This is a genomic window from Pseudomonas sp. W17 (genome assembly GCF_040268305.1).
GTDB classification, from domain to species: Bacteria; Pseudomonadota; Gammaproteobacteria; order Pseudomonadales; family Pseudomonadaceae; genus Aquipseudomonas; species Aquipseudomonas protegens.
The window spans coordinates 127,501-242,843 of sequence record NZ_CP158490.1; the positions used below are offsets into that span (position 1 = coordinate 127,501).

The 115,343-nt window shown below is 62.5% G+C and carries 84 protein-coding genes, 3 tRNA genes, 4 rRNA genes and 1 pseudogene (2 of these 92 only partly in view); 68 read left to right on the forward strand and 24 right to left on the reverse strand.

The annotated features are described in order from the left end of the window. From ABCR88_RS00635 to rrf (ABCR88_RS00660), 6 genes are all read left to right on the forward strand, one after another. Positions 1–296 (forward strand): 16S ribosomal RNA (locus tag ABCR88_RS00635); it begins 1,243 nt to the left of the window's first position. A gap of 123 nt (positions 297–419) precedes the next feature. Continuing rightward, positions 420–496, forward strand: a tRNA-Ile gene (locus tag ABCR88_RS00640). A 10-nt stretch (positions 497–506) separates the two neighbouring features. Continuing rightward, a tRNA-Ala gene (locus tag ABCR88_RS00645) sits at positions 507–582 on the forward strand. Positions 583–815: 233 nt separating this feature from the next. Beyond that, positions 816–3,707, forward strand: a 23S ribosomal RNA gene (locus ABCR88_RS00650). Positions 3,708–3,845: 138 nt separating this feature from the next. Further along, positions 3,846–3,961, forward strand: a 5S ribosomal RNA gene (gene rrf / locus ABCR88_RS00655). Positions 3,962–4,074: 113 nt separating this feature from the next. Beyond that, a 5S ribosomal RNA gene (gene rrf, locus ABCR88_RS00660) occupies positions 4,075–4,190 on the forward strand. The 16S, 23S and 5S rRNA genes sit together here with 2 tRNA genes alongside, the layout of an rRNA operon. A 154-nt stretch (positions 4,191–4,344) precedes the next feature. Here rrf (ABCR88_RS00660) and ABCR88_RS00665 read toward each other — a convergent pair. The 4 genes from ABCR88_RS00665 to ABCR88_RS00680 form a co-directional block, all read right to left on the reverse strand. Further along, positions 4,345–5,526: a PepSY domain-containing protein gene (locus tag ABCR88_RS00665; RefSeq protein WP_350023448.1), complete on the reverse strand. Its 1,182-nt coding sequence runs from the start codon at positions 5,524–5,526 to the stop codon at positions 4,345–4,347. Between the two features lie 71 nt (positions 5,527–5,597). Further along, on the reverse strand, positions 5,598–8,090 hold the full coding sequence (locus tag ABCR88_RS00670) for a TonB-dependent siderophore receptor (RefSeq protein ID WP_350023449.1): 2,493 nt from the start codon (positions 8,088–8,090) through the stop codon (positions 5,598–5,600). Positions 8,091–8,189: 99 nt separating this feature from the next. Next, positions 8,190–9,194, reverse strand: coding sequence for a FecR family protein (locus ABCR88_RS00675; RefSeq protein ID WP_236187347.1), 1,005 nt, complete (start codon positions 9,192–9,194; stop codon positions 8,190–8,192). Positions 9,195–9,199: 5 nt separating this feature from the next. Continuing rightward, entirely contained in the window at positions 9,200–9,700 is a 501-nt protein-coding gene (locus tag ABCR88_RS00680; protein WP_325985403.1) for a sigma-70 family RNA polymerase sigma factor, read from the reverse strand. Positions 9,701–10,014: 314 nt separating this feature from the next. Here ABCR88_RS00680 and ABCR88_RS00685 point away from each other — a divergent pair, with 314 nt between their 5' ends. Next, positions 10,015–11,895, forward strand: coding sequence for a methyl-accepting chemotaxis protein (locus ABCR88_RS00685; protein ID WP_041115045.1), 1,881 nt, complete (start codon positions 10,015–10,017; stop codon positions 11,893–11,895). Positions 11,896–11,960: 65 nt separating this feature from the next. On the opposite strand, the gene ABCR88_RS00690 is transcribed toward ABCR88_RS00685, so the two are convergent. After that, the gene (locus tag ABCR88_RS00690) at positions 11,961–12,725 is read right to left on the reverse strand and encodes an alpha/beta fold hydrolase (RefSeq protein ID WP_161467467.1); all 765 of its coding nucleotides are present in this window, start codon (positions 12,723–12,725) and stop codon (positions 11,961–11,963) included. A gap of 290 nt (positions 12,726–13,015) precedes the next feature. Here ABCR88_RS00690 and lapG point away from each other — a divergent pair, with 290 nt between their 5' ends. Together lapG and lapD are read left to right on the forward strand one after the other, a co-directional pair. Beyond that, positions 13,016–13,708: a cysteine protease LapG gene (gene lapG / locus ABCR88_RS00695; protein ID WP_011058511.1), complete on the forward strand. Its 693-nt coding sequence runs from the start codon at positions 13,016–13,018 to the stop codon at positions 13,706–13,708. A 14-nt stretch (positions 13,709–13,722) separates the two neighbouring features. Beyond that, positions 13,723–15,669 carry a cyclic di-GMP receptor LapD gene (gene lapD, locus ABCR88_RS00700; protein WP_350023450.1) on the forward strand — a complete coding sequence of 649 codons (1,947 nt, stop codon included), beginning with the start codon at positions 13,723–13,725 and terminating at the stop codon, positions 15,667–15,669. A 93-nt stretch (positions 15,670–15,762) separates the two neighbouring features. Here lapD and ABCR88_RS00705 read toward each other — a convergent pair whose 3' ends face one another. Continuing rightward, positions 15,763–16,101, reverse strand: coding sequence for a hypothetical protein (locus ABCR88_RS00705; RefSeq protein ID WP_011058513.1), 339 nt, complete (start codon positions 16,099–16,101; stop codon positions 15,763–15,765). A gap of 161 nt (positions 16,102–16,262) precedes the next feature. After that, positions 16,263–31,037 (reverse strand): retention module-containing protein, encoded by a 14,775-nt coding sequence (locus ABCR88_RS00710; RefSeq protein ID WP_350403958.1) that lies wholly within the window; start codon positions 31,035–31,037, stop codon positions 16,263–16,265. 361 nt (positions 31,038–31,398) lie between these two features. Here ABCR88_RS00710 and ABCR88_RS00715 point away from each other — a divergent pair, with 361 nt between their 5' ends. The 14 genes from ABCR88_RS00715 (at position 31,399) to ABCR88_RS00780 (ending at position 49,822) form a co-directional block, all read left to right on the forward strand. Next, positions 31,399–32,751: a TolC family outer membrane protein gene (locus ABCR88_RS00715; RefSeq protein ID WP_011058515.1), complete on the forward strand. Its 1,353-nt coding sequence runs from the start codon at positions 31,399–31,401 to the stop codon at positions 32,749–32,751. 38 nt (positions 32,752–32,789) lie between these two features. Beyond that, positions 32,790–34,943 (forward strand): type I secretion system permease/ATPase, encoded by a 2,154-nt coding sequence (locus ABCR88_RS00720; protein ID WP_011058516.1) that lies wholly within the window; start codon positions 32,790–32,792, stop codon positions 34,941–34,943. Beyond that, entirely contained in the window at positions 34,933–36,300 is a 1,368-nt protein-coding gene (locus ABCR88_RS00725) for an HlyD family type I secretion periplasmic adaptor subunit (protein WP_011058517.1), read from the forward strand. The genes ABCR88_RS00720 and ABCR88_RS00725 overlap by 11 nt, the downstream gene beginning before the upstream one ends. Before the next feature lie 282 nt (positions 36,301–36,582). Continuing rightward, a complete protein-coding gene (locus tag ABCR88_RS00730) occupies positions 36,583–37,470 on the forward strand; it encodes a TauD/TfdA family dioxygenase (RefSeq protein ID WP_011058518.1) in 888 nt (295 codons plus the stop codon). 39 nt (positions 37,471–37,509) lie between these two features. Beyond that, on the forward strand, positions 37,510–38,535 hold the full coding sequence (locus ABCR88_RS00735) for an ABC transporter substrate-binding protein (RefSeq protein WP_169893095.1): 1,026 nt from the start codon (positions 37,510–37,512) through the stop codon (positions 38,533–38,535). Positions 38,536–38,540: 5 nt separating this feature from the next. Then, a complete protein-coding gene (locus tag ABCR88_RS00740; RefSeq protein WP_041115052.1) occupies positions 38,541–39,401 on the forward strand; it encodes an ABC transporter ATP-binding protein in 861 nt (286 codons plus the stop codon). A gap of 33 nt (positions 39,402–39,434) precedes the next feature. Beyond that, entirely contained in the window at positions 39,435–40,301 is an 867-nt protein-coding gene (locus ABCR88_RS00745) for an ABC transporter permease (RefSeq protein ID WP_041115054.1), read from the forward strand. Positions 40,302–40,517: 216 nt separating this feature from the next. Next, positions 40,518–41,444 carry a LysR family transcriptional regulator gene (locus ABCR88_RS00750; protein ID WP_041115056.1) on the forward strand — a complete coding sequence of 309 codons (927 nt, stop codon included), beginning with the start codon at positions 40,518–40,520 and terminating at the stop codon, positions 41,442–41,444. Positions 41,445–41,620: 176 nt separating this feature from the next. Then, positions 41,621–43,165 (forward strand): MFS transporter, encoded by a 1,545-nt coding sequence (locus ABCR88_RS00755; protein WP_337154422.1) that lies wholly within the window; start codon positions 41,621–41,623, stop codon positions 43,163–43,165. 14 nt (positions 43,166–43,179) lie between these two features. Further along, positions 43,180–44,250: an HlyD family secretion protein gene (locus ABCR88_RS00760; RefSeq protein ID WP_011058524.1), complete on the forward strand. Its 1,071-nt coding sequence runs from the start codon at positions 43,180–43,182 to the stop codon at positions 44,248–44,250. Beyond that, the gene (locus ABCR88_RS00765) at positions 44,247–45,728 is read left to right on the forward strand and encodes an efflux transporter outer membrane subunit (protein WP_350403959.1); all 1,482 of its coding nucleotides are present in this window, start codon (positions 44,247–44,249) and stop codon (positions 45,726–45,728) included. The genes ABCR88_RS00760 and ABCR88_RS00765 overlap by 4 nt, the downstream gene beginning before the upstream one ends. Positions 45,729–45,798: 70 nt before the next feature. Further along, positions 45,799–46,308 carry a sigma-70 family RNA polymerase sigma factor gene (locus tag ABCR88_RS00770; protein ID WP_011058526.1) on the forward strand — a complete coding sequence of 170 codons (510 nt, stop codon included), beginning with the start codon at positions 45,799–45,801 and terminating at the stop codon, positions 46,306–46,308. Continuing rightward, on the forward strand, positions 46,305–47,258 hold the full coding sequence (locus ABCR88_RS00775) for a FecR family protein (protein ID WP_210671787.1): 954 nt from the start codon (positions 46,305–46,307) through the stop codon (positions 47,256–47,258). Before ABCR88_RS00770 ends, ABCR88_RS00775 begins: the two co-directional genes overlap by 4 nt. 98 nt (positions 47,259–47,356) lie before the next feature. Continuing rightward, a complete protein-coding gene (locus tag ABCR88_RS00780; protein ID WP_350403960.1) occupies positions 47,357–49,822 on the forward strand; it encodes a TonB-dependent siderophore receptor in 2,466 nt (821 codons plus the stop codon). A 17-nt stretch (positions 49,823–49,839) separates the two neighbouring features. Here the strand turns inward: ABCR88_RS00780 and ABCR88_RS00785 are convergent, their stop codons facing one another. The 3 genes from ABCR88_RS00785 to ABCR88_RS00795 all read right to left on the reverse strand — a co-directional run bounded on the left by ABCR88_RS00785 (position 49,840) and on the right by ABCR88_RS00795 (position 53,721). Beyond that, on the reverse strand, positions 49,840–50,529 hold the full coding sequence (locus tag ABCR88_RS00785) for an NYN domain-containing protein (protein ID WP_015633685.1): 690 nt from the start codon (positions 50,527–50,529) through the stop codon (positions 49,840–49,842). Positions 50,530–50,791: 262 nt separating this feature from the next. Then, positions 50,792–51,559: a DUF3142 domain-containing protein gene (locus ABCR88_RS00790; RefSeq protein WP_350403961.1), complete on the reverse strand. Its 768-nt coding sequence runs from the start codon at positions 51,557–51,559 to the stop codon at positions 50,792–50,794. Next, positions 51,529–53,721 (reverse strand): outer membrane assembly lipoprotein YfiO, encoded by a 2,193-nt coding sequence (locus tag ABCR88_RS00795; RefSeq protein WP_350403962.1) that lies wholly within the window; start codon positions 53,719–53,721, stop codon positions 51,529–51,531. Before ABCR88_RS00795 ends, ABCR88_RS00790 begins: the two co-directional genes overlap by 31 nt. Positions 53,722–54,052: 331 nt before the next feature. On the opposite strand from ABCR88_RS00795, the gene ABCR88_RS00800 reads away from it, so the two are divergent. From ABCR88_RS00800 to ABCR88_RS00810, 3 genes are all read left to right on the forward strand, one after another. Next, positions 54,053–55,663, forward strand: coding sequence for a glycosyltransferase family 39 protein (locus tag ABCR88_RS00800; protein WP_350023458.1), 1,611 nt, complete (start codon positions 54,053–54,055; stop codon positions 55,661–55,663). Positions 55,664–55,772: 109 nt separating this feature from the next. After that, positions 55,773–56,234 (forward strand): YbaK/EbsC family protein, encoded by a 462-nt coding sequence (locus ABCR88_RS00805; RefSeq protein WP_041115071.1) that lies wholly within the window; start codon positions 55,773–55,775, stop codon positions 56,232–56,234. A 14-nt stretch (positions 56,235–56,248) separates the two neighbouring features. Further along, positions 56,249–56,494, forward strand: coding sequence for a DUF2789 domain-containing protein (locus ABCR88_RS00810; protein ID WP_011058533.1), 246 nt, complete (start codon positions 56,249–56,251; stop codon positions 56,492–56,494). Here the strand turns inward: ABCR88_RS00810 and ABCR88_RS00815 are convergent. Both ABCR88_RS00815 and ABCR88_RS00820 read right to left on the reverse strand, forming a co-directional pair. Next, positions 56,491–56,771, reverse strand: a pseudogene (locus ABCR88_RS00815) (type II toxin-antitoxin system RelE/ParE family toxin). The gene ABCR88_RS00810 and the pseudogene ABCR88_RS00815 sit on opposite strands and share 4 nt — an antisense overlap. Continuing rightward, positions 56,768–57,046 carry a hypothetical protein gene (locus ABCR88_RS00820; RefSeq protein ID WP_015633690.1) on the reverse strand — a complete coding sequence of 93 codons (279 nt, stop codon included), beginning with the start codon at positions 57,044–57,046 and terminating at the stop codon, positions 56,768–56,770. Before ABCR88_RS00820 ends, ABCR88_RS00815 begins: the two are co-directional and overlap by 4 nt. A 197-nt stretch (positions 57,047–57,243) precedes the next feature. Between ABCR88_RS00820 and ABCR88_RS00825 the strand changes: the two genes are divergently transcribed. The 15 genes from ABCR88_RS00825 to ABCR88_RS00895 all read left to right on the forward strand — a co-directional run bounded on the left by ABCR88_RS00825 (position 57,244) and on the right by ABCR88_RS00895 (position 81,701). Further along, positions 57,244–57,672, forward strand: coding sequence for a MarR family transcriptional regulator (locus tag ABCR88_RS00825; RefSeq protein WP_011058536.1), 429 nt, complete (start codon positions 57,244–57,246; stop codon positions 57,670–57,672). Then, positions 57,669–59,756: an FUSC family protein gene (locus tag ABCR88_RS00830; RefSeq protein WP_350403963.1), complete on the forward strand. Its 2,088-nt coding sequence runs from the start codon at positions 57,669–57,671 to the stop codon at positions 59,754–59,756. Before ABCR88_RS00825 ends, ABCR88_RS00830 begins: the two co-directional genes overlap by 4 nt. Continuing rightward, the gene (locus tag ABCR88_RS00835; protein ID WP_011058538.1) at positions 59,753–59,962 is read left to right on the forward strand and encodes a DUF1656 domain-containing protein; all 210 of its coding nucleotides are present in this window, start codon (positions 59,753–59,755) and stop codon (positions 59,960–59,962) included. Before ABCR88_RS00830 ends, ABCR88_RS00835 begins: the two co-directional genes overlap by 4 nt. After that, a complete protein-coding gene (locus tag ABCR88_RS00840) occupies positions 59,959–60,849 on the forward strand; it encodes an HlyD family secretion protein (RefSeq protein WP_011058539.1) in 891 nt (296 codons plus the stop codon). Before ABCR88_RS00835 ends, ABCR88_RS00840 begins: the two co-directional genes overlap by 4 nt. After that, a complete protein-coding gene (locus ABCR88_RS00845; protein ID WP_011058540.1) occupies positions 60,846–62,294 on the forward strand; it encodes an efflux transporter outer membrane subunit in 1,449 nt (482 codons plus the stop codon). The genes ABCR88_RS00840 and ABCR88_RS00845 overlap by 4 nt, the downstream gene beginning before the upstream one ends. Before the next feature lie 93 nt (positions 62,295–62,387). Next, complete coding sequence (locus ABCR88_RS00850) at positions 62,388–63,023, forward strand: hypothetical protein (protein WP_015633693.1); 636 nt, start codon at positions 62,388–62,390, stop codon at positions 63,021–63,023. Between the two features lie 223 nt (positions 63,024–63,246). Beyond that, positions 63,247–64,749, forward strand: a complete 1,503-nt coding sequence (locus ABCR88_RS00855; RefSeq protein WP_325985407.1) for a YdgA family protein — start codon at positions 63,247–63,249, stop codon at positions 64,747–64,749. Positions 64,750–65,024: 275 nt separating this feature from the next. Beyond that, complete coding sequence (pgaA, locus tag ABCR88_RS00860; RefSeq protein ID WP_350403964.1) at positions 65,025–67,511, forward strand: poly-beta-1,6 N-acetyl-D-glucosamine export porin PgaA; 2,487 nt, start codon at positions 65,025–65,027, stop codon at positions 67,509–67,511. Between the two features lie 14 nt (positions 67,512–67,525). Further along, positions 67,526–69,523, forward strand: coding sequence for a poly-beta-1,6-N-acetyl-D-glucosamine N-deacetylase PgaB (gene pgaB, locus ABCR88_RS00865; protein ID WP_350403966.1), 1,998 nt, complete (start codon positions 67,526–67,528; stop codon positions 69,521–69,523). A 3-nt stretch (positions 69,524–69,526) separates the two neighbouring features. Then, complete coding sequence (gene pgaC, locus ABCR88_RS00870) at positions 69,527–70,876, forward strand: poly-beta-1,6-N-acetyl-D-glucosamine synthase (protein WP_019093523.1); 1,350 nt, start codon at positions 69,527–69,529, stop codon at positions 70,874–70,876. Then, entirely contained in the window at positions 70,876–71,400 is a 525-nt protein-coding gene (gene pgaD, locus ABCR88_RS00875) for a poly-beta-1,6-N-acetyl-D-glucosamine biosynthesis protein PgaD (protein ID WP_350403968.1), read from the forward strand. Before pgaC ends, pgaD begins: the two co-directional genes overlap by 1 nt. Positions 71,401–71,885: 485 nt before the next feature. Further along, positions 71,886–79,163: a hemagglutinin repeat-containing protein gene (locus tag ABCR88_RS00880; protein WP_350403969.1), complete on the forward strand. Its 7,278-nt coding sequence runs from the start codon at positions 71,886–71,888 to the stop codon at positions 79,161–79,163. A 1,042-nt stretch (positions 79,164–80,205) separates the two neighbouring features. Continuing rightward, complete coding sequence (locus ABCR88_RS00885; RefSeq protein WP_141679916.1) at positions 80,206–80,550, forward strand: hypothetical protein; 345 nt, start codon at positions 80,206–80,208, stop codon at positions 80,548–80,550. A 573-nt stretch (positions 80,551–81,123) separates the two neighbouring features. After that, complete coding sequence (locus ABCR88_RS00890; RefSeq protein WP_350403970.1) at positions 81,124–81,282, forward strand: hypothetical protein; 159 nt, start codon at positions 81,124–81,126, stop codon at positions 81,280–81,282. 53 nt (positions 81,283–81,335) lie between these two features. After that, complete coding sequence (locus tag ABCR88_RS00895; protein ID WP_141679917.1) at positions 81,336–81,701, forward strand: hypothetical protein; 366 nt, start codon at positions 81,336–81,338, stop codon at positions 81,699–81,701. A gap of 86 nt (positions 81,702–81,787) precedes the next feature. On the opposite strand, the gene ABCR88_RS00900 is transcribed toward ABCR88_RS00895, so the two are convergent. After that, positions 81,788–82,378 (reverse strand): DUF4291 domain-containing protein, encoded by a 591-nt coding sequence (locus tag ABCR88_RS00900; RefSeq protein ID WP_350403971.1) that lies wholly within the window; start codon positions 82,376–82,378, stop codon positions 81,788–81,790. A 48-nt stretch (positions 82,379–82,426) separates the two neighbouring features. Continuing rightward, positions 82,427–82,696, reverse strand: a complete 270-nt coding sequence (locus ABCR88_RS00905; protein ID WP_350403973.1) for a hypothetical protein — start codon at positions 82,694–82,696, stop codon at positions 82,427–82,429. A gap of 420 nt (positions 82,697–83,116) precedes the next feature. Between ABCR88_RS00905 and ABCR88_RS00910 the strand changes: the two genes are divergently transcribed. From ABCR88_RS00910 to ABCR88_RS00940, 7 genes are all read left to right on the forward strand, one after another. Next, a complete protein-coding gene (locus ABCR88_RS00910) occupies positions 83,117–83,395 on the forward strand; it encodes a BrnT family toxin (RefSeq protein WP_350403974.1) in 279 nt (92 codons plus the stop codon). Further along, positions 83,373–83,636, forward strand: coding sequence for a BrnA antitoxin family protein (locus ABCR88_RS00915; RefSeq protein WP_350403975.1), 264 nt, complete (start codon positions 83,373–83,375; stop codon positions 83,634–83,636). The genes ABCR88_RS00910 and ABCR88_RS00915 overlap by 23 nt, the downstream gene beginning before the upstream one ends. Before the next feature lie 222 nt (positions 83,637–83,858). Beyond that, the gene (locus tag ABCR88_RS00920; protein WP_350403976.1) at positions 83,859–84,419 is read left to right on the forward strand and encodes a YbhB/YbcL family Raf kinase inhibitor-like protein; all 561 of its coding nucleotides are present in this window, start codon (positions 83,859–83,861) and stop codon (positions 84,417–84,419) included. Between the two features lie 88 nt (positions 84,420–84,507). Further along, complete coding sequence (locus ABCR88_RS00925; RefSeq protein WP_350403977.1) at positions 84,508–86,241, forward strand: VWA domain-containing protein; 1,734 nt, start codon at positions 84,508–84,510, stop codon at positions 86,239–86,241. A gap of 37 nt (positions 86,242–86,278) precedes the next feature. Continuing rightward, a complete protein-coding gene (locus ABCR88_RS00930; RefSeq protein WP_350403979.1) occupies positions 86,279–86,860 on the forward strand; it encodes an RNA polymerase sigma factor in 582 nt (193 codons plus the stop codon). Continuing rightward, entirely contained in the window at positions 86,857–87,540 is a 684-nt protein-coding gene (locus tag ABCR88_RS00935) for a hypothetical protein (RefSeq protein WP_077933180.1), read from the forward strand. Before ABCR88_RS00930 ends, ABCR88_RS00935 begins: the two co-directional genes overlap by 4 nt. A 72-nt stretch (positions 87,541–87,612) precedes the next feature. Then, positions 87,613–87,798 carry a hypothetical protein gene (locus ABCR88_RS00940; protein WP_011058556.1) on the forward strand — a complete coding sequence of 62 codons (186 nt, stop codon included), beginning with the start codon at positions 87,613–87,615 and terminating at the stop codon, positions 87,796–87,798. Positions 87,799–87,815: 17 nt separating this feature from the next. Here ABCR88_RS00940 and ABCR88_RS00945 read toward each other — a convergent pair whose 3' ends face one another. The 3 genes from ABCR88_RS00945 to ABCR88_RS00955 all read right to left on the reverse strand — a co-directional run bounded on the left by ABCR88_RS00945 (position 87,816) and on the right by ABCR88_RS00955 (position 89,355). Further along, complete coding sequence (locus ABCR88_RS00945; RefSeq protein ID WP_325985409.1) at positions 87,816–88,280, reverse strand: hypothetical protein; 465 nt, start codon at positions 88,278–88,280, stop codon at positions 87,816–87,818. After that, entirely contained in the window at positions 88,264–89,115 is an 852-nt protein-coding gene (locus ABCR88_RS00950; RefSeq protein ID WP_015633705.1) for a hypothetical protein, read from the reverse strand. The genes ABCR88_RS00945 and ABCR88_RS00950 overlap by 17 nt, the downstream gene beginning before the upstream one ends. 163 nt (positions 89,116–89,278) lie before the next feature. Beyond that, positions 89,279–89,355, reverse strand: a tRNA-Arg gene (locus ABCR88_RS00955). 188 nt (positions 89,356–89,543) lie between these two features. Between ABCR88_RS00955 and ABCR88_RS00960 the strand changes: the two genes are divergently transcribed. The 9 genes from ABCR88_RS00960 to ABCR88_RS01000 all read left to right on the forward strand — a co-directional run bounded on the left by ABCR88_RS00960 (position 89,544) and on the right by ABCR88_RS01000 (position 97,253). Continuing rightward, on the forward strand, positions 89,544–90,086 hold the full coding sequence (locus ABCR88_RS00960; RefSeq protein ID WP_072443737.1) for a sigma-70 family RNA polymerase sigma factor: 543 nt from the start codon (positions 89,544–89,546) through the stop codon (positions 90,084–90,086). A 119-nt stretch (positions 90,087–90,205) separates the two neighbouring features. Then, on the forward strand, positions 90,206–90,433 hold the full coding sequence (locus tag ABCR88_RS00965; RefSeq protein WP_011058560.1) for a RebB family R body protein: 228 nt from the start codon (positions 90,206–90,208) through the stop codon (positions 90,431–90,433). A gap of 24 nt (positions 90,434–90,457) precedes the next feature. Further along, positions 90,458–91,126, forward strand: a complete 669-nt coding sequence (locus tag ABCR88_RS00970; RefSeq protein ID WP_011058561.1) for a hypothetical protein — start codon at positions 90,458–90,460, stop codon at positions 91,124–91,126. A 141-nt stretch (positions 91,127–91,267) separates the two neighbouring features. Then, on the forward strand, positions 91,268–91,825 hold the full coding sequence (locus ABCR88_RS00975; protein ID WP_103407939.1) for a hypothetical protein: 558 nt from the start codon (positions 91,268–91,270) through the stop codon (positions 91,823–91,825). Positions 91,826–91,938: 113 nt separating this feature from the next. After that, a complete protein-coding gene (locus tag ABCR88_RS00980) occupies positions 91,939–92,253 on the forward strand; it encodes a RebB family R body protein (protein WP_011058563.1) in 315 nt (104 codons plus the stop codon). A gap of 54 nt (positions 92,254–92,307) precedes the next feature. Further along, on the forward strand, positions 92,308–92,622 hold the full coding sequence (locus ABCR88_RS00985) for a RebB family R body protein (RefSeq protein ID WP_011058564.1): 315 nt from the start codon (positions 92,308–92,310) through the stop codon (positions 92,620–92,622). 380 nt (positions 92,623–93,002) lie between these two features. Next, entirely contained in the window at positions 93,003–94,445 is a 1,443-nt protein-coding gene (gene gabD, locus ABCR88_RS00990) for an NADP-dependent succinate-semialdehyde dehydrogenase (RefSeq protein ID WP_011058565.1), read from the forward strand. 177 nt (positions 94,446–94,622) lie between these two features. Continuing rightward, on the forward strand, positions 94,623–95,900 hold the full coding sequence (gene gabT / locus ABCR88_RS00995) for a 4-aminobutyrate--2-oxoglutarate transaminase (RefSeq protein ID WP_041115112.1): 1,278 nt from the start codon (positions 94,623–94,625) through the stop codon (positions 95,898–95,900). A 138-nt stretch (positions 95,901–96,038) separates the two neighbouring features. Further along, on the forward strand, positions 96,039–97,253 hold the full coding sequence (locus ABCR88_RS01000) for a response regulator (RefSeq protein WP_232643867.1): 1,215 nt from the start codon (positions 96,039–96,041) through the stop codon (positions 97,251–97,253). A 106-nt stretch (positions 97,254–97,359) separates the two neighbouring features. Here the strand turns inward: ABCR88_RS01000 and ABCR88_RS01005 are convergent, their stop codons facing one another. Next, on the reverse strand, positions 97,360–98,352 hold the full coding sequence (locus tag ABCR88_RS01005) for a sensor domain-containing diguanylate cyclase (RefSeq protein WP_232643868.1): 993 nt from the start codon (positions 98,350–98,352) through the stop codon (positions 97,360–97,362). A 216-nt stretch (positions 98,353–98,568) separates the two neighbouring features. Next, positions 98,569–99,753: a delta-9 fatty acid desaturase DesA gene (desA, locus tag ABCR88_RS01010; protein WP_011058569.1), complete on the reverse strand. Its 1,185-nt coding sequence runs from the start codon at positions 99,751–99,753 to the stop codon at positions 98,569–98,571. Between the two features lie 146 nt (positions 99,754–99,899). Here desA and dibA point away from each other — a divergent pair, with 146 nt between their 5' ends. The 6 genes from dibA to ABCR88_RS01040 all read left to right on the forward strand — a co-directional run bounded on the left by dibA (position 99,900) and on the right by ABCR88_RS01040 (position 106,323). After that, entirely contained in the window at positions 99,900–101,819 is a 1,920-nt protein-coding gene (gene dibA, locus ABCR88_RS01015) for a phosphodiesterase DibA (protein WP_350403980.1), read from the forward strand. Positions 101,820–102,111: 292 nt separating this feature from the next. Further along, positions 102,112–102,294, forward strand: coding sequence for a sulfur starvation response protein OscA (gene oscA / locus ABCR88_RS01020; RefSeq protein WP_011058571.1), 183 nt, complete (start codon positions 102,112–102,114; stop codon positions 102,292–102,294). Positions 102,295–102,465: 171 nt separating this feature from the next. Beyond that, positions 102,466–103,476 (forward strand): sulfate ABC transporter substrate-binding protein, encoded by a 1,011-nt coding sequence (locus ABCR88_RS01025; protein WP_041115118.1) that lies wholly within the window; start codon positions 102,466–102,468, stop codon positions 103,474–103,476. Between the two features lie 150 nt (positions 103,477–103,626). Beyond that, positions 103,627–104,445 (forward strand): sulfate ABC transporter permease subunit CysT, encoded by an 819-nt coding sequence (gene cysT, locus ABCR88_RS01030; protein ID WP_011058573.1) that lies wholly within the window; start codon positions 103,627–103,629, stop codon positions 104,443–104,445. A 12-nt stretch (positions 104,446–104,457) separates the two neighbouring features. Then, positions 104,458–105,330, forward strand: a complete 873-nt coding sequence (gene cysW, locus ABCR88_RS01035) for a sulfate ABC transporter permease subunit CysW (RefSeq protein WP_011058574.1) — start codon at positions 104,458–104,460, stop codon at positions 105,328–105,330. Between the two features lie 3 nt (positions 105,331–105,333). Next, positions 105,334–106,323 carry a sulfate ABC transporter ATP-binding protein gene (locus tag ABCR88_RS01040; RefSeq protein WP_232643870.1) on the forward strand — a complete coding sequence of 330 codons (990 nt, stop codon included), beginning with the start codon at positions 105,334–105,336 and terminating at the stop codon, positions 106,321–106,323. Between the two features lie 141 nt (positions 106,324–106,464). Here ABCR88_RS01040 and ABCR88_RS01045 read toward each other — a convergent pair whose 3' ends face one another. Then, positions 106,465–106,989, reverse strand: a complete 525-nt coding sequence (locus tag ABCR88_RS01045; protein ID WP_041115120.1) for an Mpo1-like protein — start codon at positions 106,987–106,989, stop codon at positions 106,465–106,467. A gap of 102 nt (positions 106,990–107,091) precedes the next feature. Here ABCR88_RS01045 and ABCR88_RS01050 point away from each other — a divergent pair, with 102 nt between their 5' ends. Further along, positions 107,092–107,778, forward strand: coding sequence for a Crp/Fnr family transcriptional regulator (locus tag ABCR88_RS01050; protein WP_011058577.1), 687 nt, complete (start codon positions 107,092–107,094; stop codon positions 107,776–107,778). Between the two features lie 176 nt (positions 107,779–107,954). On the opposite strand, the gene uraH is transcribed toward ABCR88_RS01050, so the two are convergent. Both uraH and ABCR88_RS01060 read right to left on the reverse strand, forming a co-directional pair. Further along, positions 107,955–108,365, reverse strand: a complete 411-nt coding sequence (gene uraH / locus ABCR88_RS01055) for a hydroxyisourate hydrolase (RefSeq protein ID WP_041115122.1) — start codon at positions 108,363–108,365, stop codon at positions 107,955–107,957. A 98-nt stretch (positions 108,366–108,463) separates the two neighbouring features. Next, complete coding sequence (locus ABCR88_RS01060) at positions 108,464–108,952, reverse strand: heme-binding protein (protein ID WP_350403981.1); 489 nt, start codon at positions 108,950–108,952, stop codon at positions 108,464–108,466. 136 nt (positions 108,953–109,088) lie between these two features. Between ABCR88_RS01060 and ABCR88_RS01065 the strand changes: the two genes are divergently transcribed. After that, positions 109,089–109,769 (forward strand): heavy metal response regulator transcription factor, encoded by a 681-nt coding sequence (locus tag ABCR88_RS01065; RefSeq protein WP_350403982.1) that lies wholly within the window; start codon positions 109,089–109,091, stop codon positions 109,767–109,769. Next, positions 109,756–111,144 (forward strand): heavy metal sensor histidine kinase, encoded by a 1,389-nt coding sequence (locus ABCR88_RS01070; protein WP_350403983.1) that lies wholly within the window; start codon positions 109,756–109,758, stop codon positions 111,142–111,144. The genes ABCR88_RS01065 and ABCR88_RS01070 overlap by 14 nt, the downstream gene beginning before the upstream one ends. Before the next feature lie 116 nt (positions 111,145–111,260). Here ABCR88_RS01070 and ABCR88_RS01075 read toward each other — a convergent pair whose 3' ends face one another. After that, entirely contained in the window at positions 111,261–112,265 is a 1,005-nt protein-coding gene (locus ABCR88_RS01075; protein WP_041115129.1) for an AraC family transcriptional regulator, read from the reverse strand. A 99-nt stretch (positions 112,266–112,364) separates the two neighbouring features. Between ABCR88_RS01075 and ABCR88_RS01080 the strand changes: the two genes are divergently transcribed. Both ABCR88_RS01080 and ABCR88_RS01085 read left to right on the forward strand, forming a co-directional pair. After that, on the forward strand, positions 112,365–113,438 hold the full coding sequence (locus tag ABCR88_RS01080; RefSeq protein WP_350403984.1) for a fatty acid desaturase: 1,074 nt from the start codon (positions 112,365–112,367) through the stop codon (positions 113,436–113,438). Positions 113,439–113,551: 113 nt separating this feature from the next. Beyond that, positions 113,552–113,998, forward strand: coding sequence for a hypothetical protein (locus ABCR88_RS01085; RefSeq protein WP_350403985.1), 447 nt, complete (start codon positions 113,552–113,554; stop codon positions 113,996–113,998). Positions 113,999–114,184: 186 nt separating this feature from the next. On the opposite strand, the gene ABCR88_RS01090 is transcribed toward ABCR88_RS01085, so the two are convergent. Next, positions 114,185–115,343: the 3' portion of an arylsulfatase gene (locus ABCR88_RS01090; RefSeq protein ID WP_015633716.1), read on the reverse strand. The gene runs 452 nt beyond the window's last position; 1,159 of the gene's 1,611 nt are visible here — the last part of the coding sequence; its start codon lies off the right edge, out of view; its stop codon occupies positions 114,185–114,187.

A 115,343-nucleotide genomic window follows, 5' to 3' on the forward strand; every position in this document is an offset into this window, starting at 1 on the left:
TACAAAGGGTTGCCAAGCCGCGAGGTGGAGCTAATCCCATAAAACCGATCGTAGTCCGGATCGCAGTCTGCAACTCGACTGCGTGAAGTCGGAATCGCTAGTAATCGCGAATCAGAATGTCGCGGTGAATACGTTCCCGGGCCTTGTACACACCGCCCGTCACACCATGGGAGTGGGTTGCACCAGAAGTAGCTAGTCTAACCTTCGGGAGGACGGTTACCACGGTGTGATTCATGACTGGGGTGAAGTCGTAACAAGGTAGCCGTAGGGGAACCTGCGGCTGGATCACCTCCTTAATCGACGACATCAGCTGCTTCATAAGCTCCCACACGAATTGCTTGATTCATTGAAGAAGACGATAGAAGCAGCTTTAAGCTCCAAGCTGATAGCTCCAAGCTAACAGTTACAAGCTCGAAATTGGGTCTGTAGCTCAGTTGGTTAGAGCGCACCCCTGATAAGGGTGAGGTCGGCAGTTCGAATCTGCCCAGACCCACCAATTTTGTTATGGGGCCATAGCTCAGCTGGGAGAGCGCCTGCCTTGCACGCAGGAGGTCAGCGGTTCGATCCCGCTTGGCTCCACCATAAACTGCTTCTGAAAGCTTAGAAATGAGCATTCACTTTGAATGTTGATTTCTAGTCTTTTGATTAGATCGTTCTTTAAAAATTTGGGTATGTGATAGAAAGATAGACTGAACGTTACTTTCACTGGTAACGGATCAGGCTAAGGTAAAATTTGTGAGTTCTCTTTTAATTAAGAATGCAAATTTTCGGCGAATGTCGTCTTCATAGTATAACCAGATTGCTTGGGGTTATATGGTCAAGTGAAGAAGCGCATACGGTGGATGCCTTGGCAGTCAGAGGCGATGAAAGACGTGGTAGCCTGCGATAAGCTTCGGGGAGTCGGCAAACAGACTTTGATCCGGAGATCTCTGAATGGGGGAACCCAGCCATCATAAGATGGTTATCTTGTACTGAATACATAGGTGCAAGAGGCGAACCAGGGGAACTGAAACATCTAAGTACCCTGAGGAAAAGAAATCAACCGAGATTCCCTTAGTAGTGGCGAGCGAACGGGGACTAGCCCTTAAGTGGCTTTGAGATTAGCGGAACGCTCTGGAAAGTGCGGCCATAGTGGGTGATAGCCCTGTACGCGAAAATCTCTTAGTCATGAAATCGAGTAGGACGGGGCACGAGAAACCTTGTCTGAATATGGGGGGACCATCCTCCAAGGCTAAATACTACTGACTGACCGATAGTGAACTAGTACCGTGAGGGAAAGGCGAAAAGAACCCCGGAGAGGGGAGTGAAATAGATCCTGAAACCGTATGCGTACAAGCAGTGGGAGCAGACTTTGTTCTGTGACTGCGTACCTTTTGTATAATGGGTCAGCGACTTATTTTCAGTGGCAAGCTTAACCGAATAGGGGAGGCGTAGCGAAAGCGAGTCTTAATAGGGCGTCTAGTCGCTGGGAATAGACCCGAAACCGGGCGATCTATCCATGGGCAGGTTGAAGGTTAGGTAACACTGACTGGAGGACCGAACCGACTACCGTTGAAAAGTTAGCGGATGACCTGTGGATCGGAGTGAAAGGCTAATCAAGCTCGGAGATAGCTGGTTCTCCTCGAAAGCTATTTAGGTAGCGCCTCATGTATCACTGTAGGGGGTAGAGCACTGTTTCGGCTAGGGGGTCATCCCGACTTACCAAACCGATGCAAACTCCGAATACCTACAAGTGCCGAGCATGGGAGACACACGGCGGGTGCTAACGTCCGTCGTGAAAAGGGAAACAACCCAGACCGTCAGCTAAGGTCCCAAAGTTATGGTTAAGTGGGAAACGATGTGGGAAGGCTTAGACAGCTAGGAGGTTGGCTTAGAAGCAGCCACCCTTTAAAGAAAGCGTAATAGCTCACTAGTCGAGTCGGCCTGCGCGGAAGATGTAACGGGGCTCAAACCATACACCGAAGCTACGGGTATCACGTAAGTGATGCGGTAGAGGAGCGTTCTGTAAGCCTGTGAAGGTGAGTTGAGAAGCTTGCTGGAGGTATCAGAAGTGCGAATGCTGACATGAGTAACGACAATGGGTGTGAAAAACACCCACGCCGAAAGACCAAGGTTTCCTGCGCAACGTTAATCGACGCAGGGTTAGTCGGTCCCTAAGGCGAGGCTGAAAAGCGTAGTCGATGGAAAACAGGTTAATATTCCTGTACTTCTAGTTATTGCGATGGAGGGACGGAGAAGGCTAGGCCAGCTTGGCGTTGGTTGTCCAAGTTTAAGGTGGTAGGCTGGAATCTTAGGTAAATCCGGGGTTCTAAGGCCGAGAGCTGATGACGAGTTGCCTTTTAGGTGACGAAGTGGTTGATGCCATGCTTCCAAGAAAAGCTTCTAAGCTTCAGATAACTAGGAACCGTACCCCAAACCGACACAGGTGGTTGGGTAGAGAATACCAAGGCGCTTGAGAGAACTCGGGTGAAGGAACTAGGCAAAATGGCACCGTAACTTCGGGAGAAGGTGCGCCGGTGAGGGTGAAGGACTTGCTCCGTAAGCTCATGCCGGTCGAAGATACCAGGCCGCTGCGACTGTTTATTAAAAACACAGCACTCTGCAAACACGAAAGTGGACGTATAGGGTGTGACGCCTGCCCGGTGCCGGAAGGTTAATTGATGGGGTTAGCTAACGCGAAGCTCTTGATCGAAGCCCCGGTAAACGGCGGCCGTAACTATAACGGTCCTAAGGTAGCGAAATTCCTTGTCGGGTAAGTTCCGACCTGCACGAATGGCGTAACGATGGCGGCGCTGTCTCCACCCGAGACTCAGTGAAATTGAAATCGCTGTGAAGATGCAGTGTATCCGCGGCTAGACGGAAAGACCCCGTGAACCTTTACTATAGCTTTGCACTGGACTTTGAATTTGCTTGTGTAGGATAGGTGGGAGGCTTTGAAGCGTGAACGCCAGTTTGCGTGGAGCCATCCTTGAAATACCACCCTGGCAACTTTGAGGTTCTAACTCAGGTCCGTTATCCGGATCGAGGACAGTGTATGGTGGGTAGTTTGACTGGGGCGGTCTCCTCCTAAAGAGTAACGGAGGAGTACGAAGGTGCGCTCAGACCGGTCGGAAATCGGTCGTAGAGTATAAAGGCAAAAGCGCGCTTGACTGCGAGACAGACACGTCGAGCAGGTACGAAAGTAGGTCTTAGTGATCCGGTGGTTCTGTATGGAAGGGCCATCGCTCAACGGATAAAAGGTACTCCGGGGATAACAGGCTGATACCGCCCAAGAGTTCATATCGACGGCGGTGTTTGGCACCTCGATGTCGGCTCATCACATCCTGGGGCTGAAGCCGGTCCCAAGGGTATGGCTGTTCGCCATTTAAAGTGGTACGCGAGCTGGGTTTAGAACGTCGTGAGACAGTTCGGTCCCTATCTGCCGTGGACGTTTGAGATTTGAGAGGGGCTGCTCCTAGTACGAGAGGACCGGAGTGGACGAACCTCTGGTGTTCCGGTTGTCACGCCAGTGGCATTGCCGGGTAGCTATGTTCGGAAAAGATAACCGCTGAAAGCATCTAAGCGGGAAACTTGCCTCAAGATGAGATCTCACTGGAACCTTGAGTTCCCTAAAGGGCCGTCGAAGACTACGACGTTGATAGGTTGGGTGTGTAAGCGCTGTGAGGCGTTGAGCTAACCAATACTAATTGCCCGTGAGGCTTGACCATATAACACCCAAGCAATTTGCTTAAGAAGCGAGTTGCGGTGTGTGAAGACGATACAAACCGAAAGTTTGCGAACACACAAATCTATTACATACCCATTCGCTGGCACGTTGCACAAGCAACGGACTGGCTACCGAATTTCTTGACGACCATAGAGCGTTGGAACCACCTGATCCCATCCCGAACTCAGAAGTGAAACGATGCATCGCCGATGGTAGTGTGGGGTTTCCCCATGTGAGAGTAGGTCATCGTCAAGATTAAATTCCGAAACCCCAACTGCACATGCAGTTGGGGTTTTGTCTTTATGTAGAAGTTACTTATTTTGCTGACACGTTCTACTTTCAAGTTGAACGGATCGGCCAAAGAATTTCTTGACGACCATAGAGCGTTGGAACCACCTGATCCCATCCCGAACTCAGAAGTGAAACGATGCATCGCCGATGGTAGTGTGGGGTTTCCCCATGTGAGAGTAGGTCATCGTCAAGATCAAATTCCAAAACCCCTGTCTGCTCACGCAGACAGGGGTTTTGTTTTTGTGCGCTATAAAGCCTGGGCTGTGTGGCAGAAGCAGATTGCAGGGTGGATTCAGGGTTTCATCAGCATCGAGTAAGCAGTCATCAAGACCACATTTGTTTGCCTCTTACGCCCTGTTCTTACGCATCTTGCTGCTTCTACGGGCGATTAACTTACGCCACCAGATATAGATGCCGGTCAGTGCCAGCACGGCAATCAGAACGCCCAATAGAGCAATGATCACCTGCCCCGTGGTACCGATGATCCTGCCTCCATGTATGGGCAGTTGCAGTCGGTAGAAGCGCTCTCCGAGGGTGCCTTGCCCCGCTATCTCCTGCCCCAGCAAGCGCCCATCCGTACCGTGGAAGAACAGCCAGGACTTACCATGGGCCTGGCTGTCATGCCGACCAAAACCTGCTCCATAGAAGTTGTATTCAAAGCTGTAATACAACTCACCAATCGTCTCCTTCAAGCCCAGCCGCTGCCCCTCTTCCAGAGCCCGTTCATAGGCCTGTTGATAAGTCAGCCGGGTTATCCCCAGCTCTGCCGCCGGTACTCGTCCCCGAGCTTCATAGACGCTGAGTTCGATGGACGAGAGCAATGACACCACGGGTTTGAACACCTGGCTCGGCAGGTTCATGGCCACACTACTGATGGCGATCGGCAGCAGTAGTAGCCATAACCACAAGCCTGCGGCGCGATGCAGGTCGAAGTTGAGCCGATAGGCATGGCCGCCCTTGATCTTCCAGGCCGTGGCCCACTTGCGCCAGAACGGCCGTCCACGAGGGAGGGTCAGCAGCAAGGCAACAAAACAGTCGATGACCCAGGCAATGGCCACCAGCCCCATCAACCACAGCCCCCAATTGCCGGGCAGGCTCAGGTTGTAGTGGAACTCCAGCAAAAAAGGCACCAGGTTCTGCCGCTGGAAGCAGCAGGCGCCCCAAAAGCGCTGCCCCTGCTGCTGGGCCGTAACCGGGTCAAGGTAAAATACCTGATTGCGATCGGCATACGGTTGGCCGGTGGCCGGATCGGTGCGTGGCACCGCTGCCAGCAGCGCGGCATGCCCGGCTTCTTGTGGATATTCCATGTACCAGACCTGCAGCCTCGGGTGCTCGGCCTGAACGCTATCCACCAGTGCGCCGGGGGCCAGCACCGGCCCCTTGCCGAACGTGTGATAGAACTCGGGGTTGAGCCACTCATCCAGCTCGTGATGAAAGGCCAGGACACTCCCGGTCAGCCCGGCCAGCAGCAGGAACACTGCGGTGGCCAGGCCCATGTAGCGGTGCAATAGAACCAGAATGGCGCGCATGACATTTTCCCGTAGAGACGACAAAGCCAGCGGCTGCTGACAGGCGCTGGCTTTGTTGGAGTCAACCTAGATCAGAACTGGTAGCTCACCGTGGCGGCGACATTGCGCTCTTCGCCCAGGTAGCAGTAGCTCAAGCTTGCACAGGAGGCGACGTAGGATTCGTTGGTCAGGTTGTTGGCATTGAGCCGTACATCCACTCCCTTGAGGCCCAGCTTGCCCAGGTCATAGCCGATGGAGGCATCGAAGAGCGTGTAGGCCGGTACCTTCATGGTGTTCTCGGCATCGGCCCAGCTGTAGCCCACATAGCGCACACCGCCGCCCAGGCGCAGGCCATCCAGCGCCGCGCTGTCGAACTTGTAGTCGGCCCACAGCGACGCCATCTGCCGCGGTGCCTGAGTAGGCGAGTTGCCCTTGTTCTCGATGAGGTTGGTGGCGCTGCTCAGGGTGCTGGTCATCGACTTCGAATACTGGATGTCGGTGAAGGTATAGCTGCCCAGCAGTTTCAGGTTGTCGGTCAGCTGCATGTGGGCTTCCAGCTCCAGCCCCTGGGAGCGAACAGCACCCACCGCACGATAGAAGTTTTCCTGGGGCAGCTTCGACGCCAGGTTCTCCTGGTCGATGCGGAACAACGAGGCAGTGAACAAGTTGTCCGTACCTGGTGGCTGATATTTCAGCCCGACTTCCCATTGGGTGCCGTCGGTGGGTGGCAGCGGATTGCCTGCGCTGTCTGCGTAGGAGTTGGGGTTGAACGACTCGGAATAGCTGACGTAAGGCGCCAGACCGTTATCGAACAGATAGAGCGCGCCCGCACGCCCAGTGAGCTTGGTGCGTTTGTCGCTGATTTCGGTGCCAAGTGGGCGCTGGGCTTCAGCCAGGCGGTTTTCATCCGAGGTCTCCACCCAGTCCTGGCGCAGCCCCAGGGAGAAGCGCCATTTGTCCAGCTCGATCAGGTCCTGCAAGTACACGCCGGTCTGTTCCAGGCGCCGCAAATAGCTGGTGTGGCTGTAGTAGTTGATCGTCGAGTTGCCATAGACCGGGTTGAACGCATTGATCGGCTGCAGCGTTCCCTGGTCCCAGTCGACCACGGTCTTGCGCCGTTGATAGTCGGCTCCCAGCAGTAAGGTGTGCTTGACGTCGCCGGTGAGGAATTCGGCCTGCAGCATGTTATCGAGGATGAAGGAGTGGAGCTTCTCATCTCCACCCGAGTAATAGCGGTTCAGGTCATTGCTGGTGGCATTGGTCCAGCCATAGGCATAGACCTGGTCGAGCTTCACCTTGGAGTCCAGGTAGCGGAAGTTCTGGCGGGCGGTGAAGGTGTCGTTGAAACGATGCTCGAACTGATAGCCGAAGGACTGTTGATCGCGCTTGTAGCCATCCACGCCCGGCTCGCCCTCGAAGAAATGCTCAGAAATGCGCTGGCCATTGCGCTGGTTCAGGGTGCCGTTGGCCGGCATGCCGCCGTGGTAGCCGCCATCGGGGTCATTCTGCAAATAGGCCTGGAGCGTCAGGGAGGTGTCTTCACTGAAGTCGATACTCAGGGTCGGCGACAGGGCGAAGCGTTTTTCCTTCGCGTGGTCGAACTGAGTGTCGGACTTGTCCGTCAGGCCGATCAACCGATAGGCAATGCGCTTGTCGTCATCGAGCGGGCCGCTGAAGTCGAACCCCAGGCCCTGTTTGCCCTGCGTGCCCACGGTTGCCTGAATCTGGTGATAGGGCTCGTAGAGAGGCTTTTTGCTGGTCAGGGCCACCAGGCCGCCTGGGGAGCTGCGGCCGTAAAGCACCGATGAGGGGCCCTTGAGAATATCCACCCGTTCGAGGAAGTAGGGGTCGACCTGCATGCTGCTGTAGGTGCCGCTGTCGCCCATGGACTTGAGGCCATCGAGGTAGATGTTGTCCACCGAACCATCATTAAAGCCGCGCATCGCTACATAGTCGTAGCGATGGGTGGCGCCATAGGGATTGGTCAGCACGCCGGGGGTGTAGCGCATGGTCTGGGCGACGGTTTGCGCGCCCTGGTCGTCGATCTGTTCACGGGTGACCACCGAGACGCTTTGCGAGGTCTCCAGCAACGCGGTACTGGTCTTGGTGGCGATCTGACTGTGCGTCGCGTTGTAGCCCTCCATGCTGCCTAATGCGTTGCCCAGGGCGAAGCCCTTGACCTCAGTGGTGGGCAGGGTCAGGGCGCTGCCCTGGGGCAGGGGCCGCAGCACGTAGCTGCCGCCGTCCTGGCTGACCGCCTCCAGTCCCGAACCCCGCAGCAGCTGGTTCAGGCCCTGGGGAATGGAGTAGTCGCCCTGGAGCCCGGGGGACTGCCTGCCCTGGGTCAGGGCCGGGGTGGTGGACAGGGTGATCCCGGCCTGCCGGGCGAACTGGTTGAGGGCATCGCCGAGGTTGCCCGGGGCCACGCTGTAGCTGTGACGCGGGGTATCAACAGCGCTATCGGCGGCCAGCACCTGGGGCGCCACTGTGCCGAGGCCGATGCTGGAGCACAGCAGGGCGGCGCGGATGGCTTGGCGCAAGGGGCGGGCGCAGGGAGAGCTTGGGCGGGTGTCGCGCAGAGTCATGGTAGGTTCCGTTGAAGTCGCAGGAAGCAGATTGAAGTGCTTACTGACTAAGCCGGACGTCCTGGCAAAACCCGCCAAAAAAAATCATCCCAGTGAATTTTAAGCCACGGGCCCCAAGGTCACCCACCAACGGGTGCGGTAGCGCAACTGCACTGGCAGGGTCTGGGGCAGGATGGCCAGCAACTTGTCGGTGTCTTCCAGGCGGAACACACCTGAAAGGCGCAGATTGCCGACCGCTGCCGAGCAGCCCAGATAGCCATGGCGATAGCGGCCGACTTCCAGGAGAAAGTCGTCCAGGCGCATGTTGCGCGTAACGATCAGGCCATCGGCCCAGGCGCCGACGTCCATCGCCAGGGGGGCCGCAGGTTCGGCCAGGCCATGGCTGATCTGATAGCTCTGACCTGCTTCCACCCGGGCGCTACGGCCGTCGGCGGTGTGCGGCGCATGAATGGCCACGCTGCCGTGGGTCACGCTCAGGCGCGTGCAGCGTTCCTCCACGCGCACCACGAAGCGGGCGTCGAAGCCTTCCAGCAGGGCGTGGCGGCTCTCCACCAGCAGCGGGCGGGCAGGGCCGTGATCGGCTCCACAGGACACCATGATCTCGCCCCGGCGCAGTTTGATCAGACGCTGCTCGGCATTGAAGTTGAGGTCCGCCGCGCTGTCGGTGTTGAGTTCCAGGCGGGTGCCATCGGGCAACTGGAAGCCCCGCTGCTCGCCGACGGCGGTGGCAAAGTCTGCGCTCCATTGTTGCCAGCCCAGCAGATCCTTGCCGACCCAGGCACTGGAGCCCAGGAGCAGGGCGCCACTGAGCAGTTTCAGGGCCTGGCGCCGGCCCAGGCGCTGACTGCTGTGTTCCAGGGTATGCAAGGCCACCTGAGCCCCAGGCACCGAACGCAGGTTGGCCGTGAGTTCCTGCTGCAACGATTGCACCCGCTGCCAGGCCAGTTCGTGCTCCTGGTGCGCCGCCCGCCACAGATCGCACTGTTGCTGCAGCTTGGGGTTGGCACCGTTGTTGCGCAGGCGCAGCAACCAGTTGATTGCTTGCTTGACCACCAGGTGATCGGGATTGGGTTTGAGCGGCAGGCTGGCGGGAAAGTTATCCACAGTCTTCAGCTCTCGTAGCGCAGCAGGTAGCAATGGTAGAGCGCCTGGGCGACATAACGCTCGACGGTACGCAGGGATAGGCCCATCTGCTGAGCAATCTGCTTGTGGGTAAGTTCCTCGCACTGAGCCAAGAGAAAAGCCTGACGTACTTTCGGCTTCAGCCCTTCAAGCATCCGCGCAATGCTTTCCAGCAGCTCCAGAATCAACGCCCGAGCTTCAGCGCCGGGTGTTTCGGCTTCGGGCAAGTGGGCGATGGTTTCCAGATAGGCACGTTCGATTTCCTCGCGGCGCCAGTGATCGATTACCAGCCCCCGGGCGATGGTGCGTAAAAAAGCCCGGGGGGCCTTGAGTTCCAGACGTTCAGTTTTCTGCAGCAGGCGTACGAAGGTGTCCTGAGCCAGGTCGGCAGCATCCGCGGCATTGCCCAGGCGCTGGCGCAGCCAGCTGTTGAGCCAGCCATGGTGATGGCTGTAGAGCATCTGTACGGCGAACTCGGGTGATGACATGGACGCAGACTGCCTGAGTGTCACTAATGATAATTAGTCGCATTGTCATTGAGGCTTTATCGATTTGGCAATAAGCAGCGCACTGTCGGTCATCTGAAAATGTGCCACGGATGCTCTGGAACACCGTTCGGCGGGATTAGGCAAATTCAGGAGAGTAATTCAGAAAAATCTCTAAGGGTTCGCAGATTCTTGCCGAAAGACTGATAAGACATGCGTGCACCAAAGTAGAGCGGTCAGAGAACATCGCCTGCGCTGTTACATGGAATGTTGCATTACGGACGCATCCCCACTTTCGGCATAAGAAGTCCCATGAAATGAATCTCAAGTTCAGCCATAAAATCCTTTTGGCCGCCTCCGGCGTAGTGGTTCTGGCTTTTGCGTTGTTCACCTTGTACAACGACTACCTGCAGCGAAACACCATCCGACAGAACCTCGAATCCTCTATCCAGCAGGCCGGTGAGCTCACCTCCAGCAGTGTGCAGAACTGGATGAGCGGGCGGATCCTGGTGCTCGAGAACCTCGCGCAGAACGTTGCTCACCAAGGTCAGAACGCAGATTTCCCAGGGCTGGTGGACCAACCGGCCTTTACCTCGAACTTCCAGTTCACCTACGTCGGCCAGGCCAACGGCACCTTCACCCAGCGCCCTGACGCGAAGATGCCCGACGGCTACGACCCGCGTCAGCGACCCTGGTACAAGCAGGCCGTCGCCGCCGACAAGACCATGCTGACCCCGCCCTACATGGCGGCTGTCGGTGGCCTGGTGGTGACCATCGCCATGCCGGTGAAAAAGCAGGGTGAACTGCTGGGCGTGGTTGGTGGCGACCTGAGCCTGGAAACCCTGGTGAAGATCATCAACTCGGTGGATTTCGGTGGCCTGGGCCACGCCTTCCTCGTCAGTGCCGACGGTCAAGTGATCGTCAGCCCGGACAAGGACCAGGTGATGAAGAACCTCAAGGACATCTACCCCGGCGCCAACGTACGGATCGAAAACGGCAACCAGGAAGTGGTCCTGAACAAACAGGAACGCATCCTCTCCTTCACTCCGGTGACCGGCTTGCCGAATGCCGAGTGGTACATCGGTCTGTCCATCGACAAGGACAAGGCCTACGCACCGCTGAGCCAATTCCGTACTTCCGCCTTGATCGCGATGTTTATCGCCGTGGCGGTGATCGCCGTACTGCTGAGCCTGCTGATCCAGGTGTTGATGCGCCCACTGATCACCATGGGCCGTGCGATGCAGGACATCGCCCAGGGCGAGGGCGACCTGACCCGGCGCCTGGTGGTAGAGAGCAAGGACGAATTCGGCGAACTGGGCAGCTCGTTCAACCAGTTTGTCGAGCGGATCCATGCCTCGATTTCCGAAGTGTCCTCGGCCACCCGCCAGGTACACGACCTGTCCCAGCGCGTGATGGCTTCGTCCAACGCTTCGATCATCGGTTCCGACGAGCAGAGCGCCCGCACCAACAGCGTGGCCGCCGCGATCAACGAACTGGGGGCCGCAACTCAGGAAATCGCCCGTAACGCCGCCGATGCCTCGCAGCACGCCAGTGGCGCCAGCGAGCAGGCCGACGACGGTCGCCAAGTGGTGGAACAGACCATCCAGGCCATGACCGAGCTGTCGCAGAAGATCAGCCTGTCCTGCACCCAGATCGAGACCCTGAACGCCAGCACCGACAACATCGGGCACATTCTCGACGTGATCAAGGGCATCTCCCAGCAGACCAACTTGCTGGCTCTCAACGCGGCCATCGAAGCGGCCCGTGCCGGCGAAGCCGGTCGTGGCTTCGCCGTGGTGGCCGACGAGGTACGTAACCTGGCTCATCGTACCCAGGAGTCGGCGGAAGAGATCCACAAGATGATCACCTCCTTGCAAGTCGGCTCCCGTGAAGCGGTGTCGACCATGAACGCCAGCCAGGCGTCCAGCGAAGAGAGCGTCGAAGTGGCGAACCAGGCCGGTGCGCGGCTGGTCAGCGTGACTCAGCGGATCGGCGAGATCGATGGCATGAACCAGTCGGTGGCGGCGGCGACCGAAGAGCAGACGGCCGTGGTGGAGACCCTCAATGTCGACATCAACCAGATCAACCTGCTGAACCAGCAGGGCGTGGCCAACCTCAACGAAACCCTGAAGGATTGCGATGCCCTGTCGCAGCAGGCCAGCCGCCTGAAGCAACTGGTGGACAGCTTCAAGATCTGACGTTTCGCGTCACCTTCAAGCCCGCTCCCGCCTCACGGCAGGGCGGGCTTTTTCATGGGGACCGATCAGGCCGGGTGGTCGCCCAGCAGCCCCAGGTGAGTATTGATCACCTGCAACAGGCGCTGGCGCTGGGACTTGATGAAGAAGTGATTGCCGGCCACTTCGATCAGCTCGAACTCGCGGCCGGTGAACTCGCGCCAGTTGAGCATGAGGTTGGCCGTGGCCAGCGGGTCCTCGCTGCCGTAGAAGGCCGTCAACGGCACATCCAGGCAGCCGCTGGAGGTGTCGTACCAGGTTTCGAAAAGCTTCAGGCCGTTGCGCAGCAGGCGTTCGTAGGATTGCAGGTCGTTCTGCCCGCGGGGCATCTCCAGGGGGCTGGCGCCGAGGGTCAGGATCGCCTCGCGAAACGCGGCGATGGGCAGGGAGTGGAGCAAGGGCCGGCGCGGCAGGCTATCCGGGCTGCGACAGCCGGAGACGAACAGGTGGCGGGTCTGCTGGGGAAAGCGTTCCTGGGCATGCTTGCTGGTCTCGTAGGCCAGCAGCGCGCCCAGGCCGTGGCCGAACAGCGCATGGGGCTCGCCGAGCCAGGGGGCGAGGGCGGTGAAGGTGTTTTCCAGCAGGCTGGGCCAGTTGTCGCAGGGCGCTTCGTCACGGCGCGGACCGTGCCCCGGCAGGTTGAGCACCACCAGCTCGATATGATCAGCCAGGCCACTGGACCAGACCCGCATTTGCTCGGCTGCCGCCCCGGCCTGGGGAAAGCAGATCAGGCGGATCCGGGTGGCTTGCCCGGGTTTGATCACCAGCGTCCATTGTCGGGTGTCGGTGTACACAGCTTTTCCTTAAGCAAGTGGGCCGGCACTGCGCCGGCCAGAGGCAGCCTGAAGAGGGCGTCGCAGTCTGCGGATGGTTTCTAACATAGTGCCTGTCGTCCGTGAAGGTACGCGTGTGCCGGGCCGGGCGGGCGGTTGCTGTTGGTCGCCGGAACGCGGCTTGCAGCTATGCTCTGAATGTTTCGCGCCGGCTCTTTTCCGGCGGGTGGTGATTGTAAGGTGCCATTGTTTTTTGCCGGGCCAGCCTTCACCATCAGCCGATTTACGACAGCTCCCATGGACGCATTGCATTGGCGGCACGTTTAGCTCTTTCTCGGACCTTGCGCTGGTTCTGCGCGGCATTGCTGCTGGCCGGCGCACTGCTGGGCAGCCTGCACGCCGACTGGGATTTCTCCCTGATCAGCCGCCGTGCCACGGCGCTCTACGGTCCGCTGGGCGAAGGGCAGCCGCGCATCGATGCCTGGCAGCACCTGCTGGCCACGCAAAAGCAGGTGCCCGAACGCGAACAGTTGAAGGTGGTCAACCTGTTCTTCAACAAGAATATGCGCTACGTGGAAGACATCGACCTGTGGCACCAGGTGGATTATTGGGAAACGCCGATCGAGGCATTGTGGAAGGGCGCCGGCGATTGCGAGGACTACGCGATCGCCAAGTATTTCAGCCTGCGCCACCTCGGGGTTTCCAGTGACAAACTGCGCATCACCTACGTCAAGGCCCTGCGTCAGAACCGTGCGCACATGGTCTTGACCTACTATTCCAGCCCGGAGGCCATGCCTCTGGTGCTCGACAGCCTGGAAGACTCGATCCGCCCGGCCAGCGAGCGTACCGACCTGTTGCCGGTGTACTCCTTCAATGCCGAGGGTCTGTGGCTGCCGGGGGCCAAGGGCAACAAGCGGGTGGGCGACACCAAGCGCCTGTCCCGTTGGCAGGACGTGTTGAAAAAAATGCAGGCCGAAGGTTTTCCGGTCGAGACGACTAACTAGGAGCACGAGCTCAGATGTCTTTGTTCAAACAACTGTTGATCGCAATCTGTTTGTTCCTGGTGGTTGCCTTCAGCGGCAGCTTCATGGTCAGCCTGGAAAGCTCGCGCACCCAGTATGTCAATCAGCTGCGCTCCCATGCCCAGGACGCGGCCACGGCCCTGGCCTTGTCGCTGACACCCAACATCGACGATCCGGCGATGGTCGAGTTGATGGTCAGTTCGATCTTCGACAGCGGCTACTACGCCAGCATCCGGGTGGTGGACCTGGCCACCGACAAGACCATCGTCGAGCGCAGCGGCATCCCGGAAGTCGGCAACGTGCCCCAGTGGTTTGTCAGCCTGATCGGCCTGGAACCGGCGGGTGGCGATGCCATCGTCAGCCGCGGCTGGGAACAGGCGGCACGGGTCGAGGTGCTCAGCCACCCGATGTTCGCCGTGGCCAAGCTCTGGCAAAGCGCCCTGGGCAGCCTGGGCTGGCTGTTGATCTGTGGTGCGGTGAGCGCGGTGCTCGGCGCCCTGCTGCTGCGGCGTCAGCTCAAACCGCTGGACTATATGGTCCAGCAGTCCCACGCCATTGCCCGTCGTGAATTCCTCAGCCTGCCGCAATTGCCCCGGACACCGGAGCTGCGGCGGGTGGTGCAGGCCATGAACCAGATGGTCGAGAAGCTCAAGGCGCTGTTCCAGGAGCAGGCCGAGCGCAGCGAGAAACTACGCACCGAGTCCTATCAGGACAGCCTGACCGGGCTGGCCAACCGGCGTTATTTCGAAATGCAGCTGCACGCCCGGGTGAGCAACCCCGAGCAGGCCAGTTCCGGCTACCTGCTGCTGTTGCGGGTCAAGGACCTGGCCGGGCTGAACCAGCGCCTGGGCGGCCAGCGCACCGACCAGTTGCTCAAGGCGGTGGGTGAACAACTGCTGCGCGAGTGCGACAAGTACCCGGAAACCCACAACCTGGTCACCCGGGTCCGTGGTGGCGAGTTCGCGGTGCTGGCGCCGGGGCTGGTGCGTGAGGAAGCCATCCAACTGGCCCAGAGCCTGGACAGTGCCCTGGGTAACCTGCACGCCACCGGCGCCACCGATGTTGCCTCAGTGGCCTCCATCGGCCTGGCGGCGTTTGCTCACGGTGATTCGCCGCAAGCGGTGCTGAGCCTCGGCGACCAGGCCCTGGCCCAGGCCGAAGCCCAGGGTGACACCGGCTGGGCCTGCCTCGATCAAGGCGCCAGTGCCCAGGTCGGGGATGACCACCATGCCTGGCACCGACTGTTGGACCGGGCGCTGTCGGAGCAGCACTTCCAGCTGTATTTCCAGCCGGTGGTGGCCGCTCGGGACACCCACCTGGTGCTGCACTACAAAGTGCTGTCGCGGCTGCTGGATGAACAGGGCCAGACCATTCCGGCCGGGCGTTTCCTGCCGTGGCTGGAGCGTTTCGGCTGGACCTCGCGCCTGGATCTGCTGATGCTCGAACAGGTGCTGAGACAGATGGCGAGCCACGAAGACTGCCTGGCGCTGAACCTGTCGGCGGCGACCCTGGCGGACCCGCACGCCCTGAATCGGGTGTTCGAGATCCTGCGCCAGCATTCCGACCTGGGTCCGCGCCTGACTCTGGAGATCGGTGAAGAGCAATTACCCGAGCAGGCCATGCTGGAACAGCTGACCCGGCGCCTGCGCGAGCTGGGTTTCTCCCTCAGCCTGCAACGCTTCGGTGGGCGCTTCAGCATGATCGGCAACCTGGCGCGCCTGGGGCTGGCGTACCTGAAGATCGATGGCAGCTACATCCGCGACATCGATCAGGAAAGCGACAAGCGCCTGTTTATCGAAGCCATCCAGCGCGCGGCCCACAGCATCGACCTGCCGCTGATTGCCGAACGGGTCGAGACCGAGGGCGAGTTGCAGGTGATTCGCGAGATGGGCTTGTACGGGGTGCAGGGCCAGCTGTTCGGCGAGCCGGCTCCCTGGGGTTGAAACCGCTTTCGCCGGCGGTCCTGCTTACAGGCCTTTAAACCGCTTTCGCCGGCAAGCCGGCTCCTACAGTAGGAGTCGGCTGGCGAAAAGGGTTCAGATCAATCCGGTTTCATCGTCATTGATCAACCGGCTCAAACCGCCCAGCGCCTCGCGGGCCTGGGTGCGATCCATCAGCTTGGCCTGGGCCGCGGCTGGCAGGTCGGTGATGCGGATCACGCCCTTGAGGGTCAGGAGCTGGATCAGGTCGTCCAGCACCCGGATCATTTCCAGGTCGCTTTGCTTGAGTTGCTTGAGACTGACTTCCACCGCCTCGTTGGCGTACCAGGTCTGGATCTCGTGGTGGTCGGCGGGCAGCGTCTCGGTGGCCTCGGCGTAAGCGGCGGCTTCCACGCGAATCAGCTGGCCCTGTGCATCGCGTTGCACATAGAACATGGCGAATCCCTCAGGCATGTGTTTCCGGCGTCAGGCAGGCAGCAGCATAGGCCAACGCAGCATTCAGAGCGCGAGTATGCGGTGCGCCGCGGCGCTCGTCACGCCGCGGGCTGCCTGCCGGGGCCCGGCGACCACCCTGGGGGGTGGCCGCTCGGGGCCGGTCAGCTGTTGTTGTGATCGATCTTGATGGTCGGGTCGCTGCCGGCGATCAACGAATTGATGTTGGCGTTGGACCAGTTGTTGCCTTCCAGCTTGATCGTCACGTCGGCGTTGGCCAGGCCCCCGGCGGCGTTGAGCTTGCCCTCGGAGCTGACCTGCAGGGTCGAGACCCCGTCCACGGTGGTGATCTTGAGGAAGTTGTCGATGGTGCTGGCGCTCTCGCCCTGCAGCAAGTCACGCAGGTCGATGCGGTCGCCTTCGCTGGCCTTGAAGTCCTTGATCACGTCGTTGCCGGTGTCGCCAGCCTTCCAGACGAAGGTGTCGGCACCCGAACCGCCGATCAGGATGTCGTTGCCCTGGCCGCCGATCAGGGTGTCGTTGCCGGTACCTCCCAGCAGGATGTCATTGCCCTTGCCGCCGTCCAGCAGGTCGTTGCCGCCCTGGCCGAAGAGAATGTCATTGCCGGCGCCGCCCAGCAGGGTGTCGTTGCCGTCGTGGCTGCCAGACACATCGAACTCTTTGTAGTGCTCGGTGATGTATTGGTGCACGTTGCTGGTGGTGACCTTGCTCACATCGACCCCGCTCTGCTTGGCCACATAGGCCTGCATGGCCTGGTAACCCTCGCCGGCGATGCCGTTGAAGCTCACCAGATCGCCGAACAGGATGTCGTTGCCGTCGCCGCCGCTGACCTTGTCGGCCCCCGGCATGGTGGCTTCGGTGTGACCGATGATCGAGTTGGCCAGGTCATTCGGATCGATGTTGGTCTGCGGCTTGCCATCGCTGTCATAGGGCTTGAGGTCGTTGAGGCTGACACCGTTGTTGATGCCGATGGCTTCGACGTTCGACAGGCCGCTCAGCAAGGCAAAGCCGCTGCTGGAGTTGGTGGAGGTGTAGTAGTCCGTGCTGCTGCCGGTACCCGCCAGGTTCGACAACTCGTAGGTGCCGTCACCCTGTGCGTGCAGGGTGCCCAGAGTTGCAGTATTCCAGGAGCCACCGCCCCACCAGTTGGTGCTGTAGGTCTGAAGCTTGACCGTACCGTTGCTGCTCACGCTGAGAATGTGGTTGCTGTCGATGGTTGTGCTGAAGGTATCCCCCAGCTTGTAGTTGCTGGTGGTCACCACATCGTCGAGGCGCACGTTGCCGTACAGCGTCGGGTTGGTCTGCTCGCCGCTCTGGTAGTAGGTCGGCTGGCCGTCGGTGATGAAGTACGTCAGGTTAGTGGCGTTGCTGTTGCCGGTGGCCTGGCTGCTCTGGAAGAAGTTGGCCGTGGCCTTGAACACGTCTTCGTAGTTGGTACCGCCGCCGGACGTCATCGAATCCAGCACCGCCTTGAGCTGGGCCAGGGCGGTGGGGTCGTTGAGGTTTACCGACACCGACTTGTTGACCTGGGTATCGAAGTCGGCGAGGAAGATGTTCACGGTACCCGAGCCGGCGCTGCCGATGCTGTTCTTCAGGGTATTGAACACCGAGGTCAGGGAATTCTTGGCCGCGGTGATCGAGGCGCTGCTCATGCTGCCCGAGCTGTCCACCATGAAGGCGATGTTGTAGTTGGTGCCCGGGACCACGGTCAGGCCGCCGATGTCGGCGACCACGATGTCGTTGCCATCGGTACCGGTGACGGTGTCGTCGCCGGAGGTGGCGACCACCGAGTTGTAGACCGCCGGGTAGACCTTGACCGGGATCTGCGCCGAAGTGCTGGCAGAGCCGCCCAGTGACTCGGTGGAGGTCGAGGTCACGTTCAGGTTGAAGGTGCCGTTGTAGTACGGCGGTGGCGTGACCGTCAGGTTGCCCAGGTTCCAGCCGGTGACGTTGGCTTCACCGGAAGTTGCGGTGGCGGTGAAGGTGTGCCCGGCGCCATCGCTGAGCACCGAGCCTGCCGGAATGCCGCTGATCTTCACGCTGAGGGTTTCCGAGCCGTCGGTATCGGTCAGGCCGGTGCTGATCTTCGACAGATGCACGCTGCCGCCTTCGCCGCCCTCGTTGAGCTTGTAGCCGTCGTAGTAGCCTTCACCGTTGGTGCCGTGCAGGTCGGACACCGAGACCCCGGCGTTGGTCAGGTCGGTGACGCCGGTGTACAGCGGCACACCGGCATTGCTCAGGTCCACCGCCGTTGCGCCGTTGACCGACAGGTTGACGTCGTAGTTGCCCGGGCCGCTCTGGTTGTGGTGGTAGATATCGATGGTGTAGTAGCCGCTGGTGGTCGGGGTGAAGGTACCGTTGAGGTTACCGCCCGCGCCCCAGGTAGTGCTGGCCACATTCTTGCCGCCGATGGTCACCAACAGGCTGTCGTCGCCGGTGCCGGAGAAGGTGTAGGCCTTGCCGGCTTCCAGGTAGATCAGGCCTGAGGTCTTCGACGCGGTGCCCGGCGTGATGTTGCCGTCGGACTGGACGTTGGTCGCCAGGCTGCTGCTGTTAGGCGTGCCGGCAGCATCAATGACTGATTTCAGAGTGCTGGCGGACGCGCCGCTGCCGTCGGTGCCCAGGCCGCTGAGGCCGGTCCAGACTTCCTTGAGCAGGCCCACCGAATTCACGCTATTGCCGGCCACGCTCAGGGTCGGCGCATCGGCTACCGGGGTGATGTCGACGGTCACTGTGCCGGTGTTGCCCAGGGCCTGGCCGTCGGTTGGCTGGAACTTGATCTGGGCGTAATCGGCCTGCTGGTTGCCCACGCCGTTGCCGCCGTAGCCATTGGTTCCGGATTCGTTGGCGTCCGGTGTGAAGCGCAGTTTTCCGGCATCGATATCGGCCTTGCTGAAGGTCTGGTTGTTGGCCACATCCTTCCAGGTCGAACCGTCCAGGTATTGCAGTTTGCCGTCGCTGGGCAGCTGGGTGATCTTCACGCCGAGGCTGGACGCCGGGCTGTCGACGTCGCTGACGCCGAAGTTCGACCAGGTCAGTGCCAGCGGGGTGTCTTCGTTGCCGGTCACGGCGCCGCCAGTGGCAGTTGGGGCGTCGTTCACCGCCACCACGTTGACCGTGGTAGTGGCGACGTTGGAGTAGTTGCCGCCGTCGGTCACGGTCACGGTGATGGTCCGTGGCGTGGTGCTCGGGTCTTCACTGTTGTTGGTGAAGGTGATGTTCTTGATCTGCTGCATGTAGTCGGCCAGCGTCGCGCTGCCCGACAGGGTCAGGGTGATCGAACCGTCCTTGCTGTTGGCATTGATGGTGATGCCGTTGACGCTGTTGCCCAGGTTCAGCGAGTCCCCCGGCTGGCGGTTGGTCAGCACGATGGTGGCGCCGGTGAGCAGGGTGCTGTCCGGGTCGGTGATGCTCAGGTCGGTGTCGGCGATCGACACGCCAGGGCCTGTGGTGCCTTCGGTGAAGGTGACCTTGTAGTCGGCACCGGTAGCACCGCTGGAGTTGTTGGCATCCAGGTCGATGACCGGCGGAGCGTCGTTATCGATGATCGAGGTAGTGACGCTGTTGTTGCTGCCCACCACCAGGTTTTCGAAGTTGCCGCCAGTGGCCGAGTCGATCTTGACCGTGAAGTTCTCGGTGCCTTCGGTGATCTTGTCGTCAATGGTGGCGACGTTGAAGGTGGCGCTGCTGGCGCCGGCCGGGATCTTCACGGTGTACACGCCGCTGAAGTCCGAACCGTCGGTGGCGGTGCCGCTGTAGCTGATCTTCAGGGTGACTTCGGTCTGCGCCGGGTGAGTCAGGCTCACGGTGTAGCTGGCGGTCTGGCCTTCGGTGACCGAGGCGCTGCCGCTGATACCCACCGAAGTGGTGTCCAGTGTATCGGTGACGTTGGTCACCGCTGGCGTGGTGTCCGTGACCAGCTTCTCGAAGTTGCCGCCAGTGGCGTTGGTGATGGTGGCGTTGACCTTGCCTGCGTCGATGTAGACGTCGTCTGCCGGCGCCGCAACGGTGACCGTCCCGGTGGTTTTCCCGGCCTCGATATGGATCACCGAACCGTTGCTCAGAGTCACGGTCACCGGAGTGCCGGCGGCATTGGTCAGGGTGGCGGTGTAGGTGATCTGGCCGCCTTCAGCGACGGTGCCAGTGGCCGTCAGGCTGACGCTGGTGGTGTCGACGGTATCGGTCACGGTGGTGCTGACCGGAGTCTTGTCGGCCACCAGGTTCTCGTAGTTACCACCGCTGACATTGGTGATGGAGTTGGTCAGCGGAGTGTGACCGACCAATACATCGTTCGGTGCGCTGATGCTTACCGAACCAGTGGTTTCGCCGACCGGAATGGTGATCTTCTCGCCATTTGCCAGGGTCACGGTGACGGGCGAACCGGTCACTGGAGCGCTAACGGTGGCGGTGTAAGTGACGTTGCCACCTTCTGCAGCCGAAGGTGTGGCCTTCAGGGTGACGGTGGAGTTGTCGATGGTGTCGGTAACGTCAGTCACGGCCGGCGTGGTGTTCGGCACCAGCTTCTCGAAGTTGCCGCCCTCGGCCTTGGTGATGGTGGCTTCGACCTTGCCGGCGTCCTTGTAGACGTCATCGGCTGGAGCCGCGACGGTGGTGGTGCCGGTAGTGGCGCCGGCGGCGATGGTGATTACCGCGCCGTTGCTCAGGGTCACGGTCACCGGAGTACCGGCGGCGTTGGTCAGTGTGGCGGTGTAGGTGATCTGGCCGCCCTCAGCGACGGTGCCAGTGGCCGTCAGGCTGACGCTGGTGGTGTCGACGGTATCGGTCACGGTGGTGCTGACCGGAGTCTTGTCGGCCACCAGGTTCTCGTAGTTACCACCGCTGACGTTGGTGATGGAGTTGGTCAGCGGAGTGTGACCGACCAATACATCGTTCGGTGCGCTGATGCTTACCGAACCAGTGGTTTCGCCGACCGGAATGGTGATCTTCTCGCCATTGGCTAGGGTCACGGTTACGGGCGAACCGGTCACTGGAGCGCTAACGGTGGCGGTGTAAGTGACATTGCCACCTTCTGCAGCCGAAGGTGTGGCCTTGAGGGTGACGGTGGAGTTGTCGATGGTATCGGTTACGTCAGTCACGGCCGGCGTGGTGTTCGGCACCAGCTTCTCGAAGTTGCCGCCTTCGGCCTTGGTGATGGTGGCTTCGACCTTGCCGGCGTCCTTGTAGACGTCATCGGCTGGAGCCGCGACGGTGGTGGTGCCGGTAGTGGCGCCGGCGGCGATGGTGATGACTGCACCATTGCTCAAGGTCACGGTGACCGGAGTACCTGCAGCATTGCTCAGGGTGGCGGTGTAAACGATGGAACCACCCTCAGCCACAGTGCCGGTGGCACTGAGGCTGACGCTGGTGGTGTCGACGGTGTCGGTCACGGTGGTGCTGACCGGAGTCTTGTCGGCCACCAGGTTCTCGTAGTTACCACCGCTGACGTTGGTGATGGAGTTGGTCAGCGGAGTGTGACCGACCAATACATCGTTCGGTGCGCTGATGCTTACCGAACCAGTGGTTTCGCCGACCGGGATGGTGATCTTCTCGCCATTTGCCAGGGTCACGACTACAGGTGAGCCGGTCACCGGAGCAGTGACAGTCGCGGTGTAAGTGACGTTGCCACCTTCGGCCGCCGAAGGCGTGGCTTTAAGCGATACGGTGGAGTTGTCGATGGTATCGGTTACGTCAGTCACGGCCGGCGTGGTGTTCGGCACCAGCTTCTCGAAGTTGCCGCCTTCGGCCTTGGTGATGGTGGCTTCGACCTTGCCGGCGTCCTTGTAAACGTCATCGCTAGGTGCCGGGACGGTCACGGTGCCACTGGTTTTACCGGCCTCGATATGGATCACGGCACCGTTGCTCAGAGTCACGGTGACCGGAGTACCTGCAGCATTGCTCAGGGTCGCGGTGTAGGTGATCTGGCCACCCTCAGCCACGGTATCGGTGGCACTGAGGCTGAGATTGGTGGTGTCGACGGTGTCGGTGACCGAGGTTTCAGCGGGCTTGTCGCTGACCTCTAGCTTCTCGTAGTTACCGCCATCCGCCTTGGTGATGGTGGTGCTCAGGGAGCTGCCGCCAGCCAACGCATCGTTGGGTGCGGTGAAGTTCACGCTGGCGGACGACTCACCCACCGGAATGGTGATGGTCTGACCGTTGGACAGTGTGACCACAACCGGCGAACCGGTTACCGGTGCCGTAACCGATGCGGTGTACACCACGGTGCCGCCTTCAGCGACGCTTGGGGTAGCGGTCAGGCTGACGGTCGACGTATCGATCGTGTCAGTGACATCAGTCACCGCTGGCGCTGGATTAGTCTCCAGGTTCTCGAAGTTACCGCCCTCGGCCTTGGTGATCGTTGCCTCGACCTTGCCGGCGTCTTTGTACACGTCGTCAGCCGGAGCGGCGACGGTGGCAGTACCGGAAGTAGCGCCGGCGGCGATGGTGATTACCGCGCCATTGCTCAAGGTCACGGTGACCGGGGTGCCGGCTGCATTAGTCAGAGTCGCGGTGTAGACGATGGAACCGCCTTCGGCCACGGACTCGGTCGCGCTCAGGCTCAGAGTGGTGGTGTCAGGAGTATCGGTAACCGAGGTCTCTGCCGGCTTGTCGCTGATTTCCAGCTTCTCGTAGTTACCGCCGTCGGCTTTGGTAATGGTGGTGCTGAGCGAACTGCCGCCAGCCAACGCATCGTTGGGTGCGGTGAAGTTCACCGAGCCCTGGCTTTCGCCAACCGGAATAGTGATGGTCTGTCCGTTGGACAGGGTCACTACGACTGGGGAGCCGGTTACTGGCGCAGTCACCGATGCGGTGTAAACGACGGTGCCGCCTTCAGCCACATTCGGAGTGGCGGTCAGACTGACCGTCGACGTATCGATCGTGTCTGTGACGTCGGTGACTGCCGGGGCTGGATTGGTCTCCAGATTCTCGAAGTTGCCGCCCTCAGCCTTGGTGATGGTGGCTTCGACTTTGCCTGCATCTTTGTAGACGTCATCCGCCGGGGCCGCGACGGTGGTGGTGCCGGTAGTGGCACCCGCTGCGATGGTGATCACTGCGCCGTTGGACAGCGTCACGGTCACCGGGGTGCCGGCGGCGTTGGTCAGGGTCGCGGTGTAGACGATGGAGCCGCCTTCAGCCACCGACTCGGTAGCGCTCAGGCTCAGAGTGGTGGTGTCCGGGGTATCGGTGACGGAGGTTTCAGCGGGCTTGTCGCTGACTTCCAGTTTTTCGTAGTTGCCGCCGTCGGCCTTAGTGATGGTGGTGCTCAGGGAGCTACCGCCCGCCAACGCATCGTTGGGTGCGGTGAAGTTCACGCTGCCGGACGATTCACCCACTGGAATGGTGATGGTCTGTCCGTTGGACAGGGTCACCACCACTGGCGAGCCGGTTACCGGAGCAGTGACCGACGCGGTGTAAACAACAATGCCACCCTCAGCCACGCTTGGTGTTGCGGTCAGACTGACCGTCGACGTATCGATCGTGTCTGTGACGTCGGTGACTGCCGGGGCTGGATTGGTCTCCAGGTTCTCGAAGTTACCGCCTTCGGCTTTAGTGATGGTGGCTTCGACTTTACCAGCGTCTTTGTAGACATCATCAGCTGGCGCGGCGACGGTCGCGGTACCCGAGGTAGCACCGGCAGCGATGGTGATCACTGCGCCGTTGCTCAGGGTCACGGTGACTGGAGTACCAGCGGCATTGGTCAATGTGGCGGTGTAGATGATCGAACCGCCTTCAGCTACAGACTCAGTAGCCGAGAGGCTCAGGGTTGTAGTGTCTGGTGTGTCAGTTACCGAGGTTTCAGCCGGCTTGTCGCTGACTTCCAGTTTTTCGTAGTTGCCACCGTCGGCTTTGGTAATGGTCGTGCTGAGCGAACTGCCCCCAGCCAGAGCGTCGTTTGGCGCGGTGAAGTTGACGCTGGCGGACGACTCGCCCACTGGAATGGTGATGGTCTGGCCATTAGACAGAGTCACTACGACCGGGGAACCAGTCACGGGGGCGGTGACCGACGCGGTGTAAACCACAGTGCCGCCTTCGGCGACATTAGGGGTAGCTGTCAGCGAAACAGTGCTGGTATCGATGGTGTCAGTGACATCGGTGACGGCTGGAGTCGGGTTGGTCTCCAGGTTCTCGAAGTTGCCACCCTCGGCTTTGGTGATCGTTGCCTCGACCTTGCCGGCGTCCTTGTAGACGTCATCAGCTGGCGCGGCGACGGTCGCTGTGCCTGAGGTAGCACCGGCAGCGATGGTGATCACTGCGCCGTTGGAGAGGGTCACGGTGACCGGAGTACCTGCGGCATTAGTCAGGGTGGCGGTGTAGACGATGGAACCGCCTTCAGCCACGGACTCGGTCGCGCTCAGGCTCAGAGTGGTGGTGTCCGGGGTATCGGTAACCGAAGTCTCGGCTGGCTTGTCGCTAACTTCCAGCTTCTCGTAGTTGCCGCCGTCGGCTTTGGTAATGGTGGTGCTCAGGGAACTACCACCAGCCAGAGCATCGTTGGGCGCAGTGAAGTTCACGCTGGCGGACGACTCACCCACTGGAATGGTGATGGTCTGACCGTTGGACAGAGTGACGACTACCGGCGAACCGGTCACTGGCGCAGTCACGGAGGCGGTGTACACCACAGTGCCGCCTTCGGCGACGCTTGGTGTTGCAGTCAGACTGACCGTCGAAGTGTCGATGGTGTCAGTCACGTCGGTGACTGCTGGAGTCGGGTTGGTCTCCAGATTCTCGAAGTTACCGCCTTCGGCCTTGGTAATGGTGGCTTCGACTTTGCCTGCATCTTTGTAGACGTCATCCGCCGGGGCCGCGACGGTGGCAGTACCGGAAGTGGCGCCAGCGGCGATGGTGATCACCGCGCCGTTAGAGAGCGTGACAGTAACAGGCGTACCCGCAGCATTGGTCAGGGTCGCGGTGTAGACAATCGAACCACCTTCGGCCACGGACTCGGTAGCGCTCAGGCTCAGGGTAGTGGTGTCCGGGGTATCGGTCACGCTGGTTTCAGCCGGCTTGTCGCTGATTTCCAGCTTCTCGTAGTTACCGCCGTCGGCTTTGGTAATGGTGGTGCTGAGCGAACTGCCGCCCGCCAACGCATCGTTGGGAGCGGTGAAGTTCACGCTGGCGGACGACTCACCCACGGGAATGGTGATGGTCTGACCGTTGGACAGAGTCACCACGACTGGCGAGCCGGTTACCGGCGCTGTCACCGAGGCGGTGTAAACCACAGTGCCGCCTTCGGCGACGCTCGGCGTGGCAGTCAGGGAAACGGTGCTGGTGTCGATGGTGTCCGTGACATCGGTGACTGCTGGAGTCGGATTGGTCTCCAGATTCTCGAAGTTGCCACCGTCCGCTTTAGTGATGGTGACTTCGACTTTACCGGCGTCCTTGTAGACGTCATCCGCCGGGGCCGCGACGGTGGTGGTGCCGGTAGTAGCGCCAGCGGCGATGGTGATCACGCCGCCGTTGGACAGCGTCACGGTCACCGGAGTACCTGCGGCATTAGTCAATGTGGCGGTGTAGACGATGGAGCCGCCTTCAGCCACGGACTCAGTAGCCGAGAGGCTCAGGGTTGTAGTGTCTGGAGTATCGGTAACCGAGGTCTCTGCCGGCTTGTCGCTGACCTCCAACTTCTCGTAGTTACCGCCGTCCGCTTTGGTGATAGTGGTGCTCAGGGAGCTACCGCCCGCCAACGCATCGTTGGGTGCGGTGAAGTTCACGCTGGCGGACGACTCACCCACCGGGATGGTGATGGTCTGGCCGTTGGACAGGGTCACCACGACTGGCGAGCCGGTTACTGGAGCAGTGACCGACGCGGTGTAAACCACAGTGCCGCCTTCCGCGACGCTAGGGGTAGCCGTCAGTGAAACAGTGCTGGTGTCGATGGTGTCAGTGACATCAGTCACCGCCGGGGCTGGATTTGTCTCCAGGTTCTCGAAGTTGCCGCCTTCGGCTTTAGTGATGGTGGCTTCGACTTTACCAGCGTCTTTGTAGACATCATCAGCTGGCGCGGCGACGGTCGCTGTACCCGAGGTAGCACCGGCAGCGATGGTGATCACTGCGCCGTTGCTCAGGGTCACGGTGACTGGAGTACCAGCGGCATTAGTCAGGGTCGCGGTGTAGACAATCGAACCACCTTCGGCCACGGACTCGGTAGCGCTCAGGCTCAGAGTGGTGGTGTCAGGGGTATCGGTAACCGAAGTCTCGGCTGGCTTGTCGCTGACTTCCAACTTCTCGTAGTTGCCGCCATCTGCCTTGGTGATGGTAGTGCTCAGGGAGCTGCCGCCAGCGAGGGCATCGTTTGGTGCGGTGAAGTTGACGCTGGCGGACGACTCACCCACCGGGATGGTGATGGTCTGACCGTTGGACAGTGTGACCACAACCGGCGAACCGGTTACCGGTGCCGTAACCGATGCGGTGTACACCACGGTGCCGCCTTCAGCGACGCTTGGGGTAGCGGTCAGGCTGACGGTCGACGTATCGATCGTGTCAGTGACATCGGTCACAGCCGGAGCCGGGTCGGTGACCAGGTTTTCGAAATTGCCGCCATCGGCCTTGGTGATCGTTGCCTCGACCTTGCCCGCATCTTTGTAAACGTCATCGGCAGGCGCAGGCACTGTGGCGGTGCCTGAAGTAGCGCCCGCGGCGATGGTGATCACCGCACCGTTAGACAGAGTCACGGTCACTGGCGTACCAGCGGCATTGGTCAGGGTCGCGGTGTAGACAATGGAACCACCTTCGGCCACGGACTCAGTAGCCGAGAGGCTCAGAGTTGTAGTGTCAGGAGTATCGGTGACCGAGGTCTCGGCAGGCTTGTCGCTGACTTCCAGTTTTTCGTAGTTGCCGCCGTCGGCCTTAGTGATGGTGGTGCTCAGGGAGCTGCCGCCAGCGAGGGCATCGTTTGGCGCGGTGAAGTTGACGCTGGCGGACGACTCACCCACCGGGATGGTGATGGTCTGACCGTTGGACAGGGTCACCACCACTGGCGAGCCAGTCACTGGCGCTGTCACCGACGCGGTGTAAACCACAGTGCCGCCTTCCGCGACGCTAGGGGTAGCCGTCAGTGAAACGGTGCTGGTGTCGATGGTATCGGTAACGTCGGTGACCGCTGGAGTCGGGTTGGTCTCCAGGTTCTCGAAGTTGCCACCGTCCGCTTTAGTGATGGTGACTTCGACTTTACCTGCATCCTTGTAGACGTCATCCGCCGGGGCTGCGACGGTGGTGGTGCCGGTAGTGGCACCTGCTGCGATGGTGATCACTGCGCCGTTGCTGAGGGTTACGGTGACCGGGGTGCCGGCAGCATTAGTCAGGGTGGCGGTGTAGACGATGGAGCCGCCTTCAGCCACGGACTCAGTAGCCGAGAGGCTCAAGGTTGTAGTGTCAGGAGTATCGGTGACCGAGGTTTCAGCGGGCTTGTCGCTGACTTCCAGTTTTTCGTAGTTGCCGCCGTCGGCCTTAGTGATGGTGGTACTCAGGGAGCTGCCGCCAGCCAATGCATCGTTGGGTGCGGTGAAGTTTACCGAGCCCTGGCTTTCGCCAACCGGAATAGTGATGGTCTGGCCGTTGGACAGAGTGACGACTACCGGCGAACCGGTCACTGGCGCAGTCACCGACGCGGTGTAAACAACAGTGCCACCCTCAGCCACGCTTGGCGTGGCGGTCAGGGAAACGGTGCTGGTGTCGATGGTATCGGTGACATCAGTCACAGCTGGAGTCGGGTTGGTCTCCAGGTTCTCGAAGTTGCCGCCTTCGGCCTTGGTGATCGTGGCTTCAACCTTGCCGGCGTCTTTGTAGACATCATCCGCCGGGGCCGCGACGGTGGTGTTGCCGGTAGTGGCGCCTGCGGCGATGGTGATCACTGCGCCGTTGGACAGCGTCACGGTGACCGGAGTACCTGCGGCATTAGTCAGGGTGGCGATGTAGACGATGGAGCCGCCTTCAGCCACGGACTCAGTAGCCGAGAGGCTCAAGGTTGTAGTGTCAGGAGTATCGGTGACCGAGGTTTCAGCGGGCTTGTCGCTGACTTCCAGTTTTTCGTAGTTGCCGCCGTCGGCCTTAGTGATGGTGGTACTCAGGGAGCTGCCGCCAGCCAATGCATCGTTGGGTGCGGTGAAGTTTACCGAGCCCTGGCTTTCGCCAACCGGAATAGTGATGGTCTGGCCATTGGACAGAGTGACGACCACCGGCGAACCGGTCACTGGCGCGGTCACGGAGGCGGTGTAAACGACGGTGCCACCCTCAGCCACGCTTGGAGTTGCGGTCAGGGAAACGGTGCTGGTGTCGATGGTATCGGTGACATCAGTCACAGCTGGAGTCGGGTTGGTTTCCAGGTTCTCGAAGTTACCGCCTTCGGCCTTGGTAATGGTGGCTTCGACTTTGCCGGCGTCCTTGTACACGTCGTCAGCCGGGGCCGCGACGGTCGCTGTACCCGAGGTAGCACCGGCAGCGATGGTGATCACTGCACCATTGCTCAGGGTCACGGTGACTGGAGTACCAGCGGCATTGGTCAATGTGGCGGTGTAGATGATCGAACCGCCTTCAGCTACAGACTCAGTAGCCGAGAGGCTCAGAGTGGTGGTGTCCGGGGTATCGGTCACGCTGGTTTCAGCCGGCTTGTCGCTGATTTCCAGCTTCTCGTAGTTGCCACCGTCGGCCTTGGTAATGGTTGTGCTCAGGGAGCTACCGCCCGCCAACGCATCGTTGGGAGCGATGAAATTCACGCTGCCGGAAGACTCGCCCACTGGGATGGTGATGGTCTGGCCGTTGGACAGGGTCACCACGACTGGCGAGCCGGTTACCGGCGCTGTCACCGAGGCGGTGTAAACCACAGTGCCGCCTTCGGCGACGCTAGGGGTAGCCGTCAGCGAAACGGTGCTGGTGTCGATGGTGTCCGTGACATCGGTGACGGCTGGAGTCGGATTGGTCTCCAGATTCTCGAAGTTGCCACCGTCCGCTTTAGTGATGGTGACTTCGACTTTACCGGCGTCCTTGTAGACGTCATCCGCCGGGGCCGCGACGGTGGTGGTGCCGGTAGTGGCACCTGCTGCGATGGTGATGACTGCACCATTGGACAGCGTCACGGTGACTGGAGTACCAGCGGCATTGGTCAGGGTGGCGGTGTAGACGATGGAGCCACCCTCGGCCACGGTATCGGTGGCGGTCACGCTCAGTGTCGTTGTATCCGGGGTATCGGTGACGGAAGTTTCAGCAGGCTTGTCGCTGATTTCCAGCTTCTCGTAGTTACCGCCATCCGCCTTGGTGATAGTGGTGCTCAGGGAGCTACCGCCCGCCAACGCATCGTTTGGCGCGGTGAAGTTGACGCTGGCGGACGACTCGCCCACTGGAATGGTGATGGTCTGGCCATTGGACAAAGTGACGACTACCGGCGAACCGGTCACTGGCGCAGTCACCGATGCGGTGTAAACGACGGTGCCACCCTCAGCCACGCTTGGTGTTGCGGTCAGACTGACCGTCGACGTATCGATCGTGTCAGTGACATCGGTCACAGCCGGAGCCGGGTTGGTGACCAGGTTTTCGAAATTGCCGCCATCGGCCTTGGTAATGGTGACTTCAACCTTGCCCGCGTCTTTATAGACGTCATCGGCAGGGGCGGCGACGGTGGCAGTACCGGAGGTGGCACCGGCAGCGATGGTGATCACTGCGCCGTTGCTCAGGGTCACGGTGACCGGGGTGCCCGCAGGGTTGGTCAGGGTGGCGGTGTAGACGATGGAGCCGCCTTCGGCCACGGTATCGGTGGCCGACAGGCTCAGGCCGGTGTCGTCGATGCTGTCGGTCACGGTGGTGACCGCTTTGTCTGGGCTGGGTTGCAGGTTCTCGAAGTTGCCGCCTTCAGCCTTGGTGATACCGACTTCGATGGTGTCGCCGTTCTTGTAGACGTCATTGGCTGGCGCCGGGACGTTGATCGAGCCACTGGACTTGCCCGCTTCGATAGTGATCACCGAGCCGTTGGACAGGGTGATGGTCACCGGAGTCTGCGCCGGGTTGGTGAGGGTGGCGGTGTAGGTAATCTGCCCGCCCTCGGTAACGCTGGCATCAGCGGTCAGGCTGACGGTGGTGGTGTCGATGGTGTCGGTGATCTGGGTGACCGCCGGGGTCGGGTTGACCGTTACCAGCAGGCCGCCACCGCCGGTGGTGCCGGTCACGCTGACGCTGATCTGGCCCGGGTCGATATAGACGTTGTCCTGGGGCGCCAGGGGCACCTGCACGCTGCCAGTGGTCTGGCCGGCGCTGATGACGATGACCGCGCCATTGGACAGGGTCACGGTCAGGTCGGTAAGTGGCGCCTGGGTCAGGGTCGCGGTGTACACCAGGGTGCCACCGGCTTCGGTAATGGTTGGGGTGGCGCCCAGGGTCAGGGTGGCCGGGCGCAGGGAGTCACTCCCGCTGCCATTGCCGTTGCCATTGCCCAGGCCGCCATTGTTGGTCAGGCCGCCAAAGGTGTTGTCCTGGGTCGAATTGGCCAGCCCCAGGCCAGCGGTGGGGAAACCGATGGTCGGGTCGACCCGGCCCGCAGTCTCTTCCAACTGCACAAAACTGTGGCCACCACCGGCCGCGCCGCCATTCCCCGCGGCGGTCGGGCCGGCGGCGGTGGCTTCCAGGTCGGTGGTCGGGTCGGCGCCGGCGGCGATGGCCTGCTGCAGTTCTGCCACCGAAGGGGCGGCCTGAGCGGTGGCCTGTGCCAGGTCCGTGCTGGAGTCCGGTGCGGCACCGCTCCACTGGGTGTCACGCCCCAGGTCCAGAGTGCGCCCGTCGGTCAACTCCAGGGTGACGGCCCCGGCCGGGCCGGTGTCTACCTGGTCACCCACGAACAGGCGGTCCCCTTCAATGAGTACGCGTCGGATCCCTTCCGGGGAAACCACGAAAACTTGGCCGACAATGCTTTTGACGATGGCAACAACACTGCTCATTGGGGACTCTCCGGTGTACCGCTCAGTCGACTTCCATGTACCGGCTTAGGCGCGGGCCGCAACTCAGTCAGGACGTACTAGGTGTGTAATTGGGAACGGGTAATTGACAGATCTACCGTCAAAAGTTTGGCTATATTTTTTGGGTATTAACTTTATGCCAAACTATTGACCTTATGGACGCCATCCTAAACAATCGCCGAATTAATGTCACATTGATATTCACGCGGTAACCTGACTTGAAGTATGTGAACCAGTTCTTAGTTTGAACTTTCCGACGGACGGTTGTTTTGGTTGTAATAAATCGATGTGGTGCCACGTTCTGACGTGATTCTGGACACGCTGTCCGAGGGAAATTCTTACCATGCGTTTTCATCTGTTCAAGGCCCTGCCCTTTGCCTTAGCCGCCAGCTTTGTGCAGGCTCAAACCCTTCCTGAAGCCATGCAGAAAGCACTGGATGTGCACCCGGAAATCCAAGCCGGCGTGAACAGCCGTCTGGCTGCTGACTACCAGCTGAAAGCCGCCAAAGGTGGCTATCTGCCACGAGTGGACATGCTAGCTGGCTATGGTCGTGAAGGGACGGATAACCCTACGACCCGTGCGGGTACAGGCAGCAACCACTGGGAAACCTTGAACCGCGGCGAGTCAAGTTTGCGTCTGCAACAGATGGTTTTTGACGGTTTTGCCACGTCCAGCGAAGTCGGGCGTCAACAAGCCACCGTCAACTCCCGCGCCTACTCCCTGCTGGGCACCTCCGAGCGCACGGCCCTGACCGTGGCCCAGGTCTATCTGGATGTGCTGACCCGCCGTCAATTCGTGCAACTGGCGGAAGACAACCTGCGCAATCACGAGCGTATCTACGACCAGATCAAGCTGCGCACCCAGCGTGGCGTGGGTAGCGGCGCCGACCTTGACCAGGCTGAAGCGCGGATGGCCCAAGCCCGCAACAACCTGATCACCGAGCAGACCAACCTCGCCGACGCCCAGACCAACTACCTGAGTGCCGTCGGAGAAATGCCGGACCAACTGGAACGCCCTGCCAGTTTCATGGCGCTGTTGCCGGCCAACCTCGACGAGGCCCGGCACCAGATGCTGGAAAACAGCCCGATCCTGCGTTCCGCCGAGTCCGATATCGTCGCTGCCGAGAAGCAGTACGATGCCGCCAAGTCGGCGTTCTATCCGCGCTTCGACGCGGAGCTGGGGCGTACTGCCGACAATGACCTGGACGGCCAGAACGGCCACAACAATGAGTGGCAGGCCATGCTGCGCATGCGCTTCAACCTGTTCGCCGGCGGCAGCAACAAGGCCGACCTGGAGTCCAAGGCCTACCAGTCCAACCAGGCGCTGGATATCCGCAACAACGCCCTGCGGGTGCTGAACGAGGAACTGGGCCTGGCCTGGAACGCCTTGAACAACGCCAACGCCCAGGTGCCGATCGCCCAGCAATATGTGGATCACAGCACCAGCGTGCGGACCGCCTACCAGAAGCAGTTCAGCCTGGGTGAACGTACCCTGCTGGACTTGCTCGACAGTGAAAACGAGTTGTTCACCGCCTCCCGGCGCCTGGCCGAGATCCAGAACATTCAGTTATTTACTCAATATCGAATCAAGGCGACCATGGGCGAGTTGCTCAAAAGCCAGGGAGTGGTGGCACCTATGGCCTCCGTCGTGCAAAGCGATGTGAAGCCCAAGGTCCAGCTGCCCGGGATGAATTGAGCTAATTTCATCCAACCAGCCAGTCAAGAGTGTCGAGCGTGGAATCAGAAGTCAGTGTGCAACTCAGTCATGATCCACGCGGCATGCATGACGATCCCCTTCTGGATGGTTTGCTGACCCTCTGCTTCCTGCACCAGAAGCCCGCCAGTGCGGCGATGCTGACCACCGGCCTGCCCTTGCCATCCCAGCGCCTGAGCGCCGAGCTGCTCCCCCGGGCCGCGGCCCGGGCCGGGCTGCAGGGCCGGGTGCTGCGGCGCAAGCTCGAACAGATTCCAGCCATCGCCATGCCCGCCCTGTTGCTGCTCAAGGACGGTCGCAGCGCGGTGCTGCTGGGCTGGCAGGGTGAAGACCAGGCGCGGCTGCTGCTCAGCGAAAGCGATGGCGGCGAAGTCTGTGTCGACCGCCAGTTGCTGGCCGACGATTACAGTGGCCAGGTGTTCTTCGCCCAGCCCCAGCACAAGTTCGACGTCAACCACGGGTCGCTGATCCCCCGCGCCCGTTCCTGGTTCCGCGACACCCTCAAGCGCTCGCGCTGGCTGTATGCCGACGCCATTGCCGCGAGCCTGCTGATCAACATCATCGCCATGGCCGCGCCATTGTTCGTGATGAACGTCTATGACCGGGTGGTGCCCAACCAGGCCACCTCGACCCTGTGGGTGCTGTCCATCGGCATCATCGGCGCCTACATCTTCGACCTGATCCTCAAGGGCCTGCGCAGCCTGTGCCTGGACCTGGCGGGAAAGAAGACCGACCTGATCATTTCCGCCACGCTGTTCGAGCGCATCGTCGGCATGGCCATGAAGTACCGTCCGGCACGGGTCGGCAGCTTCGCCCAGAACATCCATGAGTTTCAGAGCCTGCGGGACTTCCTCGCATCCCTGACCCTCACCAGCCTGATCGACCTGCCGTTCACCCTGCTGATCTTCCTGGTGATCGCCATCCTTGGCGGGCATCTGGTGTGGATTCCGGTGCTGGCCTTCCCGATTGCCCTGTGCATCGGCTATGCCCTGCAGAAGCCGCTGGTGGCGACCATGGAGAAGACCATGGCCCTGGGGGCCGAGCGCCAGTCGAGCCTGATCGAGACCCTGGCCGGCCTGGACGCGGTCAAGGTCAACAACGCCGAGAGCGAGCGCCAGTACCAGTGGGAGCAGACCATCGGTACCCTCAGCCGGCTTGAGCTGCGGGTGAAGATGCTGTCCAGCCTGGCAATGAACATCACCTTGCTGATCCAGCAACTGGCCGGGGTGATCATGATCATCTTCGGCGTGTACCAGATCATCGACGGCAACCTCAGCATGGGCGGCCTGATCGCCTGCTACATGCTCAGCGGTCGGGCCCTGAGCCCGCTGGCTTCGCTGTCCGGGCTGCTGACCCGCTACCAGCAGGCGCGGGTCACCATGACCTCCGTGGACCAGATGATGGAGCTGCCCCAGGAGCGCAATTTCGACGAGCGCCCCCTGAGCCGCAGCGTGCTGCAGGGTGCCATCGAGTGTCGGCAACTGAGTTTTACCTACCCGGGGCAGCAGAACCCGGCGCTGAAGAACATCAACCTGATGATCAAGCCGGGGGAAAAGGTCGGCATCATCGGCCGCAGCGGCTCCGGCAAGAGCTCCCTGGCCAAGCTGCTGGTGGGGCTCTACCAGCCGGACTCCGGGGCCCTGCTGGTGGACGGTGTGGATATCCGCCAGATCGATGTCAGCGAACTGCGTCACAACATCGGCTACGTGCCCCAGGACATCCAACTGCTGGCCGGGACCCTGCGTGACAACCTGACTTCCGGTGCCCGCTACGTCGAGGACGAACTGGTGCTGCAGGCCGCGGAACTGGCGGGGGTCCATGAGTTCGCCAGGCTGCACCCGCAGGGCTATGAATTGCAGGTGGGCGAGCGCGGGCAGAACCTTTCCGGTGGCCAGCGGCAGAACGTCGCCCTGGCTCGCGCGCTGTTGCTCAACCCACAGATCCTGCTGCTCGACGAGCCCACCAGCGCCATGGACAACACCGGCGAAGAGCGCTTGAAACAGCGCCTGGAGGCGGTGGTGCAGAGCAAGACCGTGGTACTGGTCACCCACCGGGCGTCGTTGCTGTCGCTGGTGGACCGGCTGTTGGTGGTGGACCGTGGACAAATCCTGGCCGATGGCCCGAAAGCGGTGGTGATGGAAGCGTTGAAGAAGGGGCAGATCAGTGTTGCTTAAGTCGGGATTCAAGGACTCGATCCGTCGCTATTTCAAAGGCACCGATTCGCTCCAGGGGCAGCCGCTGCCCGAGGTCAACAAGGCACTGATCGAAGATGCGCCGCGGGTTATCCGCCTGACCATCTGGGGCATCATCGCGTTCTTCCTGTTCCTGGTGCTGTGGGCCAACTTCGCGGTGATCGACGAGGTAACCAAGGGCGAGGGCAAGGCGATTCCTTCCTCCAAGCTGCAGAAGATCCAGAACCTGGAAGGCGGCATCGTCTCCGAGCTGTACGTCAAGGAAGGCCAGATAGTCGAGGCCGGCGCGCCGCTGATTCGCCTCGACGACACGCGCTTCCAGTCCAACGTCGGCGAGACCGAGACCGTGCGCCTGTCCATGCTGCTGCGGGTCGAGCGCCTGAGCGCCGAGGTGGATGAACGCGAGCTGAATTTCCCCGCCGAGGCGGTCAAGGAAGCGCCGGGCCAGGCGGCCAGTGAGAAATCCCTGTACCAGAGCCGTCGCCAGCAACTGCATGACGAGATCGGTGGCCTCCAGGAACAGCTGATCCAGAAGCAGCAGGAACTGCGCGAGTTCACCTCCAAGCAGGCGCAATACCGCCAGCAACTGGGCCTGCAGCGCCAGGAAATCGCCATGTCCGAGCCGCTGGTGGCCCAGGGCGCGGTGTCGCCGGTGGAAGTGCTGCGGCTCAAGCGTGCCGAAGTGGAAACCCGTGGCCAGCTGGACGCCACCACCCTGGCGATCCCCCGCGCCGAATCGGCGATCAAGGAAGTGCAGCGCAAGATCGATGAAACCCGCGGCAAGTTCCGCAGCGAGGCCCTGACCCAGCTCAACGAAGCGCGCACCGAACTGAACAAGGCCAGCGCCACCGGCAAGGCCCTGGAAGACCGGGTCAGCCGCACCCTGGTGACCTCGCCGGTACGCGGTATCGTCAAGCAGCTAATGGTCAACACCATCGGCGGGGTGATCCAGCCGGGCAGCGACATGGTGGAAATCGTCCCGCTGGACGACACCCTGCTGGTGGAAGCCAAGATCCGTCCCCAGGACATTGCTTTCTTGCATCCGGGGCAGGAAGCGGTGGTCAAGTTCAGCGCCTATGACTACACCATCTACGGTGGCCTCAAGGCCCGCCTGGAACAGATCGGCGCCGATACCATCACCGATGAAGACAAGAAGACCACCTACTACATGATCAAGCTGCGCACCGACCGCAGCCACTTGGGCACCGATGAGAAGCCGCTGTTGATCATCCCCGGGATGGTGGCCTCGGTGGACATCATCACCGGCAAGAAAAGCATCCTCAGCTACCTGCTCAAGCCGATCATCCGCGCCCGCGCCGAAGCCTTGCACGAACGCTGATCCCTTTAAAAACCACCAGCCAGCCTTGTAGGAGCTGGCTTGCCAGCGAAGGGGCCTTGAGAGCGCCTTCGTCGGCGTACCGTCCCCAAGCGGTCCATCGGTTGAATCAACATATCGTTATTCACTAACGGTATTTAAATTAGTTTTCTTATATCTATAAAGTTGACTCCCTGCGTACCTGCCGACCAATCGGCGCGCCGCACGAAATGAACCCACACGGGATCTCCGTGAGTTTCTGATCGACGCGCGCGCCCTGGGCGCGCCTGCGCGGGAGTTTCAGTCATGTCTGCATCAGCCAGTGCCGCCTCCATTGCCGCACAAGCTTTCGAAATCCGGCCCTTGAATGGGGCTGTCGGCGCCGAGATCGTCGGCCTCGACCTGTCCCGGCCAGTCAACGACCAGGACTTCGCCCGCATCCACCGCGCCCACCTGGACCATCACGTGGTGGTGTTCCGCGACCAGCGCATCAGCCCCGAACAGCAGATTGCCTTCAGCCGTCGCTTCGGTGTGTTGCAGATTCATGTGCTCAAGCAGTTCCTGCTGGCCGGGCACCCGGAAATCCTCATCGTTTCCAACATCATCGAGAACGGCCAGTCCATCGGCCTGGGGGACGCCGGCAAGTTCTGGCACTCGGACCTCTCCTACAAGGAGCTGCCGAGTCTGGGCTCGATGCTGCACGCCCAGGAACTGCCAGCCGAAGGGGGCGACACCCTGTTCGCCAACATGCACCAGGCCTGGGACAACTTGCCCGAGGCGCTGCGCAAGGCGGTCGAGGGACGCAGCGCCGCCCACTCCTACACGGCGCGCTACAGCGAGACCAAGTTCGAGGGCAATTGGCGCCCGACCCTGACCCCGGAGCAACTGGCCCAGGTCGCCGAGGTGGTGCACCCGGTCGTGCGCACTCACCCGGAAAACGGCCGCAAGGCGTTGTTCGTCAGCGAGGGTTTCACCACCCGTATCGTTGGCCTGCCGGAAGACGAAAGCGCCCAGTTGCTGGCCGAGCTGTATGCCCACAGCGTGCTGCCGGACAACATCTACCGCCATCAATGGCAGCCCCACGACCTGGTGTTCTGGGACAACCGCTCGCTGATCCACCTGGCCGCCGGTTGCCCGAGCCATCTGCGCCGCAAGCTGTATCGCACCACCATCCAGGGCGACGCCCCTTACTGATCAGCCAGGCACGGCAGGAGAACCAGCATGTCCTTATCCATTCCCTTCATTCCCCGCCTCGGCAGGCTGGCCACGGCCATCGGCCTGGGTTTCAGCCTGCTGGCCGGCAGCCTGGTCGCGCCTGCGCCGGCCCAGGCCGAAGGCGAGATCCGCATCGCTGAACAGTTCGGTATCGTCTACCTGCTGCTCAATGTGGTGCGCGACCAGAACCTGATCGAAAAGCACGGCAAGGAGCAGGGCATCGACATCAAGGTCGACTGGACCCAGTTGTCCGGCGGCGCGGCGGTCAACGACGCGCTGCTGTCGGGCTCCATCGACATTGCCGGGGCCGGCGTCGGGCCGCTGCTGACCATCTGGGATCGCACCCACGGCCGGCAGAACGTCAAGGCCGTAGCCTCTCTGGGTAACTTTCCCTACTACCTGGTGAGCAACAATCCCAAGGTCAAGACTATCGCCGACTTCACCGAAAAGGACCGCATTGCGGTACCGGCGGTGGGGGTCTCGGTGCAATCGCGCTTCCTGCAATACGCCGCCGCCAAGCAATGGGGCGACAAGGAATTCAATCGCCTGGACAAGTACACCATCGCCGTTCCCCACCCGGACGCCACCGCCGCGCTGATTGCCGGCGGCACCGAGCTGACCGGGCACTTCTCCAACCCGCCATTCCAGGACCAGGCCTTGGAGAACCCCAATGTGCACGTGGTGCTCAATACCTACGACCTGCTGGGGCCCAACTCACCGACGGTGCTGTTCGCCACCGAGAAATTCCGCAACGACAACCCCAAGACCTACAAGGCCTTCGTCGAAGCCCTGGCCGAAGCGGCCGAGTTCGCCCAGCACGACAAGGGCGCAGCCGCCGATACCTACCTGCGCGTGACCAAGGCCAAGATCGACCGCGCCGCTTTGCTGAAGATCATCGACAACCCGCAGTTCGAGTTCAGCGTGACACCGAAAAACACCTACCCACTGGCGGAATTCCTCTACCGGGTCGGTGCGATCAAGAACAAGCCCGAGTCGTGGAAGGACTACTTCTTCCAGGATGCCAAACCGTTGCAGGGGAGCTGATCGCCATGAATGCCCCCTTGCCAGGCCACACGGCCAGCAATCGCGCTGCCATCGCCCAGGCGCTGTTGGCGGTGGAACAAGTCAGCCTGGAATACCGCACCCCGCAGCGGGTGGTGCGGGCCACCCACCAGGTGAGTTTCGAGGTTGATCCGGCCGACCGCTTTGTCCTGCTGGGGCCTTCTGGCTGCGGCAAGTCGACCCTGCTCAAGGCCGTGGCCGGGTTCATCCAGCCCTGTGAGGGCGAGATTCGCCTGCAAGGCCAGCGCGTCAGCCAGCCCGGGCCGGATCGTATCGTGGTGTTCCAGGAGTTCGACCAGTTGCCCCCCTGGAAAACCGTGAAGCAGAACGTGATGTTTCCCTTGCTGGCGTCGAAGACCCTCGGCCGCCGCGAGGCCGAAGAGCGCGCCCTGGAATACCTGGAGAAAGTCGGCCTGGCGGCTTTCGCCGATGCCTATCCGCATACCCTGTCCGGTGGCATGAAGGCCCGGGTGGCGATCGCTCGCGCCCTGGCCATGCAGCCGAAGATCCTGCTGATGGACGAGCCTTTCGCCGCCCTCGACGCCCTGACCCGGCGCAAGATGCAGGAGGAGTTGCTGCGGCTCTGGGAGGAGGTGCGCTTCACCTTGCTGTTCGTCACTCACTCCATCGAGGAAGCGCTGGTGGTGGGCAATCGCATCCTCCTGTTGTCGCCTCATCCGGGGCGCGTGCGGGCGGAAGTCCACAGCCACCAGTACGACCTGCAGAGCCTCGGTGGCGTGGCCTTTCAACAGACCGCGCGGCGCATCCACCGCTTGCTGTTCGATGAAGGCCAATCGCCGGAAACTGAAACCGAGCTGGATTTCGCCGATATCCGTATCGCTTATTGAGCCGTCAGGCCACCGTTGAACGAGGAATGCCCGATGAGCCACTCATCCCCTGCGCGCGAGGAATACGAAGTTGTCCTGCAGCCCTTGCTGCAAGTGCCCCTGGAACGCGAGCTGCCCCTGGGGCAGCGCCTCTGGCAACAAGGCTGGTTGCGCAAGAGCCTGATCCTGGTCCTGCTGGCGCTGCTCTGGGAAGCCGTGGCCCGTTACCAGAACAACGACCTGCTGCTACCGAGTTTTCTGCAAACTGCCAGCGCTCTTTACCAGGGCCTGCTCAGCGGCGAATTGCTGGGCAAGGTGGGCATTTCCCTGGTGGTGCTGCTCAAGGGCTACCTGATCGGCATCGTCCTAGCGTTTGCCTTGACCACCCTGGCGGTCTCGACCCGGCTTGGCCGTGACCTGCTGAGCACCCTGACCTCGATGTTCAATCCGCTGCCGGCCATCGCCCTGCTGCCCCTGGCGCTGCTGTGGTTCGGCCTGGGGCAGAACAGCCTGATCTTCGTGCTGGTGCATTCGGTGCTCTGGGCTTTGGCCTTGAACACCTATGCCGGGTTTCTCGGGGTTTCCGAAACCCTGCGCATGGCCGGGCGCAACTACGGCCTCAAGGGCCTGCGCCTGGTGCTGTTCGTCCTGATCCCGGCGGCGCTGCCGTCGATTCTCGCCGGGTTGAAGATCGGCTGGGCTTTCGCCTGGCGCACCCTGATCGCTGCCGAGCTGGTGTTCGGCGCCACCAGCGGCAAGGGTGGCCTGGGCTGGTACATCTTCCAGAACCGCAATGAGTTGTACACCGACAAGGTGTTTGCCGGGCTGGCAGTGGTGATCCTCATCGGCCTGCTGGTGGAAAACCTGATCTTCGACACCCTGGAGCGGATCACGGTAAAACGCTGGGGCATGCAGCGCTGAGCTACCCCGTCCGCCAGCCCCCCCGACCGTAGGAGCTGGCTTGCCAGCGAAAGCGTCCTCAAGGGCTATGCAAGGTTCGAGGGCCCATTCGCCGGCAAGCCGGCTCCTACGCGGCTAGTGGGTTCACGGGTAAGGATTGATCTCCCTCATTTTCCTCGGCGCCAAGCCTGCTAGCATTGCGCCTGGATCATCCCTGACCAGTCACGAGTGCTCAACATGCAACTTCCGGACATGAACCTTCTGGTGGCCCTCGACGCCCTGCTCGACGAGGGCAGCGTGGTGGGCGCGGCGCGGCGCATGAACCTCAGCCCGGCGGCCATGAGCCGGACCCTGACGCGGATCCGCGACGCCCTCGGCGACCCGGTGCTGGTACGTGCCGGACGCGGCCTGGTGCCCACCCCCAAGGCCCTGGAACTGCGCAGCCAGGTGCGCGATGTAGTGGAGCAGGCGGCCCTGGTGTTCCGCTCGGCGGACAAGGTCGACCTGGGTTCCCTGCAGCGGCGCTTCAACGTGCGCGCCAACGATTTTTTCGTCGGCGTGTATGGCGGTCGCCTCATCGATACCCTGGAGCGTCAGGCGCCCTTGTGCGAGCTGCGCTTCGTGCCCGAAGGCGATGGCGATGACGAGGCCCTGCGGGAGGGAAGGATTGACCTGCGGATTAGCAACACCCGGCCCCTGACCCCGGAAGTCAAGGTGCAGAACCTGTTCACCACCGCCTTTGTCGGCCTGGTGCGCGAAGGCCACCCGCTGTTGGACGAAGACATCACCGCCGAGCGTTTTGCCGCGTTTCCCCATATCAGCATGTCTCGCCGGGGCATAGCCCGTGGACCTATCGATGCGGCCCTGGCCGAGCAGGGCCTGGAGCGCCGGGTGCCGCTGATTGCCCCGAGCTTCCACGCCGCCATGTTCATGCTGCCGGATTCGGACCTGATCCTGCCGGTGCCCCAGGAAACCCTGCTCAGCGTCTCGCGCCTGGGCCTGCGCTTGCGTTCGTTCGTGCTGCCGATTTCCCTGCCGACTCTGGTCCTGACCCAGGCCTGGCATCCGCGCTACGACAAGGACCCGGCGCACAAGTGGTTTCGCGAAACCCTGCGCACCTCCTGCCAGGCCACCTGGCAAGAAGCCCAGCCGGTCTCTTCGTAGGAGCCGGCTTGCCGGCGAAAGCGGTCTTGAGGGCCCCTTCGCTGGCAAGCCAGATCCTACGGTCAACAGGGTTAATAATTGCGTCTGACGCACTTATAAACTGTCGATAAGTCAGTTTTCGTCAGCATCGGCTGTTCATAAACTGCTCTGGTTTTCTTGTCTGGAGCAGTATTTCCATGAGTTCCCTCGCTGTCGCTGCGCCTGCTTCGGTTGAAGCCGCCAGCAAGCCGGCAGCCATTGCACCGCCGTTGTTCGGGCCGCGGATCATCATCGGCCTGGTGGGCGTGCTGCTGGCGGTGCTGGTCTCGGGCCTCAACGAGATGGTGACCAAGATCGCCCTGGCGGATATTCGTGGTGCGCTGTTCATCGGCTACGACGAAGGCACCTGGCTGTTGGCCTGCTACACCGCCACTTCGGTGGCGGCCATGGCCTTCGCGCCCTGGTGTTCGGTGACCTTTTCCCTACGGCGCTTCACCCTGTGTGCCATTGGCCTGTTCACCCTGCTGGGGGTGCTGTGCCCCTTCGCCCCGAACTACGAAAGCCTGTTGCTGCTGCGCACCCTGCAAGGTCTGGCCGGCGGCGCGCTGCCACCGATGCTGATGACCGTGGCCCTGCGTTTCCTGCCGGCCAACGTCAAGCTCTACGGCCTGGCCGGGTATGCCCTGACCGCCACTTTCGGCCCCAGCCTGGGCACGCCCCTGGCAGCACTCTGGACCGAGTACGTGGGCTGGCAATGGGCGTTCTGGCAGGTGGTGCTGCCTTGCCTGCTGGCGATGGCGGCGGTGGCCTACGGCCTGCCCCAGGACCCGCTGCGCCTGGAGCGTTTCAAGCAGTTCAACTGGCGCGGCCTGCTGCTGGGCTTTCCGGCGATCTGCATGCTGGTGATCGGTATCCTGCAGGGCAACCGCCTGGACTGGTTCGAGTCGCCGCTGATCTGTGTGCTGCTGGCCGGCGGCCTGGTGCTGCTGGTGCTGTTCATGATCAACGAATGGTCGCAGCCGATTCCCTTCTTCAAGCTGCAGATGCTCGGCATCCGCAACCTGTCCTTCGCCCTGCTGACCCTGGCCGGGGTGCTGGTGGTACTGACGGCGGTGATCATCATCCCGTCCGCCTATCTGGCTCAGGTCCAGGGCTACCGGCCGTTGCAGACCGCGCCGGTGATGCTGGTGATGGCCCTGCCGCAACTGCTTGCGCTGCCCCTGGTGGCAGCACTGTGCAACCTGCGCTGGGTCGATTGCCGCTGGGTGCTGGGGATCGGCCTGGGCATGCTGGTGCTGTCCTGTCTGGGCGGTACGCACCTGACCGCGGCCTGGATCCGTGACGACTTCTATGTGCTGCAACTGCTGCAGATCTTCGGCCAGCCCATGGCAGTGCTGCCATTGCTGATGCTTTCCACCGGCAGTATCACCCCGATGGAAGGGCCTTTTGCCTCGGCGTGGTTCAACACCGTGAAAGGCCTGGCGGCGGTGATTGCCACCGGTGTGCTGGATGTGCTGACCACACGCCGCCTGCATTTTCATTCGACCATGCTGGTGGACAGCCTGGGCAACTCGCCTCTGGTGGACGACGGCGTCGCCGGCCTGGCCCGGCGCCTGCACCAGCAGGCCGTGGTGCTGACCTCCGCCGACCTCTACTACTGCATGGCAGGGCTGGCCGCTGTGCTGATCCTGCTGATTTTCTGGCTGCCGACGCGGATCTACCCACCGCGGGCGCCGACTTGAACGAGACCTTTGTCATGACGACCCAGAACAAACACAAAATCGCGATTGCGGTAGCGGCAGTGGCGGCCCTTGGCGTGCTGGCCTACCTGGCGCTGCCGGGGCTGTTCGGCCGCGCCGGCGAGCAGACCACCAACGACGCCTTCATCGCCGCCGACTACACCCTGGTGGCCCCGCGCGTGGCGGGGTTCATCAAGGAAGTGCTGGTGGAGGACAACCAGCAGGTCAAGGCCGGGCAACTGCTGGCGCTGATCGACGACCGTGACCTGCGGGCCGCGGCCCAGGCGGCGGATGCCGAGACTCTGGTGGCCAAGGCGCAGTTGCAGAACGCCCGGGCGACCCTGGACCGGCAGAGTTCGGTGATCGCCCAGGCCCAGGCTGCCTTGAGCGCGGCCCAGGCCGAGCGAGCCTTTGCCGAGCATGAACTGAACCGCTACAACCACCTGGCCGGGGTCGGCGCCGGCACGGTGCAGAACGCCCAGCAGGCCCGGACCCGCATCGACCAGGCCAGCGCCCGGCTGGCCACCGCCACCGCAGCCCTGGCGGCGGAGCGCAAGCAGGTGGAGATCCTCACCGCTCAGCGCGACGCCGCGGAAGGCGGCTTGAAACGTGCCCAGGCGGCCCTGGAAATGGCCAGCTACGAGTTGTCCTACACGCGCATCGTGGCGCCGGTGGACGGCATGGTCGGCGAGCGCGCGGTGCGGGTCGGTGCCTATGTCACCCCGGGCAGCAAGATCCTTGCCGTGGTGCCGCTGCAGCAGGCCTATGTACTGGCCAACTTCCAGGAAACCCAGCTGACGGCCATGCATGCCGGGCAGGTGGTGGAGGTGCGGGTCGACAGCCTGGGCGGCGAGACCCTGCATGGTCGGGTGGAAAGCCTGGCCCCGGCCACCGGTGTGACCTTCGCCGCGGTGAAGCCGGATAACGCCACCGGCAACTTCACCAAGGTGGTGCAGCGCATTCCGGTGAAGATCCTTCTGGAACCCAACCAGCCGTTGGCCGAGCGGTTGCGGGTGGGCATGTCGGTGGAAGCCAGCGTGGACACCCACAGCTCTGCCACCAGCGCCCGCGAGGTGACCCAGCGATGAGCCGCGAACGCAGCCGTCACAGACGCTCCCACGGGCTCCGCACTCTGCTGGCGCTGAGCCTGCTGTCCCTGGCCGCGTGCAATGTCGGCCCGGATTTCCAGAGGCCCCAGGCGACCCAGGTCCAGGCCTGGTCCGCCCCGGCCCAGGCCGCTGCCAGCCAGGCGGTGGACAGTGCCCTGCAGGAGCGCTGGTGGGAGGTGTTCAACGACCCGCAACTGTCGGCCCTGAGCCGTCGCGTCCTGAGCGATAACCTCGACCTGCAACTGGCCACCAGCCGTTTGCAGCAGAGCCGGGCGGCGCGCCAGGTCATCACAGCCGAACGCTATCCGAGCACCTCGGCCAATGGCGGCTACGGGCGCAAGCGCAACAGTGCCGAGGGCCTGAACGACCCTTCGGGGAACAACGGAAAATCAGCCTTCAATCTCTGGGAAGCGGGCTTCTCCGCCTCCTGGGAGCTGGATTTCTGGGGCCGGGTGCGGCGCGAAACCGAGGCCGCCGACGCGACCCTGGAAGTGGCGGAGAACGACCGGCGCGGGGTGCTGCTGTCGGTACTGGCGGAAACCGCCCAGGACTACATCCAACTGCGCGGCGTGCAGAGCACCCGGGCGGTCACCGAGCAGAACCTCGAGGTCGCCCGGCACAGCCTGAAACTCTCGCAACTGCGCCTGGCCGACGGCGTGGCCACCGACCTGGACGTGGCCGAAGCCGCCGCCCAGGTCGCCACCATCGAGGCGCAACTGCCGGAGCTGCAACAGCGCCAGGCGCAGTTGATCAATGCCCTGAGCCTGCTGCTGGGGGAGCCACCCCAGGCCTTGCACCAGGAACTGGCCAGCGATGCGCCAGTGCCGCAACCGCCATCCCAGGTGGCTATTGGCCTGCCTTCGCAACTGGCCGAGCGGCGTCCGGATATCCGCCAGGCCGAGGCGCGCCTGCATGCAGCCACGGCCAGCATTGGTGTGGCCAAGGGCGATTTCTATCCGCGCATTACCCTGTCCGGCAACTTCGGCTCCCAGGCCCTGCAACTGGCGGACTTCGGTTCCTGGAGTTCGCGGCAGTTCGGCATCGGCCCGCAGTTCAGCCTGCCGCTGTTCGATGGCGGCCGCCTGCGGGGCATGCTTCAGTTGCGCGAGGCCCAGCAGCAGGAAGCAGCCCTGGCCTACCAGCAGACGGTGCTGCGGGCCTGGCACGAAATCGACGACCAACTGACCCGCTACAACGCCAGCCAGTTGCGCCGCGACAGCCTGGCCGAAGCGGTACGGCAGAACCAGATCGCCCTGCGCACGGCACAGCAGCAGTACATCGAAGGGGTGGTGGATTTCGTCAACGTGCTGACGGTGCAGGGCGCCTTGCTGGCAACCCAGGAGCAGTTGGTGGAAAGCTCGGCCGGAGTGTCCCTGGCCATGGTTGGCCTGTACAAGGCGCTGGGGGGTGGTTGGCAGTCGGTCTACCCATTGCAGGCTGCCAGCCAGCCACGTTGAAAAGCGTTTTGCCTGGATTGAGAAAAAAGTGTAATGATAATTGCTCTCAATCATGTGCGCAGTTTCATTCATGCAAGCCACCACTGACGGCAACGCTCAACTCCATCGTCTGTATCAGGATCATCACGGCTGGTTGCAGGGCTGGTTGCGCAAGCGCCTGGGCGATCGCGAGCATGCCGCGGACGTGGCGCAGGATACCTTCCTGCGCCTCTTGCTCTCGGGGCGTTTTCCCGGGCAGCAGGAAAGCCGCAGCTACCTGGCGCAGATCGCCCGCAACCTGGTGGTCGACCAATGGCGGCGCGCGCGCATCGAGCGCGCCTACCTGGAAAGCATCGCCCACTTGCCGGAGCCGCAGACCCCCTCCCTGGAAAGCCGCGCGCTGATTCTCGAAACCCTGATGCAGATCGACGCCATGCTCGACCGCATGCCGGACAAGGTGCGCCAGGCCTTTGTCATGTCGCAGTTCGAGGGGCTGGGCTATGCGCAGATTGCCGAGCGCCTGGAGGTTTCCGTCAGCTCGGTGCAGAAGTACATGACCCGGGCGATCCAGGCTTGTTACCAGGTGCTCTACGCAGAATGAAACCTCGTCAGGCACCCATTGCCCCCAGCGTTGTCGAGCAGGCCAGCGAGTGGCTGATGCTGCATTGGGGCGGCGAATTGAGCGCGCAGCAGCGCAGCGCCTTCGACGCCTGGCAGCAGGCCGATCCCGAGCACCAGCGAGCCTGGCAACGCCTGCAGCAACTGCAACAGACCCTGCAAGGCGTGCCGGAACACAGCACCCATGTACTGTTGGCCAAGGCGCCGGACCAGCAGCGCCGCGCCGCACTGAAGCTGCTCGGCTTGCTGTTGGTGGCCGGTGGCAGCGGCTACCTGGTGCAAGACAGCCAGCCCTGGCGAGCGGCCTTCGCCGGGCAGCGCAGCGCCACCGGGGAAATACGCCACCTGACCCTGAGCGACGGCAGCCGTCTGGACCTCAACAGCGCCAGCGCCGTCGACCTGCTGTTCAGCGCCAGCGAACGGCGCATCCGCCTGATCCAGGGCGAGATCCTGCTGACCAGCGGGCATGACCCGTCGCGGCCGCTGATCGTGGAAACCCCCGCCGGCGATATCCAGGCCCTGGGCACACGTTTCGCCGTGCGCGAGTTGGACGGCGGCACCCGGGTCGATCTTTACGAAGGGGCCCTGCGGATCAGCCCCCGCCACACCCAGGCCCTGCAACTGAATGCCGGCGAACGCCTGTGGTTCGACGCCGGCCGGGTGTCGGCCCGGCAAGTGGCCCAGGTCAATGCCAGCAGTTGGAGCGAGGGCCGGTTGATTGCCGAACGCCAGCCCCTGGGGCAGTTCGTCGCTGAGCTGTCACGGTATCGGCCAGGGGTGCTGCGCTGCGATGAGCAGGTGGCGGGCTTGCTGCTGACCGGGGTCTTTCCCCTGGCCGACAGCGATGCGGTGCTCGCAGCCCTGGAGCGCTCGCTACCGGTACGGGCCCATGCGGTGACCCGCTACTGGGTAACCCTCAAGCCGCGAGGCTGAATGCAAAAATATTTTGTCAGGCGGTTGTCGATTCCGGCGCGCCGTTCGGGATACCCCATGAAAGCCGATCAAGACGCATTCTCATGGGGAGTTCAGGAATGCCTTACCAGACCGCTGCATCCATTTTGACCCTGGGCGCTACCGCGCGCCGCCGAGCCTTTGTTGCGCTGCTGGCGGTGGCACCCGTGCTGCCAGGCATTGTCCAGGCCGAGCCGGGCAGCCAGAGCCAGGCCCGCGACTACCAGATCGCCCCCGGCAACCTCGATCAGGTGCTGAACCGCTTTGCCAGTGCGGCGGGCATTCTCCTGTCGGTGGATGCGAGCATGACTGCCGGCAAGCACAGCCAGGGCCTGCAAGGCCGCTACGAAGTGGCGCAAGGGCTGCACCAGCTCCTCGCGGGGACCGGCCTGCAAGCCACCCAGAGTGGTGCCAGCTGGGGGTTGCAGCCAGTGGCCCAGGGCGCTGCGCTGGAGCTGGGGCCAACCCGCATCGGCGCCACCCAAGTGGATGAAAATGCCTGGGGCGCAGTGCCGGGGATCGTGGCCAAGCGCAGCGCCACCGGCAGCAAGACCGATTCGGCGCTGGTGGAGATTCCGCAGACCATCAACGTGATCGGCGCCAAGGAAATCAGCGCCCGTGGTGCCCAGAGCGTGACCGAGGCGCTGCTCTATACCCCGGGCATGACCGGCGGCGGCTTTTCCGACCGGGTGAAGATTTTCGACGAACCCACCTCCCGTGGTTTTTCACCGACTCCGCTGTACCTCGACGGCCTGCACTTGCCCTATGGCGGTGGCAGTACCGGGGGGGCCCTGCAGATCGAGCCCTATTCCCTGGAGCGCATCGAAGTGCTCAAGGGCCCGGCCTCGGTGCTCTACGGGCAGAACCAGCCGGGCGGGATCGTCAACATGGTCAGCAAGCGGCCCACCGAGACCCCCGTGCATCAGCTGAAAGTGGAAGCCGGCAGCTACGACCACAAGAGCATCGCCCTGGACCTGGGCGGCCCGCTGGATGAGCAGGGGCAGTTCCTCTATCGCCTGACCGGCCTGGCCAGCGACAGCCAGGACGCCATCGATTACGTGCAGCGCCAGCGTCAGTTCATCGCCCCGAGCCTGACCTGGCGGCCGGATGACGACACCCAACTGACGGTGTTTGCCCAGTTCCAGAAGGACAACGACGTGCCCGAGGCCCAGGGCCTGCCCAGCGTGGGCACGGTGTTCGCCAACCCCAACGGCAAGATCGACCGCGACCTGTTTCTCGGCGAGCCCGGGGTCAATGCCTACGACCGTGACCAGTTCGTCGTGGGCTACGAGTTCTCCCATCGCCTGAACGATGTCTGGACCCTGAAGCAGAATGCCCGCTACGCCGACGTCGACGACCGTTACCGTGCGCCGCTGCACGGCTACAAGTTCGTCACCAACCCCAAGACCGGGCTCGACGACCAGCGCTACATGACCCGCTACGGGGTCGACTGGAAGCAGCACAACAAGGTCTTCGGCGTGGATAACATCGCCCAGGCCGAGTTCGACACCGGGCCGTTCAACCACACGGTGCTGGTGGGGCTGGACTACTACCACTTCAATTCGAAATACCACGGCAAGTACGACTACAACCCGCCGATTCTCGACATGTTCACCCCCACCTACGGCCAGTCGCTGAATTTCGGCAACGCTTACCAGTGGGACAACACCATCATCCAGACCGGCCTCTACGTGCAGGACCAGATCAAGTACGAGAAGTGGGTGCTGGTGCTGGGCGGTCGCAACGATTGGGCGGAAACCGACAACAAGGCGCCGCTGGGTGGGGCCCATACCAACGTCAAGAACCAGTCCTTCACCGGGCGCGGGGGGTTGGTGTACCTGTTCGACAACGGGCTGGCGCCCTTTGTCAGCTACTCGGAATCCTTCCTGCCGTTGAGCGGCACCAGCTTCCAGCGCAGCGCGTTCGAACCTTCCACCGGCAAGCAGTACGAAGTGGGGGTGAAATTCCAGCCTCCGGGCCAGGAGAGCTTCGTCCAGGTATCGGCCTATCAGCTGGACCAGGAGAACATTCTGACCACCGACCTGGCCAACCCCGGGTTCAGTATCCAGAGCGGCGCGGTGCGCTCCCGGGGTATCGAGCTTGAAGTCAAGGCCAGCCTCAGCGAATCGCTGGACGTGATTGCCTCGGCATCGCGCAACGACATCAAGTACACCAAGGACAACGATGGCCGCGAGGGTCGCCACCCGGCGGGCATGCCACCCCTGACTGCTGCGTTGTGGCTCAACTACACCATCCTGGGCGACACCCCCCTGGCAGGCCTGGGAGCGGGCGTTGGCACCCGCTACGTCAAGGGCAGCTACGGCACCGACTACGACGGCGCCTTCCAGATCCCTTCCTACACCGTGTACGACGCCGGCCTGACCTACGACCTTGAAAAGTCGCCGTTGCAGCTCAAGGGCGTGAAGCTGGCGCTGAACGTGAAGAACCTCACCGACAAGACCTACGTCGCCAACTGCACCAGCATCTGGGACTGCTACTACGGCGAAGGCCGGACCATGGTCTCGAGCCTGACTTATGACTGGTAAGGCCGCAGCAGCTGGGCTCACCAGTAGTCCGGCTTGATAGCGGGCGCCTTGCGGGTCGCCACTCGTTCGGGGAACTGGTGCTTGCACAGTTCTTCTGCGCTGACGACCCGGCGCATCCAGTGGGCCTGGGCTTTCAGTGAGCCGGGTTGCGGGCGCTGATACTGCGGGCGGTGAGGCAGGATCACGCCAAGGGTCAAGTCCGGGAAGTCTTCGCGAATGGCCCGCAGCGCTGGTGCCATATCGGTGTCTCCCGAGACCAGCACCAGTTGCTCGATGCGTTCATCTGGAGGATGCAGGGCTTGCCTGGCTGCGAGGCGGTACATGCTGATCGCCAGATGGACGTCGGTTTCCTTTTCCTCAAGTTTCCAGATGTCCACCGTGTCCTGGCGTGAAGCCCCTACGGCTTTATTGATGAAGCGTGGGGCTTTGGCCGGTTCAAGCTGATGGCGCCCCAGGTGCACATTGACCTGGGACGCCTTCAAGGCGCGCAGGTAGGTGTCTTGTGCTTCCTTGGAGGCCCGGCCACGGGTGGCCAGCCGGGGTTTGACTGAAGAAGTGAAGTAGTCCACCGAGGCCAGTCGGCTGGCGGGGTTTTCGATCTGCACGATATGGGTCAGCAACCCAGGCAGGTCGAGCCACTTGAATGGGGTGTCGGCCAGCAACCCGTAGAACAGGTTGTAGCCATCGACAAAGAAGGCCGTGCGCACTATTCCATTCCCTGGAAACGAAAAAACCGGCCTGGGCCGGTTTTTTCACCCCAACGGCCAGCGAACTGAATCTCTGCGTACGGGGTTGAGTTGTGAGGTCGAGCCTAGTGCCTGTATTCGTCGAGGTCAATCCTTGTCCGACGAGAGAGGCATCACAAATGACTGCTTGGCATATCAACTCCGCAGGAACCGTTTTGCCCCAGCAGGCTTCGAGGATCAAGGGCATCGATGGGTATTACTGTGAGCACTTATTGCACCGGATTCAGGGCTCAGGCTGAGGATTCTGCAAGAACACCACGTAGCCCTTGAACCAGGGGCTGTCGCGCAGGGCCTGGGGTTCCTGCCATTCACCGCCCTGGATCAGGCCGACCTTGTAGGGCAGGCCCATGCGGTCCAGGCGCGGCAGGTAGCTGGCGTAGTTGGGGATGCTGCGGCGGCCCTGGTAGGTCTGCACCACCACTTCGTCCACCACGCCCTTGAGCTGGCCGATGGCTTGCGGGTCGGCGTTGCTGCCCCAGTCCATCAACCCGGTGATGCTCAGGCGGTAGTGCGCCGGCAGGCGTTGGCGCAGGTCGCGCAGGAAGTGGCCATAGCGCTCCAGGTCGTGGGTGCTGCTGTCGAAATCGATCTGGATGCCCACCACCTGGGTGCCCGTGGCCTGCCAACGCCGGACCTGGCCCAGCAACTGGTCATACAGCGGTTCGGGCCAGGCCAGGGTGTGGGCGCGGTAGACCACCCACACCTGCTCCTGGCGCAGACGCGACACTGGCAGGCCCTGGGCGATGAGCTGGACGCCGCTGGCCGGATGGCGCCGCGAGCGGCTGATCTGGCCCTGGAGGATGTACAGGGTCTTGGCCCGGGCCAGCACCGGCTGGGTTTTGACCCCGCTCCACAGCCAGAAGGCGTCGTGGTCGGCGGCCTGCACTGGCGCCGCGCCGGCCGCCGGGGTGGCCCACCACAGCCAGAGCGGCAGCAGGCCGTAACCCAGGGACTTCATTCTCACCAGTAGTAGCGCAATGACTGGCTCCATTGGGTATCCCCCAGCTTGGTCTTCAACTGACGGAACCAAGCCTTGCGCACGGCCGGTTCGACGCCGGCGCCGCCACAGTTGTTGTGGCCCGAGGAGGCGTAGCAGTTGATGGCCCGGTACAAGGCGTAGGCCCGGTCGTCACGGCTGGCCTTGGGGTTGTTGATCACCACCTGATAGCCGTCGAGCCGCGAGAACGGCTTGCCCGGGAACGCATCCGGGGTGCCGCCCAGGTTCTGGGCCGGTGGCGGGGTGTCCAGGGGCATGCGGTCGAAGCCGCTGAAGCGCATGAACTCGCCGAGGCAGATCAGCCCGGCCGGAGCCTTGGGATCACGCTGCAGGAGGGCGGCCGTCTCCACCAGGTTCGGGCAGCGGTAGTCGGGGGGTTGCGCTTCGGGCTGTGCGCCATTCCAGTGGAAATCCTGCAATGGCGTGGTACTGAGGTAGATGTAGCCCAGGCTGGCGGGAAGACTGGCGTCGGGCAGGGTGGGCGGCAGTTGCGCGTAGTCCTGGCCGAAGGCCGCGTACTGGCCGCGGGTCAGGTCCTTGTACAGCAGGATAAAGCGCGCGGCGTTGCGCTCTTCTGCCGAGTCGGCCTTCTGCGCCTGTTGGCGCAGCAGTTTGGGCGAGGCCACCTGGCGCAGGAGAATGGCGCGCACCTGGGCAGTCTTGATCGGCGAGTCGTCGGCGAACACCTTGGCCAGTTGCCCGCTGCGCTCGTAGGTATAGGCCAGGGCCAGTTCCAGCTGTTCGCGTTGCAGCGGTTGCTGGGCCAGGGGCAGCAATTGCAGCCACAGCGCCTCGGCGCCTTTCCAGTCCTGTTGGGCCTGCATTGCCAGGCCACGCAGGATCTGCTGGCTGAAGCTCAGGTAGTCCAGTTGCGCCGGCACTTGGCTGGGCAATTGTTTGAGCGCCGCCGCCGGTTGTTTTTCGACATACAGGCTGAAAGCGGCCTGGAGATAGTCGAACAGCGCCGGCTGGCTGGCGAACTGGGCCTTCTGCTGTTGCAGGGCATCCGGGGTCAGGGGCGCCGAGGGGGCGTCGCGCATGCGCATCAGGTCCTTGACCGCCAGCAGCAGCGGGGCCTTGAAGTGGTCTTCGGGCAGGCTCAGCAGTTTGTAGTCGACTTCTTCCACCAGGTCGTCCAGAGGCATGTTGCGCGGGGTGCCGGGAGCTTGGGTCAGTTGCCAGGCGTAGTCCTCGGCCAGGGCCTGGGTGTCGCCCGTCAGCCAGTGCACACGGCGGATCAGACCCTTGGCGGAAACGGCGTAACGGCCCTGTGGATAAGTCTTCAGGTAGGCCTCGAAACCGGCGCCGGCCTGTTGCAGGACGGCTTTGTCCACATGCTCCAGATTGACCATGCTCCATTCATCGAAGGCGTTTTGCTGGGCCAGGTTGAGCAGGGTGCGCGGGCTCATGTAGGCCGCGGTTTCGGCCAGCCAGGGCTGGGGACTGTCCTTGAGCGCGGCAAAACCGTTGCCGGCTTCGTTGAAGCGGCCGCTGTAGAAGTCGGCGGCGGCCTGCAGGTAGCCGGCGAACGCCTTGGCCGCCGCCGAGTTCAGGTTGGCCGGCAGCAGCTTGCTCATTTCGCTGGCGTTCCAGTCGCAGCTGGCCAGCAGTTGCACCCGGGCCTCGGCCAGGGCCTGGCGTTCTTCCGGGCTCAGTGGCGCCTGGTCGAGCTGCTCCACAAAAGCCAGGGCACTGGCGTCCGAGTTGCTGCGGCAGCGGCTGCCTTCTCCGGAGAGAAAGCCGTTCCCGGCGGCTTCCTTGCTATCGCGACGCAGGCCTACGGCCTGCAGCAGGCTGTCGAGCTGCTCGGTGGCGGGCGAGGGGCCGGGCTTGGGTGGGTTGCCAGTGTCGGGATCGAGTTCGGGCTGCGCCGGGTGCAGGCGATAGTGCATGAAGGGCACAGGGCCGTAGCCCATGCCCAGTTCATCCTGGGTCAGGGCCCGGGGTGCCAGGGGCAGGCTGCCCTGGTCGGCCAGCAGCAGCCGCAGGTTGACCCGGCTGTCGTTGCCCGGGCTGAGAAAGGGCAGGTTGCTGCAACCGTCCAGGCGATTTGTGTAGAGCGACCAGGTCGGCGAGCAGATGTCATCCGAGCTGGCCTGCGCCTGGCCGGCGCACAGGGCGGTGAGGGTCAATGCCGAGAGCAGAAGCTTGCGCATGAATTGTCCTTAATTCAGAAAAGCCATGAGGGCAGGTTCCGAGTGTGGCGAAAATCATACAGAAGGCGCCGGCTGGCACCTACGTCGCTGGTTAGAAAATCCGCCGTTCTGTGACGCCCCTTTGCTGTCCTCCGGTCTATGTTCATCCATTGCCGGTGATGGCCGGGCCTGACCCCATACCGCGGTACCCGAGGGCAATCGGCAGGCGTCGCACATGACATTCGAGGAGCGGCTTTTTACCCTTGCGCCTGTGCTTTGCGGTTTTCCAGGCAAAGGACGATGCTGTCGGGGTTTGAGCGACCAGATCTGGCGAGTTTATGGGGAGCAAGGAATGGATTTTCGCAGAGCGCCGGAGTTGATCGGGCGTTTGCAAGAGCAGGCCGTCGTGTCTCGGGAGCAAGGTTTGCAGCGGCTGATGCGCTTGGCGCTTGAGTATTGGTTGCTGCCGGTGTTGCTGTTGGCTGCGGCGGTTCGCTTTTATGACCTGACCGCCGCGGCCATCTGGGGCGACGAAGGTTCCAGCCTGGTGCTCAGCCAGTATTCGCTGAGCGAAATCTGGTTTCATGCGGCCCGCGACGTCCATCCGCCGCTGTATTTCATGCTGTTGCGTGGTTGGATTGAACTGTTCGGCGACGGGATTTTTTCCATTCGCACCTTCAGCGCGCTGCCAGGGATAGTTACCGTAGGGCTCGGCATGTGGCTGGTGGCGCTGCTGGCGACCCGTCGCGCGGCGATTCTCGCCGGTGTGCTGCTGGCCCTGCTGCCCACGGCCGTGCGCTACAGCCAGGAAGTGCGCATGTATGCGCTGCTGGGCCTGTTGCTGTTGGGAGCGACCCTGGCCCTGGTGTACTGGCTGCGCCAGCCTTCGCGTCCCGGCTATCTGTTGAGCTACGCACTGCTGATGACCCTGGCTTTCTACACCCATTACTTCACGGTGTTCTGCGTGCTGGCGCACTGGCTGTACCTGGCCGTTTCGGGCGTGCGCGCCGAGGGTGGCGGGCGCTTGGTCACCCGCCCGGCCTGGTGGCTGGCGAATGCGGCGATCGTGCTGCTGTTCCTGCCCTGGGTTCCGGAGTTGCTGGACCTGCTGCGGCACATGGACGAGTTGAAAGCTAACGGCGATGTCGGCTGGGAGCCGGTGGTCACCTGGTCTTCGCTGCCGGCGATGGTCTGGCAATTGCTGATCCAGGACGAAGGCGACAACCTGCCAGGTGCGCTGTTCGTGGGCATGCCGCTGCTGTTGCTGGCGGTCTGTAGCGTCCTGGCCTGGCGTGATGGTGCACCTGCCAGGTTCGGTGGGCTGCTGGCGAGTTTCACCCTGCTGCCGTTGTTGTTGGTGTTTGCGGTGTCGTTCGCTTCGCCAGTGTTTATCGAACGCTACCTGACCGCGTATGCCTTGGGCTTGCCGATGATCATGGCGGTGCTCATCGATCGCTGGCTTAAGACTGCCCGGCTGGTGGCGCTGGCGTTGCTGCTGGGGTTCGTGGGGCTGGAAGCGGTGGGGCTGAAAAACAACATCGATGTCGACGCCAACGACCAGATCAGCGTGATGGTCGACTACGTCAACCGGCACTACGTCGCGGGCGACCGCATCGTTATCAGCGACATGCTCTGGTACTTGAGCTACGTCTACTACAACCGCACCGATGCCCAGCCGATGCTCTATACGCCGCCGCTGCCGGGAGGCACCTCCAGCAGGCCGAACGCCTACGGCTTCGGCACCCTGATCGACCACCCGGATCAGGTTTACCTGGATCAGTTGAGCGCCTTGTCAGTGGGCAGCGGGCGCTATTGGCTGGTGGGGTCGGACGATCAGTCCGAGGAATTCGCGCCATTGCCCCAGGGGTGGCACAAAGTCGGTCAGTTCGCCGCGGGTGGTACTCGGGCCCGCTTGTTTGTCCTCTGTGGCTCGGCAGCCGGCGCCTCCTGTGCCGGGCAATGAACGCGCAGGGTGCCGTTCGGAAGTTCGAGGCCTTGTGTCTTGCAGCGCGACCTAGACTTGCATCAGGAGTCACAGTCCTGTCCCCGCTTGCGGGGCACCGAGGTGCATCATGCGTATGGCAAGAACCGTGCAGCGCAGCCTGGAACAAGCCGCTTGTGAGTTTGATCTGGTGACCCATCCACACTCCGCCAGCAGCCTGGAAACGGCGCGGGTGGCGGGGGTACCGGCGGAGCGAGTGGCCAAGTCGGTGATCCTCGACGATCACCACGGCCATTACCTGATGGCGGTGTTGCCGGCCAGTCGGCACCTGGACCTCGGCAAGGTGCGCGGCAGCGGCGAATGGCAGGTCACCCGGGAAAGCACCCTGGCCCACCTGTTCAACGACTGCGAGCGCGGCGCGGTGCCGGCCCTGGGCGAGTCCTACGGACTGGACGTGGTGATCGACCCGCTGCTGACCCGGCAGAAAGACATCTACCTGGAAGCCGGCAACCACCACAACCTGGTGCACATGAGCATGGCCCAGTACCTGAAGCTGGTGCCCCACGCCGAGGTTTGCGAAGTCTCGCACTGATCAGGAGCCCGACCATGGAAGCACCGACCCACAGCCTGCCGGCGTTGTTCAAGCAGTTGGGGCTGGCCGACGACCCGGTGAGTATCGAGCGTTTCATCGCCACCCATTCGCCGCTCAAACCGGAGCTGCACCTGGCGGACGCATTTTTCTGGAGCGAGAGCCAGGCCGACTTTCTGCGCACGGAAGTGCTCGATGATGCGGATTGGGCCGAGGTGGTGGATCAGTTGGATGTGTTGTTGAGGAAGGGGCGCGGGGGCTAGGTCGGTGGCGGCCATTGGCGAGCGGTGTGGACCAGGGCCAGGATCCAGACGTGGTCCTGGCTTATCTGATAGACCAGGCGATAGCTCGGGTGGGGAATCAGCTCGCGGGTTCCTGCCACCAGTCCCGTGGAGCCGATCTGCGGGTTGAGGACCAGATGGTCGACGCATTCGCTGAAGCGCCTTCCATGTCGACCGCAGCCCTCGGGTTGAGCACATGCAGGTAATCCCAGATATCCATGCGGTCCTGTACGGCTTCGGGAACCCATACAACCTTCATTCCAGCCTCGATGCCCGAGCGCGTCTGGCAGCGAACTCTGCCTCTACCTCTTCATGGTTGTGCCCGCGTTGAGCGTCTACGGAGGCTCGAGCCAGCAGGACTTTCTGTTGCAGGAAGGCCTCGTACTCACGGGATTCGTGCTGTTTTTGCACGAACTCGCGCATCAACTCGCGCACGATCTGTGAGGCTGGGCGATGTGCGGCCAGTGCCTCCGCCATAAACTGATCCCGCAGTTCAGTTTCCAGTTTCATCGTAAAGATGGCGTGCTTGGGCATGAGCGTTCTCCTCAAAAAGTACTGAAAAAGTATATACCTTTTCATTACGTTCTCTGTTTTGCAGGCGCTGGATCCAAGGCTTGGCTGGGGTATTTGTTACAAAACTTGACTGGATTTATCCGTCAATGACATATTGATAGTTAGCAAACTAACAGTGTGCGAACAATCTTGTGTCCAACTCCCTTGAATCACTCCACATGAATATCAGCAGTGGCATGGTGGTCGCGTCCCGGCATTGGCGGCGGATCTGCCAGACCACGCTGGTCAACTTCGGCATTTCCGAAGCCTGCGCGGTGCCGCTGTTGATGATCGGGCGCCTGGGCGAGGGCGTGCGCCAGGTCACGGTGGCCCAGGCCGCAGGGATGGAAAGCCCGTCCCTGGTGCGCCTGCTGGATCAACTGTGCAGCGCCGGCTACGTGTGCCGCAGTGAAGACCCCCACGACCGCCGGGCCAAATGCCTGAGCCTGACCGACACCGGTCGCGAGCTGGTGCAGGCGGTGGAAAGCGAGTTGGTGCGCCTGCGTCATGAAGTGCTGGAAGGCATTGGCAGCGCCGACCTGGAGGCGGCGTTGCGGGTGATCCGCGCGTTCGAGTCCGCCAGTCATGTACCGGTGCTGCCATCTTGAAAGGCTTCTTTACCGGCATGCCTCCCGCGCGGGACTGGTTCTATGGCGTACGTACCTTCGCCGCGTCGATGATCGCCCTGTACATCGCCATGCTGATGGAGATGCCCCGTCCGTATTGGGCGATGGCCACGGTGTACATCGTCTCCAGCCCCTACGTCGGCCCCACCAGTTCCAAGGCCCTGTACCGGGCGATCGGCACCTTTCTCGGGGCGGCGGCCGCGGTGCTGTTCGTGCCGATGTTCGTGCAGAGCCCCTACCTGCTGGTGGTGATCATCGCCCTGTGGACCGGGATCCTGCTGTTTCTGTCCATGCACCTGCGCACTGCCAACAACTACGCCCTGATGCTGGCCGGCTACACCTTGCCGCTGATCGCCCTGCCGGTGGTGGACAACCCCCTGGGGGTCTGGGACGTCGCCGAGGCGCGGACCGAGGAAATCTTCCTCGGCATCGTTTGCGCCGCGGTGATCGGCAGCATGTTCTGGCCCCGGCGGCTGGCCCCGGTGTTCGTCGATTCCGCCGCCAAGTGGTTCGCCGATGCCGCGCTCTACAGCCAGCGCTTCCTGGCCCGCAACGTCCAGCCCGAGGAAGTCAGTGCCCTGCGCGCGTCCATGGTGGGCACCTTCAACACCCTGGAACTGATGATCGGCCAGTTGCCCCACGAGGGCGCCCGGCCGCAGACCGTGCGCAACACCAAGGAGCTGCGCGGGCGGATGATCAATCTGCTGCCGGTGGTGGATGCCCTGGACGATGCCCTGTATGCCCTGGAACGGCGTACCCCGGAGCTGGTGGCGCAGTTCGCCCCCTTGCTGGCCAAGGCCGATGAATGGCTGCAAGGCACCGCCCGGGATGCTTCGGTGGAACGCTGGCAGGCCCTGCGCGATGAACTCGAAGCCTTGCAGCCAAGCCCCGAAGCCCTGGATGACCGGCGCCAGCTGCTGATGTCCAACGCTCTGTATCGCCTCGGCGAGTGGATCGACCTGTGGCAGGACTGCCGCAGCCTGCAGCACGCCATCCAGAGTGAAAGCCAGGCGCCCTGGCGCGCGGTCTACCGGCATTGGCGGCTGGGCCGGCTGACGCCGTTTCTCGATCGCGGGCTGATGCTGTACTCGGCGGGCTCGACGGTCCTGGCGATCATCGTCGCCTCGGTGCTGTGGATTCTCCTGGGCTGGACCGACGGCGGCAGCGCCGTGATCCTGGCGGCGGTGGCCTGCAGTTTCTTTGCTTCCATGGACGACCCGGCGCCGCAGATCTACCGGTTCTTTTTCTGGACCGCGATGTCGGTGCTGTTCGCCAGCCTCTACCTGTTCCTGATCCTGCCCAACCTGCACGACTTCCCGATGCTGGTGCTGGCCTTTGCCGTGCCGTTCATTTGCGTCGGCACCCTGACGGTGCAGCCGCGGTTCTACCTCGGCATGCTGCTGACCATCGTCAACACCTCGTCCTTCATCAGCATCCAGGGCGCCTACGACGCGGACTTCCTGAGTTTTGCCAACTCCAACCTGGCCGGCCCCATGGGCCTGCTGTTCGCCTTTGTCTGGACCCTGATCGCCCGGCCTTTCGGCTCCGAACTGGCGGCCAAGCGCCTGACCCGCTTCAGCTGGCGCGACATCGTCAGCCTCAGCGAACCGGCGACCCTGGCCGAACACCGGCACATGGGTGCACAGATGCTCGACCGCCTGATGCAGCACCTGCCGCGCCTGGCCATGACCGGGCAGGACACCGGCATAGCCCTGCGGGAGTTGCGCGTGGCCCTCAATATGCTGGACCTGCTGGCCTACGCACCGCGGGTGCAGGGTGTGGCCCAGAGCCTGCTGCGCCAGGTGGTGGCCGAGGTGGGCGAGTACTTCAAGGCTTGCCTCAAGGCCGGCGAACGCCTGCCGGCCCCCAGCGGGCTGCTGATGACCCTCGACCGTACCCGCCGCGCCCTCGGCAGCCAGGGCCTGCAAGGCGACCACGAAACCCGCCTGCACCTGCTGCACGCCCTCAGCGGCCTGCGCCTGGCGCTGTTGCCGGGGATGGAATTCGTCGCCACCGGCGAGCTTGAAGAACCCCTTCCCCATGGCATCGATGGAGCGCCCCTATGATCGGTGATCTGGATATCAGCGGGGTGTTCCTGCCCACGCTGCTGGTGCTGATGGGCATCACTTATGGCTTGTACCTGCTGGTGCACGGGGTGCTGACGCGCTTGCACTTTTATCGTCTGGTCTGGCACCGGGCGCTGTTCAACGTGGGTCTCTACGCTCTGCTACTGGGCGCCGTGGACTCTCTCAGTCGATACCTGATGACATGAAAAAACCTTTATTGACCATTGGCCGTGTGGTCCTGACGTTACTGGTGGTGACCTTCGCGGTCGTGGTGGTCTGGCGCATGGTGATGTACTACATGTTCGCGCCCTGGACCCGGGACGGGCATATCCGCGCCGATATCGTGCAGATCGCTCCGGACGTGTCCGGGCTGATCCAGCAAGTGCAGGTGCGTGACAACCAACTGGTGCAGCGCGGCCAGGTGCTGTTCAGCATCGACCAGGACCGCTTCAAGCTGGCCCTGCGCCAGGCCAAGGCGGCCCTGGCCGACCGCCAGGAAACCCTGGCCCAGGCCCAGCGCGAGGCCAAGCGCAACCGTGGCCTGGGCAACCTGGTGCCGCGCGAGCAACTGGAAGAAAGCCAGTCCCGCGAGGCCCGTGCCCAGTCGGCCCTGGCCGAGGCCCAGGTGGCGGTGGACAGCGCCCAGCTTAACCTCGACCGCTCGGTGGTACGCAGCCCGGTGGACGGCTACGTCAACGACCGTGCACCGCGCACCCAGGAATTCGTCACCGCCGGGCGCCCGGTGCTGTCGGTGGTGGACAGCAACTCCTTCCACATCGATGGCTATTTCGAAGAGACCAAGCTCGATGGCATCCATGTCGGCCAGGCGGTGGATATCCGTGTGATCGGCGACCGTGCGCGGCTGCGCGGGCATGTGGAAAGCATCGTCGCCGGGATCGAGGACCGTGACCGCAGCAGCGGCTCCAACCTGTTGCCCAACGTCAACCCGGCCTTCAGCTGGGTGCGCCTGGCGCAACGGATTCCGGTGCGCATCGCCTTCGACGATGTGCCGGCGGACTTTCGCATGATCGCCGGGCGCACCGCCACGGTGTCGATCCTCGACGACCAGGCCAAGCAGGAGCCCGGCCAATGAACAACGGCGCGCGTTTGGCCCTGGCCGGGCTCGGCCTGCTGCTCTCGGCCTGCCAGATGGTCGGGCCGGATTACCAGGTGCCCGGGGATGCTGCGGTGCAGCGCAAGGATTTGCAGGGCCAGTTGAGCGCAAAGGGCGCCAACGTGGTGTCGGCGCCGGTGCCTGCCGACTGGTGGCGGCTGTACCAGGACCCGCGCCTGGACCAGCTGGTGCAGCAGGCCCTGGCTTCCAACACCGACCTGCGGGTGGCGGCGGCCAACCTGGCTCGGGCCCGCGCCCAGGTGGATGAAGCCCAGGCCGCCGGTGGCTGGAGCGGTGGGGTCAAGGCCGGGGTCGAGCGCCTGCAGGAATCCGGCGAAGCCTTCCTGCTGCCGGAAAAGGTGCCAGTGGCCAACGTCGGCAACCTGTCCATCAGCACCTCCTACCAGTTCGACCTGTTCGGCACCTTGCAGCGCGGCATCGAGGCGGCCCAGGCCAATGCGGACGCGACCCAGGCTGCGGCGGATACCGCGCGCATTACGCTGGTGGCGGACGTGGTGCGGGCCTACACCCAGGTTTGCGCGGCCAACGAAGAACGGGAAATCGCCGAGCACTCCCTGAGCCTGCAAGCCCAGAGCACCGAGCTGACCCAGCGCCTGCGCGATGCGGGGCGCGGCGACGAAACCCAGGTCACCCGTTCCCAGACCCAATTCAAATCCCTGCGTGCCGAACTGCCGCGCTATGAGGCGGCGCGCCAATCGGGCCTGTTCCGCCTGTCGATGCTGCTGGCCAAGCCGCTGGATCAATTGCCCGCCGGCACTGACAGTTGCGCCCAGTTGCCGCATATCACCCAGCTGTTGCCGGTGGGCGATGGCGCGGCGCTGCTCAAGCGCCGCCCCGACGTACGGCAGGCCGAGCGCCAGCTGGCCGCCGCCACCGCGCGAATCGGCGTGGCCACCGGGGCCCTGTATCCGGATATCAGCATCGGCGCGACCGTCGGCACCGTGGGCATCCTCGACAACCTCGGCAAGCCTTCCACCAATCGCTGGGGCTTCGGCCCGCTGATCAGCTGGACGGTGCCGGCCAATGGCGCCCGCGAGCGCATTCATGAAGCCGAGGCTGCGAGCCAGGGCGCCCTGGCGCATTTCGATGGGGTGGTGCTCAACGCCATCCGTGAAACCCAGACCGGCCTGGCCCAGTACAGCGCGCAACTGCAGCGCCGCGATGCCCTGGCGGATGCCGAGCAGTCGGCGCAACTGGCGGCGGACCAGACCCACCGCTTCTTCCAGGCCGGGCGCGCGTCCTTTCTCGCCGACCTGCAAGCCACCCGTACCTACACCGATATGCGCGCGCAACTGGCGGCGGCCAACACCCAGGTAGCCATGAGCCAGATCGATCTGTTCCTGGCCCTGGGCGGCGGTTGGGAAAGCGGACGAACGCAAGGCCCGGAACACGCGAAACCCTGAGGCGGTTGCTATGCTTTGATCAGTTGGAAAAGTGCCTTGTGCAACGTGCCTTCCAACCGATCAAAGCATGTGATGGTCATGGGGATTCCAATAATGAAAAACCCTTATGCTCCGGGCTTCTGGTGCGCGCTATGCGCCCTGGTGCTGCTGTCTGCCACCTACTTCTACGGCATCATGCTGGCCCATCAGATCGACAAGGCCCTGGTGTTCCTCGACAGCGCCAGCGCGTTGATCGCGGTGATGGCCATCGGTGTGGTGGCCTGGGCCTCCTTTCAGGGCCAGAAAATCAAGAAAAAACAGCTCGAACAGAGCAAGACCCTGGTGGTCATCTGGGACACCAAGGTAGCCCTGCGCCGGGTCGAAACCGTATTCGACCGCTACTTCTGGGGCAGTTACTGGCAACCGGGGCGGACCTTCGCCGAAGTCATGGGCGAACTCACCGGTACCCCGCTGGAAAAGAGCCTGGAGGCCCTGAAGAAGCAGTGCATGCTGCTGGACAAGCAAGCCGAGGACGGTCACCACTGGCTGAGCAATGCCCGGGAGCTGTCGGATGTCGCCACCGCCATGGCGCGGGAGCGCTACCAGCTGGATTTCTGCGACCCACGGGGCGAATCCCGGGGCAACAGCGCGGTGATCGACCGGGATTTCGAGGTCCTGGTGTACACCTGGAGCGCCCGGCTCAAGAGCTTCGATCATCAGCTCGATGCCTTGGAAATCGAATACTCCTAAAAGCCCCTTCCCCTGGCCCTGTAACAGCGGCGGCTGCCGGTTTGCGGCAGCCGCTGCCGGGGCCATCTCCCCGCGCTCCACGGTTTTTCACATTCAAAGATTGGGCTCGCCCTAGCCGCCAGTGGTAATCTGCGCCGGTTTTACGCGGAGTCGAGCCGCAACCCGTCATGGGTTCAGGGAAGACGACCACACCTTCAAACAACGGATATTGATCGGGTCAGACATGAATAAATCAGCAGGCGTACTGTTAGGAATCGTCGTCGCAGTAGGTGCCATCAGTGCCGGCGGCGCCTGGTACACCGGCACCAAGCTGGAAGGGGTCCTGCAGCAGCAGGTGATTGAAAGCAACAAGGAGCTGCAAGCGGCGCTGATCGGCTATGACGCCACCGCCACTCTGGAGCTGGTGTCCCTGGAGCGTGGCGTGTTCAGCAGCAATGCCCGCTACCGCCTCAAGACCCAGGGCGAGGTGTTCAACGGTGGGCTGGAACTGATGATCGCCGACCATATCGAACACGGCCCGCTGCCTTTCTCGCGCTTGATCCGCCTCAAGTGGCTGCCAGTCATGGCGTCCAGTCATTACGAGTTGGAGAACAACGGGCAGACCGACAAGTGGTTTGCCGCCACCAAGGGTGCTGCACCGTTCAAGGGCGTGGTCAATGTCGGCTATGACCTGTCCGCGGAGGGCACCGTAGATTTCGCTCCGATGGAACTGGCCCTGGATGAGCTGAACAACCTCAAGTTCTCCGGCCTGAATGCCACTTTCAGCGTCGGCGACAATCGCCGCAAGGCCAAGGTCGATGGCTATATGGACAGCCTGAGCCTGTTCCTCAGTTCGCCGGACAAGGCCCCGCTCAAACTGGAAATCAACGGCCTGACCCTGGCCAGCAACCTGCAGAAGAGCAGCTTCGACTACTTCCTGGGCCAGAACACCCTGGAGCTCAGCGGTTTGAAGGCCACCTTCGGCGACAAGCAGTCGGTGCTGACCCTGAAGCACTTCGAGCAGAAGACCTTCAGCGAAGAAACCGGCAGCACAGTGGCGGGCCGTGCGGATTACCGAGTGGGCGAAATCGCCTTCGACGGCAAGACCGTGGGTTCGGCCGAGATGCTCTGGAGCATGAAGAACCTCGACAGCCAGGGCATGCTCGATCTGGTCCAGGTCTACCAGAACGTGCTGCAGCCGTATCAGAAGGCCGCCACCGAGGCCTCTGCCGAGGGTGAACCGGCTCCGGAACTGCAAATGTCCGACGCCGAGCAGGTCAAGGTACGGGCTGCCGTGAACAAGGTCCTGGAAGCCAAGCCGCAGATCGCCCTGGAAAGCCTGGCATTCAAGACCGCCGGTGGTGAAAGCCGTTTCAGCCTGAGCCTGGATCTGGCCAAGCCGCAGAGCCTGGAGCTGCCGCCGGCTGAGCTGGGCAAGCAACTGGTCAGCCAGCTGGATGCCAAGCTGTCGCTGTCCAAGCCGATGGTGGCAGACATCGCCGCCCTGCAGGCCCAGGCCGAAGGCCAGACCGATGCCAAGCTGATCGCCGAGCAAAGCGCGGCCACTGCAGAAATGCTCAGTGCCATGGCCCTGTCCACCCAACTGGCCAAGCTGGAAGGCAATGACGTGGTGTCGGCCCTGCACTATGCCAATAACGAAGTGAACTTCAATGGCCAGAAAATGACCGTTGAGCAGTTCATCGGTTTGGTCATGAGCAAGCTGGGGGGCGTAGGCGCCCAGCAGTAAAGGTGCACGGGCCGCTTTACGCGGCCCTTCTTGTGCATCCTCTGACGCCCGGCCTGTGCAGCCCACAGGTCGGGCGTTGTGCTGTCTGGAGCAAGGCGGTGAGGGCGGCTGCAGGCCCCGCAGAATCTGACTCTGAATAAATATTGCGCTGCAAATTCTGAACTAACCTTCGTGGAAGAATTCTCCCAGACGCTCTGTCGATCTTCTGATCGTCCGGGCTGGGGCGTAAGGGCGGGGCGCATAACTCCGGCTAGCCACGTAAGGATGCTGACGAAATGCAACGCACTGTTCATCCCGCTCGCCGCTACGGCCTTCGTCCGCTGTTTCGCCTGGCATTGTGCAGCCAACTGTTATGGCCGGGCCTGGCGTTCGCCGATGCGGCCTATGACCAGTTGATCATCCAGGCTAGGGCCGGCAGCTACGCCCCGGCGCTGAACCATTTGCGCCAAGTGCCGGCGGACCGGTTGAACAACGGGCTGGTCAGCGACCACCTGCAGATCGCCAGCTGGGCGGGCCTTGATGCCGAGGTGGTGAAGGTCTACGAGACCCAGGGCCGCAACCGGGTGCTGCCGGCGCAGGCGCTGGCCGCCACGGCTCGGGCCTATCGCAACCTCAAGCAGTGGGACAACGCCACCCAGGTCTATCGCCTGGCCCTGCAGCGCGACCCGCAAAACGCCGACCTGCAGCTGGGGCTGGCCCTGACCCAGGCCGATGCTGGCCAGCCGGCCGAAGCCGTGGCCCGGGCCAAGGCCCTGGTGGCGGCCAAGCCCGATGACCCGAACCGGCGCCTGGCCCTGGGCTACGCGCTGACCCGCGCCAACCAGCCTTATGACGCCCTGGCCGCATACGACCAGGCGTTTATCCGCGCCGGCGACAAGCCCGAAGTCATCCGCGAATACATCTACGCCCTGCAGCGGGCGCGCCTGCCGGAACCGGCCCTGCGCCTGGCCCGGCAGCACCCCGGGCTGATCGATCCGGTGATCCAGCGGCGCATCCAGGCCGACCTCGCCGCCGAACGGGTGCGCCTCTCGGAGCTGGCCAGCCGCAGTGAGAAAGAGCGCTTTGTGGTGGCCGACCGTGCCCTGGCCGACTACGACACCCTGTTCGCCGCCTGGGGCAAGGACCCTCAAGCCCAGGACGACCTGACCCGCTGGCGCATCGACCGCCTGGGCGCCCTCAAGTCCCGGGCGCGCACCGCAGAGGTGATCAGCGAATACGAGCAGCTCACCGCTGCCGGCGTGGCCATTCCCCCGTATGCCCTGCGCTGGGTGGCGGCTTCCTACCTCGACCAGCGCCAGCCGGAAATCGCTGCGGGCCTGTATCGGCGTGTGTTTTCGGCACCGGACGGCGATGCCGACCACCGCCTGGAAGACACCACCGCGCTGTATTACGCGCTGCTGGAAAGTGAACGCCCGGAAGAGGCGCTGAAACTCGCCAATGACCTGGCCGACAGTGTGCCGCAGCGAATTCAGCTCACCGGGCAAACCGTGGGCGACCCCAATGACGACTGGGTCGATGCCCAACTGCTGGCGGCCCAGGCCGGTGCCAACGGCACGGCCGGGGCTGACCTGCCGGGCACCGAGCAGCGCCTGGAGACCCTGGCGGGGCAGGCTCCGGGCAACATCAGCGTACGTCTGGCCCAGGCCGATCTGTACCGGGTGCGCGACTGGCCCCGGCTTTCGGAAAGCCTGCTCAAGGAAACCGAGAGCGTGGCCCCGCGCGATGTCAGTCTGGAAGTGTCCCAGGGCCATACGGCCCAGGACCTGCAGGAATGGCGGCAACTGGATGCGCTGACCGACGATGTGGTGGAGCGCTTTTCGGAGAGCCGTCAGGTGCAGCGCCTGGCCCGCGAGCGCGAAGTGCACGACATGGCCGAACTGCGGGTCATGACCTATGGCGGAAAAAGTTACGGCGGTGGCAGCAATGGCGCCGGCGCGGTATCCGGCAGCCGTGATTTCGGCATCGAAAGCCGGCTTTACACGCCGCCGATCGCCGAGGACTGGCGCCTGTTCGGCGGCATCGGCTATGCCATGGGGGACTTTTCGGAAGGGATCGGCCATCACCGCTGGCAGGTCCTGGGGGTGGAGCGGCGCACCCGCGACATGACCCTGGAAGCGGAAGTCTCCAACCATTCCTATGGCTACGGCGGCAAGACCGGTGCCCGGGTGTCGCTGGCGCGGGACATCGACGATCACTGGCAATACGGCGGCAGCCTCGACTACCTCTCTGCCAACACCCCGCTGCGGGCCCTCAACAGCGATATCAGCGCCAACGGCGGCAGCGCCTTCCTGCGTTGGCGGGCCAATGAAAGCCGCGAGTGGAAACTGTCCCTCAGCCCGTCGCACTTCAGCGACGGCAACAATCGGTTCGAGGCCCTGCTCACGGGCCGCGAAGGGGTCTACCGCTCGCCGAAAGTGCAGGTCGACCTCGGCCTGGAAGTGGGCGCCAGCCACAACACCCTGGAAGACACCCCCTACTACAACCCCGAGGCGGACCTCAGCGTCCTGCCCACCGTCACCGTCAACCACGTGCTCTATCACCGCTATCAGACCTCCTGGAGCCAACAGTTCCAGGCCGGCGCCGGTACCTACAGCGAACGCGGCTACTCCACTGGAGCGGTGGGGCTGCTCAGCTACGGCCAGCGCTACAGCTGGAACGACGTGTTCGACATCGGCGGAGTCCTGAGCGTGATCAACCGGCCTTACGACGGCGATCGGGAAACCGACCTGCGCCTGGCTGTCGACCTTACCTATCGCTTCTAGAGAAGAGTGTGACGATGCGCCTGATCAACCGTTGCATCCTCCTGCTGGGAGCCCTGGTTCTCAGCGCCTGTTCCCAGCCCGCCGCCGACTTTCTCGCCCCGGCGCAACGGCCGTTGCCCAACACCGAGGCGCCCTGGCCGAAGAACCACGTGCTGGGCATTGCCTACCACGACATCGAGGATCGCGACCCGGACCAACGGGTGGTGGCGGTGCGCACCGAGCGGATGATCGAGCAACTGGCCTGGTTGCGGGAAAACGGCTACCGGCCCGTGACCGTGGACCAGATCCTGGCCGCTCGCAACGGCGGCCCCGAACTGCCGGCCAAGGCCATCCTGCTGACCTTCGATGACGGCTATTCGAGCTTCTACACCCGGGTGCTGCCGGTGCTGCGCAGCTATCACTGGCCTGCGGTGCTGGCGCCGGTGGGCACCTGGATCGACACCCCGACCGACCAGCCGGTGAACTTCGCCGGCGAACTGCGGCCCCGCTCACAGTTCCTGACCTGGGCGCAGGTCCGGGAAATCTCCCGTTCCGGGCTGGTGGAGATCGCCGCCCATACCGACCACAGCCACCTGGGCATTCTTGCCAACCCTCAGGGCAACCTGCAGCCGGCGGCGGCGACCCGCCGTTTTGATGCCGCCTCCGGGCGCTATGAAAGCGAGGCGGATTTCCAGGCGCGGATGCGCCAGGACGTGACCGCCATCTCGAACAAGATCCTGGCCGTGGCCGGCTATCGCCCGAGGATCTGGGTCTGGCCCTATGGCACGGCCGACGGCTCCACCCTGCAAGTGGTGGACAGCCAGGGCTTCAAGCTGGCCCTGACCCTGGACGACGGCCTGGACACACTCGACAACCTGATGAGCAGCCCGCGTTTCCTGGTGGTGTCGGACCCGGACGGCATCCACTTCTCCAACAGCATTGTCGGCGCCGAGACCGCCGCGCCCATGCGCGTGGTGCACGTGGACCTGGACAACGTCTACGACCCGGACCCCAAGCAGCAGGAGGTCAACCTCGGCAAGCTGGTGCAGCGCATGGCCGACCTGGGGGCCAACACCGTATTCCTCCAGGCCTTCGCCGACCCCAAGGGCGACGGCCTGGTGCAGTCGCTGTATTTCCCCAACCGGCACCTGCCGATGCGCGCCGACCTGTTCGACCGGGTCGCCTGGCAATTGCGCACCCGGGCCCACGTCAAGGTCTATGCCTGGATGCCGGTGCTCAGCTTCGCCCTGGACGCTCGGCTGCCCCGGGTCACGCGCTGGGATCCGGCCACCGGCCAGAGCACCATCGATCCTAAGCAGTACCAGCGGCTGTCGCCCTTCGACCCCAATGTGCGCCGGCAGATCGGTGACCTCTACGAGGACGTGGCGCGCATGACGTCGGTGGACGGCATTCTGTTCCACGACGACGCCGTGCTCTCGGATTTCGAAGATGCCAGCCCCGGGGCCTTGCGCGCCTATGCGGCCCAGGGTCTGCCGGGTTCCATGGCCGCCCTGCGCGACGATCCGGCCACCCTGCAGCGCTGGACCCGCTTCAAGAGCCGCTACCTGATCGACTTCACCCATGAGCTGGCCGCCAAGGTCCGGGCGATTCGCGGGCCGCAGGTGCAGACCGCGCGCAACCTGTTCGCCGAGCCGATCATCAACCCGCAGAGTGAAACCTGGTTCGCCCAGAACCTCGATGATTTCCTGGTCAGCTACGACTGGACCGCGCCCATGGCCATGCCGCTGATGGAAGGCCAGAGCCAGCGGCATTCCGGGCCCTGGCTCGAAGCCCTGGTGGACCAGGTGCGCGCCCGCCCCGGTGCCTTGCAGCGCACGGTGTTCGAGCTGCAGGCCCGGGACTGGGCCCGCAAGCCCGCCAGCGACCTCTCCGCCCAGCAGCTGGCGGACTGGATGGGCCGCCTCAAGCGCCAGGGCGCGACCAATTTCGGCTACTACCCGGACAACTTCCTCGAGAACTCACCGGACCTGAAGACTCTGCGGCCCGCGCTCTCCAACAAATGGAGCCCTTGAATCATGGTGGATCGTATCTTTGCGCTGGTGGTCCTGGCGCTCGTTCTCGGCGTGCCCCTGGGGCTGATCTTCGTGCTGACTGGCGAATTCCTCATGGACTTCGTCTTCTACTACCCCTTGTTCATGTCGGCGCTGTGGATCGCCGGCGGCCTGTATTACTGGATGCACTGGGAGCGCCACTGGCCGTGGAGCGACGACACCCTGCCGCCGCCCCTGGCCGGTGAGCCGCTGATCAGCATCCTCATTCCTTGCTACAACGAAGGCGACAACGTCGCCGACACCATTCATGCGGCCCTGGCCCAGCAGTACCCGAACATCGAAGTGATCGCCATCAACGATGGCTCCAAGGACAACACCGCCGAGGTGCTGGACCGCCTTGCGGCCCAGGACCCGCGCCTGCGGGTATTGCACCTGGCGCAGAACCAGGGCAAGGCCGTGGCCCTGCGCATGGGCGCGGTGGCGGCACACAGCGAATACCTGGTGTGCATCGACGGCGATGCCCTGCTGGCGCCCAACACGGCGGCCTACCTGGTGGCACCGATGCTGGACAACCCACGCCTGGGCGCCGTGACCGGCAACCCGCGGATTCGCACCCGTTCGACCCTGGTGGGTCGGGTCCAGGTGGGCGAGTTCTCCTCGATCATCGGCCTGATCAAGCGCACCCAGCGGGTGTTCGGCAAAGTCTTCACCGTCTCCGGGGTGATCGTCGCCTTCCGTCGCACCGCCCTGCACCGGGTGGGCTACTGGAGCCCGGACATGATCACCGAAGACATCGACATCAGCTGGAAGCTGCAACTGGACCACTGGTACGTGTTCTTCGAGCCGCGGGCGCTGTGCTGGATCCTCATGCCGGAGACCCTGCGCGGCCTGTGGAAGCAACGCCTGCGCTGGGCCCAGGGCGGCGCCGAGGTGCTGTTCAAGAACATCCGCGGGATCTGGGAGTGGCGCCACCGCTACCTCTGGACCCTGCTGTTCGACTACTGCCTGTCCACCGGCTGGGCCTTCACTTTCCTGCTGTCGGTGATCTTCTGGGCCCTGGGCAAGTTCATCGTCATGCCCGAGGCCATCGCGGTGCACACCATCGTCCCACCGGCCTTCACCGGGCTGGTACTGGCGATGGTCTGCCTGACCCAGTTCGCGGTGAGTATCCTGATCGACCGCCGTTATGAAAAAGACCTCTGGAAAACCATGTTCTGGGTGGTCTGGTACCCGCTGGTGTTCTGGTTCATCAGCCTGTTCACCACCCTGGTGAGCTTTCCCCGGGTGCTGTTTGGCGAACACCAGAAACGCGCGCGCTGGGTCAGCCCGGACCGCGGCATCAAACCCATCGATGACGAAGAGGAGGTGCGCTGATGAAAATCATCCGAACCCGCCAGCGTCCGTTCATGGTGATCGTCGACGTTGTCCTCACCGTACTGGCCTGGGTAGGCCTGCTGTACTTGCTGGTTCGTGGGCTCATTCCGCTGCTGGACAGCCATGAAGGGCCGCGGATCGAAGCGGGCATGCTCGATGCCCTGACCACCCTGCAGTTCTATGCCTGGGTGGCGGTACTCAATGCGGTGCTGCTGATTTCCTGGGCCCGCTACCGCCAGCGTCGCAACAAGAGCTACCCGCCCCGGCTGCCGGCACCCGTGGTGGACGACAAGCGCCTGAGCGAAACCTTCAAGCTCAACGACGCGACCTTCGCCCAGATGCGCCAGCCCGGCACCATGATCGTGCACAACGACGAGGAGGGCGGTATCAGCCACGTCACCACGCAGTTCTATCGCATTCTTCCCGAAGACCAGCAGCACCCGCCGCTAAGGGTGGAACCGTCGCCGCGGGTGATCCATCTGCGTTCGGAAGGGGATGAAGGCAAGAAGACAGGAGAAGATTGATTGCCCAGGGGGGATGAGCCCTGGGGGGTACGGCTCTTCTGAATTTGCAGAGGGAATTGTCTGATTCTATTTTCAGTAAATAAATCAATGCGTTATTGATTTATTTGGGGTTTCTGCATGGGTTTGTCGCTACGGATGTGGTTGTGGGTGAGTTGTTCTTTATCGTAGCGAGAGAGTGAGAAACAGGGTTCTTGCGTACGGGCGTTGGCTCTTCGAAGTGTGCAATATCCTGTTGTTGTTCAAACTTTTTAAAGCTCTATAGCCTTGATTTAAAAGGCTTTAAGGTGATTTTTCCTTTAAATATTTCAAAATTTAAAATGGGCGGCTCCATGATGGATCTGCATGTTTTTTATCTCGTAAAGTTGTTTGAAAGTTTGATTTGATTGTTATTGGCGATTCTTCGGCAGTCATTTGACGATGCAGTAATAGCTTATTAGCGTCACGCCCTTCGTAGCTCTTGTCGTCACGCTTTCGAAGGATCGAATATGTCTCTCTCCACGCTCGGGATGAGGTTGTGCTGTGCCTTGGCCCGCAAACCTTCCGCCACCCTGCAAGCGCGGGATACGTTCTGGGGGCTGTCCAAACGCGGTCTGGCGTTCATCCTGGCCAACATGATGTTCTGGCAGCCCGTGGTGGCGATGGCCGACGGCATCGTGGTCAACGGCAGCGGCACCAGCCTCGGCCAGGCGGGCAATGGCGTGCCCATCGTCAACATTGCCACGCCCAATGGCAGCGGCCTGTCGCACAACAAGTTCAGCGACTACAACGTCGGCCAGCAGGGGCTGATCCTCAACAACGCCACCGGTCGTACCCAGGAAACCCAGCTCGGCGGGATCATTCTCGGCAACTCCAACCTGGGTGGCCGCGCGGCCAATGTGATCCTCAACGAGGTCAACGGCGGCAGCCCCAGCCAGCTCAAGGGCTACACCGAAGTGGCCGGGCAAGCGGCCCATGTCATCGTTGCCAACCCCTACGGCGTGAGCTGCAACGGCTGCGGCTTCATCAACACCCCGAAAGCCACCCTGACCACCGGCAAGCCGGTGATCGAGAGCGGCCAGGTCCAGCGTTACCAGGTGGACCAGGGCAGCGTCGCCATCGAAGGCGCGGGCCTCAACGCGAGCAATATCGACCAGTTCGAAATCATCACCCGCAGCGCCAAGATCAACGCCGAGATCCAGGCCAGGCACCTGACGGTGATCGCCGGGGCCAACGACGTCGACGCCAAGACCTTGAACGCCACGGCCCGCACCGCCAACCCGGCGGATGCGCCGCAACTGGCGATCGACTCATCAGCCCTGGGCGGCATGTATGCCGGGGCGATCAAACTGGTGGGCACCGAGGCCGGGGTGGGGGTCAAGCTCGACGGCAAGCTGATCGCCAGTGGCGGTGATATCCAACTGGATGCCAACGGCCAGTTGCGCATGGCGGACGCCACTGCCGAGAAGGGCGCGGTGGCGATCAAGGCCGGCAGCCTGGAGGCCCAGGGCGCGGTCTACGCCGGCAGCGAGCTCAAGGTGCAAACTCAAGACGACCTGAACAACCACAGCACCCTGGCGGCGGCCAACAGCATCAATCTGGGCAGCGGCGGGCAACTGAACAACCACGGCATCATCGAAGCCGGGGTCAACCTCGACAACAGCCGCAACCCGAATGGCGATGTCACCCTGACGGCGCAAAACCTGAACAACAGCGGCAAGAGCGTGGTGGCCAGCCGTGATTTGACGGTCACGACCACCCAGACTCTGAACAACCAAGGCGGCACCCTGAGTGGGCAGCGCCAGGTAACGGTCAGCGCCGCAACTCTGGATAACAGCCATCAGGGCAAGCTGCTGAGCGCCGAGCGCCTGCAACTCAATGCCGAGCAAGTGCGCAACGGCCAGGGCGGCCTGATCAAGAGCCAGCAGTCCCTCAATGCCACCCTCGGCCACTTGGGCAACAGCGGCGGCGAGCTGTCGAGCCAGGGCAGCAGCACCCTGGTGCTGGCCGGCATGGACAACCTCACCGGCGTGGTACTGGCGCAACAGACCCTGGAGATTACCGGTACTGCGGAACTGGACAACCAGGGTGGGCTGCTGTCGGGCTGGCAGGGCCTGACCCTCAAGGGCACCGGCCTGAACAACAGCAACAAAGGCACCGTCTCCAGCCTCAAGGGCGGTGTCGACATCACCCTCAGCGACGCCTTGAACAACAGCCAGGGCGGTGGACTGGTCAGCCAGCAGGCCTTGGACGTCAAGGCCGCGAGCCTCGACAACAGCCTCAAGGGCGTGATCTCCAGCGCGGGTGCACAGAGCCTCAAACTCAGCGACCGGCTGGACAACAGCCAGGGCGGCTCCATCGACAGCGCCGCGACCCTGACCTTGCGGGCCATGACCCTGGGCAACAACGGCGGCACCCTTGACGCCGCGGGTGACCTGACCTTTACCGGCACCGACCTGGACAATGGCACCGGCACTTTCACCGGCAAAACCGCCGTCACCCTTAATCTGTTGGGCGCGTTGAACAATACCCACGGCAAGCTGGCCAGCGGCGGCCCGCTGCGCATCGAACGTGCTGGGCAGATCGACAATCGGGCTGGCCAGATGGCCAGCCAGAGCCTGCTGAGCCTGTTCGCTGCCAGTCTGGACAATCGTGACCGTGGGACCTTGATGGCCAACGACCCATTGAGCCTGACCCTGGACGGCGCACTGCAGAACAGCGGTGATGGCTTGATCTACAGCCAGACCGGCGGCCTGCACGTTCAGGCCGGGAGCCTCACCAATGGCAAGGGCACCCTGCAGAGCCAAGGCGCTCTGAACCTGAGCACCGGCGACATCGACAACCAGAGTGGTCGCATCCTGGCCAGGAACGGTAACCTGAACATTGGCGCCGGCCACTTGGATAACCGTGGGGGTGTGCTTTCTAGCGTGCAAGGCGCGATGATCGCCGATCTTCGCGGCGTGCTGAAAAACGGCTACGACCCGAGCAACAACCGCCAGGGCGGCGTGACCCAGGCCCAGCGCCTGACCCTCAAGGCCCTGGCTGGCATAGACAACGACGGCGGGCGGATTTCCGCGCAAAGCGGCGATGCGCTGATCACCACCGGCGATTTCGATAACCGCAACGGTGGCCTCTACGCCAAGGGCCTTGTCAAAGTTAGCGGTGGCCATTTCGACAACAGTGGCAACAACGGGCAAATCGCCGGCCAGCAGATTAATTTCGACCTCAGCGGCGCTCTGAATAACCACAAGGGCATCATCGAAAGCGACAGCAGCCTGACGATCAAGGCCGCCAGCCTCGACAATCAGACCGGCCAATTGCGCGCCCTGGGAGACGGTGGCGATACACGGCTGGAGCTCGGCGGATTGTTCGACAACCGCGATGGCTCCCTGGAAACCGCCAACCAAAACCTGGCCTTCGACGCTCGCAGCTTCAACAACCGTGGCGGCAGCGTGCTGCACAGCGGCAACGGCCTGTTCGGCCTGTCCATGGCCAACCTCGAGGATGTGGGCGGGCGCCTGAAAACCGCCGGCCAGCTGACCCTGGAAGGCGAACGCTGGACCAACAGCAGCTCGATCCAGGCCAGGAAACTGACAGTCAACGTCAACCACCTGACCCAGGCCCGTACGGGCCAGCTCCTAGCCGGCAATGGCCTGATAGGCAGCGGCGTGAACTGGATCAATGACGGCCTGATCGGCAGTGATGCAGGCGTCAATATCGACCTCAGTGGTCATTACAGCAGCAAGGGCCGACTCAGCAGCTTTGGGCAACTGGACCTAAAAGCTGCCCAAGTGGATCTGGCAGACAGTGCCAGTATTGCTGGCGGCGGCAACACCACAGTCTCGGTGTTCGGCCAGTTGAACAACGCAGGGCGCCTGAGCGCTGCGGCCGGGCTCACGCTCGACGCGGGTGGCATCAACAATCAGGGCACCCTTGCGGCTGCCCAGAACCTGACCTTGAGCACCGGCGGCCTGCTCAATGATCACGGGCTGGTGTTCAGTGGCGACGACATGGGGCTGCGGGTCGACACCCTGACCAACAGCTACGGCAACGTTTACAGCCTCGGTCATCTGACGATCGATCGCGATGGTCAGGGGGCTCTGGCCAGCCGCATCGCCAACCGTTCCGGCACCCTGCAAAGCGATGGTTCCATGACGCTTGCAGCCAGCACCCTTGAGAACATGCGCGATGTGCTGGCTACCAACAACGGCGGCATCTACACCGCCAGAATCGCTGAAGTCGCCTGCATCGAGGGCTACAACGCCGGTGACTGTGGCGGCAAACGCAATCACGTGTGGGAGATCGTTCAGCGCGACAAATTCGAAGTCACCGAAGCGAGTGCGGCGTCGAGCATTGCCGCTGGCGTCAACCTGAATATCAACGCCGGCGACCTGCTGAACCAGAGCAGCAGTATCAGCGCGGCCGGCAACCTGGTGGCCACGGTCAACAACCTGACCCACAGCGGCGTGGAAACCGGCGAGACCGAAACCACCCGGGTGTTCATGTCGGCGCGGACCAAAAATGCCAGTGCCTGGTACAACGTCGCTAACGCTGTCACCAACCGATACTGGTTCCAGAGTGCGGGTTATACGCCTGATGACCTGGGTGGTCTGGAAGGCGCGCTGGCTGGTTTTATCGGCATGACCGAACGTGAGTGGGTCGGCCTGGGGACGACGAAAAAACTCGCCGGTGGTGATCAAAGCTATGCCGCAGTGATCCAGGCCGGGGGAGCGGTGAGCATCCAGGCCGGCAATGGCTTCGACAGCAGCGTGGTCCGTCCGGGTTACACCTATGTCAGCAGCGGTGCGCGTACCGATACCCAAGTACCGGGTACTGCCTTCGCTACTCGCATCAGCCTCAGCCCGCAACTGCCCCCAGACCTGACCCAGCAACAGGTCAACCCCCTGGCCCTGCCTGGCTTTAGTCTGCCCGCTGGGCAGAACGGTCTGTTCCGCCTCAGTGGTCAGAGCAGCAGCGCCACACCAGCTCCGGCGCAGATCGCCGGCCTGCCGGATGCCGCGAACCTTACCCGGCCGCACAAGTACCTGATAGAAACCAACCCGGTACTCACCGACCTCAAGCAGTTCATGAGCTCGGACTACCTGCTGTCCAGCCTCGGTTACAACCCAGACGACAGCGCCAAACGCCTGGGGGATGGCTTCTACGAGCAGAAGCTGATTCAACAAGCGGTACAAGCCCGTACCGGCCAGCGTTTTATCGACGGCCAGAACAGCGACGAACAGCTGTTCAAGTACCTGATGGACAACGCCATTCAAAGCCGGCAACAGCTCAACCTGTCGGTGGGCGTGACCCTGACCTCCGAGCAGGTGGCGGCCCTGACCCACGACATCGTCTGGCTGGAAAGCCATGAAGTGAACGGCGAACAAGTGCTGGTGCCCATGCTGTACCTGGCCCAGGCCAAGAACCGACTGGCGCCCAACGGCGCCTTGATCGCCGGCAGCGACGTCAACCTGATCGCCGGCCAGGAGGACCTTAACAACGTCGGCACCCTGCGCGCGACCCACAACCTGTCGGCCCAGGCCGGGCAGAACCTGGTCAACAGCGGCCTGGTGGAAGCCGGCAACCGCCTCGACCTGCTGGCCGGCAACGACCTGGTGAACAAGGCTGGCGGCATCATCGCCGGGCGTGACGTGAGCCTCGCCGTAACCCGGGGCGACGTCATCAACGAGCGCACCCTGACCTCGCACCAGAGCAGCAACGGCAGCTACGCCCAGCAGCGCGACTTCGTCGACAACGCCGCCCGGGTAGAAGCGGCGAACAGCCTGGTGATCAGTGCCGGGCGCGATATCAACAACGACGGTGGTGTACTCAAAAGCGGTGCCGATATCGGTCTCAAAGCTGGGCGCGACATCAACCTGACCTCAGTGCAACAGGTGGTCAGCAACGACCGCGGCGTGCGCTACAACGACCACACCGTGACCCAGAACGGCTCCAGCCTGCAGGCCGGTCGCGACCTGGCCATCAGCGCCGGGCGCGACATCACCGCCATCGCCAGCCAGATCGAAGCCAAGCGCGATGTGGCGATGGTGGCCACCGAGAATCTGAACCTGGTTTCGGCGGCCAATGAAACGCACTTCTACAGCAAGACCAAAAAGGTCAAAAGCCAGGAAGATCATGTCAAACAGGTTGCTTCCACGGTGACGGCGGGGGGAGATGTTTCGCTGACTGCGGGTGAGGATCTGACCTTGATCTCCAGCCGTGTGACAGCCGGGGATGAAGCTTATCTGGTGGCCGCTGACCAACTGAATCTGCTGGCGGCTCAAGACAGCAATTACTCGCTGTATGACATGAAGAAAAAGGGTAGTTGGGGTAGCAAGAAGACCCAGCGCGATGAGGTCACTCAGGTTACCCATGTGGGCAGCGAAATCAGTACGGGTGGTAATTTGACTCTGGTGAGTGGTGGCGATCAGAAGTATCAGGTCGCCAAATTGGAGAGTGACAAGGACATCACCCTGGATAGCGGTACAGCCATCACCTTTGAAGGGGTGAAGGACCTGCATCAAGAGAGTCATGAGAAGAGCAACAATAGCCTGGCCTGGACCAGCGCCAAAGGGAAGGGCAACACCGATGAGACCTTGCGCCAGACAGCGTTGGTAGCTCAAGGCAAGGTAGCGATCAAGGCCCTGGATGGACTGAAGATCGATATCAAGCAGATCGACCAGGGCACCATCAGCCAGAGCATTGACGCGATGGTCAAGGCCGACCCGCAACTGGCCTGGCTCAAGGAGGCAGAGCAGCGAGGAGATGTGGACTGGCGCAAGGTGCAGGAGATTCATGACAGCTTCAAATACAGTCACTCCGGGCTTGGTCAAGGAGCCATGCTGGCGATTGTTATCGTGGTCGCGGCATTGACCGCAGGGGCCGCGAGTGGGGCGCTGGGTACAACATTTGCGGGTGTGGGCTCGGCAGGTAGCGGAACAGCCATGGCGGCGGGTGGCATTTCAACTGCCGGGGCCTCAGCGGGCACCTTTGTTGCTGCGGGTTGGGGCAATGCGATGGCTACTACCGCGCTGTCCTCGATGGCGGGCACGGCTGCGGCCAGCACCATCAACAACAAGGGCAACCTGGGCAATGTTGCGAAGGATGTATTCAGTGAAAATAGCTTGAAAGGCTATGCAACCGGTGCGGTGATCGCCGGTTTCGGCGCGGCCTTTACCAATGAAATGGGGAGGACTTTAACTAAGGAAGGTAACTATCTATATGGCGACGATTATGCTGGACGATTGAAGGCCTATGCGGCTAATACAGCGTTGAAGGGTGCGTTGAGTGGTAAGGACAAAAACACTTGGTTGAGTATTGCTGCGACTGGGGCGTTGATGGAGTTGTATCAGTATTCGGCGGGTCGAGACCCGGATGTTAGGCCTGGGGTGGAGAGACCTGGAAGCAATGTTTTTCAAGAGCTAGATGGGGGGCTTGTGCCGCGCGTTACTGTCAGTGGAATAGAGCGAGAAGGAAATAATGTTGGTCTAAATCAAACGTGTACTTCCTTGTTGGCTATTTGTCACGGAATGCCTCTTAGTAATTTTTTAAGTAATGTTCCTGGTGTTAATGCATTTGCGACTTTACATGATACTTGGATGAATAGACTGATCGAGCTGAAAAAGTTGAGCTGGCAACTGGGAGGTTCTTTAGGCGAAAAGCCTGATATGAGTATTTTTGAAAATATTGGTAGTATGCCGCCCGCATTAATAGTCAATTACGGGGCAATCATTGATAAATATAGGCCTCTAACTGATGCAGTGAGGAAAGATGAAAAAAATAATTAATGTATTTTTGGTCTGTCTCTTTGCTATAGGATGCTCGTCACCTTTTTATTCGACTTGGGTTAGTGCTACCAATGGGTTGGTTGGTACTCCGTTTGAGTCGCACTTTTGGCCCCCTAGATGCCTGCCAGATTGTTTGCATCAATATTGGTCGCCCAGCAATAAGAATGCAGCTTTTGATAAAGTTTTGGATGAAGAGGCAGGTGAAAAGCGCTACTACATTACGTGGCTTATGGATTGTCGTTACTCAATACTTGTCTCAAAAGAGGGCATTATAAAATCTTGGCGTTATGAGACGGAGGACAAAAGAAGTTGTTTTGTTTTTTAGAAGTTAGATGGTCTGGCTCTCGTAAGAAGACTTGCTCTTATGTTGAAACGGAAATATTGGGATTTTTTATGCGCTGAGCTCAACAGGCTCGTGGTTGCTCAGCTTTGGGAAGGAGGTAATGAAATAGGATGCTGGATTTTAGTCGATGGTTTGAATAGTTGTGGATGTGTGATGATTTGTGAACTGTGTAAAGGGACTAGCAAAAAATGGAAATGAAATGGCCTCAAGGAACATGGGGTTCTTATTTAATTTTTGAGCAGTAGTTTGTGAAACTAATAGTTGTTGGTTTCGAAGCGAAAAGTAAAGGAGTGTATTCGATTCTTTTAAAGTATGGTGCGCGGAAGCTTGTGAGAGAAGTAAGAGTATGTGAAGGCGCTGTGTTATATGCTGAATATGAATCAAGTCTGCAGAAAATTCTGCATAGAAATGTTGGGGATGCAAAAAACATGCATCGTCTAGTATTTAAGTTGCATCGACAAGAGTTTGTAGAATTTCCTTTATGTATCGGAAATTTCTAGTTTTCCGAAGAGGCTGATGTTGAAAATCTTCTGACTAGTTACCTGGTTGTTGGTGTAGGGTGGCTTGGGTTTATTAGAACGGAATAAAGAATCCCAAGATGGCAGGGCTCTGTTTCATACTTACAATGAGTGAGAGTTTGATTTGGCTTATTCGAATTTAGAGTTTTCTGGGCAGTTTACGCGGATTCATGATCTGGACTTGAGTATTGCCTGCTTTCTAGTAATAGAGTCCGGAAAATATGTAAGCTCGGAAGCATTGGACTATATGTTTGATTCTTGGGTCGATTCGATTTCGTATGGCGGCCCTGGTTGTATTGATCTGCAGCTAGATAAATTTCTGAAAAGCCAAGAGTATGCTGATGTAGTTGTAGGCTTGATTGATAGGGTGATCCAAGAGTTGTATTCAATGGCGGATGTTTATCCGAAAGAGAAATTGAGCTCGATGCTGGCAGGCGTAAAGATAACTTTGAATGCGGACTATGAAGTTAAGTTGATAAGAACTGCTTTAGTTGGGTTGCGAAAAGTCATTGTAGGTGAAGGATAGCTCATGGGCTGCATGATGACTCAGATGATTTTTCACTAACTCCTGAGTCTTTGATTTTTTCAAGATTGAAATAAGGTTTGAAAAAAAGCTCTGCTGTGACCTGCATCAAGTTTGTTTTTTCTAGTTTGTCAGCCTTCGGATCATAGTGGGCTATATATTAAGTAAGAGTCACGTAAGTGATGAGTTTTTAGAGTGAAGAAGAAAATATATTATGGTGTAATCGCGCGTGGTACAGAGATATGTATGCATGTATTTTGCATTTTTAAGTGAGATGTAGCATGAGCATTAAACTTAAGACAGAGGCGGGAGTGTTAGAGTTTATTGTCAAAAATATGAAGGCTAAGGATAGTTTTTTTTGACTTCGATATTGTCAGTATTTGGTATGATAAATATTCTGGCTGTTTACCGGCTGATTTCTTTTGTAGTTTGAATTTTGATGATATAAATAGGCTTGTTGATTATTTCTATAGGCATAAATTGTCAGTGCTTACTAATCAGGTTAATGAGTCACTGGTTTATATGCCTTTGGAAAGCGACTTTCAAATAAGGTTCATGGCCGGGGAGGCTGAAAGCATGGAAGATGGATACTTTTCCATAGGTTTTTTATTTAACCTTGGAAGTAGTTGCGAAGAATCTTCGAATGTATATTTTGGGTTCGAGGCTGGTATTGATTTTTTAGCGGTAGATGACTTTTGTGTTTCTTTAAAGGAACTGGTGACCGTTGAGCAGTAGATGATTTCCTAGTAATCCACGGTTTTCAAAGTGTTTTAATCTGGTAAGCCATGATGAAAGAAGTATCTCCTCTAATATGTACATCGTGTGAAGAACAGCTCGATGTGTTTAACGAGGGTTCTACCCAAGGGTTAAGGTGTTCCGGTTGTGGCTGGTCCTTGGTTACTACACATATTTCAGACATTAAAATCGATGAGCGAGAATATAAAATTTTTTGTAGCGGTAATTATAAAAGCGAAGCACATGTGCGAGTTGTATCCGAGGTGGCAGGTTATAATTTTTTGATGTCCAGAAAAGCACTGCAGAAAGGCCAATTTCTTCTGTTCTCCGGGCAGGCTGTTGAGGTCTCGCGGGTCAGGAAAATGCTTGGTCACGCAGGGGTTTTATGTACCATCACACCTGATTTTAAGTGGGATTGATCAGATGACGATTGTTGTTTGCTAAGCCTCTAAGGTGAATGAGTGAGTTCTTCCAGTAACTTAGCTGCAACTTCCGAAAGTGCAGGTTATACATCAAACCCCATAGAGTACTCCCGCTCCTGCGGAAGCAGCCTGCTGGCTCCTTCCAAGTCTCCTTCCTGAATTAGTCGATGAATCTCGTGAGCCAGGGGCGTGACGTCGGTGATGCGCTTGATCCACTGGTTCACATACAACTGCACGGCCTCCTTGCTCAGGCCAATCTGAATGGCCCGATGTTCCTGGGGCCGCAGGTACAGATCCCGTTCCGGGTCCCACTGAATCCGCACCGGCGACTGGTCTTTCAACTTCAACCACTCTTCCTTGCTCATGGACTCGTCGACATGGCTCAGGCAACCGTTGGCCAGGGCCCATTCGAAGCCTTCGCGGCTGATGTCGATGGCCAGGATGCGGGTCTGTCCGGGGTCCTTAAAACCCCAGCCGGCGCGGTACATCATCCACAGGAAAGACGGCTTTATCCAGGTCATGCGCTCCATCTTGAAGGGTGGGGAGACGAAGGTGCCGTGGGCCAGGGCGGCGTCGGCGATGCTGTCGGAATAGGCTTGGTAGACGCGGATGGTGTCGGCGTCGTAGAGCGCGCGAATCTGGCGCTGGAGGTGTTCTGTCGGGGGTTTATGCATGGCATTTCCTTATGAAGAGCGGGCGGCCGGGAAGCCGCCCTGGGGTGTTTAGAGTTCGGCCTGCGGTTGCAGGCGCCGTGATGTCACATCCAGCAGATCACAGCCATCGCGCAGCAGGATGCTGCACACCAGGGTCAGCTCCTGCAGTACCACCGCTTCGCTGCGCAGGGGCTCGGCGGCGAAGTGCTCCAGCAGTTGAGTCGCGGCGCGGATGCGAAAGGCTGCGGCGTCGTGCAGCACATCGATGGGCGCCTGGGTGTCGATCAGCAGGGAAGGAATCAGGCAGTCGTGGCCGGTGATCGGCATGTAGCGGTTCATGATCAGTTCTCTCTATTCCGTTAGTTGAGCGGCTGTCCACTTACCGTCGCCAAACAATAGGTGGCAGTTGTGCGCAGGTTGGCGAGCCGGCAATAGAGAAAACCGACAGACCCGAAGGTCTCCCACGCACAACCGCCATAGAGCAATCATGCGGGCGCAAAAAAACCTGCAAGCAGGTTGTTTGCATTCTCTATTGCCAGGTCGCCAAACCTGTATCGCCATATGGGCGACGGCCGGACTATAAGCCGCGGGCTTGCGAGGGTGCAAGGCAAGTGTGGTGGCGTCTTTTCCGAGAGCGTTGTAGGGCTTTTTCCGTACACATCCATCCCGCTTGCGACTGTATTTCCAGGTGTTTAGCCAGGGCGCTTTTGGCGAACGGCCGGCTAGCCTGTATGTACATTTGTAAATACGGAATTGCTCATGTACGTTGCATGGGCCGAGGCCAAGAACCACGCCAACCTGCTCAAGCACGGCATCGATTTCAACGATGCGGTGCTGATGTTCCAGCGCCCGGTGCTGTCGTTGCGCGATGAGCGCCTGGACTACGGCGAGGAGCGCTGGGTCAGCCTCGGTTGGATCAGGGCCCTGGTGGGCGTGGTGGTCCATACCGAGCGGCGGGGTCATGCGGTGCGCATCATCTCGGCGCGAAAAGCCACTAAGCGGGAGGCTAAATACTATGTCCAACGGATCGAAAACTGACGGATCGAAAACTGACTGGGATCGCCTGGCGAAAACCGATGACCAGGGCATCGATACTTCTGATATTCCCGAGCTTGATGACGATTTCTTTCGCCGCGCCGAGGTGCACCTGCCGGGCAAGAAGGCCGTGACCATTCGCCTGGACGCCGATGTGCTGGAGTGGTTCAAGGGCCAGGGCGCGGGTTACCAGACGCGGATCAACCAATTGCTGCGTCAGTACATGCAGGCCCACCGGGACTGAGGCCTGTGCATCATTTCAGGAGGCGGGCGGATGGCCCGCCGCTCTTTCCGGCCGGCCGTGGAGGGTGGTCGCCATTGCGATTCCTGTCTGAAATATTCATTTACAACTACCCCCGTCCTCAAGCTCAATCTGCTCCCTTGCCTGGTGCGAAGGAGTGCGCTCTTTCGTGCAGGCTATAGTCTTGTGATCACCCTGAACTCATCCGCAAAAAGGTGCTTTCGTATGTCTCGCTTTGCCTCCTGCAATACTTGGCTGGCCGTTGGTGCCGCGTTGCTGTGCCTGCACTTGCCCGTGCAGGCCCAGGAGCGTTTTACCCTGAACATTCCCGGGGTTTCGGATGACCGGCTGTTCACCACGGGCAATGCCAGCGATGCCAAGGGCTGTGGCGGGCACAATAATTCCCCGGCCTTGAACTGGACTGCCGGCCCGACCGGGACCTTGAGCTACGCCATCGTCATGCACGACCCGGATGGGGCCAAGGGCCAGGGCGTGGATCACTGGGTGCACTACGGCATCAAGCCCACCACCCGGCAGATTCCCGCCGGTGCCGGCAACAAGCCGAACCTGGAAGGGCTGGCCGGCCTTAACAGCCGCAACGGTACTTCCTATATGGGCCCGTGCCCGCCGGTGGGTGACAGCGCGCACCACTACATCATCCAGATCTACGCCCTGGACCTGCCGCCGGAAGCCCTGCCCGCCGGCCTGACCCGCGCCCAACTGCTGGAAAAGATCAACGGTCACGTACTGCGCAACAGCAGTGTGGTGCGCCGCTATTCCCGCTGAGTGAAATTTTTTTCGAAGGCTTAACCCGAATCGCCCAGGGGCTTCGTCTGAAGGGGGGAATGGATCATTTCTTTCCGAGGTCAGCCCCATGTCCCTTCCCGTGCATTTCCTTCGTCCGGCCGCCCAGGGTTTTGCCGCCGGCCTGTTGCTGGCAGTTGCCGGCTGTGGTGTGTCGTCCAAGCCCGAATCCGCTGCCGGCTCGTCAACCCAGGGAGCATTGCCGCAGTACGAGGTGCAGCACGCCGATGCCACCATGGCCAAGCGCGCTGTGCATCCCATGAGGTTGTCAGCGCCGATGCCGGCGCCCATTAGCTCACGGGATTCGCTGGTGGCCGGGTACCGCGACGAGCCCCGGGAGCAGTACCAGAAACTGCCGGACAACCCGATCCACAGCGTCGCCGAAGCACCGGTCTCGACCTTCAGCGCCGACGTCGATACGGGTGCCTATGCCAACGTCCGCCGCTTGCTCAACCAGGGCAGCCTGCCGCCGGAGGGCGCGGTGCGCCTGGAGGAACTGGTCAACTACTTCCCCTACGATTACGCCCTGCCCACGGACGGCTCGCCCTTTGGCGTGACCACCGAGCTGGCGCCGTCGCCGTGGAACCCCCATACCCGCCTGCTGCGCATCGGCATCAAGGCATCGGATCGTGCGGTGGCGGAGCTGGCCCCGGCCAACCTGGTGTTCCTGGTGGATGTCTCCGGCTCCATGGATCGCCGTGAAGGCCTGCCCCTGGTGAAAAGCACCCTCAAGCTGCTGGTGGATCAAGTGCGGGACCAGGATCGGGTGTCGCTGGTGGTCTACGCCGGTGAATCACGGGTGGTGCTGGAGCCCACGTCCGGTCGTGACAAGGCGAAGATCCGCACTGCCATCGACCAGCTCACCGCCGGCGGTTCCACGGCGGGCGCCTCGGGTATCCAGCTGGCCTACCAGATGGCCCAGCAGGGGTTTATCGACAAGGGCATCAACCGCATCCTGCTGGCCACCGACGGCGACTTCAACGTCGGTGTCAGCGACTTCGACAGCCTCAAGGCCATGGCCGCCGAAAAGCGCAAGAGTGGTGTCTCCCTGACCACCCTGGGGTTCGGTGTGGATAACTACAACGAGCACCTGATGGAGCAACTGGCCGATGCCGGTGACGGCAACTACGCCTACATCGACAACCTGCGCGAAGCGCGCAAGGTTCTGGTGGACCAGCTCAGCTCGACCCTGGCGGTGGTGGCCAAGGACGTGAAGCTGCAAGTGGAGTTCAACCCGGCCCAGGTCAGCGAATACCGCCTGCTGGGTTATGAGAACCGTGCACTCAAGCGAGAAGACTTCAGCAACGACAAGGTCGACGCCGGGGAAATCGGTGCAGGGCATACGGTTACCGCGTTGTATGAAATTGTCCCGGCTGGCGAGAAGGGCTGGTTGGAGCCGCTGCGTTATGCCCAGGCCAAGGCGCCGCAACAGAGTGGCAAGCAGGGCGAACTGGCCATGCTGCGGCTGCGCTACAAGGCGCCGGAAGGCGGCAGCAGCCGCCTGATCGAACGGCCCATCAGTGCCCAGCAGCCCGGCAGCCTGGCGGCGGCCAGCCCCGACCTGCGCTTCGCCGCAGCCGTGGCGGCGTTCTCCCAGCAGCTCAAGGACGGCCGCTACACCGGCAACTTCAGCCTGGCCGACACGGTCAAGCTGGCCCAGGGCGCCAAGGGTGCCGACCCTTACGGCCTGCGAGGCGAGTTCGTACAGCTGGTGGAGCTGGCGCAAAGCCTGCAAACTCAGGCGCCGAAAGCCCAGGCGGCGCAGCCCGTGGACATGAGCCAAGTGCAGAGCCGCCTTGAGTAGACCTCAGACCCGCAGTGAACAGGAGTTCAACCGCCCTATGTCTGCTGCCCAATCCACCAGCGACGCCAGCAGCGATGAAACGCTGCTGGCGCGTTACCGTGCCGGAGAAACCGCGGCCTTCGAGGTGCTTTACCAGCGCCATCGCCAGGGCTTGTATCGCTTTGTGCTGAGCCTGTGCGGCAAGGCCGAGCTGGCGGATGAGGTCTACCAGGAAACCTGGCTCAGCCTGATCCGCAGCACCAGCCAGCCCGAGGGCCGGGCCAGCTTCCGGACCTGGTTGTACCAGATTGCCCGCAACCGCTTGATCGACCACTGGCGCAAGCACGGCCAGCGCAACCCGTTGCACGACAGCTATGACGAACAACTGCACGGTGAAGCCGACCAAGCCCCCGGCCCCGAACAGCAACTGAGCCTGTGCCGCGACCAGCAGCGTATCGAAGCCGCCCTGCAGGACCTGCCCGAAGACCAGCGCGAGGTGTTCCTGCTGCGGGCCCACGGCGACCTGGAACTGCCAGAAATCGCCAGCCTGACCCAGGCTCCCCTGGAAACGGTGAAAAGCCGTTTCCGCTATGCGTTGAAAAAATTGCGTCGGCTCCTGGCCGAGGAGGTACTCACATGACTGACGCCCGACAGACCCCAACCCCCGAAGAGCAGATGCTGGCGCATATCCGCCAACACAGTACCCAGGAACCACCGGCCCATCTGGATGCCCTGATCCTGGCCACTGCCCGCCGCGAAGCCCCGGCGCCCAAGCCCGGCTTCTGGCAACGCTGGATGCAGGCCTGCCTGCGGCCGCGTTATCAACTGGCTTTTGCCAGTCTGTTTGGCGTGGCGCTGGTCATCGGTTTGCTGCGCCCTTCCCCGGAGCACTATCCACAAGAGCAGGCCTTTGTCCCTGCGCCCGCTCCAGCCCCAGCTGCGCCCATGGCACGCCAGGCGGCGCCACGTTCCGCCGAGCTGGCCGGGGCCTTGAGCGTCCCTGAGCCGGCTGCCCCTTCGCCCATCGCTCCGGCGGCCCCTGTCGGCAGTTTTGCCGCGGCGCCGGAGATGGAAGCGTCCGCTGATGCAGCGCCACCTGCGATGGCCAAGCCCAGGGCCGAGTCGAGCAAGCTGGCCAAGCGCATGTCGGCGCCGGCCGCGCCCCGGGCGATCAAGCGATTGAATGAGCAACTGCAGACAGTGCTGCGTCTATGGGACGAGGGCCAGAACCGCGCGGCGGCCGAGCTGCTGCTCCAGCTGCAGGAAACTTATCCACAGGAGGATCTGGACGCGCGCCTGCAAGCCTTGCGTCGTCAATAAGGTGCGGGGGTTGGCTGTCACAGCGGAAAACGCGCACTATCTGCCCAGTTTCCAGAAAGTGAGAGGCCGGTCATGGCACCCCGCATCGACCGTATTGCTGCAATGTTGAACTGCCCGATCAAGGGCGCGGAGCTGCGCCAGGCCATCAAGGAAAGCCGCAAGGACTTTGGCCTTGAAGAGGGCGAGGACCTCGATCAGCAGGCCGACGACGAAGACGATCAGGCGGCCCCGCACTCCGACGCCGTCGAGGAGGAGTGATCCGGCAGCCCCAGCGCTCAGGCGTAGGGGGTGGCGGGCAACTCGATGAACTCGGCGCAGGCACCGTCCGCGGTCATGCGCCGGGCCCGTTCCGGCAGCAGCCGGGCGTGGTTTTCCACTTGCCAGCGATACCAGCTCAGGCGCTGCACGATCCGCCGCCGGCAGGGCTCCGGCAATTGCCCCAGCAGGTCGACACTCTCGGGCGTCCAGCGGGCTCGGGTCGAGTAGTAGCAGAACAGGTTTTCCCGCAGGCCGAAACAGTCCTCAATGCTTTCCTCGACGCTGTACGCGTAGCGCTCGAAGCTGGCACTCAGTTGCTGTGCGCCGTCGGCATTGTCCCGCAAGTAGGCGAAGATCCCCGGCCAATTGATGCAGTACAGGTGCTCGTCCCAATCGCCGTCCCGGGTCAGGTACTGGCCCTGGCCGCGAAAGAACTGCAGCACTTCCTCGCGCTCCAGAGCCACTTCAAAGTTGCTTTTCATCGGGTGTTCCCTTGACGTCGGCGATGCTCACAGATAACGCCACGCATTCGATCACGCAATCGAAGCCGATTTCCAGGCGCAGGTGATAACCGGGGCCCAGGCGAGTGAGCTGGGTGCGCATGCGCCCGTCGAAGCGCGTGCCGCTGACCGCCAGTTCGCTGATGCCCTGGACCTTGAGCACGAAACTGCAGTGGGTCGCCGCCTCGATCACCGGCCAGCTGGCAGGCACAGACAAGCGCGGCAGTTCACCGCTCAGGTGCAGGCTCAGTTGCTCGCCCTGGAACTGCGGGCCCTGGGTCTCCAGGTCATAGGGCGTGGCGGTCACATCGAACTCGGCCCGCCAGGCTTCAGGGTTGTCGATGCCGAACAGCCAATCCCCGCCGAAACGCTCACGGTGCGGGATTGCCCGGCACTCTGCCAGCGAAGGCAATTGCGCGCGGACCAGGTCTTCCTGCCAGCGCTCCCGTGCCGCGTTCAGCAGGCGCTGGAAAAGGTCCCGGCTGTTGTCGATCACCCCTGGCCAGTTGCTGGGCCACTGATCGTATTCGTAGTCGTCCTCGATGGGCTCCCAGATCTGTTCGAAGTCGTAGTCCGGGTCATCCAGGGCCGCTTGCAGCACCTCCACCAGGCGCTGTCGATGCCGGAAATTTTCCCGGGAACCGTGGCGCATCAGGCCGTAGTGGCGGACCAGGTATTCGCGGTCGTCCGGGTCATTGGGGTTGTAGCGGTTCAGTTCGGCATCCAGGGCCGGGGGCATGTCATAGCCCATGAACCAGGTGACCCAGTCGCGTATCTGGGGCTCGAAGGGTTGATTGTGCAGGGGATGGCGCAGCATCGGGACCTCCTGTCCGGGGGCGGCGAATGTAGCAAGTTGCGCTTCGCCAGGACAGCCCAGGGCCGTCATGTGTGCGGGGTGCCGTCCGGGCATCGCGCCGTTTTGCATCGCGGATCAACAAAAAAGCCCCAGGCCGTAAGACCTGGGGCTTTTTCGCTGAAGATGGCGCACTCGGCGGGATTCGAACCCACGACCCCTGCCTTCGGAGGGCAGTACTCTATCCAGCTGAGCTACGAGTGCAGTGCGGGCGACATCATACCTATGTCGACTCGGGGCGTCCACGCCGGTTTTCATCGGCTGGTGCTTGTCCGTCGCAACCCCCGGAAACCCGGGCCGTAGTGGCAGTTTTTCCTGCTGAAGCTTCCTCGTACCTGCGCGCAACCTGCAGCCAGAACCGTGCAATCACGGGGCACAGGGAGGTGCAGGAGATGAACTGTTCCATGCCGGGCGGCCTGCAAGCGGGCCTGCCGGACCAACTGTTCGAAGCCAGCTGGAGGGCGGTATTGCCCGGTTTGCAGCGCCGCGCCCGGCAGTTGGCGCGGGGCAACGCCGATGGTGCCCAAGAGTGGCTGGCGGCCACGGCGATCAAGGCGCTGCTGTTCTTTCGCCGCTCGCCGGAGCGAATTCGCGACCCCCAGGGTTTTCTGTTCCTGGTGCTTGATCATGTGTTTGTCGACAGCTGCCGCCGGCAGGCCCGGGAGCAGCGCCTGTTTGTGGATTTCGCCGGGCTTGAGGATGACCCGCTGCAGCAGCTGGAGGCCCCGCAGATGTCGGTGCTCGACCAGGTGGAGTTGCTGGAAACCCTGGCCCTGCTCAGTCGACGGGTGGCGCAACTGCCGCCGAAGAAGCGCCGCCTCTTTGAACTAAAGTTTGTCGACGACCTGCCCTATCCCCACATCGCCGCCGAGCTGGGCATGAACCAGCCCTTGGCGCGCAAGTATGTGCAGCTGTTGCGGGCGCAGTTGCGTTGATGCGGCCTGAGGTTTCACAGCCGGCTCGCTCGGGCGTTCCTGTTCAGTGAGCCTGTTTTCGATGCTGTAGCCGGTGCCGCCGCCTTCTGCGGTGGGCCATTCCATCTAAGGAGAGATGTATGCCCGATCCAATGGTCAACTCGCAGATCACCGATGCCGTCACCCAGACCAACGTCAAGGTCGTGGCCGAGGCTCCGGCCCAGGCCATTGCCTCGCTGTACCAGGTGGCCAGCCACTCGGCCGGCCTGTCGCTGCAGAACGCGGTCAACAGCCAGCAGGCGCTCAACCAGATCTCCAATGCGGTGGTGTCCAAGGCCGTGGCGCTGATCATGGCGATCGGCGAGTAGGGCTGACCGCCCGGGAGAATCGTCATGGCCTGGTTCAAGAAGAAAACCCCACCCGCAGCCGCGGCCGATGAAAGCGCCGGCGCGGCGGCCGACCCTGGCGCCGCTGCAGTAGCCGCCGAGCCTGAGGCACCCTCGGCGATGGCCGGTGACGCCGCCTCGACGGCCAGCGCGCCGGCGCCCGATCCTGCGCCATCGCCTGCAGGCCCGGCGCAGCCCTCGATGATGCAGACGATGAACGCGCACCTGCTCAAGCAGGCCGGCACGCCCAGCAGCGACAGCACCGATGCCCTGAACAGCCAGATCGTCCAGGCGGTGCAGTTCAGCAATGCCCAGACCTTCAGCTATGCCCCGGCGCAGATCGCGGCAGCGCCGGACATGATGATCAGCCAGGCCGCCGGCCTGGTGGCGCAGTCGGCGGCGGGGTATTTCGACGGGGTCAGCAAGCTGGCCCTCGCGGCCCAGGCGGTGCTGCTCAAGCAGATGACCGAGAACATCGTCAAAGAGAACGTCAAGGGGGCTGCCGAGGATGCCCTGGGCGCGTTGGTCACCGATCTGCTGGTGGGCGCGGCGGCTGCGGTGGCGGCGGCTGCCGGAGCCATGGAGGCCGACGCGGCCGGCGTGGCCATCGACAAGATCGACCAGAGCATCGCCAAGTACAGCAGCACCCTGGCCAATCGCACACCGTCCTCCTGAGCAAGCGCCCCGGGCGCGCCAGGTGCCCGGGGCCTGCACGGCCAGGAGCATGACCGCGACACAGGCTTTTCCCCTGGCGTTGAAGTTCGACGGACCCGGTGCCCAGCCCTTCAACGTCATTCATTGAGTAAGGAGCATGCAATGGCGAATGAAGAGCAGACCCCGATGGCGACGATATTCGGCTTTGCCGAGAAGTATCTGAAACGCCCGTTGACCCAGGTCGAGCGCCAGGTACTGGAGGCATTTGCCCAGGACAAGCCGCTGGACATGTCCAGGGCCGCGCAACAGAGCGTCGATCAGGCGCGGCAGCGGGCCACGGAGCTGATGCAGTCCGATGGGCTGCGCACCCGGCAGATCATCGATCAACTGGCCGGTTCCGCCGCCGCGGGCAAGGCCGATCCCCAGGCGCGGGAGCTGGTGCTGCGGCAACTGCTGGCGGCCGCCGAGTCCGAGGAGCCGCTGTCGGTATCGCCCCCCGGGGCCGGCCTGGTGACGACCGCCGCCGCTGCAGCCGCCGCGGCGGCGCTGGCGCCGGCACTGTCCCCGGCCAGCTTCCCGCCGGACGATCCGCAGCTCAAGGCAATGATCAGCGCCCTGGTCCAGCAGGAGGTGAAAGCCGCGGTCGAGGCGCGGATGGCCGGGCTGTCGCAGAAAGTCGAAGACACCCTCAAGCAACTGACCGCCGGCAGTGGGCAATAAGGGCCCCCTGAAATAACCGCAAGGCCGTTCAAGCCCCGCTTCACAGCATCAGGGCTGCCACGTTCACTCAATGACACGGAATGCTCCGTGTGCCTAACAAAGGAAGTTGAGCCATGCCACTTGTAAACGAACAAATCACCGATGCCGTCACCCAGACCAACGTCAAGGTCGTCGCCGAAGCGCCGGCCATGGCGATGGGCACCATCTACCAATCCATGGCCCAGGCCACCGCGATCCTGTTCCAGAACTCGGTCTCGGCGCAGCAGCAGCAAAACACCCTGGCCCAGGCGGCCACCAACCAGGGCGTGATGCAGATCTACAGCGTCGACACCACCGCCGGGGCGGCGGCCACCGAAAAAGTCGCCCAGGGCGGGGTCTCCGACAACCTCACCAGCCTGTTGACGGTTCTCAAGTCCTTTCAGAGCTGATGGCTGAAAGCCTGATTTTCCGTTGAACCTACCTGCTGAAAAAATGGAGTTTTTATGAGCACAGTCAGTCCGCAAATCACCGATGCCGTCACCCAGACCAACGTCAAGGTCGTCGCCGAAGCGCCAGCCATGTCGATGGGCACCATCTACCAGTCCATGGGCCAGTCCGTGGCCATCCTGTTCCAGAACTCGGTTTCGGCGCAGCAGCAGCAAAACACCCTGGCCCAGGCGGCCACCAACCAGGGCGTGATGCAGATCTACAGCGTCGACACCACCGCCGGTGCGTCGGCCACCGAGAAAGTCGCCCAGGGCGGTGTGGCCGACAACCTCACCAGCCTGTTGACGGTGCTCAAGTCGTTCAGTAGCTGACCGTTCCCCAGGCGCCATGCCAGCGCCCCCGCCGCCTGCCATAGGCTGCGGGGGCGTTGTCTTTTGCCCGGCGGCATGGGAGGTTGAAGCGGATTTTTTACCGCTAGGCGCCTTTACGTTCTTTTTTTCGAACAGCCTATTGTCCTTTACCCCCGTTGACCCTAGGATTCGTTTGAGATTTCAAACGCTCTTGCCTGGGTGCCCAAACGCACGTCTATTCTTGTGTGCGACTTTTTCGTGCTTTTACCCAGTGAACGATTTTCCTGACGGCAGCCTGGCCACGGGCTGGTGACAGCGCCCCGGCGCTCTCCTCCTGACCTGGCGCCTTTCTACAATCACAATTCGCCCCGCGTATGCGCGGTGCTGTTAAGGAAGCCGACATGCAGCTCAAAGACGCCCAGTTGTTCCGCCAACAAGCCTTCATCGATGGAGCTTGGGTCGACGCGGACAACGGCCAGACGATCAAGGTCAACAACCCCGCTACCGGTGAAATCCTCGGTACCGTACCCAAGATGGGCGCCGCCGAAACCCGCCGCGCCATCGAGGCCGCCGACAAGGCCCTGCCGGCCTGGCGTGCCCTGACTGCCAAGGAGCGCGCCACCAAGCTGCGCCGCTGGTATGAATTGCTGATCGAGAACCAGGACGACCTGGGTCGCCTGATGACCCTGGAGCAGGGCAAGCCGCTGGCCGAAGCCAAGGGCGAAATCGCCTACGCCGCCTCCTTCATCGAATGGTTCGCCGAAGAAGCCAAGCGCATCTACGGCGACGTGATTCCCGGCCACCAGCCCGACAAGCGCCTGATCGTGATCAAGCAGCCGATCGGCGTGACCGCGGCCATCACCCCGTGGAACTTCCCGGCGGCGATGATCACCCGTAAAGCCGGCCCGGCCCTGGCCGCCGGTTGCACCATGGTCATCAAGCCCGCTTCGCAAACCCCGTTCTCGGCCCTGGCCCTGGTGGAACTGGCGCACCGTGCCGGCATCCCGAAAGGCGTGCTGAGTGTGGTCACCGGCAGCGCCGGCGACATCGGCGGCGAGCTCACCAGCAACCCGATCGTGCGCAAGCTGTCGTTCACCGGCTCCACCGAGATCGGTCGTCAGCTGATGGCCGAATGCGCCAAGGACATCAAGAAAGTCTCCCTGGAGCTGGGCGGCAACGCGCCGTTCATCGTGTTCGACGACGCGGACCTGGATAAGGCCGTCGAAGGCGCGATCATCTCCAAGTACCGCAACAACGGCCAGACCTGCGTCTGCGCCAACCGCCTGTACATCCAGGATTCGGTCTACGACGCCTTCGCCGAGAAATTGAAGGCAGCAGTGGCCAAGCTGAAGATCGGCAACGGCCTGGAAGAAGGCACCACCACTGGCCCGCTGATCGACGAAAAAGCCGTGGCCAAGGTCCAGGAACACATCGCCGACGCCCTGAAAAAAGGCGCGACCCTGCTGGCCGGCGGCAAGTCCATGGAAGGCAACTTCTTCGAGCCGACCATCCTGGTCAACGTGCCCAAGGATGCAGCCGTGGCCAAGGAAGAAACCTTTGGCCCATTGGCGCCGCTGTTCCGCTTCAAAGACGAAGCCGAAGTCATCGCCATGTCCAACGACACCGAGTTCGGCCTGGCCTCGTACTTCTATGCCCGCGACCTGGGTCGTGTGTTCCGTGTGGCCGAGGCCCTGGAATACGGCATGGTCGGGGTCAACACCGGCCTGATCTCCAACGAAGTGGCGCCGTTCGGCGGCATCAAGGCCTCGGGCCTGGGCCGTGAAGGTTCCAAGTACGGGATCGAGGATTACCTGGAAATCAAATACCTCTGCCTGGGTATCTGATCCGGTTTCAAGCGCCGGGGGCACGAGAGCGCTGTCCCCCTGCGCAGCTTTAAAAAACGCACTTTTCAAGGTGGCCCGGGACCGCTCCGGCAGTCGATCATCGCATGCTGTCGCAGGCGCTTCCCCGCCCCGCAACCCTTGAATCACACCGCTGCCGCAGCGGTGAATGAGGACACTATGAGCAAGACCAACGCATCTTTGATGAAACGCCGTGAAGCCGCTGTACCGCGCGGTGTTGGCCAGATTCACCCGATCTTCGCCGACAGCGCGAAGAACGCCACCGTCACCGACGTTGAAGGCCGCGAGTTCATCGACTTCGCCGGCGGTATCGCGGTACTGAACACCGGTCACGTGCACCCGAAGATCATCGCCGCGGTGACCGAGCAACTGAACAAGCTGACCCACACCTGCTTCCAGGTCCTGGCCTACGAGCCTTACGTGGAGCTGTGCGAGAAAATCAACGCCAAGGTGCCAGGTGATTTCGCCAAGAAAACCCTGCTGGTGACCACCGGTTCCGAAGCCGTCGAGAACGCCGTGAAGATCGCCCGTGCCGCCACTGGCCGCGCCGGCGTGATCGCCTTCACCGGCGCCTACCACGGCCGCACCATGATGACCCTGGGCCTGACCGGCAAGGTCGTGCCTTACTCGGCCGGCATGGGCCTGATGCCAGGCGGCATCTTCCGCGCGCTGTACCCGAATGAACTGCACGGCGTGAGCATCGACGACTCCATCGCGAGCATCGAGCGCATCTTCAAGAACGACGCCGAGCCTCGTGATATCGCTGCGATCATCATCGAGCCGGTGCAGGGCGAAGGCGGCTTCTACGTCGCGCCCAAAGAGTTCATGAAGCGCCTGCGCGCCCTTTGCGACCAGCACGGCATCCTGCTGATCGCTGACGAAGTGCAGACCGGCGCTGGCCGTACCGGCACCTTCTTCGCCATGGAACAGATGGGCGTTACCGCCGACCTGACCACCTTCGCCAAGTCCATCGCCGGCGGCTTCCCGCTGGCCGGTGTCTGCGGCAAGGCCGAGTACATGGACGCCATCGCTCCAGGCGGCCTGGGCGGCACCTACGCCGGTAGCCCGATCGCCTGTGCGGCGGCCCTGGCGGTGATGGAAGTGTTCGAGGAAGAGCACTTGCTGGATCGCTGCAAGGCTGTTGGCGAGCGCCTGGTGACCGGCCTCAAGGCCATCCAGGCCAAGTACCCGGTAATCGGTGAAGTGCGTGCCCTGGGCGCGATGATCGCGGTGGAACTGTTCGAGAATGGCGACAGCCACAAGCCGAACGCCGCTGCCGTGGCCCAGGTCGTGGCCAAGGCTCGCGAAAAGGGGCTGATCCTGCTGTCCTGCGGCACCTACGGCAACGTTCTGCGGGTGCTGGTACCGCTGACCTCGCCGGATGCGCAGCTGGACAAAGGCCTGGCCATCATCGAAGAGTGCTTCGCTGAACTCTGATGACGCTGTGACCTGATCGACAGAAAAACCCGCTTCGGCGGGTTTTTTTTCGTCCTCAGGCGGCTCCAGCGGGATTTGCGCTGTATGGAAGCCCGTGCATTGACTAAGGTGCAAGGGATTGCCTAGGGAGCGTGCTGCATGACCGCTGTTGATTTACCCGCTGTACCTCGCGTGCTGATTGCCGAGGCTGATCTCTGGTCTCGTGATTTGCTCAAGCAAGTGCTGTTGAACGTGCGCTGTGATGCGCGTCTGGACTTGTGTGCCGACGGTCAGGAGGCCATGGACCTGCTGAGCGCCAAACCCTATGACCTGATCATTGCCGATTGGGAGCTGCCGGGCATCGATGGCCTGTCGATGTTGCGCGCGGTGCGCCAGCGCAAGCGCAACCCGGTGCAGCCGTTCATCCTGCTGAGCGTGCGCAGCGACAGCGCCAGCGTGCGCGAGGCCTTGCCCCTGGCGCCCACTGCCTACCTGACCAAGCCCCTGAACATGGAGGGGCTGACCCAGCGCCTGCAGGGCCTGCTGCTGGACGCCGGCCAGGAAGTCTCCTGCGAGGTGCCGGCCCTGGCGCCGGGCATGACCCTGTGGCCCTTTCTTGAACGCCGGCGCGATGTGGCCGACGGCGCGCCGCTGCTCACCGACGTGCAACTGGCGGTCAAGCGCAGCCTCAACCCCGAAGGCCTGGACCTCAAGGTGCTGGAGGAAGAGATCCGCACCGATCCCCAGGTCACCGCGGTGCTGATCGCTGCCGCCAACAGCGCCGCGCAGCACCATGGCGACGGCGTGCAGACCCTGTCCCAGGCCCTGCATCGGCTGGGCACCGGGCAGAGCATGAACCTGATCCTCGGCCTGACCCTCAAGCGCAGCGCGCGCCTGAGCGATCCGGCCCTGGCCGACTATGCCGAGCGCTATTGGGAGCTGTCCCTGCATACCGCGGAATACGGCCGGACCCTGGCGCGCCTGCTGGACCTGGACCAGGAGCGCTGCTACTGCGCCGGGCTACTGCATCGCCTGGGCGATCTGGCGCTGCTGCGTTGCCTGCAGGAGTGGAAACAGGCCGGCGGCGAGCTGGACGACCAGGAAGAAATCGGCGATGCCCTGGAGCGCTTTGGCGCGGCCTACGGCTCGGCACTGCGGACCCGCTGGCGCATGCCCCTGGAACTGCGGGAACTGATTGCCTCGATCTACCAGTTGGGCGGTGGGGTGTATTCCCGCGAGGCGCTGGTGATGAACCTGGCGGCGCAGCTGGCGCGGCTGACCGAGCACGAAGGGGTGGAAGAGATTGCGCGCTGCAAGACCGCGCGGCTGCTGAAGGTCGGGCTGCCGGAACTGATCCGCCTGCGCAAGGGCTGAACCACTGTAGGAACCGGCTTGCCGGCGAAGAGGCCTTCGAGTCTTGTGCAAGCCTTGCGGGCGCCTTCGCGGGCCAGCCAGCTCCTACGGGCGAGTGATCGCGGGTTTATCCGGTGATGATGCGGTTCTTGCCCTGGCGCTTGGCTTCGTACATGGCGCTGTCGGCGCGGGCGAACAGGTTGTCCAGGCTTTCGTCTTCCGCCAGCAGGCCGGTCAGGCCCTGGCTCACGGTGATGGTGAACGTCTGGCCCTGGTGGCTGAAATTCTGGCGCTGGATCTCCCGTTGCAGGCGCTCGGCCACCTGGCGCGCCATATCCGCGGTGCAGCCGGGAAAAACCGCGGCGAACTCCTCGCCCCCGATCCGCCCGAACAGGTCGCCGCGACGCAGGGCCGCGCGCCCGCTTTCGGCGATGCGCTGCAGGACGATGTCGCCTTCGGGGTGGCCGTAGGTGTCGTTGATCACTTTGAAATCATCGATATCCAGCAGCAGGAAGGCCAGGGACGAGCCTTGCAGGCGCGCCTGCTCGAACTCGCGGTTGGCGCATTCGAAGAAGTGCCGGCGGTTGCTGCTCTGGGTCAGCACGTCGGTGGTGGCCAGGCGTTGCAACTCGGTTTCCAGCTGCTTCTTTTCGGTGATGTCTTCGGCGATGCCGACCACGATCAGGCGTTGCCCGGGCTCGGCATTGCGGTTGATGAAGCATTTGTCGCTGAGCCAGCGCACCTGGCCCTGGGCATCGATGATGCGGTACTCGCGATCTTCCACCGCGCCCTTTTCCAGGACCTGGGCCAGGCTGCGCTCGGCGTACTCCAGGTCATCGGGGTAGATGCTGTCGCGCCATTGATTGCAGTCCGCCAGGAGCAGGCCTGCGGGGCGACCGAAGATCCGTTCATAGGCCGGGCTGACGTACAGCACCTGGCGGCTGTCCCAGTCGAAGGCCCAGAGCACCGCGTTGACACTGACCAGCAGCGAGCTGAACAGCTGCTCGCGTTCGGTCAGGCGGGCCACTTCGCCCTGTGCATGCATCAGGGCCATCAGGGTTTGCGCGGCTTCGGGCCACTGGGGAAACGCAGAGGGAGTGTGTGGGTTCTTGTTGACCATCGGCACAGATCTCAAAGGGCGTGCCGCGCGCCGTTAGGCAGCGGCTACAACCAAGCCCGCCTGGGTGGCGAAGTGTTGTTTGAGATAGGGGATCGGGCGCTAAGTTCCCGGCCGCTACAGCGATAGCGCGAGCGCCCGCCAGACGGTCGAGAGGGGCCTGCAAGGCTTGATTTCAGAAGGGCAGCCCCTCGCCACGGGAGTGGCGAGGGGCTGGGGTCAGGCGGTGGTGGGACGCAGGGAATAGGTCTTGAGCTGATGGGCGAAATCACGCAGGGACTGAATGCCGCTGGCCTCGGCCTCGTGCACCCAATCCTTGATGGCCGCGAGCATGTCGTGGCCGTTGGAGCTGGTCTTGACCCAGATCTGCTGCAGGGCCAGACGCTTCTCGTAGATCACCTTCAAGGCCTGGCTGTGCTCCAGCATGCTCTGGATGCGCAGGTGGTGGCGGTCTTCCAGCAGGCTGGTTTCCCGGGACAGCAGGCGCTTGGCGCGGTGGAACTGGTGGCGCACCGAATGATCGACCTTGGCCAGTTCCTGTTTCACCAGCGGGCCGATCACCAGCTTGCGGTACTGGGCCATGATCTGGAACCGGTTGTTGAGGATGGCCATGGCGGTATCCATGTCCAGGTGGCCCTTGCCTTCGACCCGGTGGGCGATGGGCGCCACGCGCTGGACCCTGGCCAGACGCAGGAAGCTGAAGACCTTGATCCAGGCCCAGCCCAGGTCGAACTCCCACTTCTTCACCGAGAGCTTGGCCGAGTTGGGGTAGGTGTGGTGATTGTTGTGCAGCTCTTCGCCGCCGACGATGATGCCCCAGGGCACCAGGTTGGTGGCGGCGTCGCGGCATTCGAAATTGCGGTAGCCCACCGCATGCCCCAGGCCATTGATGACCCCGGCGGCCCAGAACGGAATCCACATCATCTGGATGGCCCAGATGGTGATGCCGATGGTGCCGAACAGCAGCAGGTCGATGGCTGCCATCAGCGCCACGCCGCCCAGCTTGTAGCGGCTGTAGAGGTTGCGTTCGATCCAGTCTTCCGGGCAGTTCTTGCCGTAGATGCGCAGGGTCTCCGGGTTCTTCGCCTCTTCGCGATACAGCTCTGCGCCCTTGCGCAGCACGGTGGACAGGCCCTTGACCACCGGGCTGTGGGGGTCGTCGGCGGTTTCGCACTTGGCGTGGTGCTTGCGGTGGATGGCGGTCCACTCGCGGGTGTTCTGCGCCGTGGTCAGCCACAGCCAGAAGCGGAAGAAATGTTTCAGGCCGGCGTTGAGTTCCAGGGAACGGTGCGCGGAATAGCGATGCAGATAGACCGTGACCGCGACAATGGTCACGTGGGTCATCAACAGGGTGACTGCCACCAGTTGCCAGGCGGACAAGCCAAGTAAACCTTCGTACCACATAGGCGATAAGGCCCTCGATAAAGAAAAAAACAGCCCAGGCATTATCACTAAGCCCACTGAGAAAACCAGTCGCCCTTTCAGATAAGAGTGGCGGAATGTTTCTTCCTCTATAATCCCAAACTTTTCGTGTGGAAATAGACGGACTTATGTCGGTTTCTTATCGCAATGGTTTGCGTGCCGCGCTGCTCTATCTGCTGTTGTCGCTGGTCTGGTTGCAGTTCAGTGGTTACTTATTGAGCAGTTTCTTCGATGAGTTTTCCGATCGGGCCCATTGGCAAATGGTTGGCGGCTATGCCTGGGCGGTGGTCAGCGCGGTGCTGATCTTCTTCGCCCGGGCCCGTCTGCTGCGGGTGTTGGGGGCCGATCGCTGGCTGCGCCACCAGCAGAAGGACCGCGAGCGCCTGCGCCAGGCTGCGGCGGTATTCGACTGCACCCGCGAAGGGGTGCTGGTGAGCGATACCCAGGGGCAGATCGTCCACGTCAACCGCGCCTTCATCGAAATCACCGGCTACCAGCGCGAAGAGGTGCTGGGCCGTCAGCCGAGCCTGTTCAAGTCCGGGCATCATTCGGCGCAGTTCTATCAATCGATGTTCGACTCGTTGCGGAAGACCGATGAGTGGAGCGGCGAAATCTGGAATCGGCGCAAGAGCGGCGAGATCTACCCGCAATGGCAGACCATCCGCGCGATCCGCGATGAGCAGGGCGAGCTGACTCATTACGTTGCGGTATTTTCCGACATCAGCGCGATCAAGGATTCCGAGCACGAGCTGGCTCACCTGGCCCATCACGATCCGCTGACCGACCTGCCCAACCGCCTGCTGTTCACCGACCGTGCCGAACAGGCCCTGGCTTCGGCGCAGATCCACAAGCGCGGCTGCGCCATGCTGATGATCGATCTGGACCACTTCAAGATGATCAACGACAGCCTGGGGCACAACGTCGGCGACCAACTGCTCAAGGCGGTGGCCGAGCGCCTGGGCGGGATGTTTGGCCCGGGCATCACCCTGGCGCGCCTGGGCGGCGATGAGTTCGCGGTGCTGGCCGAAAGCTGCCCGCAGCTGGTGCAGGCGGCGGCCCTGGCCCAGCGCATCATCGACGGCCTCAAGGAGCCCTTCCAGCTCGGCGAGCAGCAGGTGGTGATCAACGCCAGTATCGGTATCAGCCTGTTTCCCAGCGACGCGCTGAGCGCCAGCCAACTGCTGCGCAACGCCGATGCGGCGCTGTTCAAGGCCAAAAGCGCCGGGCGCAACGGTTACGCCCTGTACACCGAGGAGCTCACCGCCCATGCCCAGCAGCGGGTGGAAATCGCCTTCGAGCTGCGCCGCGCCCTGGACCAGCAGGAACTGCGGGTCTATTACCAGCCGGTGCACGACCTCAAGACCAGCCGCCTGGTAGGCGTCGAGGCCCTGGTGCGCTGGGAGCATCCCGAGCGCGGGCTGGTGTCGCCGGCGGAGTTCATACCGATTGCCGAGCGCACCGGGATGATTGCCGAGATCGATGCCTGGGTCATGCAGCAGGCTTGCCGGCAGATGTGCCAGTGGCAGGCCGATGGCGTGGTGCTGTCGTTTATCGCGGTGAATGTCTCGACCCGCCTGTTCGCCCGCAGCGAGCTGTACCAGCAGGTGGCCCAGGTGCTGCACGAGACCGGGCTGGATCCGGCCTACCTGGAGCTGGAAGTCACCGAAAGCGCGGTGATGGACGATCCCGAAGTGGCCCTGGAGCAGATGCACCGTTTGCGCGAGCTGGGCATTCGCCTGGCCATCGACGACTTCGGCACGGGCTACTCCTCCCTGCTGCGGCTCAAGCGCCTGCCGGTGCAGAAGCTCAAGATCGACCAGGGTTTTGTCGCCGGCCTGCCGTTCGACGAGGACGATGCAGCGATATCCCGGGTAATCATTGCCCTGGCCCAGAGCATGGGCATGCAGGTGCATGCCGAGGGTATCGAGCAGGTGGAACAGGCGCGTTTCCTTCTGGAACACGCCTGCGACCTGGGCCAGGGCTACTGGTTCGGCCGGCCGATGCCGGCGGCGCAACTGGTCTGGAGCAACGCCCCGCAGATCCGTTGATCCCTGTAGCCGCTGCCGCAGGCTGCGAACGGTTTGGGCGGCATACCGACGTGGCAGTGCGGTGTTTGGCGCAAGGGCGCCAGGCAAGGTCCTGGGGGCCTTTGCGCAGCCTCGCTGAAGCTCGGCAGCGGCTACAGGGTTGGGTTAAGCTGCTGTCAGCTCGAATAATTTCTTCTGGTTATATAAACATTCTTAAATAGTATTTTTAAGAATATCCGGCCCTATCTAGTATTGCTCCCACGCCGCAAGCAGTGCCGCCACTGCCAGGCACATCCCACTCAGGAGCAACACCATGAGCGCATCTCTACGCAGCGTTGACGGCCAGGACGAAGCAACCATCTTGCGGGAAATTCAAAGCGCACTGCGCGACCTGCGCTTCGGTGCGGTGGAAATCACCGTGCACAACGCCCAGGTCGTTCAGATCGAACGCAAGGAAAAATTCCGTCTGCAGCAGCCCGGCCACAAACCGAGTTGAAAGTACCTCGCTGAACACCGCGTCACCCTCTCGCGAACGAGAGGCCCGACTGGTCAACCGGAGGGCGTCATCCATGACCCCCTGCACGAATCCCAGCGTTCCTTTTCGAATGCGGGCTGAAATCGCCATAAGAAAAATGCCAGCACCTTAAAAAATTTCAGGAGCTTCACCATGTCGTCGATTCGCCGTTATGCCCTGGCCGCCCTCGCCAGCGCCGTTTTCGCCGGTTCCGCCGTTGCCAAGGACTATGAGCTGCTCAATGTGTCCTATGACCCGACCCGTGAGCTGTACCAGGATTACAACGCCGAGTTCGTGAACTTCTGGAAGAAGGACCACCCGGGCGACAACGTGAAGATCCAGCAATCCCACGGTGGCTCCGGCAAGCAGGGCCGGGCGGTGATCGACGGCCTGCGCGCCGACGTGGTGACCCTGGCCCTGGCCGGTGACATCGACGAAATCGCCAAGCTCGGCAAGACCCTGCCGGCGGACTGGCAGAAACGCCTGCCCGATGCCAGCACCCCCTACACCTCGACCATCGTGTTCCTGGTGCGCAAGGGCAACCCCAAGGGCATCAAGGATTGGGGCGACCTGATCAAGAAAGACGTCTCGGTGATCACCCCGAACCCGAAAACGTCCGGCGGTGCACGCTGGAACTTCCTCGCCGCCTGGGCCTACGGCCTGAAGGCCGGTGGCAGTGAGGCCAAGGCTCAGGAATACGTGAAGGAGCTGTTCAAGCACGTACCGGTACTGGACACCGGGGCCCGCGGCTCGACCATCACCTTCGTCAACAACGGTCAGGGCGACGTGCTGCTGGCCTGGGAAAACGAAGCTTTCCTGGCCCTCAAGGAAGACGGCGGCGCCGACAAGTTCGATATCGTCGTGCCTTCGCTGTCGATCCTCGCCGAGCCGCCAGTGGCGGTGGTGGACAAGAACGCCGAGAAGAAAGGCAACATCCAGATCGCCGAGGCCTACCTCAAACACCTGTACAGCCCGGCCGGCCAGGAAATTGCCGCGAAGAACTTCTACCGCCCACGGGACAAGGACATCGCCGCCAAATATGCCCAGCAGTTCCCGAAACTGGACCTGGTAACTATCGACAAGGACTTCGGCGGCTGGAAAACTGCTCAACCGAAATTCTTCAATGACGGTGGCGTGTTCGACCAGATCTACACGGCGCAATAACCCTGTTGTAGGGGCTGGCTTGCCAGCGAAGGCGCCCCTGAGGGCAATGCACGACTTGCGGGCCCTTTCGCCGGCAAGCCGGCTCCTACCAGGCAGAGCCCGCATTGAGTTGCGGGTTTTGCGTATCCGTTCCGTTAACCAAGGACTCTTATGTCGCGTCGTATCTCCCCCGTCATACCCGGCTTCGGGCTGACGCTGGGCTACACCTTGGTGTACCTCAGCCTGATTGTGCTCATCCCCCTGGCGGCGATGTTCGTGCATGCTGCGCAACTTACCTGGGAACAGTTCTGGGCGATCATTTCGGCGCCACGGGTGCTCGCCGCGCTCAAGCTGAGCTTCGGTACCGCGTTGTATGCGGCCATCATCAACGGCGTCATCGGCACCCTGCTGGCCTGGGTCCTGGTGCGCTACAGCTTCCCCGGGCGCAAGATCATCGATGCCATGATCGACCTGCCATTCGCCCTGCCCACCGCCGTGGCGGGCATTGCCCTGACTGCGCTCTACGCGCCCACCGGCCTGGTGGGGCAGTTCGCCACCGACCTGGGTTTCAAGATTGCCTACACCCCCCTGGGCATCACCCTGGCACTGACCTTCGTCACCCTGCCATTCGTGGTGCGCACGGTGCAGCCGGTGCTGGCGGACATCCCTCGTGAAGTGGAAGAAGCCGCCGCCTGCCTGGGTGCCAAGCCGTGGCAGGTGTTCCGCCATATCCTGGTACCGGCCTTGCTGCCGGCCTGGCTCACCGGTTTTGCCCTGGCCTTTGCCCGCGGCGTGGGCGAGTACGGTTCGGTGATCTTCATCGCCGGCAACATGCCGATGAAGACCGAGATCCTGCCCCTGCTGATCATGGTCAAGCTCGACCAGTACGATTACACCGGCGCCACTTCCATCGGCGTGCTGATGCTGGTGGTTTCCTTCATTCTGCTGCTGCTGATCAACCTGCTGCAGCGGCGCATCGAACGACCTTAAGGAGGCGCGACCATGTCCCAATCGTCCATTTCCGCCGCGTCCTCCGCCAACGCCGCCCGCCGTGGCAGCGCCACCTCGCGGCGCCTGCTGATCGGCCTCGGCTGGCTGATCTTCGCCCTGTTCCTGCTGCTGCCGCTGTTCATCGTGGTGTCCCAGGGCCTGAAGCTCGGCCTGGGGGCGTTCTTCGATGCGATCTTCGAGCCCGACGCCCTGTCGGCGCTGAAACTCACGGTGATCGCGGTGCTGATCTCGGTGCCCCTGAACCTGGTGTTCGGGGTCAGCGCGGCCTGGTGCGTGAGCAAGTACTCGTTCCGCGGCAAGAGCATCCTGGTGACCCTGATCGACCTGCCGTTCTCGGTGTCGCCAGTGATCGCCGGCCTGGTCTATGTGCTGATGTTCGGCGCCCAGGGCCTGTTCGGCCCGTGGCTTTCGGACCACGACATCCAGATCGTCTTCGCCTTGCCGGGCATTGTCCTGGCCACCATCTTCGTCACCGTGCCCTTCGTTGCCCGGGAACTGATCCCGCTGATGCAGGAGCAGGGCACCCAGGAAGAGGAGGCCGCCAGGTTGCTGGGGGCCAATGGCTGGCAGATGTTCTGGCACGTCACCGTGCCCAACATCAAATGGGGCCTGATCTACGGCGTGGTGCTGTGTACCGCCCGGGCCATGGGTGAGTTCGGCGCGGTGTCGGTGGTTTCCGGGCACATTCGCGGGGTCACCAACACCCTGCCGCTGCACGTGGAAATCCTCTACAACGAGTACAACCACGTCGCCGCCTTTGCCGTCGCCAGCCTGTTGCTGATCCTTGCGTTGTTCATCCTGCTGCTCAAGCAGTGGAGCGAATCCCGAATCAACCGCCTGCGCGCCAGCGCCGCGGAGGAATAAGTCATGTCGATCGAAGTCCGTAACGTCAGCAAGAACTTCAACGCCTTCAAGGCCCTGAACAGCATCAACCTGGACATCCAGAGCGGCGAGCTGGTGGCCCTGCTGGGCCCGTCCGGCTGCGGCAAGACCACCCTGCTGCGGATCATCGCCGGGCTGGAAACCCCGGACCAAGGCAGCATCGTGTTCCACGGCGAGGATGTCTCGGGTCACGACGTGCGTGATCGCAACGTCGGTTTCGTGTTCCAGCACTACGCCCTGTTCCGCCACATGAGCGTGTTCGACAACGTTGCCTTCGGCCTGCGCATGAAGCCGAAGAACCAGCGTCCCAGCGAGAGCAAGATCGCCGAGAAGGTCCACGAGCTGCTGAACATGGTGCAGCTGGACTGGCTCTGCGACCGTTACCCGGAACAGCTCTCCGGCGGCCAGCGCCAGCGTATCGCCCTGGCCCGCGCCCTGGCGGTGGAGCCCAAGGTGCTGCTGCTGGACGAACCCTTCGGCGCCCTCGACGCCAAGGTGCGCAAGGAGCTGCGGCGCTGGCTGGCGCGGCTGCACGAAGACATCAACCTGACTTCGGTATTCGTTACCCACGATCAGGAAGAAGCCATGGAAGTGGCCGACCGCATCGTGGTGATGAACAAGGGCGTGATCGAACAGATCGGTTCCCCGGGCGAGGTCTACGAGAACCCGGCCAGCGACTTCGTCTACCACTTCCTCGGCGACTCCAACCGCCTGCACCTGGGGGAGGACAACCACGTGTTGTTCCGGCCTCACGAAGTGTCGCTGTCGCGTTCCGAACTGGAAGACCACCACGCCGCCGAAGTGCGGGATATCCGTCCGCTGGGGGCCACCACCCGGGTGACCCTGAAGGTGGAAGGGCAGAGCGAACTGATCGAGGCCGAAGTGGTGAAGGACCACGACAGCCTGATCGGCCTGGCCCGTGGTGAAACCCTGTTCTTCAAGCCCAAGGTCTGGCAGAAACACGCCAGCCTCTGACCCCGCCGACATCACGCCCGCTGTAGGAGCTGGCTTGCCAGCGAAAGCGTCCTTCAGGCTTGCACCTGGCTCGAAGGCCTCTTCGCCGGCAAGCCGGTTCCTACGGGGGCCGGCCCAATATTCCCGAAGCGTTCCCGGGCTTCAGACCATGGCTTTCTTGTGCCGCAGGGCCACCGGCCCGGAACGCTGCTCGATGGCCTGCTTCAGGTCATGGCGCAGGCCCAGCAGGAAGGCCAGTTCAGCCACCACGAACAGCGGGCCGACAATCAGCCCCGAAAGGTCGTCGACGAAGGCCGGCTTGCGGCCCTCGTAGTAATGGCCGATGAACTGGATCACCCAGCCGATCACGAACAGGCCCAGGCCGCTGCTCAGCCAGAGCCCGGTACTTTGCGCCGCCAGCACCTGGCCGGCCCACACCGATAGCGCCATCAGCACCGTCATCAGCACCCCCAGGCGCACTTCCAGGCGTAGGTAGAACACTGATGCGGCCAGGGCCAGCAGCAACGCCGGCGACCACGACAGGCCGGCCATGCTCCAGGCGGGACGCGACAACAGCACGGCCACCGCCACCACAATCATCGGAATGCCGATGAAGTGGCTGGCGATATTGCGCGGGTCGCGGTGGTAGGCGGCGTATTGACTGAGATGATCAACGAGGCTTTTCATTGTTGTTCCTCCGTTAGGGTGGCTCGATCATGCCCGGCGGCGGTGCTCGGCTCTGTCAGCTAGGCGACAATCATTGCGATGCCCTGAGGGAAAGACCTGTTCATGGACCTGCACCAGTGGCGTGAATGCCTGATGACCGGCCAGTGGTTCAGCCACCTGCCGGCTTCCTTACAGAATAGTTTGCTCGACAGTGCGCGCCTGCGCCGGCTGACGGCGGGGCAGTGCCTGTTTCGGCGCGGCGATCCGCCCTGCGGGCTGTACGCGGTGCTCGAGGGCACGGTGCGGGTGGGCGCGGTCAGCGAGCAGGGCAAGGAGGCCTTGCTGAGCCTGATGGAAGCGCCCCACTGGTTCGGCGAGATCTGCCTGTTCGACGGCCAGCCCCGTACCCACGATGCCTACGCCGAGGGCGCCTGCACCCTGCTCCAGGTGCCGCAGGCGAATCTGCTGCAACTACTGGAGCAGCAGCCGCAATACTGGCGCCAGTTCGCCCTGCTGATGAGCCACAAACTGCGCCTGGCCTTTATCAACCTGGAGCAGTTGAGCCTGATGCCGGCCCCGGCGCGGGTGGCCAGCCGCCTGCTGGCGATGGCCGCCGGCTACGGTGAAGTGGCCCAGGCCCGCCGCGTGCTGCAACTGCCCCAGGAACAACTGGCGCTGATGCTCTCGCTGTCGCGCCAGACCACCAACCAGATCCTCAAGGAGCTGCAGCACCAGGGCATCCTGCGCCTGAGCTATGGCGAGATCGAAATCCTCGACACCGAGCGCCTGCGCGCCCTGACCTCGCCATAGAAGCCCCCGCGATGTCCCTGCCTCCCGTAGGAGCTGGCTTGCCAGCGAAGAGGCCCGCAAGATCGCCTTCGCCGGCAAGCCGGCTCCTACAGAAACCCCCGCGTTGTCCCTGCCTCCCGTAGGAGCTGGCTTGCCAGCGAAGGGCCCGCGAGATCGCCTTCGCCGGCAGCCGGTTCCTACGAGCCACGATAGGTCGAGAACCCGTAAGGGCTGAGCAACAACGGAATGTGGTAATGCTGCTCGGTCTGCCTGACCTCGAAGATCACCGGGATCTCCGGAAAGAAGGTCTCGCGCTTGGCTTGCCTGAAGTACTCGCCGGTCTTGAAGACCACCCGATACTCGCCGGCCGTCAGCGCCCGGCCCGCCGGAAACAGCTCGGCAATCCGCCCCTGCTCATTGGTCACCCCTTCGGACAAGGGCTTCCAGTCCTGGCCCACCTGCTGCTCCAGGGTCACCTTGACCCCCGGCGACGGCAAACCGCTTTCCAGGTTCAGCACGTGCACGCTCAAGGGATTGCCCGCCGCCAGGGCCAGGCTCGACAGGCCGCAGAAGCCGATAGCGGCCAGGCCATTACGCAAAACGTTCATGTCTCACTCCTTTCTCGATTGAACAAACAACAGACTCTGTAGCCGCTGCCGAGCCCGCGAGGCTGCGCATTAGCGCAACGCGGGCGCGGCTCTCCCGTTCACTGACGTTCGGCCTCGGCCGCCAACCCCACCCGCTGTGCCGCCTGTAACGCGCACGCCTCGTCCTGCGCCGCGCCGCCCGCACCGGCAATGCCCATCGCGCCCACCAGCTGGTTATCGGCAAACAATGGAATGCCGCCGCCGAGCAACAACAGCTCCGGCAAGGTGTTGAGATTGGCCGCCTCGGGGTTGTTGCGCGCCCGTTCGGCGAACAGCCGGCTCGGGGTCTTGGTGGACAGCGCGGTATAGGCCTTGCGCTGGCTGGCGACGGTGTTGTGCGGGCCGACGCCATCACTGCGCAAGGTCACCAGCAGGTTGCCGCCACGGTCCAGCACCGACACCACGGCCGTGCACTGGGCCAGGCTGGCGTCGGCCAGCTGACGGGCGGTGGCCAGGTCCAGTTCGGCGTGACGGGGCAGGTCCGGTGCCGCCAGGGCGCTGCCGGCAAGGCCCAGGCCAAGACTTAGAAGAAGGGTTTTGCACATCATGGGGAAGGCTCCGCAAAGACAGGCCGCCACCTTAGCCAGCGGTCCTCGTCAGAACCTCGTCAGTTGGATTACAAGTTTGTAATGGGCAAGCGCGCGCCGGGCGCCTAGCCTGTGCCGATCATTTCCGAGGTGCGCCATGCGTTTGCTGGTAGTTGAAGACGAAGCCAAGACCGCGAATTTCCTTGCCAAGGGCCTGGGAGAGTCCGGATTCGCCGTGGACGTGGCCCTGAACGGCCTGGACGGGCGCTATTTTATCGAGCAGCAGGAATACGACCTGATCATCCTCGACGTGATGCTCCCGGGCCTCAATGGTTGGCAGTTGCTGCAACTGATCCGCCAGCGCGGCGCCACCTCGGTGCTGTTCCTCACCGCCAAGGACGCCATCGAAGACCGGGTCCGCGGCCTGGAGCTGGGCGCCGACGACTACCTGCTCAAGCCCTTCGCCTTTGCCGAGCTACTGGCCCGGGTGCGCACCCTGCTGCGCCGCGGACCGCTGCGCGAGGCCGAGTCCTTCAGCATCGCCGACCTGGAGATCGACGTGCTGCGCCGTCGCGTCAGCCGTGGCGGCCAGCGCATCGCCCTGACCAACAAGGAGTTCGCCCTGCTGCACCTGCTGGCCAGCCGCCAGGGCGAAGTGCTGTCGCGGACCCTCATCGCCTCCCAGGTGTGGAACCTGAATTTCGACAGCGACACCAACATGGTGGAAGTGGCGGTACGAAGGTTGCGGGCCAAGGTCGACGACCCCTACATGCCCAAGCTGATCCACACTGTGCGTGGCGTCGGCTACCAGCTGGAAGCCCCGGATGAAGCGCTCTAGTTCCATCGCCTGGCGGCTGGCCCTGGCCTTTGCCGCGGTCTGCGCCCTGGTGCTCAGCGTGATCGGGGTGTTCCTCTACCGTTCCCTGGCCGGGGAAATCACCTACCGCGACGACCTGGCCCTGCTCGGCCGCCTGGAACAGGTGCGGGCCCTGCTGCAGGACAGCGACAGCCTGGATGCTCTGCAAGCCCGGCCCCGGCTGTACCAGAACATGCTGGGCAACCAGGAAAGCCTGCTGCTGGTGCTGCGGGCCGATGGCTCGACGGTGATCGACATCAACCCGCGCCGGCAGCCCCTGCCCGCGCTCGATCCCATTGCGCTGCAACAGGCGCCGCAACGCACCGATGTCCGCCTCTGGCCGGGGGCGGACGATGTGTCGGTGGCGCTGCTGGCGGGTCAGGCCCGGGGGCCCAAGGGCGAAGCCCTGACCGTGGTGGCCGGCAAGGTTCTCAGCGAGCGCGAGCAGATGCTCGCCAGTTACCGCCTGCGCCTGTACCTGGCGGTGGGGCTGGGGGCCTTGCTGGCCTTCGCCCTGGGCCTGCTGCTGTTGCGCCGGGGCTTGCAGCCCTTGCGCCAGCTCAGCGAAGCGGCCCGCCAGATCGACCTGCGCAGCCTCGACCGGCGCCTGCACACCCACGGCATCCCGGCGGAATTCCACGAGCCGGTGCAGGCCCTGAACGCCATGCTGGCGCGCCTGGAAGAGAGTTTTGAGCGCCTGTCGCAATTTTCCGCCGACCTGGCCCACGAGATCCGCACGCCGTTGCACAACCTCCTGGGCAGCAATGGCCTGGCCTTGAACCAGCCGCGCAGTGCGGCGGAGTACCAGGAAGTGCTGGCCTCCAACATGGAAGAGTTCGAGCGCCTGGGGCGCATGGCCGAGAACCTGCTGTTCCTGGCCCGGGCCGAGCAGGCCGATGCGGTGCTGGACCTGCAGGTACTGTCACTGGCCGGTGTCGGGGCGCAACTGTGCGACTACTTCGAAGCCCTGGCCGACGACCGCCAGTTGCGCCTGGAGAACGGTTTTTCCGGCGAGCTGCGGGCTGACCAGCAATTGCTGCAACGGGCCCTGGGCAACCTTCTGGCCAATGCCGTGCGTCATGCCGATGCAGGGTCGCAGATCCGCCTGCGGCGCCACGACGAAGCGGGCTGGTGCTGGTTGCAGGTGCACAACCAGGGCCCGGCGATCGCCCCCGAGCACCTGCCCCGGCTGTTCGACCGTTTCTACCGGGTCGACCCGTCCCGAGCCGAACCGGGCGACTCTGGGGGCCTGGGGTTGGCCATCGTGCACTCGATCATGCTGCTGCATGGCGGCCAGGTGCGGGTCACGAGCGATGAGCAGGCCACGGTATTCGAACTGGGCTTCCCCCTCCTGTAGCCGCTGCCGAGGCTGCGACAAGGCCGCCAGGCCTTCAGCGGCCTGCAGTATTTGCGCCCGCGTTGCGGTCGTTCGCAGCTTCGCAGGCTCAGCAGCGGCTACAAGGCTGCTGGGGCTTAGCGCAGGCCGTCGCGAAACTGCCCCGGGGTCATCCCGGTCCAGCGCTTGAATGCCCGGCTGAAGCTGCTGGCATCGGCAAAGCCCAGCAGGTAGCTGATCTCGCTCAGGGAGCACTCCAGGTCCCGCAGGTGCAGCAGGGCGAGGTTTTCCCGGCATTCGTTGAGCAGGGTGTCAAAGCGCGTGCCTTCATCCGCCAGGTGCCGTTGCAGGCTGCGCAGGCTCAGGTGCAGGGCCTGGGCCACTCGCTCGGCCGAAGGTTCGCCTTCGGGCAATTGGGCTTCGATCACCCCGCGTACCTTGCGCTCCCAGGTCAGGGGCCGCAGTTGCAGGAGGGTGCGCTTGAGCACCGCTTCGTTGTGCTCGGCCAGCTCCGGGTTGGCGTCGTCCAGGTGGCTGTCGAAATCGTGCAGGCCGAACTCCAGGCAGTCGTCCACGGCGGCGAACTGCACCGGGCAGCGGAATACCTTGTGCCACTGGCTCGGGTCCGCCGGGGCCGGGCGCCGCAATTGCACGGCCAACGGCGCGTAGTCACGGCCCAGGCGATTGCGGCAGGTGCGCACGTAGATCGCGGCAAAGGCGTCGATAGCTTCAAAGGCCGGTTGCGGCGAGCCCTCCGGCACCCTGAGGAAGAACCGGTAGCGGTCCGCTTCCCGGGTCAGGGCCAGTTCCAGGGCGTCGCTGACCACCTGGTGATAACGCACGATGCGCTCGAACACTTCCCGCAGGCTGCCGCTGGCCACCAGGGCGTAGCCCAGGGCATGAAAGGTGGTGGGGCTGACAAAGCGCGAGACCCGCAGGCCGATGGCCGGGTCGCCGCTGGCCTGCACGGCGAGATGCCAGAGGCGGGTGGTGGCCGACAGCGGGTAGCGGGCGTTGGGGTCGTCCATCAATTGCGGGTCGAGCCCGGCTTCGCGGCACAGTGCGGCGCTGTCGAGGTCCAGAGCGTCCAGTTGCTTGCGCAAGGCGCGGGTCCAGCTGGCAAGGGAGGTGGCTTCGGTCATGCGATTGGCGCGTCCGGTCAACAGGTTGGCGTTTACGGCTAGCGCCCGGAGCCGGGGCTCGGGGCAGGATGCACACATCACTGATCAGAGGATGGAATCATGCAGGGTATTTCTGCAAGCCCCGAACGGATGAACGCACAGCAGCGGGCGGCGCATATACGCCAGGTGGTCCTGGCCCGGGGTGATGAACTGCGCCAGCGTTTTCCTTTGCTGCGGCACCAGGACGCGCTGGGCGCGGGGATCCTTGCGTTCGCTCTGTCGGGGATGCTGGGGTCAGCGCTGCTCTATGTCATGGGTCACCTGGCCTGGTGGGCGTGCCTGCTGCTCAATGCCTTTTTCGCCTCCCTGACCCACGAGCTGGAGCACGACCTGATCCACAGCATGTACTTTCGCAAGCAGCGCCTGCCCCACAACCTGATGCTGGGGCTGGTGTGGCTGGCGCGGCCGAGCACCATCAACCCCTGGGTGCGCCGCCACCTGCACCTGAATCATCACAAGGTGTCCGGCAGCGAGAGCGACATCGAGGAGCGCGCCATCACCAACGGCGAGCCCTGGGGCATCGCCCGCCTGCTGATGGTGGGGGACAACATGATGGCGGCCTTCATCCGCCTGCTGCGGGCGCCGGGGGCCAGGCGCAAGCTGGGCATCCTCGTTCGTACCCTGGCGGTGTACGCGCCGCTGGCATTGCTGCATTGGGGCGCCTGGTATGTGTTCCTGGGCTTTCATGGGGCCAACGGCGTGGCCGCCCTGTTGGGCAGCCCGATCCAGTGGTCGCAAGACACCATGGCGCTGATGCACTACGTCGATATCGCCGTGGTGGTGATCATCGGCCCCAACGTGCTGCGCACCTTCTGCCTGCACTTTGTCAGTTCCAACATGCACTACTACGGCGACATCGAGCCGGGCAACGTGATCCAGCAGACCCAGGTACTCAACCCCTGGTGGATGTGGCCGTTGCAGGCCTTCTGCTGCAACTTCGGCAGCACCCACGGCATCCACCATTTCGTGGTCAAGGAACCCTTCTACATTCGCCAGATGACGGCATCGGTGGCGCATAAAGTGATGGCCGAGATGGGCGTGCGCTTCAACGATTTCGGCACCTTTGCCCGGGCCAACCGCTTTACCCGGCAGGAGCGCGAAGCGATGCAACCGGCGCATAACGCCCGCCCTTGAGGGGGCGGACTGTCTTTCTGGTTAAATATCCAAGGACCGATAACGTTAAGCCAAGGTCACGCGGCGCCGGGAAACGCCCGGAATCCGCGAAGAGGCAACGACAGGGAGACAGTATGAGCAGTGCGGTGAGGCGATTGATCGCCGTTGCCTTGATGAGTGTGGGCAGCGTGTCGCTGGCCGACTCGGTGGCGCAGGGCAGTGACGAGGCACTGGCGCTGAGTATCTTGAAGCATCTGGAAGTGAACGGTTTTCGCAATTCCTTGCGGCCGCGGCATTACCCGGACGGCACCACGCTGGGCCAGACGCCCTATCGGATCTACGAGAAGGCCGCAGGCGCCGAGGGCGCCTACAGCGCGGTGGACGAAGAGCAAAGCTGGGTCTACAGCGTCAGAGTGATGGAGCAGGGGAAGCAGGGCATCGCCATCTGTTTTGTCGACCAGAGCCTGCGCGGCAGCTACTTGGCCGCTTCGCCGTTGCGGGTCGAGAAAAACCGGGCAGGGCATTACGTCGTGGTCAAGGAACTGCCGAATACCCCGGCTTGCCGCATCACCCGAGGCTGAGGCCAGCGCGTGGCGCAGCCCGGTGTATTCACCGACAACCCAAACGCACCCCGTAGGAGCCGGCTTGCCGGCGAAAGGGCCCTGGAGACTTGTGTTGTTCTGGAGGACGCCTTCGCTGGCAAGCCAGCTCCTACACAAGCAGGCTCCTCCAGGGGCCGGTTCATAGACAAGCCAGCTCCTGCAAGATCAATCCGGCTGGAACGGTGATTCGCTGAGGATCACTCCGGTTTCATCCACGTAGCGCTGCCATTCTTCCAGCAGGGTGCGCAGTTTTTCCGGCTGGCTGTGGGCCAGGTCGTGAATCTCCCCCGGGTCCTGGCCCAGGTCGTACAGCTGCCACGTCGCCGGGCCCACGGGGCCGGGGATGTACACCGCCTTCCACTGGCCCTGGCGAATTGCCCGGCGGCCGAACAGCTCCCAGCCGGTTACCGTTTGTTCGTCATGCACCCGGGCGGTTTCGCCGGAGAGAAAGCCCAGCCAGGACTTGCCCCGCAGCGGCGCCACATCGCGCCCGCGCCAGCGCTTGCCCGGGTGGCGCACGCCGGCCAGGTCGAGCAAGGTCGGAGTAATGTCCATCACCGTGCCGAAGCCGTGGCTGATCTGCCCCTTGAGCGGCAGTTGCGGGTAGTGCAGCAGCGCCGGCACGCGAATTCCGCCCTGGGTGGTGAAGGCCTTGAACAGCCGCGATGGCGCAGTGGCCGCTTGGGCCCAGGCCGGGCCGTACCAGACGTAGGAGTTGGCCCGGCCGATGTTCTCCAGGCGGTTGTCGTAGTGCTGGTTGAGGTAGGTCAGAAGCTCCGGGCCGAACTTGGGGAAGGCTTCCAGCAGCGCGCCTTCGGCACCGTTGTCGGACATGAACAGGATCAGGGTGTTGTCCAGCTGCCCCTGCTGACGCAGGTAGTCCACCACCCGGCCGATGTTCCAGTCCATGCGCTCGACCATCGCCGCATACACCTCCATGGCCCGTGCCGACACCTGGCGCTGTTCTTCGCTGAGGGCGTTCCATTCGGCGTTCAGGTTGATCAGCGGATGGGGCTCGACCTGCGGGTCCACCAGGCCCAGGGCCTGGAGTTTTTCCAGGCGCTCGCGGCGCAGCACTTCGGGGCCGGCGTCATAGCGGCCCCGGTACTTGGCGACGATTTCCTCCGGAGCCTGCAGCGGCCAATGGGGCGCCGAGAACGGCAGGTAGGCGAAGAACGGCCGGCTCTGGTCGCGCTCTTTCAGGTACTGCAAGAGCTTGTCGCCAAAGGCATCGGAGGAATAGAAACCCGCTGGCAGTTCATCGATGAAGCGGTCGTCCTCGATGTACAGCGCCGGCGTGGATTTGAGCAGCCCGGGGGTGTGC

What these genes read in the sequence shown, in the direction of transcription:
- ABCR88_RS00800 (WP_350023458.1), top strand. Translation starts at nt 54,053, where the DNA reads ATGGATTTTCGCAGAGCGCCGGAGTTGATCGGGCGTTTGCAAGAGCAG.
- ABCR88_RS00850 (WP_015633693.1), top strand. Translation starts at nt 62,388, where the DNA reads ATGAAAAACCCTTATGCTCCGGGCTTCTGGTGCGCGCTATGCGCCCTG.
- ABCR88_RS00925 (WP_350403977.1), top strand. Translation starts at nt 84,508, where the DNA reads ATGTCCCTTCCCGTGCATTTCCTTCGTCCGGCCGCCCAGGGTTTTGCC.
- ABCR88_RS01065 (WP_350403982.1), top strand. Translation starts at nt 109,089, where the DNA reads ATGCGTTTGCTGGTAGTTGAAGACGAAGCCAAGACCGCGAATTTCCTT.
- ABCR88_RS00740 (WP_041115052.1), top strand. Translation starts at nt 38,541, where the DNA reads ATGAATGCCCCCTTGCCAGGCCACACGGCCAGCAATCGCGCTGCCATC.
- ABCR88_RS00670 (WP_350023449.1), bottom strand. Translation starts at nt 8,090, where the DNA reads ATGACTCTGCGCGACACCCGCCCAAGCTCTCCCTGCGCCCGCCCCTTG.
- ABCR88_RS00895 (WP_141679917.1), top strand. Translation starts at nt 81,336, where the DNA reads ATGAAAGAAGTATCTCCTCTAATATGTACATCGTGTGAAGAACAGCTC.
- ABCR88_RS00975 (WP_103407939.1), top strand. Translation starts at nt 91,268, where the DNA reads ATGGCGAATGAAGAGCAGACCCCGATGGCGACGATATTCGGCTTTGCC.
- cysT (WP_011058573.1), top strand. Translation starts at nt 103,627, where the DNA reads ATGTCGCGTCGTATCTCCCCCGTCATACCCGGCTTCGGGCTGACGCTG.
- ABCR88_RS00965 (WP_011058560.1), top strand. Translation starts at nt 90,206, where the DNA reads ATGCCCGATCCAATGGTCAACTCGCAGATCACCGATGCCGTCACCCAG.
- ABCR88_RS00960 (WP_072443737.1), top strand. Translation starts at nt 89,544, where the DNA reads ATGAACTGTTCCATGCCGGGCGGCCTGCAAGCGGGCCTGCCGGACCAA.
- ABCR88_RS00970 (WP_011058561.1), top strand. Translation starts at nt 90,458, where the DNA reads ATGGCCTGGTTCAAGAAGAAAACCCCACCCGCAGCCGCGGCCGATGAA.
- ABCR88_RS00665 (WP_350023448.1), bottom strand. Translation starts at nt 5,526, where the DNA reads ATGCGCGCCATTCTGGTTCTATTGCACCGCTACATGGGCCTGGCCACC.
- ABCR88_RS00825 (WP_011058536.1), top strand. Translation starts at nt 57,244, where the DNA reads ATGAATATCAGCAGTGGCATGGTGGTCGCGTCCCGGCATTGGCGGCGG.
- ABCR88_RS01080 (WP_350403984.1), top strand. Translation starts at nt 112,365, where the DNA reads ATGCAGGGTATTTCTGCAAGCCCCGAACGGATGAACGCACAGCAGCGG.
- ABCR88_RS01050 (WP_011058577.1), top strand. Translation starts at nt 107,092, where the DNA reads ATGGACCTGCACCAGTGGCGTGAATGCCTGATGACCGGCCAGTGGTTC.
- ABCR88_RS00980 (WP_011058563.1), top strand. Translation starts at nt 91,939, where the DNA reads ATGCCACTTGTAAACGAACAAATCACCGATGCCGTCACCCAGACCAAC.
- ABCR88_RS00855 (WP_325985407.1), top strand. Translation starts at nt 63,247, where the DNA reads ATGAATAAATCAGCAGGCGTACTGTTAGGAATCGTCGTCGCAGTAGGT.
- ABCR88_RS00685 (WP_041115045.1), top strand. Translation starts at nt 10,015, where the DNA reads ATGAATCTCAAGTTCAGCCATAAAATCCTTTTGGCCGCCTCCGGCGTA.
- ABCR88_RS00790 (WP_350403961.1), bottom strand. Translation starts at nt 51,559, where the DNA reads ATGGAGCCAGTCATTGCGCTACTACTGGTGAGAATGAAGTCCCTGGGT.
- cysW (WP_011058574.1), top strand. Translation starts at nt 104,458, where the DNA reads ATGTCCCAATCGTCCATTTCCGCCGCGTCCTCCGCCAACGCCGCCCGC.
- ABCR88_RS00835 (WP_011058538.1), top strand. Translation starts at nt 59,753, where the DNA reads ATGATCGGTGATCTGGATATCAGCGGGGTGTTCCTGCCCACGCTGCTG.
- ABCR88_RS00715 (WP_011058515.1), top strand. Translation starts at nt 31,399, where the DNA reads ATGCGTTTTCATCTGTTCAAGGCCCTGCCCTTTGCCTTAGCCGCCAGC.
- ABCR88_RS01005 (WP_232643868.1), bottom strand. Translation starts at nt 98,352, where the DNA reads ATGGTCAACAAGAACCCACACACTCCCTCTGCGTTTCCCCAGTGGCCC.
- ABCR88_RS00930 (WP_350403979.1), top strand. Translation starts at nt 86,279, where the DNA reads ATGTCTGCTGCCCAATCCACCAGCGACGCCAGCAGCGATGAAACGCTG.
- gabD (WP_011058565.1), top strand. Translation starts at nt 93,003, where the DNA reads ATGCAGCTCAAAGACGCCCAGTTGTTCCGCCAACAAGCCTTCATCGAT.
- ABCR88_RS00935 (WP_077933180.1), top strand. Translation starts at nt 86,857, where the DNA reads ATGACTGACGCCCGACAGACCCCAACCCCCGAAGAGCAGATGCTGGCG.
- pgaC (WP_019093523.1), top strand. Translation starts at nt 69,527, where the DNA reads ATGGTGGATCGTATCTTTGCGCTGGTGGTCCTGGCGCTCGTTCTCGGC.
- ABCR88_RS01075 (WP_041115129.1), bottom strand. Translation starts at nt 112,265, where the DNA reads ATGACCGAAGCCACCTCCCTTGCCAGCTGGACCCGCGCCTTGCGCAAG.
- ABCR88_RS00940 (WP_011058556.1), top strand. Translation starts at nt 87,613, where the DNA reads ATGGCACCCCGCATCGACCGTATTGCTGCAATGTTGAACTGCCCGATC.
- ABCR88_RS01045 (WP_041115120.1), bottom strand. Translation starts at nt 106,989, where the DNA reads ATGAAAAGCCTCGTTGATCATCTCAGTCAATACGCCGCCTACCACCGC.
- ABCR88_RS00755 (WP_337154422.1), top strand. Translation starts at nt 41,621, where the DNA reads ATGAGTTCCCTCGCTGTCGCTGCGCCTGCTTCGGTTGAAGCCGCCAGC.
- ABCR88_RS00910 (WP_350403974.1), top strand. Translation starts at nt 83,117, where the DNA reads ATGTACGTTGCATGGGCCGAGGCCAAGAACCACGCCAACCTGCTCAAG.
- ABCR88_RS00820 (WP_015633690.1), bottom strand. Translation starts at nt 57,046, where the DNA reads ATGCCCAAGCACGCCATCTTTACGATGAAACTGGAAACTGAACTGCGG.
- pgaD (WP_350403968.1), top strand. Translation starts at nt 70,876, where the DNA reads ATGAAAATCATCCGAACCCGCCAGCGTCCGTTCATGGTGATCGTCGAC.
- lapD (WP_350023450.1), top strand. Translation starts at nt 13,723, where the DNA reads ATGTCTTTGTTCAAACAACTGTTGATCGCAATCTGTTTGTTCCTGGTG.
- pgaB (WP_350403966.1), top strand. Translation starts at nt 67,526, where the DNA reads ATGCGCCTGATCAACCGTTGCATCCTCCTGCTGGGAGCCCTGGTTCTC.
- ABCR88_RS00745 (WP_041115054.1), top strand. Translation starts at nt 39,435, where the DNA reads ATGAGCCACTCATCCCCTGCGCGCGAGGAATACGAAGTTGTCCTGCAG.
- ABCR88_RS01040 (WP_232643870.1), top strand. Translation starts at nt 105,334, where the DNA reads ATGTCGATCGAAGTCCGTAACGTCAGCAAGAACTTCAACGCCTTCAAG.
- ABCR88_RS00760 (WP_011058524.1), top strand. Translation starts at nt 43,180, where the DNA reads ATGACGACCCAGAACAAACACAAAATCGCGATTGCGGTAGCGGCAGTG.
- oscA (WP_011058571.1), top strand. Translation starts at nt 102,112, where the DNA reads ATGAGCGCATCTCTACGCAGCGTTGACGGCCAGGACGAAGCAACCATC.
- gabT (WP_041115112.1), top strand. Translation starts at nt 94,623, where the DNA reads ATGAGCAAGACCAACGCATCTTTGATGAAACGCCGTGAAGCCGCTGTA.
- ABCR88_RS00705 (WP_011058513.1), bottom strand. Translation starts at nt 16,101, where the DNA reads ATGTTCTATGTGCAACGCGATGCACAGGGCCAGCTGATTCGCGTGGAA.
- ABCR88_RS00780 (WP_350403960.1), top strand. Translation starts at nt 47,357, where the DNA reads ATGCCTTACCAGACCGCTGCATCCATTTTGACCCTGGGCGCTACCGCG.
- ABCR88_RS00900 (WP_350403971.1), bottom strand. Translation starts at nt 82,378, where the DNA reads ATGCATAAACCCCCGACAGAACACCTCCAGCGCCAGATTCGCGCGCTC.
- ABCR88_RS00880 (WP_350403969.1), top strand. Translation starts at nt 71,886, where the DNA reads ATGTCTCTCTCCACGCTCGGGATGAGGTTGTGCTGTGCCTTGGCCCGC.
- ABCR88_RS00945 (WP_325985409.1), bottom strand. Translation starts at nt 88,280, where the DNA reads ATGAAAAGCAACTTTGAAGTGGCTCTGGAGCGCGAGGAAGTGCTGCAG.
- ABCR88_RS00770 (WP_011058526.1), top strand. Translation starts at nt 45,799, where the DNA reads ATGCAAGCCACCACTGACGGCAACGCTCAACTCCATCGTCTGTATCAG.
- ABCR88_RS00840 (WP_011058539.1), top strand. Translation starts at nt 59,959, where the DNA reads ATGAAAAAACCTTTATTGACCATTGGCCGTGTGGTCCTGACGTTACTG.
- uraH (WP_041115122.1), bottom strand. Translation starts at nt 108,365, where the DNA reads ATGAACGTTTTGCGTAATGGCCTGGCCGCTATCGGCTTCTGCGGCCTG.
- ABCR88_RS00795 (WP_350403962.1), bottom strand. Translation starts at nt 53,721, where the DNA reads ATGCGCAAGCTTCTGCTCTCGGCATTGACCCTCACCGCCCTGTGCGCC.
- ABCR88_RS00905 (WP_350403973.1), bottom strand. Translation starts at nt 82,696, where the DNA reads ATGAACCGCTACATGCCGATCACCGGCCACGACTGCCTGATTCCTTCC.
- ABCR88_RS01085 (WP_350403985.1), top strand. Translation starts at nt 113,552, where the DNA reads ATGAGCAGTGCGGTGAGGCGATTGATCGCCGTTGCCTTGATGAGTGTG.
- ABCR88_RS00810 (WP_011058533.1), top strand. Translation starts at nt 56,249, where the DNA reads ATGGAAGCACCGACCCACAGCCTGCCGGCGTTGTTCAAGCAGTTGGGG.
- ABCR88_RS00920 (WP_350403976.1), top strand. Translation starts at nt 83,859, where the DNA reads ATGTCTCGCTTTGCCTCCTGCAATACTTGGCTGGCCGTTGGTGCCGCG.
- pgaA (WP_350403964.1), top strand. Translation starts at nt 65,025, where the DNA reads ATGCAACGCACTGTTCATCCCGCTCGCCGCTACGGCCTTCGTCCGCTG.
- ABCR88_RS00680 (WP_325985403.1), bottom strand. Translation starts at nt 9,700, where the DNA reads ATGTCATCACCCGAGTTCGCCGTACAGATGCTCTACAGCCATCACCAT.
- ABCR88_RS00985 (WP_011058564.1), top strand. Translation starts at nt 92,308, where the DNA reads ATGAGCACAGTCAGTCCGCAAATCACCGATGCCGTCACCCAGACCAAC.
- desA (WP_011058569.1), bottom strand. Translation starts at nt 99,753, where the DNA reads ATGTGGTACGAAGGTTTACTTGGCTTGTCCGCCTGGCAACTGGTGGCA.
- ABCR88_RS01000 (WP_232643867.1), top strand. Translation starts at nt 96,039, where the DNA reads ATGACCGCTGTTGATTTACCCGCTGTACCTCGCGTGCTGATTGCCGAG.
- ABCR88_RS00710 (WP_350403958.1), bottom strand. Translation starts at nt 31,037, where the DNA reads ATGAGCAGTGTTGTTGCCATCGTCAAAAGCATTGTCGGCCAAGTTTTC.
- ABCR88_RS01025 (WP_041115118.1), top strand. Translation starts at nt 102,466, where the DNA reads ATGTCGTCGATTCGCCGTTATGCCCTGGCCGCCCTCGCCAGCGCCGTT.
- ABCR88_RS00750 (WP_041115056.1), top strand. Translation starts at nt 40,518, where the DNA reads ATGCAACTTCCGGACATGAACCTTCTGGTGGCCCTCGACGCCCTGCTC.
- ABCR88_RS00890 (WP_350403970.1), top strand. Translation starts at nt 81,124, where the DNA reads ATGGAAGATGGATACTTTTCCATAGGTTTTTTATTTAACCTTGGAAGT.
- ABCR88_RS01060 (WP_350403981.1), bottom strand. Translation starts at nt 108,952, where the DNA reads ATGATGTGCAAAACCCTTCTTCTAAGTCTTGGCCTGGGCCTTGCCGGC.
- ABCR88_RS01070 (WP_350403983.1), top strand. Translation starts at nt 109,756, where the DNA reads ATGAAGCGCTCTAGTTCCATCGCCTGGCGGCTGGCCCTGGCCTTTGCC.
- ABCR88_RS00845 (WP_011058540.1), top strand. Translation starts at nt 60,846, where the DNA reads ATGAACAACGGCGCGCGTTTGGCCCTGGCCGGGCTCGGCCTGCTGCTC.
- ABCR88_RS00950 (WP_015633705.1), bottom strand. Translation starts at nt 89,115, where the DNA reads ATGCTGCGCCATCCCCTGCACAATCAACCCTTCGAGCCCCAGATACGC.
- ABCR88_RS00775 (WP_210671787.1), top strand. Translation starts at nt 46,305, where the DNA reads ATGAAACCTCGTCAGGCACCCATTGCCCCCAGCGTTGTCGAGCAGGCC.
- ABCR88_RS00915 (WP_350403975.1), top strand. Translation starts at nt 83,373, where the DNA reads ATGTCCAACGGATCGAAAACTGACGGATCGAAAACTGACTGGGATCGC.
- ABCR88_RS00805 (WP_041115071.1), top strand. Translation starts at nt 55,773, where the DNA reads ATGCGTATGGCAAGAACCGTGCAGCGCAGCCTGGAACAAGCCGCTTGT.
- ABCR88_RS00730 (WP_011058518.1), top strand. Translation starts at nt 36,583, where the DNA reads ATGTCTGCATCAGCCAGTGCCGCCTCCATTGCCGCACAAGCTTTCGAA.
- dibA (WP_350403980.1), top strand. Translation starts at nt 99,900, where the DNA reads ATGTCGGTTTCTTATCGCAATGGTTTGCGTGCCGCGCTGCTCTATCTG.
- ABCR88_RS00765 (WP_350403959.1), top strand. Translation starts at nt 44,247, where the DNA reads ATGAGCCGCGAACGCAGCCGTCACAGACGCTCCCACGGGCTCCGCACT.